Source organism: Pantoea sp. Sc1 (genome assembly GCF_000255315.1).
In the GTDB taxonomy this organism is placed as follows: domain Bacteria; phylum Pseudomonadota; class Gammaproteobacteria; order Enterobacterales; family Enterobacteriaceae; genus Pantoea; species Pantoea anthophila.
Window position 1 is genome coordinate 112,792 of record NZ_AJFP01000002.1, and the last position, 113,269, is coordinate 226,060.

Genomic DNA, 113,269 nt, shown 5'->3' on the forward strand with positions numbered 1-113,269 from the left:
ATAGTCAGAGAAGCCTCGCCTGAAGAGGCGCATCGTTTATGGGAGATCAGAAATCGGGCGATCCGCCACGGCTGCTATGGGAGATCAGAAATCGGGCGATCCGCCACGGCTGCCAGCATGCCTATCCGCCAGAGGTGCTGACCGCCTGGACGCCAGACCGGATGCCCGCCAGCTTTCCGGCGATGATCCGCGAGAACCCCTTTTTCGTGATTGATGGCCCGGCCGGCGAGCCGGTTGCGACCGGATTGCTGGATCTCAGCGCGGCCAGCGTGGAGGCGATTTTTACGCTGCCTGAATTTACCGGACAGGGCCTGGCGGGCCGGATTATCGACAGAATCAAAGCGGAGGCGCTACAGCGTGGCTATCACCGTCTGACGCTGGCTTCGACGCCCAATGCTGCCGGCTTTTATCAGCAGCATGGCTTCCGGGTTCTGGGCGAAAGTCTCTATCCTTCGAAGCTGGCGGGCTGTGCGTTACGCTGTGTGGAGATGGCGATTACGCTCTGACGCTCTGCTGCGCGGGGCGTGCCACAAGTTTCCCGCGCAAAGACTTCGCAAGCTCACGCCGGTAAGGTATAGTCCGCGTTTTTTGGAGGAACCATGCTGACTGACTCATCAACTCGTCTCAATAAATACATCAGCGAGAGCGGTATCTGCTCCCGCCGCGACGCCGATCGATACATCGAGCAGGGCAACGTTTTCATTAACGGCAAACGCGCCACTGTGGGCGCGCAGGTATTTGCAGGCGATGTGGTGAAGGTGAATGGTCAGCTGATCGAGCCGCGTGATGAAGAGGATCTGGTGCTGATCGCGCTGAACAAACCGGTGGGGATTATCACCACGATGGAAGAGGGCGAGCGCGATAACATCAGCGACTTCGTTAATCACAGTAAGCGCGTCTTCCCGATTGGCCGTCTTGATAAAGATTCTCAGGGCCTGATTTTCCTGACCAACCACGGCGATCTGGTCAATAAAATCCTGCGCGCCGGTAACAACCACGAGAAAGAGTATGTGGTGACCGTCGACAAACCGATCACCGATGAGTTTATTGCCGGTATGGGCGCGGGCGTGCCCATGCTCGGCACCGTCACCAAAAAGTGCAAAGTGAAAAAGGAAGCGCCGTTTGTCTTCCGTATCACGCTGGTGCAGGGGCTGAATCGCCAGATCCGCCGTATGTGTAAGCACTTTGGCTATGAAGTGACGAAGCTTGAGCGTACCCGCATCATGAACGTCAATCTCAAAGGCATACCGCTGGGCGAGTGGCGCGATCTGACTGACGACGAACTCATTGAGCTGTTTAAACTGCTGGAAAATTCTTCGTCTGAAGAAAAACCGGCAAAGAAAGCCAAAGCGCCTGCTAAACCTGCGGCGGGAAAAAAACCGCAGAAAGGCCCGGCGAAACCGGTTGAAAAAACGGATGCCAGTGGTGCCTCACGCAAGCGCTTTACCCAGCCGGGCCGCAAGAAAAAAGGGCGCTGAGACCTTGCCGTCGCAGAGCGCCACCCCTGCGCGCTCTGCCTCACGTCTCTGATCCGGGCCTCACGGGATGAGGCGGGCCGCTCTGAAGCGACTGAACAGATCGCAAAACATCTGATCCGTCGCGCGATAGTGGTGAAACCCCGCCCGCCGCAGCTTGCTGCCATCACCAAACATGTCGTAATCCCAGCCAAAGACAAAATCCGCAAATGTTCCATCACTCAGGGCCAGAATGTCGGGCTGCACCAGGGCGTTCTCTTGCGCAATCTTCCGCCAGAGCCCACGGTAATCCTGAAAAAGCTGCCGGAAGGAGAGAGCAACTGGCGGCGCGATCGCCAGTTCAAACCAGGCGGCGATGACCGGCCACAGTTCACTCCAGCGCCAGAGATCGCCATTGTTGATATTAAAGGCCTGGTTGGCCGCCGCAGGCGCACGCGCGGCCCAGAGCGTCGCATCGGCAAGCAGTGAGGCGTCGGTAAAATCGACCATGCTGTGCCAGGTTGCCAGTGAACCGGGAAAGCGTAACGGCAGCTGCGCCGCCCGGCAGAGGGAAGCATACAGCGCCAGACTCAGGGCCAGATTCATGCTGTTGCCCGGCCGGTCGCTGCCCACCACGCCGGGTCGCAGGGCGCTCCAGTGCCAGGCTTTACCCTGCTGCTGTGCGCTCAGCCAGGCCAGCTGTGCGGCGTTAAATTCGGCACCCGGCACACCGGGGTCGCTCTCCCGCGCCGGGGTTTTGAACCGGCCCAGATGCGCGCCGTAGACTTTGTATCCCTGCATCAGGCTGACATGCTCAAGCGGCGCGATAGCCTCAATGACCCGCACCAGATTCTGCAGCATCGCCAGATTAGGCTCCACCATCGCCTGCCAGTCAGCGGCGCTGAGCCAGGCACTGTAGAAGAGATGCGTGACGTCAGTCAGCGAAGCGAGCTGCTGCGCACTCTGCTCTGGATCCCGCAAATCGACCTGGAAGGTTTCCATCCCGCTCCCGGCAGCGGCAGCGCGGTGGGTCAGCGCCCTGACCTGCCAGTGATTGTCAGCCAGCGCCTGGCAGAGTTGCTGCCCGACAATCCCGCTGGCGCCTGCCACTAATGCCACCCTGTTTTTCTGCGTCATGCTTACCTCCACTCTCTTGTTGAGTAACGGAACGCATTCTCACCTGCCAAAGATTCTGATTAAATCCTACCAACCGGATACCACTTATCAGGAAAATCATTAAATGCAGAACAAACTTAACGCCATTCAGACCTTCATCCGGGTGGCGGAAGCGGGCTCCTTCTCGGCGGCGGCACGACAGAACGGCATGAAACAATCGGCCGTGAGTCAGCAGATTGCAGCGCTTGAGGAGGCGCTGGGCGTCGTGCTGCTGCACCGCACCACCCGCAGCATGGCGCTGACGGAGCAGGGGCAGCGTTATCTGCAGCAGGTCAGACACCTGCTCAATGCGATGGAGGAGCTGGAGCAGCAACTGCGGCCCGACTCGCAACCGCTGAGCGGGAGGGTGCACATCCAGTTACCGAGCGGCATCGGGCAGCGGTTGATGCCGTCTCTGATTGCGTTCCAGCAGGCGCATCCGGCCCTGCAGTTAACCCTTGCACTGGAAGATCGTCTGTCAGACCTGATTGCGGAGGGCGTTGACCTGGCAATTCGCCTGAGTGAGTCGCCGCCCGCCACGCTGGCGGCCCGGGTACTGACCACCGTTGAAACCGTGCTGGTGGCGTCCCCTGACTGGATCGCCCGTCACGGTACACTCCAGACGCCGGCTGAGCTGGCGCATCATCCCCATGTCCGTTTCAGCGGCGTTTCCCCGGACGCCCCGCTGCAGTTGCTCTCAGCGACAGAGAGGATTTCCGTTCCGGTGAAAAGCGTGTTTCGCGCCAACAACAGCGATGCCCTGCGGCAGGCTCTGGAGGCCGGGCTGGGGATTGGCGGATTGCAGACCCCGATTGGCGCGGAGGCGCTGGCATCCGGCAGGCTGGTACGGCTGTTACCGGACTGGCGGCTTCCTGATCGCTATCTCTATGCCATTTTCCCTAATGCCCGTTTTATTCCTCACCGGGTACGCGCGCTGGTGGCGCGGTTGAGTGAAACACTCAAAACCCTCGCGCAGTTGTGATCTCATAAGCCGGACATCGCGCGTCATCAGGACGCGCCTCTCAGCTGCCTGCTCTGTGTGGTGAAAGATCCTCTGTCGTTCCGCCGGACCACATCCGCCACGGCCATTAAGCGGTCACATTCAGAACAGCGACACTTTTCACTCTGATCAGAGCGTGGCAGGATAAGCGCAAACTATCATGGAGTGAGCCTGATGTTACTGAAAGGTATGAACGATCCGCTGCTGAAAGCGTATCAGCATCCGAAGTCACGGATGATGATCAGCCGTTTCAGGGGACTGGCGGGCGATCGACGCATCAGTGACTGGCAGGCGTTCACTATTCTGGTGACAGGCTTTACCAACTACTGGTTTGTGCAGGCCGGTCACTACTCAATTAATGTCACCCTGACCAAAACCCGCCAGTTCGATTTTCTGCAGGACTTTCTGCATTTTACCGTGACGCTGGATGGCCTGATTGCAGATGAGCATTTTCGCAGCCCGGACTTTGTACTGCCTCATTACGACGTGCCCTACGAATTCTGCCGCTGGCGCAACAAACGCGGCTACGACGCCTTAACCACCTATGTCAGTAAACAGGGCGTGAAATCCCACAAGGGGATCTTTACCGTCTCGGAAGGCCTCTCCCCGGAGGAGCAGGTGATGAAATGGGAAGGGGTGGTAAACGTCTACGACAAAACCTTTTTCAGCGTGACGAACTTCAACACCACGCAGGAATTTCTGATCAAAGATATCAGCCGATCGATTCAGGAAGGTCTGCTGAAACACCTGAGTTTTTACCGCGACCTGTTTCACTACATCTTCCCCACACCCGCTGAGGCGCGATTACAGGCGCGGGATGACAGACGCTATCTGGCTAAAAAATAGCGCCCTGGTGCACCCCGCGTTGTGCCGCAAAGTCAGCCGTTTCTCTGCGGGTTTACCACTTCATCTCACCGGTGTTCACTTTCGCGCTGAGCTCCAGCGAACCCGGCTCGGCCAGTCCTGGCCAGGCGGCCGTCATGGCGCTAATCACCTCTGCTGAGGTTTTGTGCTGCGACAGCGCCTGCTCAAAGGACTTCAGGTAGTTGAGGGTAAAATCCACCGCCTGCGACCCGGCGGGGCGCGCACCCAGATAGTGACCCGGGATGACGTTCTGCGGATGCAGCGTCTGCATCTCTGTCAGGATATGACGCCACGCCGCACGGCTTTCAGGGGTCTGGGTGTCTGCTGTCCAGACATGAATGCCGGAAGAGAGGGCCGTCCCACCCAGAATTGTGCTGGCGGAGGGGATCCAGACGTAAGCGGCATACTGATCCGGATGACGCAGCTCCAGCATTTCACCGTCTACGCTAAACCGTGTCTCATGCGTCACCTCTGGCACGGTCAGCGCGTCAGGCGCGCCCTGCTTCATCTGCGGACCCCAGTACTTCAGCTTCGCCTCATGCGTCTCCTGAATATGTTTCACCACAGCCGGTGAGGCCACCACCTTCACATCCGGCCAGGCTTTAACAATCGGTTCCAGGCCAAAATAGAAGTCGGGATCGCCGGAGGTGATCACGATTTCTTTCAGTTTTTTGCCGCTCTGTTTAATCATCGCCACCAGCTTCTCACCATCCTGCGTGCTGAACTGCGCATCAAACAGAATGGCTTCGGTGGGGCCGGAGACCAGCGTAGATGAAACGGCAAACAGGCCCTTTTCCTGCGGATTATAGGTTTCAAGTTTCAGGGTCGTGGCGCTGGCAGAGGCTGAAGCCAGCATCATAATTAAAGCGTGAGCGGCAATTTTCATGTTTATCCTCAGAGGGTAATCGCCACACAGGGCGGCGCAAATGATCATGTTCTGTGTCAGTGGCGCTATTTTACGCATTCTGACATCTGTTAGAATTCCCGAAATCAGAGATGCTGAGTTTCATAATCCGAACAGGTAAAACAGATGGACAGAGTGACTGCGGCGGCCGTTTTTAACCGGATCTGTGAGCTGGGAAGCCTGAGTGCGGCATCACGCGCACTGGGGATCTCCCGTCCCATGGTGAGCCGTTATCTGGAAGAGATGGAGAGCTGGGCCGGAACGCGTCTGCTGCATCGCTCGTCACGTCGTCTGACGATCACCCCTGCAGGCGAGGCGATTCTGGAAAAGACCCGCCAGCTGGCACGCCTTTCGGAGGAGATCCGTCAGGAGACCCCGCAGGGAATACCCGCCGGGACATTGCGCATCGCCTGCGCGCACTTCACGGCTGTCCACCTTGTCGGTCCGGTGATCCCCGACTTTCTGGCGCGCTATCCGGCCCTGCGCATCGAGCTGGAGATCAATAATCAGCCTGTCAGCCTGATTGGTGAACGGATCGATCTCGCCATCCGCATTACTGATACGCCGGAGCCGGGCACTATCGCCCGCCGCCTGGGTGACTGCTGCTCTGTCCTCTGCGCCTCACCGGCCTATCTGCAGCAGCACGGCCTCCCGCAAACGCCTGACGATCTGGCGCACCATAACTGCCTCTGTTACAGCCATTTCGCCGGACAGAGCTGGCACTTTACCTCCCCGCAGGGAGAGAAAATGGCGGTGGCGGTCAAAGGAAATTTCAGCGCCGGGATCTCCTCTCTGTTGTGTGATGCGGCCAGTGCAGACTGTGGGATTGCGATGGTGCCCGAGCAGGAGGCGCGTCACGCTCTGGAAAGCGGAAAAATGGTCACCTTACTGCCCGATTATGAGCCGGGACGCATTGGCATCTGGGGACTTTACCTGTCGCGGGAACATCAGCCTGCAGCACTGCGGCTGATACTCGATGAACTGCAGCGCAACCTTTTGAGTCATGCCTGAGCCAGCCTCACAACAGACAACAGGGAAGAAGAAATGAGTGACAATCAACCCCTTTACTGGAACCGTATGGTGCCAGAACTCACCGTAACCAATTTTGCCGCCTCACTGCATTTTTACACGACGGTACTGGGATTCAGCGTGAGAATACAGCGGCAGCAGCCGGACTTCGCCTACCTGTGCTATGGCGAGGCGCAACTGATGATTGAGCAGTTTCATCCTCAGGGCTGGAACACGGCAGAGCTTCACTGGCCGCTGGGACGGGGCATCAATTTTCAGATTGAAGTGGATGATATCCAGGTCGTACTGGCTCGGGTGCAAAAGCAGGGTATCGCGCTCTATCGCCCGCTGCGGGATACGGTGTATGACACCGGCGGGACAACCGCCTGTCAGCGCGAGTTTCTTCTGCAGGATCCGGATGGTTATCTGCTGCGGTTCAGCCAGTATCTGGAATGAGCTGAAAACAGTTTGGGTGAATTCCGCCGGGCAGCGCGGATATATCTCATCCCGGAATGCCTGAGTCAGGTTTTATATTGAACAGGCAGTCAGAATAAAAACCAGCGTGCGCATTTCTGTCACTGCAGAAAGTGCCTCAGCTTATTCAAGTTCTCCTCTTACACGTATTTGCATTTAAATTCTGTTCTTCTGTGTTGATGTTATTTATACCGTTAACGCCAAAAATTCTTTTTTACTATCGATGTTAAAAAATCGAGGGCGATGAAAAGTCCGGCTGGCGAAGATTTACATTTAATTCTCTTTTCAGTGCTTAATCTTTTGCGATCTGCGCCGATAACTCCTGACACACATTCAGGAGGATGCAGTATGAAATCATTTTTACTCGCTGGCTTTACCACGCTCTTAATGACAATCGCCGGGGCAGCAAGTGCTGGTTCGGATTCAGGCACGATTACCTTTCGCGGCATGGTGACGAATGATTCATGTGATATGAACACCGGAAAGAATCAGGTCGTGTTCAGTTGTTATGATTCTGGCAGGGGAAAGACTACGCTGACGACGGCTGATCTCAGAAATCTCCACGCCCTTGACAGGTTACCTGCAGAAGTGAAAATGCACTGGTTAAACGCCGAAAAAACCAGAGGGATTCTGTCCCTCACTTATCTTTAATTTTTTCTGCCATTCTGACGAAAATTGATTGCGCCCGGGGCGAAACAGGAATAAAAGTAATGTTACCAAACCCACAGCGAAAAAGTGGGTATCAGAGAAAACCTTATATCGCCAGACCCTTTTTGTCAGCACCAGGGAACCAGATGCAAAAAAAAGCCCACCTTATAAAAGGTGGGCTTTTTCACTGTTAATGCGCTTCAGTTAATTATGACGGGTCAGAGGAGCGCTGCACAAAATAGCGCGTGCTTTTCTGTTCTGCCTTTTTACGGCGCAGCAGCAGGCTGGTCGCAATAATAACCAGCGTTAAACCGCCCGTCGCCACTAATTCTGTCTGGTGTTTAGGATCAAACAGCATGATCACCAGCACCGTGACGATAAACAGAATCGTGACCCAGGTCAGACCGGGAAACAGCCACATGCGGTAGGTCAGGACTTCACCCGCCTGCTCGCGTTTTTTGCGCAGCACCAGATGGGATGCGGCAATCACCAGGTAGACCAGCAGCGCAATGGCACCCGAGGTGGCGAGTAAAAATTCGAAGACCGCGCTGGGCGCCAGGTAGTTGGCGATCACCGCCAGAAACGCTGCCGCAGTCGAGAGCAGCACCGCAACCCAGGGTGTGCCGCTGCGATTGGTGCGTGAGGCCGCAGCGGGCGCATCCTTGCGGCGTGACAGCGAGTAGAGCATACGCGAGGAGGTGTAGAGCGCCGAATTCAGACAGCTGCACACCGCCATCAGCACCACCAGATCGACGATCAGCCGGGCATGAGGAATGCTCATCGCCTGCAGAGCGGTCTGCCAGGAACCCTGTTCAACCAAGCCTGGCGTATTCCACGGAACCAGCGCCACCACGAAGAAAATCGACAGCAGGTAGAATAGCGCGATACGCCAGATCACCGAGTTGGTGGCTTTCGTAATCTGCCGGCCGGGATTTTTCGACTCTGCGGCGGCGATAGTGACAATCTCGGTGCCCATAAAAGAGAACATCGTGGTCAGGATAGCCGCCACCACCGCGCCGAGTCCATTTGGCATGAAGCCGTTGGTGTCATAAAGATGCGACAGGCCGCTGGTGTGACTGTCAGGCAGCAGGCCAAACACGGCGGCACCTGCGACGGCCAGGAACAGGATGATCGCCACGACCTTGATCAGGGCAAACCAGAATTCGAACTCACCGTAGTTTTTCACGCTCAGCAGGTTGGTAATGGTCAGTAAGAGTGTGATGGCGAAGGTGAACTGCCAGATGGCCACATCGGGGAACCAGGCGTGCAGGATCGTGCCTGCTGCATTGGCTTCCAGCGGGATCACCAGCACCCAAAACCACCAGTAGAGCCAGCCGATGGTAAACCCGGCCCAGCGTCCCAGCGCTTTCTCCGCATAGGTGGAGAACGATCCGGAATCGGGTGAGGCCACGGCCATCTCCGCCAGCATCCGCATGATCAGCACGACCAGCAACCCGGCGGCAGCATAGGAGATCAGCACGGCGGGGCCCGCTTCAGAAATAGCATGACCGGAGCCAACAAACAGCCCGGCGCCAATTACGCCGGCAATCGAGAGCATGCGCACGTGGCGCGGTTTCAGGTTCTGAGCCAGCGAATCTTCATTCGCACTCTGAGTCATCGTCATGTCAACGTCTCCGGGGGACGCCCGGCCATGCTGGCCGGACGAACAGGAAAGGGGCTTGCGATTAACGAGCCAGTGAAATCATGCCGGGACGACAGGGTGTCCGGCAGGGGCAACACAGCGATCGATCACCGTGGAGAGAAGGGTCAGCGCCTGGCTGAACTGGGCATCCGGAATGGTAAGCGGGTAGAGGAAGCGGATAACGTTGCCTTTCGCGCCGCAGGTCAGCAGCAGCAGGCCCTGTTCCATCGCCATCTTCTGAACGGCCTGCGCGGTGCTGGCCTGATAGAACTCCATTGCCACCATAGAACCCAGCGCCCGCACTTCGGCGATATCAGGGTGTTTGCGCTGCTGCGCCTCCAGTTCAGCGACAAGCCGGCCACCGAGATCCACGGCGCGCTGACAGAGCTGCTCCTCCTCGATCACATCCAGCACCGCGTGAGCCGCCGCGATGGCTAACGGATTTCCGGCATAGGTACCGCCCAGTCCGCCAGGGGCAGGCGCGTCCATCACCTCGGCGCGACCGGCCACGGCGGAGAGGGGCATCCCGCCCGCCAGGCTTTTCGCCATGGTGATGATATCGGCTTTCACCGGATAGTGTTCCATGGCAAACAGCCTGCCGGTGCGGGCAAATCCGCTCTGTACTTCATCCGCAATCAGCAGGATGCCGTGACGGTCAGCCAGTTCACGCAGCTTCACCATAAATTCTGCCGGTGCCGCATGGAATCCACCTTCACCCTGCACCGGTTCCAGTACGATTGCCGCAACATCATGGGGCGCAATGTCCTGTGTGAAAATCTCATCCAGGCTGGTCAGTGCCGCTTCAACGCTGATCCCCTGCACCGCGCTGGGGTAGCGGGCGTGGAAAACGGAAGGGGGCATCGGGCCGAAATCGCGCTTGTAGGGGGCGACTTTGCCGGTCATGGCCATGGTCATAAAGGTGCGGCCATGAAACGCGTTGCCAAAGGTGATGATGCCGTGACGACGGGTATAGGCACGCGCCACTTTAACCGCGTTTTCTACCGCTTCGGCACCGGTGGTAAAGAAGGCGGTTTTCGCTGCACCGGCAACCGGCACCCGCTGATTGATGCGCTCAGCCAGTGCGATATAGCTTTCGTAAGGGGTGATCTGGAACGCCGTATGGGTAAACTTTGTTAACTGTTCGGCCACCGCCTGCTCAATGCGTGGATGGCGATGACCGGTGTTCAGCACGGCGATGCCGCCTGCGAAGTCGATCCAGCTGTTACCAGCCTGATCCCATAAGGTGGCGTTTTCTGCCCGGGCAACGTACCAGTCGCACAGCGTACCGATGCCCTTAGGCAGAGCCTGTGCTTTACGTTCCTGCATCAGGTTATTTTTTTCGCTCATTTGATCCACCTCATTGATATGCGTGTTTACAATTCCCGACAAACACGTTTATTTATGCCTGAGGCGTGGTGAGTTGCCAGAGCCAATTATCAGAGGAAGGATGGAGCCAATTGCGACTCTTGTACGCCGATCATCTATTAGCACGGTTACAGTTTATGAAAACCGGTTCCCTGCATCAGCGACTGCTCAACTGTATGCAGGCCGCGATCACGGAAGCGGTCTTTCCGCGCGGCAGTCGTTTGCCGCCCACCCGCGATCTGGCGCGTGAACTCGGCGTGTCGCGAAACACGGTGATGCATGTGTATGAAAGTCTGATGGCGCAGGGCTACGTGACCGCGCGCACCGGCAGCGGCACGTGGATTGCCGAGACGCTGCCGGAGAGTTCGCTACAGAGTGATGCGATTGCCGACCTGGCCGCCGTGAAGGCGCAGCGACCGGCCACCCTGTCGAAGCGCGGTGCCACACTGCTGGGGCACGCCACCGCATCCCCTTATCAGTGGGGAGCATTTGTGCCTGGCGCGCCCGACGTGACCGAATTTCCCCATAAGCTGTTCAGTCAGATTCAGGCGCGCCTGAACCGGGAGCCTGACGTCCATCGGCTGGTTTACAGCAGCGGCGGCGGCTGCCCCGATCTGCGTCATGCGCTGGTCGATTATCTGCGGGTGGCGCGTTCCGTGCAGGCCGATGCGGATCAGATTCTGATCACCGAGGGCGTTCATCAGGCGGTCGATCTGGTCACGCGGGTATTGTGCGACCCAGGCGATCGGGTCTGGATGGAAGAGCCGGGCTACTGGGGAACACGCAATCTGCTGCGGATGAATGGCCTGAAAATCCGGGCCATGCCGGTGGATGAGCAGGGCCTGGTGCCCGACAGCGGGCCGCCACCCAAGATGGTGTTTGTCACACCTTCCCATCAGTACCCGCTGGGGGTGCATCTGAGCCTGGCACGTCGTCAGGCGTTGCTCACACTGGCGCGCCGTCATCAGAGCTGGATTGTCGAAGATGACTACGACAGCGAATTTCGTTTCTCCGGACAGCCGCATCCCTCGCTGCAGGGGCTGGAAGCCGATGCGCCGGTGATTTACATGGGCACGTTCAGTAAAACGCTCTATCCCGCCCTGCGCATTGGCTATCTGGTGGTGCCAAAACCGCTGGCTCAGCCGATGCGCATCGCGGCAGCGGAACTCTATCGCGGCGGACATCTGCTGATCCAGCGGGCGCTGGCGGAGTTTATCCGGCTGGGTCATTACATGGAGCATATCCGGCGGATGCGGCTGCTCTATCGACAGCGGCGGCAGTTCCTCTGTCGGCTGATCGAACGCTATCTGGGGCCCGCCTTCTTACCGGCTTTTAACCATGAAGCCGGTCTGCATCTGGTGATGCCGCTGCCGGCAGGCAGTGATGATGTCGCCATTGCCGCCGAGGCGCTGAAGCGCGGCGTCAAGGTGCGGCCACTTTCACAATATTATATGCATCCTCAGGAGACGCGAGGTCTGCTGCTGGGGTATGCCTGCGTCAATGAACGGCAGTGTCAGGATGCTTTTGGCACCCTCAAAGCCTGTCTGGCGGCGGCCGGTATTGTGTTCAGTCCCCAGCGCTAACGCATTGACATTTAATCAGAGTCACCGAGAATACTCCTCTTTGCGTCCCGACCAGATAAAACTGGAGTTTATCATCGCACTGAATCTTATTCCTGCCGCAGCCAGCGTGGCGTTAAGGCGCGGGGCCGCACTGGCTGCGGCACTGTTGCTCGTCAGCTGCGCCTCTGAGCCGCCGCGGTCGCTGGTGACGCCTTTTCCACCGGTCACGAAACAGCCGTTACCGCCAGCCAGCCAGCCGGTGCAGCCTCAGGTCCGGCAACCGATGCGCGGCGTCTGGTTAGCTACCGTATCCCGTCTTGACTGGCCTCCCGTCGCATCGGTCAATGGTGCCAGCCCGGCAGAGCGCATCCGGATGCAGCAGCAGTCGCTTATCGACAAGCTGGATAAACTGAAAAGCCTGGGAATTAACACGGTCTTTTTCCAGGTGAAGCCCGATGCCACAGCGCTCTGGTCCTCTAAAATTCTGCCCTGGTCCGATATGCTGACCGGCAGAATCGGCGAAGATCCCGGCTACGATCCGCTGCAGTTTATGCTGGATGAGGCGCATAAACGCGGTATGAAAGTCCACGCGTGGTTCAACCCCTATCGGGTTTCGGTCAACATCAAACCCTCTACCGCCAGTGAGCTGAACCGCACGCTCTCTCTTCATCCGGCCAGCGTGTTTGTGCTGCACCGTGACTGGATTCGTACCGCGGGCGACCGCTACGTGCTCGATCCCGGCATCCCGGAGGCACGCGACTGGATCACCAGTATTGTGGCCGAGGTGGTGGCGCACTATCCGATCGACGGTGTGCAGTTCGATGACTATTTCTACGCGGAATCGGCAGGCTCTCTGCTCAACGACAGTCAGACCTTCAGCCGTTACGGGCAGGGCTTCGCCAGCAAAGCGGACTGGCGGCGTCACAATACGCAACAGCTTATTGAGCAGGTCTCCCGTACCATTAAACAGCTGAAGCCGGAGGTGGAATTTGGTGTCAGTCCGGCGGGTGTCTGGCGCAACCTGTCGCACGATCCGGCGGGTTCAGATACCCGAGGCGCAGCGGCCTACGATGAAGCCTATGCGGATACCCGTCGCTGGGTTCAGCAGGGTCTGCTGGATTATATCGCGCCACAACTCTACTGGCCGTTCTCCCGTCAGGCTGCCCGTTATGACGTGCTGGCAAAGTGGTGGGCAGAGGTGGTGAAGCCGACCAGAACCCGGCTTTACATTGGTCTGGCGCTCTACAAGGTGGGCGAGCCTTCGCGGATTGAGCCTGACTGGACGCTGCAGGGCGGAGTGCCGGAGCTGAGAAAGCAGCTCGACCTCAATGAGTCCTGGCCCCATATCGACGGCACCATTCTTTTCAGAGAGAACTATCTCAATCAGCCGCAGACTCAGCAGGCGGTGAGTTATCTGAAAAGTCGCTGGGGCGGCTGACATCGACACGGCAGCATAGTTATGGCTTCTGCGCTCAACGCATACCCGATGAAACGAATGCCGGTGAAGCTGGCGTGATGCATGCTCGCGGTTGCTGCTTTCTCCCTGCGACAGGTGTAACGATAACGGACTCTCCATTTCGTTACACCTGTTCACAGGACGGCAGTAATGCAACAGCAGCAGATAACCGGATTGGAAATATTCCGACGTGACAAAAATCCGGGGGTGACGTAACTGTGTTATCTATTAATTTCAGAAGTTAATTGGTGAAGTCAGTCAGGAGCACTTATGACCTCGCGTAGTTATTCCACTCATCACGATATACGATATTGCCATCCGTATATTTCCATGTGATTGCCTCATAGCGTAATTCCAGCGTTTCGAGATGCGTACTGCTCACCCCGCCAGGGGCAAGGTAGGGTGCAACTGTCGTAAATTTGACATTTTCCAGAATGATATTGAAATATTCGGCTTCGATTCCGGATTCCAGAATGCGATACATTCGGATAGTGCCTTTCTTCATTGTCCGGCCTTCACAGACTGCTCTGTAGAGTAGCGGCGTTGTTTGATCAAATTCTTTGACTATCGTTACAGGGCTATGGACCCGCGTTCCCGTGAGCTTTCCCCAACTGGGATCGACAGGTATGGTTACGCCGTGAGAGAACGATTTTAATTCGATGGAGCCCAACCGCAGTGGCATCTGACAGCTGCCTGTGACGGGAGAACCGTTTTCATCTTCAAGCCATAAATGGGCGGGTGTAGACATGTTATCTCCTTATAAATAAAAGCATGCTAGCGCTTGTTTTTCATCTTCACAATTTCGTAAATCGATAAACCAACCATCACAGACACAAAGAATATCGGGATTAGCCAGATGGGACTATCCGGGAAAAATAAAGCCTGAACTAAGGCGAAAACGAGGGTTAATGCTGTCGGGCCATAATCCGAAAGTAATGATCTGAATATCCGTCTAAATAGTCGCTTAATAACATTTATCATTATTATCTGATCATCTTTGTGATAATTTCTGCAATTTTATCATCCGATGCCCACTGTACATTAAATGCTTCAGCCCGCTCGAATAATGGCTCTATCAAAAAATACATCATTTCAAGCTCTTGATTGTATAATGCTGAATAGTAAACCGGATTAGAGATGTGAAGGCGATTCGCACTTTCTGCTGCCTTTTGAACAAGGCCATATATGCCCATTGCCCCAACAACCTGCCGTGCTCTTTTTCCTGCAAGCAAACTCATTTCAAGGCTTAGATTCATACCTGTAGCAACAGATGATGCTGCTGCTAAAGCAAATCCAGCATTTGTCAGCGAGCTGGCGGCAATATGTATATTAACAGCCATTAACTTTTGTTTAATGTATTCAAGTTGCTCGGAGGTTCTATCCTTGAAAATCCCTTCAAAATATAACGTTAGCATTTGATGCGCAATGTTCCTATGTTGCAATAGATAAATAACGGCATTTTTAAAGCGTACGTCTTCGGTCTTTTGCTGCTGGCAAACATCTTTATATTCATCGGTAAAGCAGGAGGTGTAATAGAGCAAGCGTCTGGCGCCAGCACATGTCATCTCAATCTGATTTAATACGGCTTCCTTAACGCCTGAGACAGCGTGATCGAGTTGATTAGCTAAAATGTTATTTTGCTGTAAATATCTTATCACCTGATGGCTGTATGACATTGCTCATTTCCTCGAACCATTCATCCCTGATTTATGTCTCACATTATCTGGACGTTCTTTTTATGTAAATATGGTTAACGCTTCAGTAATGCGCTTGATCAATATAACCTGAAAGATGTCCCGAAATTGTGTGATCGGTTTATTCACATAGCGCTTAAAGGGGTTACCTTCGGTTCTTTTTGATAAATTGTCAGAATATGGAAAGGGATTTCAGGAAAGAGCGGTTAACGCAGCAGGTATGATAATGGCCTCGGCTACCTGTCTGCTTTTTAGCCGCGGTCAAACGGTGAAGCAGGCGTTAAGCGCCTGAAGGGTAATGGCTCAATCCGGGCGGCGCGTTTCAGCAGATAGCATTGCATTGTCAGTTGCACACAGCGCTTAAAAGATGTCCGGTAACGGGACTGACTTTATAGCGCACCGGCGGTGAGTGATTCGGTGACTTTAACCCCGGCGTTTTAAACGTATACAGAGACGCAGACGTGTTTAGAAACGGTTACAAAAGGGTGCTCAAAAACCCTCGAATTACCAAGCGTGCGAATACGTTACTGTTATAGTTGCTTTTTAAATGGGAGGAACTATGAGCGATCTGATTGATATTTTCACAAGTCACAAAAGTGAACGCAGTTTCACTGAGCAACCCGTTGATGAGGCTGTACTGGATCGGATTATCAGTACCGCTTACCGTGCGCCAACATCGGTCAACTCGCAGCAGGTTTCTGTCGTCATCACCCGTGACGCAGGCCGTCGCGCGGAGATCGCCGCGATTGCGGGTGGTCAGCCGTGGATTGCTAAAGCACCGGTGTTCATCACCTTTGTACTTGATATGCATAAATCTGCCGTAGCGATGTCTGCGGTCGATCAGCAGCAAATCGCGCATCAGAGCATCGAAAGCATCGTCTCTGGCTCAACCGATATCGGGATTGCGCTGGGCTCTGTGATGGCTGCCGCGCGCGCAGAAGGATTAGGCATTGTGCCAATTGGCGGGATCCGTCGCGATCCACAGGCGATGATTTCATTGCTGGAGCTGCCGCCGCTGACGTTCCCTGTGGCAGGTGTGGTCATTGGTCATGTTGATGAACCTGCTCATCAGAAACCCCGTCTGCCGCTGGCGACCTTCCGCCATGATGAGACCTATAAAACTCAGGGGCTGGAGCAGCAGATTGCCGCTTATAACGATGAGATGGTGCAGCACTGGAAAAACATCGGCCGCAACGATGGCGAAAGCTGGAGTGCAAGCGTCGGTGGTTATTACAAAAACATCTACTTCCCGGCTGTGCTGCCTGCACTGCTGAAGCAGGGTTTCGGCACCGATAAATAAGCCGCGCATCTACCGCGAAACACGCCAGGGCCACCCGTATCCAGATACGGGTGGCCTTTTTCATTTTGTTACTATAACGAAATGTGACTTTCCTCGTTGTAACACATAATTTCCTTTTTAACCGAAGCGCAATTGCCTTTAACACTTACCTTCCAGGGAAATAACATGTCACAGCGTTCTCTCTACGCGCTCTGTTTGATGAGCTTTTTTCTGGCCGATGTTCGCGATGGGCTGGGGCCATTTCTGGGCATCTTTCTGACGGAGCGACACTGGCGTCCCGACGAAATCGGTCTGGTCATGACCTGCGGCGGCATCGCCGGGTTACTGGCCACGCTGCCTGCCGGGATCGCGGCCGACGCCACCCGACACAAGAAAATGATTGTGCTGCTGGGTTGTCTGGTGATCACGGTCGCCACGCTGTTGCTCTGGTACAGCAATCAGACCTGGACTGCCATGGTCTCACAAATCGTGGCGGGAATAGCGGCGGCCTTTATCGGCCCGACCGTGGCGGGCATCACCCTGGGACTGACCGGCCAGCGCGGCTTTAACCATCAGATGGGTCGCAATGAGGCCTTTAACCACGGCGGGAATACCATCGCCGCACTGCTGGCGGGATTTTCAGCCTGGTACTGGGGAATGGGCGCGGTCTTTATTCTGATGACGGTGATGGCGCTCTTCGCTGCTGTTGCCACGATAGCGATCCGCGGCGATGAGATCGATAACGACGTTGCCCGCGGTTACGAGCAGAATGAAGAGCGTGAACCCGCGCCGCGCTTATCGATGTTGATACGCAAACCGGCCCTGCTGGTGGCCGGTGTGACGCTGCTGCTGTTTCATCTTGCCAATGCCGCGCTGCTGCCGATGCTGAGCATGCGCGTCGCCTCGGCAGGCGGGCAGGCGGCGGTCAGCCCTGGCCTCTTTGCTGCGGCAACGGTGGTGATCTCGCAGCTGGTGATGATTCCGGTGGCGCTATGGGTCTCTAAACGGGTCGAAACGCACGGCTACCGACTCTTTATTATGATCGCCCTGATGATCTTACCGCTGCGCGCGGTAATTGCAGCGGGCTTTGCCGCTCCCCTCTTTGTTATACCGGTTCAGGTACTGGATGGGGTGGCAGCCGGGATCCTGGGGGTGGCGGTGCCGGGTTATATCGTCTCTCTGCTGCGTGGCTCCGGCCATGTTAACGCCGGGCAAAGCGTGATTATGCTGATGCAGGGAGCGGGCGCTGCGTTGAGTCCGGCCATGACGGGCATGATCGCCGCGCGTTACTCCTACAGCACCGCCTTTGCTGTTCTGGGCGTGATCGCCCTGGCGGCACTGATTTTATGGTGGCGCACCGGCAGCGCACCAGCCGCACGCCTCGCCTGACCGACACAAAAAAGGCTGCCCGTTGGGCAGCCTCTTCTGGCAATTCCGTTTGCGACCATCCGTTATTTATACAGTTCTGCGGTCATATGAACACGGTTGTTGGTGTTCGCTTCGGTGATTTTGTATTGCGCGCCCTGTTCCTGCGCCTGAGCAGCGATTTTTGACTCTGCGCCATCCAGTGTTGAGGAGGTGACAGACACGCTCTGCGCGAAGCTGCCAAATGAGATCAGTGAAAGGGTGGCGAGAGCGGCAATTGAAAGTGCTTTTACGTTTTTCATGGTCATATTCCTGTTTATCAATGAGGAGGATGTGTGCCTCCGATGGGAATAATAATAACCATAGTTACCATATCTATATTAACTATTAGTGCGGTAATCGTGAGCTTGCTAACTAGTTGTGCCGGGTTGTGCTCATCTCAGGCTGGTGAGAGAACCTTTGCAGAGAGTCTGACACGCCTATCCGGCAGAAAAAACGAAAAGAATAGTGATGAACTATAATGGGTTGCGGATCACCGAATATTAAGCGGTAAATTTCAGTGATTCCTCAGAGTCCGTCACGACTGACGGACAAAACAGAAGAAGGCGCGATTAACATCGGGTATGACGCGCCTGAACTCTTAACCTGAAACGCTTACAGGGAGCGGACATGAAGATTCTGATGGTTTTGACCTCACATGATGAGCTGGGTAATACCGGCAAGAAAACCGGTTTCTGGCTGGAAGAGTTTGCCGCACCTTACTATGCCTTTCTTGACGCGGGCGCAGACGTAACCCTGGCATCACCACAGGGAGGACAACCTCCGCTCGATCCTAAAAGTGATGAAGCTGACTCTCAGACCGCGGATACCCGCCGCTTCCATAGCGATTCGGCTGCGCAGGCGGTGCTGGCTTCTACCCATAAACTGGACAGCGTGAGCCCGAATGCCTTTGACGCTGTGTTCTATCCGGGCGGCCATGGCCCACTATGGGATCTGGCAAATGACAAACACTCCATTACACTGATTGAGCAGACCCTGCAGGCTGGCAAACCGGTAGCACTGGTCTGCCACGCACCAGGCGTATTGCGCGATGTGAAAAATCCGGATGGCACGCCTCTGGTTAAGGGAAAGAAAGTCACGGGATTCACTAACAGTGAAGAGGAGGGCGTTGGCCTGACCGACATCGTGCCATTCCTTGTGGAAGACGCGCTCAAACAGAATGGCGGTCTCTATTCACGGGGAGAGGACTGGCAGTCCTATACTGTCCAGGATGGTCTGCTGATTACCGGGCAGAATCCGGGCTCCTCTTCTGAGACCGCGAAGGTTCTGCTGGCGAGTCTGAAAAAATAGAGTCGGGTCTTTCACAGGGGCGTCTGTCGGCGCCCTTGTAATCGCCTTTTAATCCTTCCTGTCAAAATAGTTACCTGCCGAATTATTCAGGATCAATATATCGATTATTACTCCCTGCATAATTTCCGGAACACTGAAGATATAAACATGGGTTAAATTCCAGTGTTGACATTATTTATATCAGAGGTAGATTAAGAATTATCAGCGGCATGAAATGCCCTGACACACCGGGAATTAACGGTGTTATCGGTGTCGATGGACTTATTCGCTTAAGCTGTCGGCGGTTCTGTTAAACATTGTTGTCATCAGCTCTTTTGAGTTAATCACAATCCTGTTAAATCGAGTCGTAGTAACGCACTGAGAGATAAGCAGTATTGCATCGCGATGATGTAAGGCCTCGTAGTTCTGAACGTGACTTTACGACGGTTACGGTTGCGGATTACACGTCGTAATGAATGTAAGGCAACGCATCAAAGAGTATATATCGCGATGGGGGTGTGCAGATTTATACGGGCCTGACCTGTCTTTGTCTCAAGAAAGACTCTCAGGTGGTTGAGACCGTTAATAATAGTGACATTCTGTAACCGTGTTCATTATTATCCGCAGAATCTGTTCATAAATAGCTGTACCAAAGTTGTTCCTGTTAATTAAGTTAGTTAATGGTAAATGTTAAATCAGTAGTAACCTAAAAGCCCTGGCTGTCTCAGTCAGGGCTTTTATCTTTCTTTCAGGCATTTAATCGATTCTTGCTCAGTGACCCTTCTCTTTCAATGTGACCGTTCCGGCTCTGTGACAGTCCGATGACAATTTCCTGCTCTGGATGGCAATTCAGCCAGTCTGGTCCATAGTGAGTATTTGCCGGCTGGTTTATACATTTATCTGCGCCCGGTCCGGGCGCCTGTTCAGAGAGGGTAACATGTCTGCAGAATCTCCAGAGGATATTGCCAGCGATCTGTCTCAGTTCGTGGGTACGCACTTTGTCTATACCTATGACAATGGCTGGAAATATGAGTGGTACGCGCGTAACGAAACGACCTGTGACTACCGCATTCATCAGGGGCTGGTGGGCGGCCGCTGGGTGACCAACCAGAAGATGCACGCGGTTCAGTTTGCCCCGGGTATCTATAAAGTAGACTGGCATGAGCCGACCGGAACCTGCGTCAGCCTGCTGTTCGATCTTAATCGCACTCTGCTGCACGGGACCATCTTCTTCCCGCAGTGGATCGCCGGAGAAGGTCAGCATCCTGAAAAAACTATCTGCTATCAGAATGACTTCATTGAGGATATGCATCGCTTTCGCGACGAAGGCCCCGCTTACCCCTACGTGATTATTCCTGAGTTCGCTAAGGTCACCTACATGAAAAATGAGGGGCCGGATAATGATGAAGTGATCAATCTGGCACCCGGCCAGATGCCTGCTGACTATTTTGATGACAAGTAAGTGACCGGGCTACCCGCCCTGAGAGGCGGGTAGCCGGTTGGGATAAAAACCTTTATCCCGCGGCGTGAATGTCCGCCTAAGGAGGCGTCACGGCCGACTGCCGGGCCAGCGTGCGGGCCAGAATAGATGAATAGAGCGGTTTGCCCCCCAGGAACTGCGCCAGCAGCGTCGCGCCCAGACAGGTGATAATCATCGGTAAGATCAACTGATAGTTGTCGGTCATCTCCAGCACCAGCACGATACCGGTGAGAGGTGCTCTGACCGAGGCCGCAAACAGTGCACCCATCCCTGCGATAGCGAACGTACCGGGCTCCAGCTGATAGAACGGAAAGAGATCGGTCATCACCACACCAAACGCGGTACCCAGCAGAGTTCCCAGCGCCAGCATCGGCGCAAAAATACCGCCCGGCGCACCTGAACTGAAACAGAGCAGGGTGGTAATCAGCCTGACCAGAAAGATCAGCAGCAGCAGCGCGAAGGGGAAGACGCCATGCACAGCCTGGGGGATCAGTTCTGAACCGCCACCTGCTCCGGGGGCGAACAGCAGCGCCAGAATGCCACAGCCGCCCCCTAACAAGCCCCCCGCCAGTACAACCCGTGCGGTTTTACCGGCGTAGAAGCGGGCAAACATATCCTGCGTCAGAAAAATCAGGCGATTAAACAGTACACCCACCATCCCGATAATCATGCCCAGCACCAGATAGAGCCACAGCGTCTGCACCGGCGCATCCGCCAGTTTGCCTACGGAGATGACCGCCTGTTCGCCGTTAAAGCAGCGAAAGACGATGCTGGCCATAATTACGCCGGTAAATACGGCTTTAATGGATATCAGGTTATAGCGGAATTGCGGACGCATCTCTTCAATAATGAACAGAATGCCCGCCAGCGGCGCGTTAAACGCCGCTGCCAGACCGGCCGCCGCACCGGTTGCCAGCAGCGTATGCCGCGCCTCGTTGCTGCGCATCCCGAGAATATCAATCACCATCCGGCCGATATTGCCGCCCAGCTGCACCGTCGGGCCTTCCCGGCCCAGTACCATTCCGGCACCCAGCGTGCCCATGCCACCAAAAAATTTTACCGGAATCACCCGCCACCAGCGCACCGGCCTCAGCTCCTCCAGTGCCCCCTCAATTTCCGGAATACCGGAGCCACCGGCTTCGGGGGCGAAGCGTCTGACCAGAAAATAGCCGACCATCGCCAGCAACGCCGAGATGGCAAAGGCGGCCACATAGAGTGTCCAGCCCTGAAAGTGGGCGGGTATCAGTGTGTCGGCGCGCCATTGCTGGATAGCCTCAACGGCGCGGGCAAAGGCTACCCCGGCCAGGCCAACCAGCGAACCGACCAGCGCAGCGCAAAACAGCATCGCCAGCGGCGTCTTATCGCGGTGGAGCAGGGCGCGGAACATCCGGCTGCGTGCCGCGATGGAGCGGGGAACATAAACCGGTTGCGGTATTTCTTCATTCATTGAGAGGGATTCTTGTTCAACCAGACCAGCGCTCCAGTGTACTGAGAGATAAGGTGAAAACAAACGTCAGGATCAATTTCAGTTGAGGAAAGCGGCTATTTCACCTGCGGTGGACAAACCACTTGCGCCATGCGTTCGCGGTAGGCTGGCGTATCCTGATTTTTCAGTGTCTGAGCCACGCACTATCGACCGACTGTGGCGTTGTCGCCACGGTTGACGCAATAATCATAGCAATACTGGCGTGACAGGGAGCCGACATGCAGCCACATTCTACTGAAATCCTTACCGCTGACTGTTGTATTGTCGGGGGCGGCCCGGCTGGCCTGATGCTGGGCTATCTGCTCGTCCGGGCAGGAGTGCGCGTGGTAGTCATCGAAAAGCACGCCGATTTTCTGCACGATTTTCGCGGAGACACCATTCACCCCTCTACGCTGGAAACGATGCACCAGCTCGGCCTGCTGGAGGCATTTCTCAGGCTGCCGCATCAGCGGGTCGAAAAGCTGGAGGCGGAGATTGCCGGCCAGAAAGTCACCATGGCCGACTTTTCCCGCCTGCCGGTTCAGTGCCGCTTTATCGCTTTTATGCCGCAGTGGGATTTCCTGAATTTTATTGCCGATCACAGCGCCCGATATCCGGGCTACACTCTCCTGCGGTCAACCGCCTTTGAGTCGCTTAATGAGGAAAATGGCACGGTCAGTGGCGTCACGGCACTGCGCGAAAATCAGCGCATTCATGTCCGCTGCAAAGTGGTGGTGGGTGCGGATGGCCGACATTCTCAGGTACGCGCAGCGGCAGGGTTGACCAGTCAGGCTTTTGGCGCGGCACGGGATGTCATCTGGTTCCGTCTCAGCAGGCAGCCCCACGACCCTGATATGGGCGTGGGGCACACGGGACCGCGACGAAACTTTATCGTTATCGATCGCGGTGACTACTGGCAGTGCGGGCTGACTATCCCCAAGGGGGAGTTTGACGCGAAACAGGCCGCCGGACTTGATACGTTTAAAGCGGAGATCGCGGCCCTGTCACCTTTTGAAGCCGCGCGAATGGCGGAAATCGAGGACTGGACGGCGTTTAAGCTGCTCTCTATCCGCATTGACCGGCTCGATAAGTGGGCGAAGCCTGGCGTGCTCTGCATTGGCGATGCGGCGCATGCAATGTCGCCCATAGGCGGGGTGGGTGTGAATCTGGCGATTCAGGATGCGGTGGCGACGGCGAATATTCTGACTGCGCCGCTTAAAGCCGGTGAGCTGCAGCTGCGCGACCTGGAAAAAGTGCAGAAGCGCCGTCAGTTTCCTACCGTTGCCACGCAGTTTTTGCAGATCAAAATGAGCCGCAAAAAGAGCAAAAAGAAAACCGGTGGCAGCAGTCGCATCCCCGGGATGATCGGTCGGCTGCCCTTTCTGAAGTTTATGGCCGGTCGCCTCATCGGACTCGGGTTCCGGCCGGAATCGCCGCAGGTTGCACGTGGTAAGGACAATAAATGATTTCGACAGCGTTCAGATATCGTGCGACACTGTTTCGCTGTGGAATTACTGTCAGATTGAGCCGCTATTTATCTGATAATTGGGCGCTAATTGAGCATTAAGCAGCGAAATTATTTCGAATTTTGCGCCTGCATAGGAGAGGTTTCGTGCATAACGAGCAAAATGGCAGTGACGTAAAACGACTGAGTGCTATCAAGGCACTGCTGTCACCGGATGAAACCCGGGATGAGGTGCTGGAGAGATTTGTGAATCTTGCCAGTGAGGTCCTGGGTATCTCAGGCAGCTTCATTTCGATTATTGACGACCATAATCAGTATATTAAAGCCTCTCGCAACTTCGATCTTCAGCAATCGACCCGGGATGAGTCGCTTTGCCGCCATGTGATTGATGGCGAAGGCCATCTGGTGGTGGTGGACACCCTGCTGGATGAGCGCTTCGTCACCCACCCGTTTGTGAAAGGCGATCCGCATATCCGTTTCTACGCCGGTGTCTCGCTGCAGAATCTTGAAGGTTCGGTACTGGGAACGCTCTGCGTCACGGATACCGAGCCTCACCCCTTTACCGACGAGAAACTGACGGTTCTGCGCTCACTGGCAACGCTGGTCACCTCGTTTCTGGATGCCTGGAACAATGCGGGCTTTACCGATGTCATCACGCATCTGCCGAATCGTCCACGCCTGCTGCGCGATATTCAGCAGCTGACCCTGACCGCACCGCACAGCCGCTTTCGTCTGATCCTGATCGACTGCATCGACATTATTCGCGCGTATGAGCTTTCACGTGCCGTCGGGATCGCACCGATGGAGAAACTGCTGAAGCAGATGGCAGAAGATGTCGCTCACCGGCTCAATCTGACTGAAAACGAAACGCTCTACAGCTTTGCACCGGGCCGCTTTGCCATTATTCAGCCCTGGTCTGGTCGCTACACTGCGCAGAATATGATTGACCTGTTCACAGGCCTGAAGGCCGACCTGGCCGAGAACATTACGCTCGATCTGGATGTTCATACCGGCGAAACCGAATTTGTGCCGTCGCAGATGGATGCCAATGAAACGGTGCGTCAGGCAGTGAGCGCGCTGCACGAAGCGATTGATGAGAACATCAGCGCGATGGTGTTTGATGAGAGCTACGATACACGTCGCACCGATGACTTTATGATCATGAACGATCTGGCGCAGGCGCTGCATAAAGATGAAGAGCTTTATCTCGCCTGGCAGCCCAAAGTCTGCCTGAGAACCGGCAAAACCGTCGGGCTGGAGGCACTCATCCGCTGGAATCACCCTGAGCGGGGTGAACTTTTTCCTTCGGAATTTATTCCGTTAGCGGGTAAAACGAATCTGATTTCCGACCTCACCAACTGGGTCATCGATCACACGATAGAGCAACTGGCGCGCTGGAATCGCGAATACGATCTGATTCCGGTCTCCATTAACGTCAGTGAACGTGATTTCTCAAAAGCAGATTTTGCCGACAACCTGCTGGCGAAATTGACGGCCGCGCAGCTCCCGGCCTCGATTATGGGTATTGAATGTCTTGAGAATGAACTGATCACCAAAAGCGATGTGGGGATCAAGGGGCTGGAGGCACTGAAATCGCACGGCTTTGTCATTTCACTGGATGATTTCGGCGTAGGCTACAGCAACATCAGCTACCTGCAGGATATCCCGCTGGATGTGATCAAAATCGATCGCTCCCTGATCTCGCGCATGGGTGAGGATGAGGCATCTAAAATCATCGTCAGGTGCATTATTCAGATGCTGAAAGAGCTCAACTACACCGTTCTGGCGGAAGGGGTAGAGACCGAGTCGACGCTGGCACTGCTGAAAAGTTACGGCTGTGACGAAATTCAGGGTTACTTCTTCTCAAAACCGCTGCCCGCCAGTGACATCGAACACTGGCTCTATCAGAAGGTCCGCTAGGAAATCGGCCCGCGGCGCACGCTGCGGGCCGGTCTCTTATTCGCTGTCAGTGGCGTAGCGATCAACCGGGGTCATGCGTTTAATCAGCTGGTTATCGAAGAGAAATTGTTCATAAGCCTGATAGCGTGCGCGATCCAGTTTTGCCGGATCGGCGGCGAACAGCGGCAGCGTCGCCATCCATGACTGGTGATTCAACGACGTATTCAGTTCCGGATGGGCGAGGGCAAACTGTTGCCAGCTCGCTTCAGGCTGGGCCTGTAACGTCGCATTTCCCTTCTTCAGTGCCCGCAGAAATTTTCTGATCTTTTCTGAATGCGCCTCATCCCGATGGGCAACGATGATCAGCTCGTCATAAGCCGGAACGCCATAATCCTCAACGTTAAACACCATTGGATCTTTCCCCTGATCTTTCATCTCCAGCGCTTCGATGTTGCGATAGCCACCGATCACCGCATCCACTTTTCCGGTCAGCAGGGCGCTGGTGAGCTGAAAGTTGACGTTAATCAGCGTCACCTGATCGGCCTTTACTCCTTCATGGCTCAGCATGGTCGCCAGCGTCGCCTGCTCAATACCGCTGACGGAATAGCCGATGCGTTTGCCTTTTAACGTCCCCGGACTCTTCATCGATCTGTCGAGTGTGATCAGCGTATTCAGCGGCGTATTGATCAGGGTGCCGACCCGCATCAGGGGCAGGCCCTGGTCGGCGAAGAAATGCAGCTGAGGCTGGTAAGTGATGGCTAAGTCTGCCTGCTTTGCGGCCACCAGGCGCGGCGGCAGCGCCGGATCGGAAGGGGGAATAATGTTGACCTCCAGCCCCTCTGCGGCAAAGGCGCCGGTCTGTTGTGCCACCATGATCGGCGCGTGATCGGGATTGATATACCAGTCGAGCACCAGCGTCAGTTTTTCCATTGCCTGAAGGGGAGTGGCGAAGGCGGCACCCAGCAGCAGGGTAAAGAGCGGTATTTTCGTCATACTTTTTTCTCGTCAGTTAAGGTCATTAATCCGTTTCGGGGGCCCAGCTAATCAGGCGACGGAGCAGGAAATCGATGAACAGCCACAGCAGCAGCGTCATCACCACCAGAATGAACAGGGCGGCAAAGCAGAGATCACTCTGCATCCGGGCATTGGCATTCAGCATGACGTAGCCCAGTCCTTCCGCTGAACCGACCCACTCTCCGATAATGGCGCCAATCGGGGCCACCGCGGCCGCCATCCGTAAACCGGACCCCAGCGCGGGCAGTGCCGCCAGCAGCCTGACATGACGCAGCTGAGCCGCGCGTGAGGCGCCCAGCGTGCGGGCCAGATCGAGATAGCCGGGCGGGACGCGACGCAGGCCATCAAAAAAGGCGGAGGTCACCGGGAAAAAGATCACCAGCACCGCCATTGCGACTTTGGCGCTCATCCCGAAGCCGAACCAGAGCACCAGCAGGGGCGCCAGCGCAAACACCGGGATCGCCTGGCTGGTGATCACCAGCGGCATCATCCAGCGCTGCAACCGCGGCGAAAAGGACATCCCCAGCGCCAGCAGGGCGCCCAGCAGCACGCCCAGTGCCATGCCGCTGAGGATCTCCGTCAGAGTGATGAGGCTGTGCTGGCTGAGATAGCGGGCGTTCTGCCAGAGCGCGGTGGCGACCGCCGCGGGTGAGGGCAGCAAAAAAGCGGGGACGGAAAGGGAAATGAGCCACCACAATCCGATGAGGCCTGTAAAAAGCGTCACACCCCGGCGTAGTCCGCCAGATCGTTGTACTGACGTCATCCGGCTAACCTGCTCAGCTGATTCAGCAGGGCAGCCTGACTCCGGATGACGCTGACATCCTCTGCCGCCCGTGGAGGCTGCCCCTGGAGGGAGGGAGAGGCTTCGATACCCGTCGGGCCGATTACCAGCAGATGATGACTCAATCGACAGGCTTCTGCGGCATCATGCGTTATCAGCAACACGGTGTGCCCGGCCAGCACTTCCGCGGCCAGCGTCTGAATCTGACTGCGGGTCAGGGCATCCAGCGCAGAGAAGGGTTCATCCATCAGCACCACGGGCTGGCGGGTATAGAGGGTGCGAGCCAGTGCGGCGCGCTGACGCATCCCGCCGGAGAGCGTCGCGGGCCGTGCGGTGGCATAACGACTCAGACCGACACGCGCCAGCAGGTGCTGTGCCCGCTCACGATCCGGCTTCTCCCCGTTCAGGCGGCTGGCCAGACAAACGTTCTGCTCCACTGTCAGCCACGGATAGAGCAAGTCCTGTTGTCCCATCCAGGCGATGCGTCCGGTCAGCGGCAGGCCATCACTGCCGCTGACCTGGCCGGAGCAAGGCGGTAACAGACCGGCAATCACCCGCATCAGACTGCTTTTACCCACGCCGCTCGCCCCCAGCAACACTGTAAACTGGCCACCCGCGATCTCCAGAGTGAGCTGGCTGAAGAGCTGCTGCTGACCCAACCTGAGTGACAGCTGACGGATTGCGATACCAGGCGGCGCCGAACAGGCTGACGCAATCATGGGCGGACCTGCAGACTGGCCGCATGATTCAGTCCCATCTGCCAGAACGCGGATTCCAGCCGTGTGGCGGTAGTAAAAATCTGCGCCAGTGAGGCAAAACGCTGCTCAGCCGCACGCTCGCCCGCCAGAGTTTCAAACAGCGAAAGGGCGTTGCGGACGCCGTTCAGATAGGACTCATCGCCGTAGTTTTCTATCCACGCCGCATAAGGATTACCGCTGAAGCGGGTTGCAGGATCCTGTAGCAGGGTCAGACCCGTTTCAGCGTATCCGGCGACACAGGGCATCAGCGCGGTCAGCAACTCCAGCGCATCGCCGCTGTGACCCACATCCAGCACATAGCGGGTGTAGTTGAGCGTTTCCATCGCCTCCGGTTCGCTCGCCATTGCCGCTTCGCTGATGCCCCACTGCTGGCAGTAGTCCAGATGCAGCGGCAGTTCGCTGACGATGGCGTTGAGCGACGCCGTCGCGCTGCGCAGGGCATCCGGCGCGGAGAGCTTGCTTATCAGCAGGCCCCAGGCGCGGGCGAAGTGCAGCAGAAACAGATAATCCTGGGTGAGATAATGGCGAAACGCGGCGGGGGGCAGCGTACCCTGACCGAGCTGTTGTACAAAGTTATGTGCCACATAGGCGTGCCAGTGAGGGCCAGCCTGCTGACGCAGACGACCGTAAAAGCCGGTTTCGAAAAGCGGATGTGTCATCAGATCTCCTGTCACAATGGAGATCCGGGCATACGGGCTGGAACAGGGAGTGATGCAGGAGATGACGCAGAAATATCTGCCGACCCGTCCCTTCGCTGGCATGACCCAGATCAGGTTCAAAGGGTTCGGCTTACGCCATCTCAGCCCATAACAGGACACCCCTCGGAAACATCGGTTATACGATAATTACCGGCAGAGTACAACGGCAGGTTGAGTGCATACCTGCGGCGTCGCTGACAGGCGTATCACCGCAGACACAACACTCAATAAGTGACGTTGTCACTCAAGATCGGCTCCGTTGCTGGCAATGACCTTCTTATACCACCAGAATGACTTCTTACGCGTGCGGGCCAGCGTACCACGCCCGAGATCGTCGCGGTCAACATAGACAAAACCGTAGCGTTTACTCATCTCACCGGTTGAGGCCGCCACCAGATCGATGCAGCCCCAGCTGGTGTAGCCCATGACCGGCACGCCATCTTCAATCGCGTCACCCATCGCGCGGATGTGTTCACGCAGATAGCTGATGCGGTAGTCGTCATGGATTTCGCCACTGGCATCGGGTTCATCGCGTGCGCCCAGACCATTTTCGACCAGGAAAAGCGGCTTCTGATAGCGGTCATACATCATGTTCATGGTGATCCGTAATCCGAGCGGATCGATGCCCCAGCCCCATTCACTGCGCGGCACATGGGGATTCGTCAGAGACTTCACCACATTGGCGGCGCTGCTGTTCTGCTCGTTCATCTCCGCCGAGGCGCAGCGTGAGGCGTAGTAGCTGAACGAAACAAAATCGACGCTGTTTTTCAGAATCTCCGCGTCACCTTCCTCGATCTTCAGCGTTACGCCTTTCTCCCGAAACAGCCGGGCCGCGTAGGCGGGATAGGCGCCGCGTGCCTGCACATCGATAAAGAAGAGGTTTTCACGATCTTTCTCCAGCGCGGCCCAGACATCCTCCGGTTTACTCGACCAGGGGTAGAAGTTGCCGCCCGCCAGCATGCAGCCAACCTGGTTAGCCGGATTGACCTCATGCGCAATGCGGGTCACCTGCGCGCTGGCGACCAGTTCATGATGCGCCGCCTGATATTTCACCTGCTCCGGATTTTCGTCGGGTTCAAACACCAGTCCGGCACCGGAGAAGGGGCTGTGGAGCAGGATATTAATCTCGTTAAAGGTCAGCCAGTATTTCACCAGACCATCAAACGCCTCGAAACAGCTGCGGGCATAGCGGGCAAAAAAGTCGATCATTTTGCGGTTACGCCACGAGCCATACTCCGTCACCAGATGCATCGGCACATCGAAATGGCAGAGGGTGACCAGCGGTTCGATCTGATGTTTCCGGCACTCTTCAAACACTGAACGGTAAAAAGCAATGCCTTCCGGGCAAGGTGTCAGCTCATCGCCGTTGGGATAGAGACGGCTCCAGGCAATTGAGGTGCGGAACACGCTGAAACCCATCTCCGCCATCAGCGCGATGTCCTCCCGGTAGCGATGATAAAAATCGATCGCATTATGGCTGGGGTAGAACTCGTCGTCGCGAAGCGCAAACCGTTTTTCAAGACCGAGTTTGACCGGCATCCGGTGCGGGCCATGCGGGATCATATCGACGGTGGTTAACCCTTTTCCGCCTTCGCGAAAACCGCCTTCGCTCTGGTTGGCGGCCAGTGCACCGCCCCATAAAAACCCTTGCGGAAACCTTGATTCAGACATGCATTCCTCTTTTCCGGGTCGGTAAGACCCTTTTTTTTAGTGGCTGTTAATGGCGTTAACGCGTTCGGGTACGGCTGCCGGTTGTGCCGCGGTGGTGGCGTCGGTTTCAGGGATATCTTCAAAGCCTAATAGCAGCGTCAGCACAAACGACAGCACCACAGACAACACCATCACCGCGCCGACCCAGACAATACTCATCGGGTTGGTGGGATCAAAAAACTGCACGCTGGTAAACAGGCCAGGCGACGCCATCGAGTGGCTGGCCAGCCCGCCAATGCCTGCTACCGCGCCGCAGATAAAACCGCTGATCAGACAGGCGACCAGCGGGCGTTTCAGCCGGACGGCCACACCATACAGCGCAGGTTCTGAAATGCCGGCAACGATAGCGGAGGCCGCCGCCGCGAGCGCGGTCTGACGCAGTTCCCGGTTTTTGGTGCGGAAGGCTACCGCCAGAGACGATCCCCCCAGCGACAGGTTGGCGCCAATCTCGGAGGGCATCACCATGCCCTCTTTGCCGGTTTCAGCAATAGTCTGAATGATGGTCGGGGTAAACACCCGGTGCATACCGGTCATCACCAGCAGGGGCCAGATCGCGCCCATAATCGCGACCGAGAGCCAGCCGAGATAGCCATGGACGGTGTAGACCAGCGCAGAGATGCCGCTGCCGATCCAGATGCCAATCGGACCAATCAGCACGATTGCGATGGGTGCGGCAATCAGCACAATCAGCATCGGTTTCAGAAAGTTTTTGGTGACGGCCGGAGTAATGCGGTCCACGCCGCGCTCAATGTGTGACAGGATCCAGGTCATCACCAGCGCCGGAATCACCGTGTAGGTATATTTCACCGCCGTGACCGGAATGAAGGCAAATTCCACGGCCTGACCCTGCGCCGCTTTCGCCATCAGATCGATAAAGTTAGGGTGCACCAGCACGCCAGCAATGGCGATCGCCAGCGACATATTGGTTTTAAACTTCAGCGCGGCAGAGGCGGCTACCATCACCGGCAGGAAGAAAAAGGCCCCGTCGCCAATCACGTTGAGGATCACCAGCGTGGAGGAGCCTTTTTCAAACACACCGGCCATATCAAGTATCATCGCCAGCAGCTTAACCATAGACCCGCCGATAATGGCCGGGATCAGCGGTGACATCGTGCCGACCAGCGCATCCAGAATGCCTGCGCCGATGCTTTTCAGCGTGATTTTGCGTTTCACCGGCGTGGATGAGTCGGCGGCAGGGGATCCCATCGCCTGCAGCGCCTGAAAGGCCTGAGAGACGTTATTGCCAATGATCACCTGACACTGGGTGTCGTTGTGAACCACGCCCATCACGCCATCGATCGCTTTCAGCCGGGGATAGTCCACCTGGGTTTCATCTTTCACCACAAACCGCAGTCGGGTCATGCAGTGCGTTACGGCTTCGATATTGTTAAGGCCGCCTAGCGCATCGACGATGGCGCGTGACACCTCGGCATAGTTTCTGGGCATGATCGCTCTTCTCTGTAGGGTAAATCGGTCAATGTTGTTATGTTTTTGCGCCTGCATGCATGCAGGCAGATAGGAAACCGGTTTCACAAAATCATGAAGGGCTTTTATGACCGGGACAAGCCTAAAAATCAGCCAGATTTTCGTTTTGTGACCGGCGTCACCTGCCATTGGCGCAAAGGCCGGCTGAGCGCGAGGGTAAATATTTCCAATATTGAGAGGCTTAGGTAGACTGCAGAACGACGCAGTAAAGGAGCATCAGCATGGCAACGATTCAGGAAGTGGCGAACAGGGCGGGCGTCTCAAAAGCGACAGTGTCACGCGTGCTCTCCGGCAACGGGTATGTCGGTCAGGAAAAGCGTCAGAGAGTTCTTGATGCGATTGCCGAAACCGGCTACCGGCCTAACCTGCTGGCGCGCAATCTGGCGACGAAAAGCTCTCAGACTATCGGGCTGGTGATCACCAACACCCTCTACAGCGGAAGCTACTTCACGGAACTGATGGCGCACTCGGCGCGCATACTGGAGCAGCAGGGCCGCCAGCTGATTCTGGCCGATGGCAAACATACGGCGGAGCAGGAGCAGGCGGCAATTCAGTTTCTGCTCGATCTGCGCTGCGACGGCATCATCATCTATCCGCGCTTTCTGTCCATTGATGCGCTGGATGCCATTATCTCCCGTCACAAACAGCCGATCCTGGTCATTAACCGGCGGCTGCGTGTCAATCAAAGCTACTGCATCTACAGCGATCAGCACGCCGGCAGCGTCACGGCGGTGAGTCATCTGCTGAATCAGGGGCATCGCGACATCGCCTTTATTACCGGCTCGCTCGATTCCCCGACCGGGGTGGAACGCCTCTCCGGCTATCGTGCCGCGCTGGCGGCACAGGGTATCGACGCCGATCCGGCGCGTATTGTGTCAGGCCGCTGGACGGCTCAGAGCGGGATGGAGGCCGTGGATACGCTGCTGGCACGCGGGGTATCCTTCTCCGCGCTGGTGGCGAGTAATGATGAGATGGCGATCGGGGCGATCAAACGGCTTACAGCGTGCCGGATAGCGGTGCCCGATCAGGTTTCAGTGATCGGTTTCGATGATATCCCGCTGGCACCCTACATCACCCCGTCATTATCCAGCATGAAACTGCCGGTGACGGAGATGATCAATGAGACGATTCATCGCCTGCTGACCATGCTGGATGGCGGTGACTGGTCTGCCCATCCCCCCTTTACCGCCAGCCTGATGCTGCGCGATTCGGTCACGCAGGGACCAGGCGCGGTTTAACCCCTGGCGACCGTTATCACGTTAACTGCGCGCGCCTTAAGCTGCTCTGCCGTGACGGCATTCAGCGTTTCATCAGTAATCACATGCCCGACCTGATAACCGGATGAGAGCGGATAGGGATGGATCTGGCCAAATTTAGAGGCATCGGTCAGGGCGTAGCTTTCCGCCCCTTTTGCCAGAACGGCATCCACCACATCACAGCGCAGCATGTTGCGACCGGTAAAGCCGGTTTCCGGATGCCAGCCATCCACGCCGACAAATGCCCGGTGAAAGTGAACCTGCTGAATGGAGTAGCGGGTCAGCGGGCCGACGACCGACTCACTGCTTTTCTGCAGCATCCCACCCAGCACAATCACTTCACAGGCCGCCTCACGCAGAAGCTGGGCAATGTAGTGGCTGACGGTAATCAGGGTCAGATCGGCACGGTCGGCCAGCGCGCGCGCCAGCAGGGCGTTGGTGCTGCCGCCTTCAATAAATACCGACTCCCCCGGCTCAACCAGACGGGCGGCGTGAAGCGCCAGCGCCTGCTTGATGGGATAGCGGGTGTTCAGGCGGGTACCGACATTATCGCTGTCCAGCGCCAGCGCAGAGCCGTGAACCCGCCGCAGCAGACGGTCACGCTCCAGCAGCGTGAGATCCTGACGCACGGTAACTTCAGAAACCCCGGTGAGCTGTGCCAGTTCACTGACCGTCACGCTGCCCCGGCTATTAACCAGTTGAATAATCTGATGATGTCGCGGATTCATAATGGGATGTCGCAGAAAAACAGGAGTGGCAGTGTATCAGGGTTTTCCCCGCGCCGGTGCAGCGCGGGGGCAGATCAGGCTAAATCCAGCGAGCGACGTCCGTTAAGATTGAGATCTTCCGGCCTGAAACGTTGATCCCACGCCGCTTCATAATGCTCCGGGGGAAAATCGCCTGGCGAATGGCCCTGCGCCAGCGCCTGTGCGACATGGCGGGCATAGAGGCGGTTTTTTTCACACAGCGGGGCAGCCGGAATGTACATCACATTGCTCCAGCCCTGCTGATCCCTGACCGGCGCCACGGCGTGAATCACATCACAGTGCCACCACACCGAATCCCCTGCCTCCAAGGCCGGTATCGGACAGAGTCCGGCCATCAGGTGCGGATGCCACTGCTCGTTAACCGGCAAGACCCGGCCTGGGGCGACGCCGCAGAGCTCATCCTCCGGCACATCCGAAAGCAGTGGACGCAGCAGCACATAAGCCATCGCCTGCGGCACCGGCACGACGTGCAGCAGGCCCTGACCGGGGATCATATCAGAGAGGGCAGTCCAGCCCTGAAAGGTGCGGAACACAGAACATTTGGTGGTGCCAGGCAGATCATACTCATCCACTTCAGTGCGGTGTGCCGCGTCCCAGGGGTCATAAGCGGCAAAGTCACCGTGAAACAGCTTACTGAAAACCTGCTGATAAGCCGGGAGCAGCCAGCGTTCCAGCGCGCCGGAATCGGTATGAGCCCCTAATCCGCCGGAGGTGGTGCCAGGCAGGCGACGGCGAATGCGATCGGGATAGATGATGCTGACATCCGGGTCAAACCACTCTTTGCCCTGTGAATCGAAGGTCCATAACCTGTTCAGGAAAGATTGTGCGTGCGCCATTGCCGGGCTTTGTCGCGCCTGCATTTGCGCCTGCGACCAGTAAACAGGATAAATTTCAGGACGCGAGGCGGCCAGCGTGCCAAAAAAATCATCGCCCGGCCCGCGATACTGTTCGTCAAACCGGTTGAGCTCCAGATAGTCGAGCATCGACTTATCCCAGGCCAGCGCCTGCTCCCGGGGAAAGTGCTGCTTAATCACGACACAGCCGCGCCGTTTAATCCGCGCCCGGGTTTCATCTGAAACCTGTCCCTCAGCGATATCCTGCATCGGCACCACTGGCCAGGCGCTGCCCGTCCACTCCTCATCCGCTTTTGCCTCCGCAATCGCCGCTTCGATGTTGTCACACACCTGCCGGAACAGGCCTTCAACATCACCAATCTGCTGACGCAACTGCTGTTTCACTGCGCGTATTGCCGCTTTGACGTCTTCCGGCAATGGGGTCGATCGGGTCTCATCACGCATCTCAGGCTCCTCACTATTCGGGTTGAGTTACGAATGTAATTAAAATAACCTTCATTCGTAATTTACGGCTGAGATTAACATCTTTTTAACGCTCCGAAACGTGCGTGATAACACAACTCCGGAACCGGAAGGCTCCGAAAGCCGTTAGCAACGTCACTATTTGCATTCTCATTAATCCACACAGCGAGTAAGCTTTATGAATCAAATCAATCAGCCGAAAGGACAGAACGGCGACTCTATAGGGGCAGGTGAGATGGCGGTTAAGATGATTGCGGTGGATATGGATGGCACCTTCCTGGACGACAACAAAGCGTACAACGTTCAGCGGTTTTCACGGCAGTATGCGCTGCTGAAGCAGAAGGGCATCCGTTTTGTGGTCGCCAGCGGAAACCAGTATTACCAGTTACAGCGCTATTTTCCCGACATCAAAGATGAGATCGCGTTTGTCGCAGAGAATGGCGCGTGGGTTTCAGACTGCAACGAAGAGATCTTCTGTGGCGAGCTGGCCCGCGAGAAGGTGCATAAGATTCTGGATATCCTGGCGCATGAACCCGATATTGCGGTGGTGGTGTGCGGGCGTAATGGCGCTTACATGCACGCATCGGCTTCTGACGAGGTGATGGCTAAGCTCTCAAATCACTATCACCGGCTGGAAAAACGCGATGACCTCTATGCCATTCACGATACAATTTTTAAATTCTCGCTGAATCTGGAGCATGAAGGGGTGGATGCCCTGCTGCAACGGCTGCATGCCCGACTCGGCGAGCTGGAAAATATCATGCATCCGGTCTCCAGCGGGTTTGGCTTTATCGACCTGATCATTCCTGGCTGCCACAAGGCGCATGGCATTGCGCTGCTGCAGGAGAAGTGGGGCATCAGCGACTGCGAAGTGCTGGCCATCGGTGACAGCGCCAACGACATTGAGATGCTGCGTCAGGCCTGTTTCAGTTTCTCAATGGCGAATGCCGCCGCTTCTGTCGCCGCCGTGGCGCGATATCAGACGCAAAGCAACAATGAAGAGGGGGCGCTGAATGTGATCTCCCGCGTGCTGGCGCGCGAATTTCCCTTTGAGTGAGGCCGGGCCGGGCTGACAGGCCCACCTGGTCCTCCTTACACCTCCCGATGGCTGCGCGCGTGATCCTCCATTTCATCCAGCGCAGCCTGATTTTCCAGGCCCCACTGATACATCTGCTCAATCGGCCCGGCAAATGTCATGCCCAGCGCGGTCAGGCTGTACTCCACTTTCGGCGGCACCACCTGCCAGACATGGCGTGCAACCAGCCCGCGCTGCTCCAGCTCGCGCAGCGTCTGAATCAGCATCTTCTTTGAAATTCCCTGCAGGCTCCGCTCCAGTTCACCCGTGCGCGCACGGTGTTCCGGCCAGTGATAAAGCGCATGCAGCACCATCGTGCTCCACTTGACGGAAAAGAGTTCCAGCAGGCGGCGCGGCGGTGAATCCGCATAAAACAGCAGTTTTCCATCAACCCAGGCGGGCATCATTGCCTCCTTAGCAGGGTGGTAACCAAAAGGTAACTACTACCAAAACCGATCCCATGTGTCTATAGTGTGCCGCTTTCTTTACGACCATCAGGTGAGAAGAGGCAACAGATGAAGATTAATGCACTGGTCGCCAGTCAGGCAGATCAACCGCTGCGCGCAGGTCAGGTGGAGTTACGCGAGCTGCAGGCTGACGATGTTAAACTCGAGATCCTTTACTGCGGCGTCTGTCACTCCGATTTGCATATGGCGCGCAATGAGTGGGGCGTAAGCCGCTATCCCCTTGTGCCGGGTCACGAAATTGTCGGCCGGGTGGTGGCAGTGGGTGAAAACGTCACTCAGTTTGCGGTCGGAGAGATTGCCGGGGTCGGCGTGATGGTTGACGCCTGTCGCAAGTGCCATTTCTGCCAGCAGCATGAAGAGCAGTATTGTGAGGCAGGCTTTACGCCGACCTATAACGGAACCGATAAGTACACCGGTAACACGACCTTTGGCGGCTATGCCCAGCATGTGATTGCCGATCACCATTTTGTCGTGCGGGTGCCCGATAACCTGGCGCTGAACGCGGTGGCACCGCTGCTCTGCGCGGGCGTCACCGTCTGGTCACCGCTGCGCCACTTTAATGTTAAAGCGGGGGATCGCGTCGGGGTTGTAGGCCTGGGCGGCCTGGGCCATATGGCGGTTAAGCTGGCCAGTGCGCTGGGCGCAGAGGTCACCTTGTTTACTACCTCGCCAGAGAAAGGGGCGGATGCCCGCCGGCTGGGCGCCAAAAACGTGGTGGTTTCCCGTGACGCGGCCCAGATGGCGGCCTGTCAGGCATCGCTGGATATCATTCTGGACTGCGTGGCTGCGCCACACGATCTCGATCCCTATCTGAATACGCTGAAAACCAACGGTCAGCTGGTGCTGGTGGGTATCCCCGATCAGCCTCATCCGTCACCGAATGTGACACCGATGGTGTTCCGCCGTCTGAGTATTACGGGCACCTCAATTGGCAGTATTCAGGAGACGCAGGAGATGCTCGACTTCTGTGGGCAGCACAACATCACGGCGGATGTTGAGATGATAACCGGTGAAGAGGTCGAAACGGCCTTTGAACGTATGCTGACCAGCGATGTGAAATATCGTTTTGTGATTGATATGCAGAAAACGCGCTGGTAACGCCAGGGGGCACGCTGTGAAGGCGTGCCCTTTACGATGCCCGCGTTGCTGAATGAGCGATGATAGTTACAACATACCTTTACGTTTCTGAATCAGGTTTCAGATAGCCGGGTGCGAAAGGGCTGAGCAGCCAGACCGGGCCTGTTGCAGCAAAAAAATACCCGGCTTGCGGGCCGGGTATTCTCTCAATTCTGGCGTTTTAGTTACGCCTGCGCGTCATCCGCTTTATCCTTCGCCGCTTCCTCTTTCTCTGCAGCATGAGTGAAAGGTTTGAGCAGCTGTATATCCAGAATCACATAGACCATGGTGCTGATGAACAGCGAAATCACACTACCGAAGACGCCGCTGGTGGTGAAGGTCAGATAGTTATAGGTGACCAGCCAGGTCAGGCAGATAAACAGCGCGAGAGAAATGTAGAGATTGGGCACGGAGTAGTTACTGGTGCCGCCCCCCTGGGTATGGGTAGCTTTAAACAGATTGCCGATGGAATATTTTTCCAGCACCAGGATGGCATTTTCCCAGTTGCGCTGTTTACGCGCGCTGGCGCGTGTCAGGAACAGATAGAGAATAGAGACAAAAAAACCGGAGAAGGCGATCAGCACCGGAATCGCCTCCAGCGCGTATTCGATGCTCTTATGGCCGGTGGTGGTGCTGAGATCCAGCGTCAGCGAGGCACCGAGCGCAGCATATAAAAACAGGAACAGCAGCATAAACGTCAGAGTGCGTTTCCAGTCACCGTCGACCTCTGCCTCTTTTTGCTGGATAGCCAGCTGAAGCGATTGCTGAATCTGTCGTGCCTGAGGTGAATCTGTGTCGAGCGTGTCGCAGGGCGCAGCAAAGAAGTTATGCATAAACAGCGCATCTTCTTTCTGAATAGTGATTTTCATCAGAAACCTGTGTGCGGAGAAATTTCCTTTATTCTAATCGGCACGACATGAATTAACAGTCACTTTGCCTTTTAATCCCGCATTAATGGGAAATATACCTTCCCCCGCTTGTCCTTATGGGTGAGATTAACGGCCAGGATTTCACGGCTTTTCTGAAGCACGCAGTAATCGGGCATGACTATTTCTCCACAGGTGTGTCGAGCGCCTTAAACTGCTTTATGGCGTCATGAATGTTATTGGTTTCCACGGTCGCAATGCAGCGGTCACCGTTGAAAACATCATAACGGGCATTGCGCAGCTGAAACAGCAGATCGCGTCCCCGAAAGTGGATGCGTTTCTGTCTGACGCCAATGCCATGCCGCCGTAACAGGGCCTGTGACAGGCGATCGGTCTCTTTAGTCATTCCGTTAGCCTCCCGGCAGTACGTGGTCACTGCCAGTTAACCTGATAAACATTAGTTTTATATTAAGAGACAACCCTGTTTTTCGCATGGCCATACGATGAAGCGGGACGAATGCGCTGCAAAGTGAAGAAGATGCGGGACAGAGGCGGTTTCTGACTTAATAAACCGTAAATGCGGTACACTCATCTCACCCTTCGCCACGAGACAGAGTGCTATGAACGACAAGAAGATGATTTCCATTGATCAGTTCAACGCTGATGAACGACTGGCCGTCGAACAGACCGTTAAAGGGCTGATGGAAAAGTATCGTCAGCGCACCGGTAAAGAGCCGGATAGTAAAAAAGAAAAAGAATTCAGCAGTGAAGCGCGTCGGATCGTTATGACGGCAAAGCAGGAAAAAGAGAAAGCGCAGGCGCTGAAGGCGAAAAAACCCCTCCGCAAAAAGAAACCCTCCTCACTGACAGCCAGTGAAGTCAGCGACTTCAGCTGGTCCGCCTCGGTTGCTAAGGGCCGAAGATAAAAACTTCCCCATCGCGCTGACAGGCGACAGCAGTCATCTGTCAGCCGAACAATATCGGCTTTTAATGCGTAGTCGATCATTCTTAATCCGGCAATAAGAATATTCTGCAAACATATTACTTTTATTCACCAGTTTGGATAAACTGACGTAACCTTTCGCTGCTTCAGTCTGCATATGAACTATTACACACCTGACGATGCTCAACTGAAGCGGCGCGCCAGCCGATTCGTGCGCCGTATGTTTATGATGCGTCAGCTCGGTACGCTGCTCTGCTTTTTGCCGATCCTGTCAGTGCTGATGGAGCGGGGGAGATGCGCGGAACTCTGCCTGCTGCTGTTCGTCAACGCGTTTGTCTGGCCCTATGCCGCCTACAGGCTCGCCTTACGATCGCGCGACCCCACAGGATTTGAACGCAAGAGTCTGACGCTGGATGCGGCTTTTGGCGGCGTCTGGGTGGGGATGATGGCGCTGAGTCCTTTCCCCTCACTGGTTATCATGGCCGTACTGATTTCTGACCGCTATTCCGCGGGCGGCTGGGTACAGCTGAAATCTGCGCTGCAGGCCTTTTTGCTCACTTTTGTGCTGGTATGGTCAGTCGCGGGTGCACCGATCATGCTGAACTTCTCTACCCGTACCGCCTGGCTGACTCTGCCACTGGCCAGTGTTTATCTGCTGGCGCTCAGTGTGGTTTCGCACAATCTGACGCTGAGCCTGCGTAAAAAGAATCGCGAGCTGGAGCGCATCGCGCTGATGGACCCCGGCCTGAAAATCCCGAACCGTCGTCTGTTTGAGCAGCGACTGGAAAGCGAATTTCTGCGCACTCAGCGAGGCGAGGGCAACGCCTGGCTCATGCTGCTGGATGTCGATCACTTCAAACAGGTTAATGACACGTTTGGCCATGAGGCGGGCGACTTTCTGCTGACAGAGATTTCGGCACTGTTACGAAACAGCGTGGGTCTGAAAGATATACCCGCCCGATTTGGCGGGGATGAGCTGTGCGTCATTGTGCGTGAGGCCGATGAACCCAGCATCCTGCGACTGGCTAAAAAGATCCAGGAAGGCATTACCTTGCTGCGGTTGCCTGCTTCGCCCACTTTTCAGAGTTCGGTGAGTATCGGGATTGCTTCAGCGCGCGAAGCGGCTTCGATTCATGAATGGCTGCGACGCGCTGATGAGGCGCTTTATCAGGTGAAGCGCGCCGGACGCAATGATGTGCATGTCTGGCGGGCTTCCTCCCTCAACACACTTAGTGAAGTTCGCGACTGAAAAAGTCCAGAGCCTGAGACACTCTCAGGCCACTAGATTAAATTGCCGGGTAGTCACCGGTGCCTTCCGGCCAGGGCGTCAGCAGATCGAAGCCGCTTTCCGTCACGGCGACCGTGTGCTCCCACTGCGCCGAGAGTGAACGATCTTTCGTCACCACCGTCCAGCCATCAGACAGCACGCTGGTGCCCGCTTTACCGGCATTGATCATCGGTTCGATGGTGAAGATCATGCCCGCCTTGAGTGGCATTCCCTGGCCCGGTGTGCCGTAGTGCAGCACCTGCGGTTCGGTGTGGTAAATCTCACCCACCCCGTGACCGCAATATTCACGCACCACGGAGAAACCGGCCGCTTCTGCCACACGCTGTATTGCGGCGCCGATATCGCCCAGCGTTGCGCCAGGACGGACCGTTTTGATCCCGGCCACCAGCGACTGATAGGTGATCTCAACCAGCCGTTTCGCCCGGACTGATGGCGTGCCGACGAAGTACATGCGGCTGGTGTCGCCGTACCAGCCATCCTTGATGACCGCTACATCGATATTAACGATATCGCCATCCTTGAGCTTTTTCCCGGCCGGGATACCGTGGCAGACCACATGATTGACCGAGGTGCAGGTAGTGCGGGTATAGCCTTGATAGCCGATGTTGGCTGGCGTCACCTTCAGTTCGTTCACAATAAAGTCGTGACAGATATCATCCAGCTCTTCGGTGGTGATGCCAGGCCGGACGTGTGGCGTGATCATGGCCAGCACCTGCGCGGCAGCCTGTCCCGCTGCCCGGGCCATCTCGATTTCTGCTGCGGTATGAATTTTAACGCTGTTCATGACACATCTCCTTGTGTGGCGAGGATCTCTTCAGGGAGCATGTTCCGGATATCGGTGCGGCCCTCCACCTCCAGCCGGATCAGCATCTGCGCCAGCTGGTGTTGGGTCTGCTGGGGATAGAGTTCCGCCAGCATGCCGATTTTAAGCCAGTGTTCAGCTTGTGCATTGATGGAGCGGCTCATCGCCTGACTGGCGATGCGCAGATTCTCATGCATCAAATCCGAGATTTTTACGATACCCATGCTAATCCTATATAAAACGTATATGTTTCGTATATAGCATATCTGTTATGACATGGGTTGCAAGGGTAAATTTATGCGCGCAGGATAATGTCCGTAATTACAGAGACATCATACGAGTAGATACGTATCGCCACGTGAAGCGAGGTCCTTCTGAGGGAGTGTGAGATCGCTGCGTGCAAACGGAACACATTGCTTTCAGCTGCAGCCATGCTTGCAGGTTAGTGAATCGCCCGGCGCCAGATAGCTGGCCCGGGCAGTAATGCTGGATCAGTTTACGGGCTCATCGCAGCCAAACCCTGATTTGCACTATACGTTAACCACTTTGAATACGGATATTTCCTGTGCGAGCTGTGCTGCCTCGTCTCGCAGAACCTGAGTGTTTTCTGCAGTCTGGTTAATGAGTGACAGGTTTTGCTGAATACCGCGCTCCATCTGTGTAACCGCCAGCGTCATTTCAGAAATGCCTTTGCTCTGCTCATCACCGGCGACCCGCATCTCCCCAACAACCTGTCTGACGCGATGTACGTCGTTAACCAGTTGTTTCAGTTGCTCGCCAGCACCTTTCACCAGCTTGCTGCCAGCAATGACCGTGCTGTCGGAATCGGAAATGAGGAGTTTGATTTCCTGTGCTGCGTTTGCGCTACGCTGCGCCAGCGCACGGACTTCTGCTGCGACAACGGCAAATCCTTTTCCCTGCTCACCGGCGCGCGCCGCTTCCACTGCCGCATTCAGCGCCAGTATATTGGTCTGGAAGGCAATGCTGTCAATCAGTCCCAGGATTTCAGCGACGCGTTGTGAGGAGTTCTGAATGGCTGCCATAGTGTGCACCATTTCCTCCATTGTTCCTGAACTGGTCTGCGCAATCTGTGAAGTTTTTTCCGCGACCGTATCTGCCAGCCGGGTGTTTTCAGCGTTCTGCTGTACTGTTGCGTTAAGTTGTTCCATCGCAGCAGCACTCTGCTCAAGCGCAGCGGCCTGCTCCGCAATCTTGTCTGAAAATGACTGATTGCTCTGAGCCAGCCCAGATGCATTGATCGCTACCGTTTCGCTGCTACCTTGAACACGCGTGATTACCCCCGCAATCTTATCGACGAAAATGTTGAAGGCTCCGGCAATGTCGGCAAGTTCGTCGTGCCCATTGCGCTCAAGACGGCGCGTCAGATCGCCATCTCCTGTCGCAATCTCGTTCAGAGCATCATAGGTATGACGCAGGCGCTGACCAATACGTTGTGTAAACCACCAGGTGAGAATAAGCAGAATAATCATGGCAGGCACAAGGAATATGAAAATATCCCACATGATCGTGCGGGCCATGCCACTGACCACTTTCTCCGGCGTAACCAGACCTATGATCCAGCCAGTTCCCGGCATGCGGAACAGGGTAACCTGTGCGGATTGATTCAGGTGTGCATCATTAATACGATCGACTGTGGTCAGGGTTGCATCAGGCCCGAGGCTTTTTAGTTTTGACACAACGGGCTGCAGCCAGCTCTCTTTCTGAGCAACAGTGGATAAGGTATTCAGCACTTTGGTATCCACGCCAGGGTAGTAGAGCAGCGTACCGGTCTTGTCTGCCGCAAGGGCATAACCCCCCGTCACATTACCCTGAGTTTTCACAAACTGTGCCAGGTTATCCAGCATCACATCCAGTGTAGCGACACCCGCGAAACGGTCACCGGCATAGTAGGGTACGCTGCAGGTCACCATTTTGACGCCTGAAACCTGATCCTGATAAACATCGGACCAGGTACAGCGATCGCGTGGTGCATTGCGTGCCTGTGTATACCAGCTTTCCTTGTGATAATCGCCGGTAGCAGGCTGATTATATCCGTCAGAGTAAGCGAGTTTGCCACTCTCTTCACGCGCCCAGAAGAAGCTGCGCAGTGCAGTGCCTGCAACAAACGCATCCGGCTCAGGCCAGATACCTCCACCGGCGATAGTATGATTACCATTACTGTCGATCATTTGCGGAAAACTGTTCTGCCACAGCGAAACATCGTGTGGCAGCACCTCTGCCAGACGCGCCATGCTGACTGCCTCTCCCTGAATGCCCGCCAGCTGCTGGTCCAGCCTGCTGACCAGGTTTCCACCGGCTTGCTCAATTAATTTATTGCTGGCTTCAATAATGCGTGGCTGGCCACGTAACAACAGTACAAGACAGACAATTGCGGTCGTCACGCCTAACAGCAGGACGCCACCCAATGTCATTTTTGTAGCAATACGTGCAGGAAACATATTTATCCTTATTTATCAGGAAATTATTTTCTTCATGTGACGAGCTTTCTGTGGAAAGCAACCTGGTGATATACCCCTTATTGATTATCGGCAGGCGCCTGCGGATGTTCAGAAAATGTCCAGTTTATTTAGCTGGTCAGAGGAGAACTGCCCGTTCCACGGTATTTGCCCTGTCTGCGTCTGGCACGAAAAAGCGCTGAGTGTGAGGACATCAATAACTTCCGGAGATCCAGTGGTGCTTCAGAAATGTCAGTCTCTGATGCAAATTAACGGGCAGGCAGGGTGTTATCAGACGCAGTCGGGCAATGAGGACAGAACGTACAGCAGTTGCTCGCAGGACAGCGTTTCACTGTTCTGGCCGTTACCGGATGAGTTCATTGAATGGTGCAGGGAGGGGGATTTGGTGCTGCGGGCTGTTCACGCGATTCGTAGTTCTTTTTCTTTGCTTCAGCAACTGAAAAAAGCTTTCTGCAACTGCATTATCGTGGCAGTTACCGCGATGGCTCATGCTGACTTCAACTCCATGTGATTTCAGGAACGACCACCACTCATGACATGTGTACTGACTGCCCTGATCAGAGAACCCGCGCCTGTTTTGGGGGGTATGCCGCCGTACAGCCATCAGCAATGCGTTCAGGACACTCTGCTTGTCCATCTGCGGTTACATCGACCGCCAGCAATTTCGCGTGAGAACAGATCAACAATCATGGCAGGATACAGCCAGCCTTCGTGGGGCCTGATGCAGGTAATGTCCCTCATCCAATGCTCATGCGGAGCAACAGGATTGATTGTCGCAGGAGCCTGTTGGGAGACAAGATACTTACCTCGCCTTTATCTGCCCGCAGATCCAGATGGTTTCTGCGATAACCCTGGACGCATCCTGATAATGGCCACGATCAACAACCTCTTTTACTGCTTTAATTTAAACTCTTCAGAATAGCGCTTACTGCCCATGTGCACCTCTCTTTAGAATATTTTAAAGGACGGGGCTGTTAAACCTGTGGCGATTCATTCACGGGATAAGTAGCTCAGACAGTGAGGTTAAAATTCAGTCTGAGCTTGATGTATTTAATAAATTATCTCGTACCCTGAGGATTGCTTTTTGCAGCACCTGCACTTCTTCCAGGGTCAGTCCAAGACCATTAAAAACATCCAGACAGCGATGGCTTGCTTTGAGCAATTCTCTCCCACCATCAGTAAGAAAAATGCCCACTTTTCGCTCGTCTTCCTTTGAACGTAACCTCAGTACGACATCCTTTTTTTCAAGGTTTTTTAACAATGGCGTCAGGGTGCTGGAGGCTAAAAATAGTTTCTCACCTAATTGATTCACGGTCTGGCCATCCTCTTCAGCCAGAGCCAGAAGCGTAATCCATTGCGTGTAAGTTAAGCCCAGTTCAGCCAGGTAGGGCTGGTAAGCCTTGCCGAATGCAAGGTTAGCTGTATAGGTTGCAAAGCACAGAAAATCGCCAAGTTTAGGCAAATTAGTGTACTCAGTCATATCAGGAATTTTGCTGTCAGTCATCAGATCTCTCCCGTGCATTTCGCCCTATCATATCGCATGCGATTTATTTTGTAAATTTTATTGACTCCACTTAATCATGCGATATGATCTGGTCATAATATATCGCATGCGATTTAATAAACCAGTAAGGATTAACACCATGAAAATTTTTTATAAAACTCGTGCAACTTCAGTCGGTGGTCGTGATGGCCACGTCGCGCTGGATGATGGTTCATTCGGTCTGGATTTAGTCAGCTTCAAAAATGAAAGTGGTAAGACAGGTGCAAATCCTGAGCAGTTATTCGCGATGGGGTATGCAGCATGTTTCGATAACGCCCTGATTCATATCATCCAGCAACAAAAACTGGAAGGTGTTTCGACAAAAACTTCCTGCGCTGTTGGCATAGGACAAAATGCTCAGGGGGGATTTGCTCTGGATGTTGATTTGGATGTGGAAGTACGGGGAATGGACAAAAATTCCGCAACTGAACTTGTGAAGAAAGGACACGAAGTGTGCCCATATTCAAATGCCACACGAAATAATATTAATGTTCGTCTGCATGTAAGTGTTGTCGACACTTTTGATATCTGATGAATTAATAAAATGCCCAATTTGCGCGAGGAAAAATATCCTTACGCAGTTCTGATTTCAGTACGCAACTCTATAATAAGGAATATACAGATTATGGCCATTGTTAAAGATTATCTGAAGAATAATTTTAAGCATAATATCGAAAAGGGAAACCTGCAATTAGGTATAGGTCTCGAAATCCCCTCAGCTGATGTGGCTGAGGTTCTGGCAACCAGTAATTTTGACTGGTTGTTCATTGACGGGGAACATGGCGCTCATACTGTAGAAAGTATTGTTGCTGCGGCGCGGGCCATTGCACCATTTAATATGACGCCTGTAGTTCGTGTCGGAGGCCCCAGTACCGGCCTGATTAAACAGTTAATGGACCAGGGGATAAACAATATTATATTCCCTAAAGTGGAAACAAAAGAAGAAGCAGAACAAATCATGTACTGGTCTTCTTTTGCACCTCGTGGTAATCGTGGTATGGGGGCTTCTGCTGTTCGCGCTGGTCTATATGGTCGTATACCTTGCTATATGGAAAGGATTGCCAGTGAATCAATGATGATTATTCAAATCGAAAGCCGTAAAGGCCTTGAGAATCTGGAGGAAATTTGTTCTGTATCGGATATTGGTGCCATTTTCCTGGGTCCGATTGATTTGGCCGTTGATATGGGGCATGGGTTAAATATTTTCCATCCAGAAGTCGTTGAGGCGATGGAATATATGATTAAAAAAGTTAAAACACTCGGCATCCCTGTTGGGACAATAGCCGTCACTCCGGAGCAAGCAAAAAATTATAAAGATCTGGGCGTTTCATTCCTGGCTGTAGGAGGGGATACCATGCTGCTTTCCAGTGGTGCGGATGAAACCCATAAGAATTATTCTGATAGCCTGAAGTAATAATTACAGGGCGATTTTATCGTTATTAGCATTGGCCGAAATGATGCCTTTGCTAAAGACATTAAAAAATCCAACTTTTTTGGTGCCACGTTATCTTGCGGGCTCCAGTCCTGATGACTGGAAAAGTGTAGGAAAAAGGTTTCAAACATTATCCAGATTAAGGAAGCCGTTATGACGATGAAGACTGTCCAATCCGAAACATCATCCGATGAGACACTGTCATTCAAAGAAACTGCCCACGCACGTCGCTCTATCCGCAGTTTTCTCGACAAACCTGTGCCGCTAAGCATCATACGTGAGGTGCTGGAGGACGCCCAGAGCGCGCCATCCAACTGTAACACGCAGCCCTGGAATACCCATATCGTTCGGGGCGAAAAGCTTAAGCAGCTTTCCAGCATTCTCCACGTAAAAAATGATGCCGGTGAGTTCTCCCCGGATTTCTCTTTCGACCAGAATCACTTTTACGGCGAATATCGTAAGCGTAACGATGCGATGGGCAAAGCCTACTACGAAGCCATGAACGTTATGCGCGAGGATAAAGAAGGCCGGCATCGCGTGGGGGCGATGAACTACTCGTTCTTTAACGCCCCGCAGGCCGCGTTCCTGTTCATGCCTTCATTTGGCGACAACGTCCGCGTTGCGGGTGATATCGGTATGTATGGTCAGACGTTCCTGCTGTCGCTTGCGGCACGCGGTCTCGGTGGTATTCCTCAGACCTCGCTCGGTTTTTTTGCCGACCCCATCCGCGAATTCCTCGGCGTTTCTGACGAGTTAAAACTGCTGTTTGGTATCTCCTTCGGCTACCCGGACGAGTCAGCTCCCGGAAGTCGCCTCTGTATGGATCGCGTGCCGGTCGACACCAGCGTGACTTTCCACGACTGAAACACCGGGGGCGGCAACGTTTTGCCGCCCCCGGTTTTCTGTTTCTGCGAGCCATACATATGCCGAATGAAAATGCATTGCTGGAAAGATGTGGCTGGAAGGCTAACCCTGAAGAGGATGCCTCCCTCTCCCAACAGTATTCGCTGATAGCCACGCAGGAAAAATGGTAAGGGCCGGTAGCTCCTTGAAAAAACAATCAGCGCTTCATCTATCAACAGTGTGTTTACCGTAATTTAAAGCTCGTTTCTTGATCAACGCCGCCTGTTAAATTCTGAATACCTTAAAACAGGATTAACGTGGAATATTTAATGAAATGAGCACTCCTTTATATGCAACCTTCGGGCATACTTATGAGTCGCTGAATGGATGACATACGTCTGGGCAGGTCAACGTAACAATCGTCACGATATGAACGAACCGCATCCGTTTCTCGCGCTTAATAGACCCTGGCCTGCGTATCAGTGCGCTTTGAGTCAGAAGCGGACATCTGTATCAGGCAGCCTGCAAGGGAGAGCATAGCGCGTTAAGTCAGAGGCCAGAAGGAGGAATAAGGCACACATATCTTTAACTGAGACAGTGGAAAGCGCCTTTTGAAAAACCTTCCTTTAACGATCCAACCGCACAAAGCCATACCGTCTTCACATTCCAGCACAACCATTGTTTGTTTTCTTTTCCGACGCCGAACAATTGTGCCCACCCCTGTCATATTGAAGCCTTTCCTGAAAGATCTTCATCATTAACATTGCTGCTCATGAGCACGGATCTGACAACAAAATCATTACATCTTTTAAGCTCCTCGCTGTCAGGCTGAATTTTTCCGTATATCCGCATCCCTTCCAGCATCATAAAAATGCTCAGCGCCATGACTCTCGCGTTTTCATCGCGCCGAAAGACCTGCTGAGCCTGACCAGTGGATAGTATGTTTTCCAACCGATTAATTATTGTATTGAATTTATGGTGAACCCTTTTTTTTACCTCTTCGTCACCCGGTAAAAGTTCACTGGCAGCGGCAATTGTGAAACACCCTTTCTCTCCATCAGGAGAGGATGATAAAAGCGCCACAAATTCGAGCGTATCGCGCAATGCAGCTTCTGGCGATAACTCTACCTCGCGTTTGGCTGCTCTGGAAACGCCTTCATCCATATATTGATGTAGCGCCGCCAGATAGATAGCTCGCTTATCCGGATAGAGCTTATAGATACTGGCGCTGGCTAACCCTGATGCTTTCATCAGATCAGCCATTGAAGTTGCCCGATATCCTTTTTGCCAGAAACAGTCCAGTGCAGTGTTCAGGAAGTCCTGTGGATCGAATTCTCGAGGTCTGCCAGCAGATGATTTCATTTCATCCCCCTGTGTTGATAATTAATTGTAGATCGAACAATCTACAATTGAAAGCTCCTGTACATGTCCGACTTCAAAACTCGCCTGCTTGCCCATTTTTGTGCTGTCTGCGGCGATAGCATGTCCGCTTTCCGCCTGTAGCAGACACCGGCGTACACATATGAGCATTGCCGGCTGTAACGACTTATACTCATCACAGGAGTCATAAATGTGTATGCCTGTTGGATGCAGACAGGCAGCAATGCTGGTCAGAATGGAGCATTTTAATGGCCTTTCAGAATCCCGCTCAGAACTACACCGAAACGCGCCTTAACCTGGGCGATCTCGTTCATCTTTCCCCTTACTCAACCTATTTGATGCGCAGCGAAAGCGACTGCCCCGATGCCGGTATTGTGAAAGGATCTGTGCTGGCTATCGATCGTGCACTGACGCCTGTACACCGCCAGCTAATCGTTGCTGAGGTTGACGGGGAGCTGACGCTGAGACGACTGCTGCTCAATCCGGTTCCCGCCCTGCAGGCGCTGGACGAGGACGAAACGGTAACAGTGCTGGATGTGAACCAGACGCTGCCCGTCTGGGGTGTGGTTGCCTATGCGCTCACTGATGTGGCCGGGGTGGGATTCAACGGGCCGGCAGGAGAGTAGGGATGTTTGCGCTGGCCGATGCCAATAATTTTTACGCCTCCTGTGAAACGGTATTCCGACCCGACCTGCGCGGAAAACCCATTGTGGTTGTGTCGAATAATGATGGCTGCGTTATTGCCCGCTCGGCTGAAGCAAAGCGAATGGGCATAAAAATGGCGGCCCCGCTGTTTAAGAATGAGCGTTTCTTCAGGGAGAACGGGGTTTACGTATTCAGCTCCAACTACGAGCTGTATGGCGACATGTCGGCACGCATGATGGCGATACTGGGGGAGATGGCTGCGGGGCAGGAAGTTTACTCAATTGATGAGTGTTTTCTGGACGTTACAGGGATTAACAGCCTTATCCCGCTTGAGACCTTCGGACAGCAGATGCGCGAGCGTATCCGCAGAGAAACGGGACTCATCATTAGCGTGGGGTTTGCGCCGACGAAAACGCTGGCGAAACTGGCTAACCATGCGGCAAAGAAATGGACACAGACTAACGGCGTCGTGGACCTGTCCGACAGACACCGGCAGCGAAAGCTCCTGCACCTGACCGACGTCAGCGATATCTGGGGTATTGGTCAGCGCATCAGCAAACGCATGAATCAGCTGGGAATAACAACGGCTCTTCAGCTGGCAGACAGCAACATCAGCATGATACGGAAAAATTTTGACGTCATTATTGAGCGTATCACCCGTGAGCTGAATGGTGAGTCCTGCATCGCGCTTGAGGATGCACCGCCCCCGAAAGAGCACATACTGAACTCGCGGTCGTTTGGTGAAAGAATCACAAAACTTGAAGACATGCAGCAGGCAATCGTGCTGTATGCCACGCGTGCGGCAGAAAAGCTCAGAGAGCAGAATTCACGCTGCAGGCATATCAGTGTCTCAGTTGCTACCGGCAGACATGGCGATGAGCCGCGATATTCCAACACGACATCCTGCATGTGCGATTATCCGACCAGTGATACGCGGGACATTATAGAATCAGCGCTTCACGGTCTTGGCACTATCTGGCGGGAGGGCTTCCGCTATGCCAAAGCTGGGGTGATGTTGGGTGATTTTTACCCGTCCGGCATGACGCAGTTTGACCTGTTCAGTGAGCAGCAGCCCCGTGCAAACGCAGATGCTTTAATGGCAGCACTGGACAACATTAATCGCTCAGGGAAAGGAAAGGTCTGGTTTGCGGGGCAGGGAGCGCGCGACAGCTCATGGCAGATGAAGCGTGAAAGGTTGTCGCCACGCTATACAACGAGGTTAAAAGATATTCCTGCCATAAAGTAGCTAAAAGTATCGGGTGAGCCTGTTAGCTGAAAGTCCGCCCTGTGCCAGAAGCAGACCAAAAGGCAATCTTTCAATGATGAAAAAAGTATATTTTACGCTCCTTTAAGAGGGGGATTTAATGGATACAGGCGTCAGTCAGGAAACTGTAAAAGCTGACATTGCGGGAAAAAGCCTTGATGTGACACTCTTCAGAGTAAGGGATGCTACAACGTGTATTCTCTTTGTTCCCGGCCTGGGCGGCAACCCGCTAAGACACATAGGGCTTATCCGAACATTTGCTCGCCACGGAGTAGCCGTTGTAGCGCCACATTTCGAACTTTTGAATTCGCGTTTTCCGACTCAAGCTGAATTGACAGAGCGCGTCCAGCGACTTAACCTGGCGGCTGAAAAATTCTGCACAGGATATGCCTCAATATCAGGTGTTGGCCATTCACTCGGAGCAGTAATTTTACTCATACGTGCTGGAGCTACCGCCTGGACCAGTGCCAGAGAACCTGTCAGGTTTGAAGGCCATAATATCCTTAATCGACTGGTCCTTTTGACGCCCCCCTCCGACTTTTTTCCAGCACATCTGTCATTGGTCCCCATAAAGATACCGCTTCAGATTTGGGCGGGTGAAAAGGACGTAATTACGCCACCTGCACAGGCACTATTCTTTCATCAGTCCTTACGTTTACACACTTATTCTGAACTACACATTGCTGAGAATGCAGGTCACTTTACCTTCATGAATGAGCTACCTCCGCAGGTCATAGATCCTCATCCATCGCGAAACGATTTCCTTCTGAAACTGGGAGAAACAATAACTCAGTTCATCAAATCCCCAGAAGTCACATAAGGTGTGGTTATTGCATATTATCGCATCCGCACTTTATCATAGTGGACACTTCGATGGTAAATGTCCGCTATTTACCCGTATAGGCTGTTAACAAAAATGGATGTAATCAAAGGGCTCAGGTCAATGTGGATGCATAACGCTGTTCAAAGTTGTTGATTTTGAGCAGATAAGACAAGCCCTGCTGCGCACAAGTAAAATGACAGTGGCAGGCTCACGCAGTGGGTTAATGGCTTATGGCTACGTAGATGTGATGGGCAAAGCTGATTATGCAAAATGCGTTGACTAGAAAGATCGCCGTGAGTGTTGTTTCGCTGGTTTTAGCTGTGCTTCTCATAAAGTACATCACACCACTCAACAATCTTATTTTCACCTTTGGTTCATGGCTTTTCTTCAAGCTTGGCCCAAGAGGACAAGGGTGGATTGGAAGTGACTATCAATGGGGAGAAGACCCCGTTACTTTTTTCGTGGCTCTTTTAGCGGTGTTATTTCTCGGATGGTTGATATCGAGGATTATAAAAAGCATTTTTCCGACCACTAAAAAGTCCTCTTAAGCTAAATTTCACACCCCCGATCATTTAAAAACCGGGGCCAGGCGAGTTCTGATATGAGTGTACTGGTTAAATGAAACCCAATAACCAGATCAATTTCGCTAAGCCCAGCTGACGCTGGGTTTTTTGCGCATAAAACGAGGTTTCCATTGATGTTCAGGCCTACCGGTTAGCCGTCCGTCTGGCGCTGGATGAGCAGATTACGCGCCAAATGCTGCAGGTCAGCCCTGATGCAATCGAGCTCAACAAGACGTTTCTCGTTATAACTAAAAAACATTAAAGCACTGACCAGCGCGGCCTGTAAGGCGACATCCGCGCTGCGGACTCTTAACCGCATATTTAATCATCAGTTTTCCGGCGGGTCCCATGGCGCGTGCATATGCCAGTCCTGGCGGGACGCTCGCACAGCCTTCGCCTTCAGAACAGGGTCAAAAGCCGGGGATCTACTAACATTCATGCGTCAAATGCACGAAGCGAGGCTTTGCTATACAAAAAAGCATTGATACCTGTAACGTCCTGTATTCACCCCGAAGGCGCAAAAGTTTTCCCACTCAATGGGGTTGAACCAGGTGATCACCAGTTTAAGTCAGAGTTCAGTATCCCGAACTCCCTTATAAATAAGCGGAAAAAATGAGCAATCTGCACACTTCATAACATCGCCTCTTCTATTCAAAAATACTTTTTGCCCGCAACACATCCCGGCTTGCGGAATTCCGTTTTCCTTCCAGGCCTTATGAAGCTCACGCATAAACCGGTGATCTGAATACGCTGGGTGTTCAGTCCGCTAAAGATGGCAGGTTTTTTTATCATTTTCCGGCGAAAAACAGCCGCATAAACCTGCCAGTGCGCCATATTTAATGATTAATCAAACACCAAGGGACTTCCTGTTATGTTGCAACCTCAATCTTCACGTCTGGGCGGCTTACTGCTGCTGATCGCGGCAGCGATCGGTTTCGCGGTGGCTTTGTATGCGTGGCTGACGCCACTGACCGGTGTGACCGGTACAATCGGCGCGTTAGGTGTGGCTATCGCCAGCGTCATTCTGGCGATACTGACATTTATTCTGCGTAGTGCATCCGGTCGCGGTGCACGTGCGACAGTAATTGTTCTGACCCTGGTCGTGTTATTCGGTACTGCTTTCGCCGCCGCCTTGCTGCATCAGTACATCATTACGGCAGCGATGGTTGCAGGCCTTATTGGTCTGATTACGCTCTGCAGAAACCCCGCCCGTCCTGACCATCGCGTTAAAGCCTGAGGAAACCTTCGTGAAGAACAATAAAACGACTCCGGTAATGAAAGTCGGCATGACGGCGCTGGCGCTGCTGCTTACCCCACTGGCACTCCATGCGCAGGATAACGCCGCGGAGGCCTCTATGGGCGCGCGGGAGAAGGTCAGTCCGGATGCGGCTGATCACCAATCTCCCGGTACCACTAACACCACAGACGATGCATCAACCGGCAAGCGTGATGGAGATAAGGTCGCAACGGCAGACAATCCTCCGACTTCGCTGGTGCCATCGGGTGCGACCTGGGACAGCTTTCATGGTCAGCTTAACGCGCAGAAATACAGCCCGCTGAAGCAGATTAATACCGACAACGTCAGCCAGTTAAAGAAGATCTGGGAATTTCATACCGGTGATGTCTCGGACGGCAAGGGTGACACGCCCGCGACTGTCTGGTCAGCCACCCCTATTTTTGCCAACCAGACCCTGTATATCGGTACGCCTTTCGATCGCCTGATTGCCCTCGATCCCGGTACGGGCAAAGAGAAATGGCACTACGACACCAAATCCCCGCGTAAAGCCCTGACCCAGCCCGTTCTGAAAAACCGGGGCGTCTCTTACTGGCAGGCAAAAACCCCCGTTGCCGGACAGGCGTGTCAGAAAATCGTCTACATGGGAACGGTTGATGGCAAGCTCTTTGCGCTGGATGCCGATTCCGGAAAGCCATGCAGCGACTTTGCTGATAAGGGTGTTCTCGATCTGAATCAGTGGAACACGATTAACGCCAAATATCCGCTTTCAGTTCTGCAGCCGCCAACGGTCGTGGGTAACCGTCTGCTGATTGGCTGGGCGGGCAAGGACTGGGCCTATGCTGAAGCGCCTCCGGGCACAGTTTTCGCTGTCAATGCGCAGACCGGCAAACGCGAATGGACGTTTGACGCTATTCCGGAGGCGGTCCGCAAACGAACCGGTACGGCTAACGTCTGGACACACATGTCAGCTGATGAGGCGCATGGACTGGTGTATCTGCCGGTCTCATCGCCTTCTCCCAACTACTGGGGAGGTAACCGCACTGCACCTATCCCACTGGCTACCTCAACCACCGCACTGGATGTGAACACCGGTAAAGTCGTCTGGTCCCGTCAGTGGGTGCACCACGATGTGTGGGACTACGATATCAACTCGGCGCCGACACTGATGGATATCACGGTCAATGGCAAACCGATCCCGGCACTGATTCAGGCAACCAAGCAGGGCTTTTTGTTTGTGGTGAATCGGCTGACCGGTGAGGATGTCTGGCCGATTGAAGAGCGACCTGTGCCGCAGGGTGATGGCTCGGTTCAGGGTGAAGTTCTTTCACCCACGCAGCCATTCCCGACGAAACCTGCACCGCTGCTTGACCAGTCGAAAAAGCCAGCGATCTGGAAACTGGCGGATATGGTGGGGGCAGGTCAGTGTTCAAGGCTGTGGGATAAGCTGACCTACGAAGGCATGTACACGCCGCCTGTCACCAAAGGCGAAGGCACACTGACGTATCCGGACAGTGCGGGTGGCGTGCAGTGGGGCGGCGTCGCGTTCGATCCTCAAAAGCAGATCGCGATTGTTAATACCTCCCATATCGTGCAGTACGTGAAGCTCTATAGCCGCGAAGATTATGAAAAAGCGGATAATGGCGCGGGCAATGAGAGTGGTTTTGCACCACAGGAAGGCGCGCCTTATGGCATGCGTCTCATGGTTGCCAATAACTGGCTGGGCATGCCGTGCTGGCAGCCACCCTTTGGTGAAATCGTGGCGATTGATATGCACACCGGTGACGTCAAATGGCGTCGTCCTGTTGGCGCATCTCAGCAGTATGGCTTCTTTATGCCAGAAAGCTGGGGCTCACCGACCATCGGCGGCCCGGCAGTCACTGCGGGCGGCGTGATATTTATTGGTGCGTCAATGGATGCTAAGGTTCGCGCCTATTCCGTGGAGAGTGGCGAGGAGCTGTGGTCCGATCAGGCAGAAGCCCCCGCGGTAGCCAATCCCTCGGTCTATGAGTATAAAGGCCGCCAGTACGTGGCGTTTGTCGCCGGCGGTAATACCATCCTCAAGGATCAGGTGGGCGACCAGGTGGTGGTTTACGCTTTACCTGAATAGCGGTTGCTGAAGATTCCGTGAAGAATGTATGGGGCCCTGAGGCCCCATTTTCTTTGTGATTCTGACCAAACGATCATTCTCCTAAAAGCAATCTCATGCCCAGTCTGAGAGCCGTCGACTGCAGATAGAACTGAAAGGCGTTATTGATAAAAGTTACTGACTAAGCAGATCAAACAGTTCTGGCTTCTGAATTTTCAGAATTAATATCTTATGTATTCTTCAGGTTCAGAAAGTAGTCCATTAACGTTTTGTCCCAGCGCTTTCCATACTGAGTGTCATTTATGCCTGTGTTTTTATCCTGTATGACATCATTGCCTTCTAATCTGAATCCATGCTTCTTGCCGGCTTCGGTGACAGTAAATACACCATCTTTGCTGATGACATCAGGTTCTTCAATTTTCAGTGTGGCTTCGCTGGCCGTTTTTATTATGTAGTTATTCTGTCCCTGACTTACATAAGTTGCGAACGGAAATGCCATGAATTGGTTTTTCGATGTCGCATCAGAACCGGTAGTGTTCATGATGGATTCCAGATAGTCAAAACTCGCGGTATGACTGAAAGAATACCCAGGGTCGAGTTCATATCTGATAAAAGCAGGGTCGAGGCCAGAGTTTGCAAAGTTATCACCGCTCAGAATACGGGATGCTGTTGCAGCATCTTTATCTGTAAATGATACCGTCTGAACCCGACCAGTCGTATCGTGACTATTCCCTGTATTATAACTACCTGACACGCTTCCGAACTTACGGTAATTACCTAAATCGCGTGCTATATCATCAACATATCGTAAGTCAGCTCCCTGTGTCTGTGCCTGATCATAGAGATGTGAAAGTGCGCCCAAATCGCTCTTCGTCAGAAAAACAGAGGCATCCATCCCCTGGCTATTTTTGGTAAGCTGAGTCTGCATTTCAGGTAAGGTGCTTACCTTACCAAAAAGACGAGACATCATCAGTCCTCGTCCACTTATCGTAGACTGGCCTGACGAGACAGGCTGCACGACTGTAGCGTTGCTCTCGCTGGCAGGGTAGAGGCTGGAGCTTTCAGGGGTTTTAAATGATACAGATGGATTCTGCCTGTAAATATTGTTTAACGTATTGATGTTCATTGCCAATGCCTCTCCATCCTGAACAACACTCAGTCCGTGATAAATATCGATGGTTTTTTTAAGTAACGACAGAGCGACATAAAACTTTAGATGAAATGATTCATTTAAGGTCTCCAGTCAAAAAAGCAAACGCTCTGTTCTTTACAGATTTAAGCAAAGAGGCCGCTTCTGGTACAAAGCGGACCTTGTGAAAAGTCAGACGTTCAGCCAGAGCGATATCAGGTTTTAATACCTGAATTACATCAACCTGACTGAAAGAGATTCATTACGAAAAGTCTGTCTACTTAGACGCTCTGGCACCGCTCATCCCCGGAGAACCATCGTGACCTCCATTGGTACCACCCTGACCACCCTGACCACCTAACCCCCCGGGTCCCGCATCACCTCCATTTCCACCGTTACCTGAACCATCACCATTACCGCCATTTCCACCGTTACCTCCATCTTCGCCACCACTTCCCCCATTACCTCCGTTTCCATCAGACCCGGCTCCGGCATTTCCGCCGTTACCGCCGTCACCATTGCCGGAGCCATCACCTCCATCACCTCCATCTCCATCGTCTGCGGTAGCATTAAAGCTAATGGCAAAAGTTAATGCCGGTAACAGAATAGAAGGTGTGCAAAAAATTAATACCCGAAGTGTTATGAGAGTTATTATGACTGATGACTTTAAAAAGACGCGCAAACTAAAATATTGCATTCAGACTCTCCTTAAATGAACTTGTTACATTATCTGATTAAGTGTTTCCCCCATCCCCGCCATCTCCACCGTCACCGCCATTTCCGCCAGGTGAATTATTACTGCCCCCATCACCTCCATCTCCACCATCAGCGCCATTTCCCCCGGCCGCGCCTTCACCTCCGTGCCCGCTGTTACCACTGTTGCCCCCATCACCACCGTCACCTCCGTTCCCGCCGGGTGAATCAGCACTATTACCATTTCCACCATTCCCGCCGTTGCCCCCATTGCCACCATCAGGCCCACTCCCGCCATTTCCACCATTCCCGCCATTGCCCCCGGCTGAGCCACTTCCGCCATCACCACCATTGCCGCCATCAGCTGTCAGATGAAACAAATGAGAAGCCGGTATTACAATTTTTTTCTCCTTGTTTGCCCAGGCATTGGTCATTGAGTTGAGAATTACTACGCTAAACAGGCTTAACGAGAAAAATGTATTTATTTTGTTATTCATCCATTAGCTCCATTAGCTCCGGGCGCACCGTTTCCGCCATTTGCGTTTCCATCAGGCGTGTTACCGCCATTACCGCCATTGCCGCCATTGATACATGGGGTTCCCGACACACCTTGCCTGCCATTCTCACCATTAGCGTCACCGCTTTTCGTCGTGCCGCCATCTTTCCCATTCAGATATGAGCAGTCATTATGTTTATGATGATGCCTGTTTGAGGCCTGAGCATTCAAAGCACTGACTAAAATAGTTGAAAGGATAACTATATTGATGGTTAATGAGCGAACTTTCATTTTATATCTCCATAAATTAAACGCGGAGAAATCATTCGCCGCGTATTAAAATTAAAGCAGCCTGTTATGAACCACCATCACCACCATTATCTCCTCCGCCATCTCCGCCGCCATTATCGCTTCCGTCACCATTACCGGTACCGTTATTATCTCCACTGTCATTACCATTGCTGCTGCCATTCCCACTATCGGCATTACCACCATTACCGCCATTGCCGCCATCCCCGCCTGGGGCTCCCGGTGAATTATCATTCCCACCATTCCCCCCATTACCTCCTGCAGCACCTGCAGCGCCATTCGCATCGCCGATTAACACATAGGGCTTCGCAGAGTCGGATTTAATAGCCTCACTGTCCAACAGCGCTGCGACTGATAGCCGGGATGACATAATTAGCAAAACTCCTAACGCAAAAGTGATTTTATTGAGTCTCATAGTCCATCCTTAAATTAAGAAATACATGAGTAAAAAACACGTTTCTGATAACCCCGCCGTGGGGTTGCCTGAAGTAAATTAAAAAAAGCATGAAAAGAGAAGGGATGCAGATGTAATAAGAAGTGTCTGGTGATTAACTGTTGTGTGTAAAGTAGCAGGTAGGTTTGTTAGATCTTTAATGTATCTTTCTGGCGGGTGCTGTTTTGTCAGGCCAGCTCTGAAAGTGAGATACAGTTCACGGTAACAGCTTTTACAGGCTGAAATGTATTACATTTTTATTAAGCATTAATTTTATGTTTATCTAAAAAATTGGATAGGTAATGAAAAAATTGCATTTCAGAAGCTTGTAACCTCTTTAATTCTGATTATTTAATGATTAATGCAGAAACTGTTTAAGAGCAGATCTGTTGCATTCAGGACAAACTGGCACGGCGAGGCTGGAGGGCTCTTCAACAGGCGCGCTGAAGATACACTACGAATCCAGAGGAGCTGGGTTAAGCGGATCGCACATCAGAAAGGAGTCAAAACGCCTGCTGATTCTGACTAAAACAGACTGTTTGCCAGCGTAAATTATTGTGAGATAGCCACTGAAAGGGCTGAATCCTTAGGGTGTGTTTCCGGCGGATGGCCAGGCGCCCCAAGCCGCGCTGCAGATCCATCAGGCTGCTAACAAACTGCACCTGGTGTTTTTCTGAACCTGGAACTGAGTAAAATCATACGGGCTTTTACAGACCCGGTTACGCTTATCTGCCACTCTTTCTTCAGCATGAGTGAGTCAGAACCCACCTGAACTCTTTTCGATTGAACAAGCATGCTTCAGCACAGCGTCACAGTGCTCTGTTTTTATAAATTTTAACAAAGGTAATATTTTATTAACGCGGCGCGGAAAATATAACTTTCAACTCAGTGTCATAAGAATTTGTTTTAATTTTAAAATTTTCATCCCTGTCGTCTGGCTTATTTCGCCTGGCGTGCGTCTCGCTTATGCTTTTTCCCCGCAGAGTTTAAACGGGTCCGCTTGCAAACATCCTTGCCCCCTCTAGAATAAACAGTGCAACACGAATACGGCTGGCGATATTTATCATGCCGGTTACCATCTATTTTTAGAAAAGTTATCCAGGAGGATAATATGGCCGAACATCGTGGTGGTTCAGGTAATTTTGCAGAAAACCCTGAGAAAGCATCTGAAGCGGGTAAAAAAGGCGGGCAAAACAGTGGCGGTAACTTCGCCAATGACCGTGAAAAAGCTTCAGAAGCGGGCAAAAAAGGTGGCCAGAATAGCCACGGGGGCGGACGTAAGTCTGAATAATCAGAGATGTTAATGCTGATTTAGCCTCAGGCCCCGGCATTCCTGCCGGGGCTTTCATTTTTAATACATTGAGAGATGAGGATTAATTTACGAAACCATTGTCAATAAATAAGCGCTGCCGCAGTGTTACTGGCAAATTTAATTAAATCCTTTCTCTGCCAGCCAATATTGTTTCATATCAGGCTCTCTTCTTCACTTATTCCCGTCCCGTTTAAATAGTGCCAGCCATAAGCACGTTTAGCTGCCTCTTTATCTGCCTCACAATGCATCGCGTGACTGGCACGCGTCAGCGCAAGCAAGGCATGGCGCTGCGCCTCTGCGGCATAACGTTGAGGTGAAATCACCGCCAGCGAGTGCAGCGCTTTCTGCAGGCGCAACTGAACTTCGACCAGTGTGGCACCATCGCGCGCAATCCCGGTGAAAATATCGTCAAACATGTCGCAGATTTGCGCGGGCTGCATAAAGAGCCGCGGGTAGTGCGTGGTGGCAGAGTCTGCAGAGGCGGGCAGGGTGAACAACCTGACCGCCCGGCCGATAATATCGATCGCAGTGCCCGGATCGTTAACCGCCGGAGATAGCGCGCGTGAGGCGATTTCGGACAGGACACACAGCCCAAAGCGGGGATCCTGTTCAAAGGAACGCTGCTCACCCAGGGTGAAGGCATGACACACTCTCTGCATCTCATCTTCCTTCAGTGGCCGATCGCACCAGAGCAGCGGGGCGCCTTGATGAATAAAACTTCCCGGCTGAGCGGCAAGATAAAGATGACAGTCGTTCTCCTGAGCGAAGTCGGAAAGATGTTGCAGGTCAACATGTTGCAGATAGCCGGTCTGCGGATGAAAGATGCTCTGTGGGGCGCGATTCTCTGGCAGAACACCGTTCCAGGCAGAGCAGCCCATACAGGGTTGCCGGAGGCGATCGTGCAGGGCTGCCGTGGTGGCTTCTTCGACGCGATGTGATGTGTCAGACATGCAGCCAAACTGAGCCAGATGCTGTATCCAGCGCAGCAGCGTCACGACAATCGTGGCAATGACCACCAGGGTGACAAAAAAGAGAATCACCCGCCCCTGGGTGCCATAGGCGCCCATGCCGAGAGCGATGATGCCCACCAGGCTGTAAAGAAAGGAGCCAATAAAGGTCGCCAGCACATTCTGCGTTGTGCCATCTTCAAGCAACAGCACCGTAGCGCGTGGCGTCACGCTGCTGCTGGCAGAGTTATACGCCGTAACCACGATATTGAGCGAGAAGGTCGTAACGGCCAGCATACTTGAGGCGAGTATCGTCAGGATCTTATCGACTGCGTCACTGCCTACAATCCCTGATACCGAAACCGGTATAAAGGGTTTAATGGCGATAGCGACAAGGGCAGTGATAATCGCCAGCAGCGCGAATAATGAACTGCGAAACCAGAGCTGTCGGGTCAGCCGGAGAAGAAGCCACCGCGTTTTAGACATCATGTCACCTTTTTAATCAGTTTATCGTCGCGGCTTCACATCAGGCCTTCGTCCGCTGTCCTCACAAAACCACTCTGTCGCCTCTCTTTTCTGACCATTGGACCGGGCAGACGCCTCGCTTACAGAGCTCGCTGGTTGCAAGGTAAGAATAGCCACGGATTGGCGCATTGACACCCGCTCGCCCTGCGCGGAAAGGCGCTGACCTGTTGCAAGCGGGGTTGATCGGTCATGGCATTCGTTTATAGTAAAGGGTCTGTCTGGTCAGCTTTTCGCTCTGATCAGATATCACGGCCCGCGTTCAGAACAGCATTGCGCGGGATGACTTCCGTCCTGAAGGCACGCTGCTGCCGTAAAGGAGAATCCAGAATCATGCGTCTTACGCCACCCTGAGTCTTACCCCTCCTCTGTCGCACTGAGCCCGCTCAGCTGCGCGCCCTGAACATCCCGTCTGCGGATGGATCTTTTCGTATCTGAAAATTATTGCCCCTGCGGGCTGACTTTATTCAAAATCTGAGAAATTATTATGCTGCTGTCCTCGACGCGTAAGGACTGGCTGGGTAACGTCCGTGGTGACCTCCTTGCCGGTATTGTTGTCGCGCTCGCGCTTATTCCGGAAGCGATCGCTTTTTCCATCATTGCTGGTGTCGATCCCCAGGTCGGCCTCTATTCCGCCTTCTGTATCCCCATCGTCATGGCCTTCTTTGGTGGCCGCCCGGCGATGATCTCCTCCTCAACCGGTGCGATGGCACTGCTGATGGTCACGCTGGTTAAAGACCACGGACTGCAATATCTGCTTGCGGCCTCTGTGCTGACCGGCATGTTCCAGCTGATAGCCGGATACCTCAAGCTCGGCAGCCTGATGCGCTACGTGTCGCGCTCGGTGGTGACCGGCTTCGTGAACGCACTGGCGATACTGATATTTATGGCGCAGTTACCGGAGCTGACGCATGTCACCTGGCACGTCTATGCGCTCACGGCTGCCGGACTCGGCATTATTTATCTTTTCCCGTACCTGAATAAAACGATTCCTTCTCCCCTGGTCTGCATCATCGTGCTGACCGCTATCTCTGTCTGGCTGCACCTGGACGTTCGCACGGTGGGCGATATGGGTAAACTGCCTGACAGCCTGCCGGTGTTTCTCATTCCGGATATTCCGCTTAACCTTGAGACCCTGCTGATCATTCTGCCGTACTCGGCGGGGCTGGCCGTGGTAGGGCTGCTGGAATCCATGATGACCGCCACAATTGTGGATGATATGACCGACACAGCGAGTGACAAGAACCGCGAGTGCAAAGCACAGGGTATTGCCAATATCTGCACTTCGTTTATTGGCGGTATGGCGGGCTGTGCCATGATTGGCCAGTCGGTAATCAATGTTAAATCGGGTGGGCGGGGACGGCTTTCGACGCTTACGGCGGGCGTGGTGCTGCTGTTGATGGTGGTATTTCTGCGCGACTGGGTGTCGCAGATACCCATGGCGGCGCTGGTTGCGGTGATGATTATGGTTTCCATCGGCACCTTTTCATGGCAATCCCTTGCGAACCTGCGCACCCACCCGCTTTCAAGCAGCATTGTGATGCTGGCGACCGTGGCCGTGGTGGTCGCCACCCATAATCTGGCCTTTGGCGTGCTGACCGGGGTACTGATTGCATCACTGAACTTGGCCCACTTTATGGCCGTTTCCTCTGCCGTAGAGGGCAATACCCGCACCTATACCGTGAGCGGACAACTCTTCTTTGCCTCAGCTGACCGGTTTACCCGCCATTTCGATTTTCGCGAGAAGCTGGATCGTGTGGTGATCGACGTGACGCACGCCCATTTCTGGGATATCACCGCAGTCAATGCGCTGGACCGCATTGTGATTAAGTTTCGCCGAGAGGGCACCGATGTCGACATCAGGGGAATGAACGACGCGACCCGGACTCTGGTTGACCGGTTCGGCGTGCATGACAAACCTGAAGAGGTAAAAAAGTTGATGAGCGGGCACTAATTCATTGATGATTTATCATGATGAGCACCGCTATTACCTGAACTGACGGCCCGCCGTCAGTTATCCTGATACAGGATCGGCTTTCAGCCGCGTCATCAGTTAAAAGCATAATGCCGTGGCGACGGATCCCCGGACCTTCCTGAGTGGTCAGCATCATTGAAGGGTGACATTTCCGTTATCTCTTTACCAGAGTTCACATGCAGCAGAGTGATGGCGGATGAAGACTGCGCTGCCCCGCAGATTGCTCGTGGTGGCTAATTCGGCACACTCTCTCTATGATGACTTTTTCCCGACTCTCTGCCGGGAACGATCAACGACTCAGGGAAGTATCTTCGCGATGACCATGTTAAATGACCTCGATCTGCGTCAGCTGGAGGCCTTCTCGGCGGTAATTTCTGCGGGCAGCGTCACGGCGGCAGCCAAAGCACTGAACCGCTCGCAGCCCGCTGTTTCCCGTCTGATTCAGGAGCTGGAGCAGTCGCTGGGCTACCCCCTGTTTATCCGCAACGGCCCACGCATTCATCCCTCTGAAGAGGCGTTACAGCTGCATCAGTATGTGCAAAAAGCACTGCTCTCTTTGCAGCAGATCCGCTTACGCGCCCAGGAGATTGCGCATCAGCAGCATCGCCCGCTCAGTATTGCCGCGACCCCTGCGCTGGCGGCCGGGTTACTGCCGCAGGCGCTGGCGGCACTGAACCTGCAGAACAAAGTCCAGATCATCAGTGAATCTGCCGTCCAGACGGCGCACGCGGTGATCACCGCAGAGGCTGACATCGGTTTATGCAGTCTGCCGCTGGAACATCACGCGGTTGAACTGCACTGGATTGGACAGTCGCAGTGCGTCGTGGCGCTGCCGGAAGAGGATGAGCTGGCGGCGAACCGGGAGCTTTCGTTGAGCCAGCTGGCAGGCCGCCGGCTGATCGCTCCCTTCAGCCCGCAGCGCTTACGCGGACGCTATGAAAAAGCGCTGAAAAAGGTCAGAGCCCCGCTGCTGGAAACCATTGAAACCAACTCCTCGGCCAATATCCTGGGCTGCGTGCGGGCTGGATTAGGTGTGGCGATCCTCGAACCGGTAACGGGCTGGGGCATGCCGCTGGCCGGTGTGGCAATCCGCCCGATTGAGGAAGATATTCCTTACTTCTTTGGCGTCATCACCCCTCAGGGCCGCCAGATTTCCAGTGCGGCCCAGGCGCTGGTGGAGGCCCTGGCCGATGCTGCCGCACACCTGTTGCCGGGGTTTGAACGTCTGACAGCCAGTGAACATCCCCGCATCATGCGTATTATCAACCAGAATTAACACCGCCTCTCACGGTCACCCGGCAGGGTGACCTCTCGTCCAGCCACAATCAACAGATACCCGTCAGGGTTAACCAGACGCAGCCTTCTCAATAATCCCTGTAATTTCAATGCTTATAACTTATGCGGCATAAGATATAAGAAATCCATTGGTCAATGGGTGAGCGTGCTTCTTGACTCCGATTTGGGGCAAGAGGAATATGCGAAAACTGAGTTCTTACTATGCGTTATGATGATTCTTATCCGCTTACTATGTGTTTTTAAGATAATAAAAAGCAGGGTCATCGGCGCGTTTTAATCGTTTTCGCCCGCTATCCGGCGATCGCTGACACCAGGGAAATCTCTATATGACGTATGCCGCCAAAGGCCTTGCCGCGCTTGAAGCTCAGCTGCAGCAGGATCTGGAATGTCTGGAACTGCCCGCCAAATCCTGGGTGCCGGAGCGCACCTGGCAGGGGGCGCCGGTTCGCGATGTCGTGGTCATCGGTGCCGGTATGTGCGGTCTGGCTGCGCTCGCTAAATTACAGCTCACCGGCATCAGCAATGTGGTGGCGTATGACGCCGCACCGGCAGGGCGGGAAGGCCCCTGGGTGACCTTTGCACGCATGGAAACCCTGCGCTCGCCGAAAACGCTGCAGGGCCCGGCACTGGGTCTTGCACCGCTGACCTTCCGCGCATGGTTTACGGCGCAGTGGGGCAAGGAAGCCTGGCAGGCGCTGGATAAAATTCCTAAAGCGCAGTGGATGGATTATCTGATCTGGTATCGCAGGGTGCTGAACCTGCCGGTGCAGAACAACGTGCGGGTCTGCACTATCGCGCAGGCCGGAGATGTCATTGCGCTGGATCTGGACGGCGCCGAAACCGGCCGTGTTTACACACGCCGTCTGGTGCTGGCTACCGGACGTTCAGGACTGGGCGGGTTTGCCGTTCCGGATTTCCTGCAGGGTATTGATCGCCGGTTCTGGGCACACTCCGCCGATGATATCGATTTTGCGGCGTTACAGGGCAAACGCGTGGCGGTGATTGGAGCAGGCGCGTCGTCAATGGATAACGCCGCCACCGCACTGGAGCAGGGTGCCGCAGCTGTCGATCTGCTGATCCGGCGTAAAGCGATGCCGCGTATCAACAAGATGACCGGCATCGGCAGCCAGGGGGTGATACACGGCATGCACTCTTTGCCGGATGCGTGGAAATGGAAATTTGTCGACTACACCGCCGCGACACAAACGCCGCCGCCGCGCGCGTCAACCCTGCGCGTCTCCCGCCATGACAATGCGCGTTTCTTTCTCGACTGTGCCATTAACGCCGTCAGGCAGGAAGCAGAGGGCCTGGTGATTGAAACCACCCAGGGCGCACTGCGCTACGACTTCCTGATCGCCGCCACCGGCTTCACCAACGATTTCCACGGGCGGCCGGAGTTTGCTGCCATCGCGCCGCATATCCGCAGCTGGGCCGACGGCCGCTATCAGCCAGAGATGGGGCCAGCACGTCAGAACCTGCTGGACGCGCCGGATCTGGGGCCTTCCTTTGAGTTTCGCGAAGTGACGCCAGGGGCCTGCCCGATGCTGGCACACATCCACTGCTTTAACGATGCCGCGATGCTGACGCACGGCAAAGTCTCCGGCGATATTCCGGCCGTGAGTGCGGGGGCCGATCGGCTGGTGCGCGGCATAACGGCCTCGCTGTTTGCCGAGGATGTCGAACAGCACTTCGCCAGTTTACAGGCTTATGACACCCCTGAATTGCAGGGCGATGAATGGGTGGATTCAACCCCGCAACTAAAACAGGAGAACGCGTTGTGATCGACGTTATTGATCAGGCAGCCGGATTAACACCCGATGAGGCGTTGTATCAGACGCGCCGCCTGCGCCCCGAATTTGTTGAGGGTGCAGAAGCGTGCCGTCTGTCCGTGCTGGCACCCGAAGATGAACAGGGTTTACCGGCGGACCTGCGTCTGGCGCTGGCCCAGCGCATGGCACACCAGAACGACGATGCCGCGCTGCAACGGGATTACCAGGCTCAGCTGGCGGCGTTAAACCCGTCTGACGTGCTGCTGACCCTGGCCGCGGGCGGTGGGGTGAGTGAAGAGCCGCTGGCAACGATTGTGCGCCATGCCGATCTGGTGACCCAGCAACCCATTCAGGCGACCGAACAGCATATCCGGCTGCTTGAGCAGGCCGGGTTAAGCAATCCGCAAATCGTCGCGCTCTCGGAACTGATCGCCTTTGTTAACTTCCAGACGCGCGTCGCGGCTGGCTTACGCCTGATGAGGTCCGCATGATTCCGTCAGTTAACCTCAAACCACTGCACTGGCATCCCTATATCACGCCGGTCGAGGTTGAACAGGCGACACCGGCACAGCTTGATGCGATGAAGGTGACGCCCTCCAACAAGAAAATCTCAGAGTACGTGCGCACGCTGGTGCACGATCCCGAAAGTTACACCGCCCGCACCGGCCTGTTCAACGCCATTATGTATGTTGAAGGGGGACTGGACCGCGCGGATCGTGAACTGGGCGCGCTCGGTGCATCCATCGTCAACGGTTGTCGCTACTGTGCGGTGGTGCATGCGCGCCGTCATGCCCAGCTGGCCGGGAATGACGCGGTGGTCAGTGCGGTCTACTTCGACAGGGCCGATGTATTAGGTGAACGCGACGCGGCGATCTATCACTTTGCCCGTCGTTTATCGGCCACGCCCTCTGAGGCGACGCCGGACGATGTGGCCGCTCTGCGCGCTGTCGGCATGAACGATCAGGAGATCCTCGATCTCATCCATGCCATCGCCATCTTTGGCTGGGCCAACCGTCTGATGCATGTGCTCGGCCATGCTGACCTGAACAAATAAGGGCTGCACCGGATGTTAGAACTCAACAATATTACGCTCGCTTACGGCAGCAACCCGATTCTTAAAGGCGTCGACCTGTCGGTCAAACGTGGCGATGTGGTGTCGATCATCGGGCCAAGCGGCACCGGGAAAACCACGCTGCTGCGCTGCATCAACTATCTGGCGAAGCCCTCCGCGGGGACGATTCAGCTCGATCAGATCCGCATGGATTATCAGTCACCCGACAAAGCGGCGATTCAGGCGATCCGTCTGCGTACCGCTATGGTGTTTCAGCAGTTTAACGTCTTCAAGAATATGACGGTGCTGGAGAACGTGATGGACCCGCTGATCGTCATCCAGCGTAAAACCCGACAGCAGGCGCGCGACATCGCCGTGCAGGAGCTGGAGCGCGTAGGCCTGGGGGCGAAGCACCATCACTATCCGTCACAGCTGTCTGGCGGGCAGTTACAGCGTACCGGTATCGCCCGGGCGCTGGCAGTCCGTCCCGATGTGATGCTGTTTGATGAACCGACCTCATCGCTCGATCCTGAGCTGGTGGGGGAAGTGCTTAAAGTGATCAAAGATGTGGCGTCATCCGGCATTACCTCGCTGCTGGTGACGCACGAAATGCAGTTTGCGAAGAGCATTTCGAACCGCATCGTGTTTATGGATCAGGGTGTGGTGGCTGCGCAGGGGACGCCAGCAGAGATGTTTGATAACCCCACGCTGCCGCGCCTTGCCCAGTTCCTCAACTCAGAAAAAGTATTCTAATAAACACAGGAATCAGAGACATGCCTGCAATCAAAACCACATTACGTCGCCTGGCCGCGCCTGGCATCATCGCACTGGCCCTGATCAGCGGTAACAGCTTTGCGGATGCCGTTCGCACCATTAAGATCGCCACCGCAGCAGAGTCCAAACCCCTGTCATGGGGCGCAATCGGCCATGAGCCACAGGGCTACGAGCCGGACGTACTGAGAGCGATCAACGCGAAACTGCCACAGTATAAATTTGTGATGGAAGGCGCGGCGGATATCGCTCAGGAAACCGGTCTGGTGACCGGCAAATATGACATGGCGACGGGCGGATATTATAAAGCGCCTGCCCGCAGTAAACAGTTCCTCATCCCGGATGCACCGATCGGTGCCAGCCTGATGAAGATTTACAGTCGCAGCGACAGCAACATCAACGGCATGAAAGATCTGGTCGGTAAGAATATCGTGCCGGTGACCGCAGGCGGTGGTGTCTATAAGTTTGTCACCCAGTGGCAGCAGGAAAATCCGAACGACAAAATCACCATCAAAGCGTCCAGCGCGGGTGTGCCTTACCCGGATCGCCTGAAAGAGGTGCAGAACGGGAAATATGACGCGCTGATCCTGCCGTCAAATCTGGGTGAGCAGACGGTCATCGACAACCAGAAGCTGGCGATCAAAGCCAGTGAGCCGGTGGTGATTAACAACACCTATGTGCTGATCCACCGCTCCGCTGAGAATCAGGCGCTGAGTGATGACATCGCTCAATCGTTGAAGGCGCTGAAAGCGGATGGCACGCTGGATAAGCTGGCGCAGAAGTGGTTTGGCGAAGACGTGACGAAGTACATGAAGTAACAGATTCACTGCGCCCGGTGTCAGATCGGGCGCAGGCTGTCCTTTTTAGCAGGAGTGTTTCACCGTGAATCTATCCTCCATGATCCCAGAACTGCTGTCGGCGCTGCCTCTGACGCTCGGCATCATGTTTGTGGCGATGATTATCGGGTTCTTTCTGGCGCTTATCGCCACGTTTTTCCGCGTGCGCCGTCTTCCCGTGATCAGCCAGCTGGCCGATCTCTATGTCTCCTACGCGCGCAGCGTGCCCGTGGTGCTGCAGCTGTTTGTCGCCTTCTACGGCATGCCACTGATTACCGATAACTTCGGTTTTCGCGACTTTTTCACCGCCAACGTGGCGGCGATGATCGGCCTGAGCCTCTATCACGGGGGTTACCTGTCGGAAGTGATGCGCCCGGCCTATCTTGCGGTTGAGCGTGGTCAGCACGATGCCACCGACAGCCTGGGCTACAGCTTCCGCCAGAAAATGCTGCGTGTCATCGGCCCACAGGCGGTGCACTTTGCGCTGCCGGGCTACGGCAATGCCATTATCTATCTGATTCATAACGTGGCGCTGGTGATGTACATCGGTGCAGCTGATGTGATGGCGACCGCGCACCTGATTATGGAACGCGACTACAACCAGTATCAGTTTGGCACCTATCTGGTGCTGGCCGTGCTCTATTCACTGCTGTGCGGTGTGGCGTGGCTGGTTATCCGCTTCTTCGAACAACGTCATGCGAAGTACAGCGCTAAGTCTGCACCGCGCGTGAAGTTCACCACCAGCGTCTGAGCAGGGGAGAAAAACTATGTTTGATGCTGAGGTGTTACTGCCGGACTTCTGGAGCATTCTGGATGCGGTGCCGGTAACGCTGCTGATGGCAGTGACGGTATTCATCTGTTCGACGCTGCTGGGCGGACTGTTTGCCTTTATTGAGCATCAGCGCATCCCGGTGCTGCGGCAGCTGGTCATCGCCTACAAAATTGCCTTCAAAGGTGTGCCGATGGTGGTGGTGATTTTTCTCGCCTACTACGGTCTGCCCCCGGCGCTGCACTTTGTCGCCACGCTGTCCGGAATAGCGGTCAATGCTCACTCTCTGCCGAACTGGGTCATCATCATTGTGGCGCTGAGTGCCTGCGTAGCGGCGTTCCAGGCTGAAGTGTGGAAAGGCGCGCTGAATTCGTTCGACAGCGGTCAGTCGGATGCCGCCTTATCGCTCGGCTACAGCGGCGGACAGCTGTTCCGTCGGGTGATGTTTCCACAGATCATCGTGGCGGCAATCCCCGACCTGGCGAATGCGTTTATGGTGATCATGAAAGCCCTGTCGCTGGCGTTTGCCATCGAAGTGGTGGATATTTTTGCTCAGGCCCAGTTAACGGCAGCCCTGAACTTCTACTATCTTGAAGCCTTCCTGATTGCGGCAGCGTTCTATATGGTGATTGCTTATGTGGTCACGAAAATTGCCGACAGGATCGAAGCCGCACTCCGCGTGCGCACCTGATGATTATTGCGTTGTCATGAAGGGCCGCCCGGTGTGGCATATGCCGGGCGGCCAGGATCGGTTAAACGCAGGTTCGCCGATTTTGATCAAATGGGGCACTACGCAGGCCGGACCCTGGCTTTAGTGGGATGTCCGTCGCGGCCATCATCATGCGTGTGATCAGGATCGGGCTCAATCAGCACGATAAAATCCTCTCCTTTTCCGTCGCGCGGCAACGTAATTAAATCGCCTGCGCGGGGTTTCGCGTCAAAGTCATGCTCTTCTTCCACACCTGTATCTTCAAAAACCACCGTAATTTTCATTTTCGCGTCCTCTATCTGATGAGCTGCGTCGTGACCTCAGTATTCGCTGACGCTGACCAGAATAAGAGTAGCGCATCCTGAAAATAGCCTGAGCGGCCTGCCCGTAACACACTATCCTTTGCAGAGGAGGTAACTATGTGTGGACGGTTTGCGCAGTACAGCAGCAGAGATGAATACTTTGACGCACTGGGGCTGACGCCCGATGAGGTCATTTACGATCCGGAACCGATAGGGCGCTACAACGTTGCGCCTGGAACAAACGTCCTGCTGCTCAATGAGCGGGAGGATGAGATCCACTTTGACCCGGTCAACTGGGGTTATGGTCCGGAGTGGTGGCACAAGCAGCCACTCATCAATGCGCGGGGTGAGACGGCTGCCACAGGGCGTATGTTTAAACCTCTCTGGGAGCATGGACGCGCCATTGTTCCGGCAGATGGCTGGTTTGAGTGGAAGCGGGACGGCAAAGCAAAACAGTCCTATTTTATCTGCCACAAAAAGCAGGAGCCGCTGTTCTTTGCGGCGATTGGCAGGGCGCCTTTCGGCAGAGATCACGGGCGCGAGGGGTTTGTCATCGTAACGGCCGCGAGCAATCAAGGCATGGTCGATATTCATGACCGCCGCCCGCTGGTTTTGCGTGCCGATGCTGTACGCGAATGGCTGAGTGCAGAAACCACGCCAGAACGTGCGCAGGAGATCGCACGTGACGCAGCCTTACCTGAGACGGCATTTACCTGGCATCCTGTTACCCGCAAAGTCGGGAACATTCATAATCAGGGTAAATCCCTGATTGAGGCGATTGAACCTGACTCAGTCGGAAACGCAGATTGAATTGATTTCCGGATTGCGTCCCGCGCCGCTGGCAGAAATTCAGTGAACTGTATTTTCATAGATTCGGGATTGCTCCTGGCCCTCTGACAGATTGCCACATTTTAAGGGAAGCGGTACTTTACTGGCGCAGTTCATTTATCTGCCATCGATGACAACTGCTGGACCGGAAACAGGAAACATTTACTGAAAATTCCAGCTTCACGATTTTGTCTCATTCCTGCTTTTTATTTTTTTGCCGCTTACGCTTTATTTCGTAAAAACAGTCTGTGATTTTCTTCTTTTAGCGCCAGTCCTGCTGATTTTACGCGGGGCAGCAGGCTCGTAAGATTATTTAACATGCTGATCAGGCAGCAGGTTATCTGAGTTATTGACGGGACTAAGAATCGTCTTAAAAGCTCATGGAAGAAACTATACAGTGAATTTCGGCCCGGTACAGATATCAGGGTGAAGCTATTGCTTATAAAGACTATATATTTATTTTTAATCGAAACGGGAATAATCAGCGCGATTATTCCCTGAAGAAATTAATAATAAAAAGTTGTGTTTAAACACCATTCAAACCACGCTTGTTGAGTCCTTAACATTTAAAGTGAGATGAATATGGAAAAGCACAGAGGCGGATCGGGTAATTTCGCAGAAAATCCCCAGCGGGCTTCAGAAGCAGGGCGGATTGGCGGAAAAGCCAGTAGTGGAAATTTTAAAAATAACCCTGAACGGGCCGTTGAAGCGGGACGTAAAGGGGGTTCAGTGAGCCGTCGCGGTAAAACGCAGGAAACCCGTGCCTGACTCCGCTATTGCTGCACGGTATTCAGATCTATTTTGTCCGGAACTTTGTGCCGTGCAGAGTTCATTTTCTCCCGCCCTGTTCAGGAGCACACAATGCAATATACAAAAACGGTGAAAGGGCTGCTGGCTGTCTCAGCAGTGGTGACCCTGTTCTGCAGTGCCAGCGTGCAGGCTCAGACGCAGACAAACACACCGCAAAGCGGTAATCCCGCCTCCTCCGCATCGAACGGAAAACTCAGCGCCGGCGACCAGAAAGCGGTTAAAGAGATGGCGCAGGCCAATATCAATGAAATTGCCGCCGCAAAAATCGCGCTCAGTAAGTCGCAAAGCGCTGACGTTAAGGCCTTCGCTCAGAAGATGGTTGCCGATCACGGCGCTGCCCTGACCAAAGTGCAGACGGTCGCTCAGCAAAAAGGGGTCGCGCTACCCACTGAGCCGGATGCCACCCATAAGGCGATGGCCCTGGAACTGGAAAAGCAGAGCGGCGGGGCATTTGACAAAATGTATATGGAAAATGCCGGCCTGAAAGACCATAAAATGGTGCTGTCAACGCTGGAAAGTGATGCTAAGACGATAAAAGATCCGGATGTAAAAGCGCTGGCCGACGCGCATACCCCGGTTGTTGAGCAGCATCTGAAATCTGCCCAACAGATGTCGCAGTAACCGGCTCAGGTTATTGAGTAAACAGCGTGCCGGGTGGGCAGGGCGTCCGGAAGAGTGGACGCCATTTGTCGCGATGTACCGGCCGGACAAGACGCTGTCTGTAACTCCTGCTACGCCCCTCATCCAGCTTCTTCTCTGAAGCACAGATGATTAAAAGAAAGACGCAAAGTCGTTTGACACCTTAGCCTACCTACTAGTAGATTCATTGCAGGCCCGGCGCGATTAACGGGTTCATCTTCTGTCAGAGGCAAAACGTGAAGGATGACGCGCGAATGAGCGTTGACGTTAATTTCTGCAATGTTGAGTGTGTTAATGAATAAATCTTCTCTTTCTGACCGTCAGAAATTAGCGCGTCTGGCGATAATCGCTGTCATACCGTTACTGTTGATTGCGCTCATACTGTGGGCGGGTGGCTGGCTGGACAGGTCGCGGCTGACATCGGATAAGCTGGTCACGGCTTTAGAAAAGTCGGGCGGCAGGCATCCAGGCTTTCGCCGCAATCATGCCAAAGGCGTCTGTATTCTGGGCGACTTTTCGTCAAACGGTAACGCCAGTGCCCTGTCGCGCGCCACGCTGTTCGCGCCAGGGGTGACGCCTGTGGTGGGTCGTCTGGCAATTGCAGGCGGCAATCCCCATGCGCCTGACTATACGGTGCCGGTGCGCAGCATGGCGCTGGCCTTTTATCAGAAAAATGGTGAACAGTGGCGAACCGGCATGAATGCGATGCCGTTCTTTCCGGTCCAGAGCGTGGAGGGTTTTTACGATCTGCAGGTCGCGACGCTGCCGGATGCCCGAACGGGTAAACCCGATCCCGCTAAAGTTCAGGCTTTTGTGCAGCAGCACCCGGAGATCAAACGCTTTTTTGGCTGGGCAAAGCAGGCAGTGCCTTCTTCCAGCTGGATAAGCGATCGCTTTAACAGCCTGAACGCCTTTAATTTTATCGATGCCGCAGGCCATTCCCATCTGGTGCGCTGGAGTATGGTGCCGCACGCTGACTATCAGCCGATAGCGGTAAAAGAGAAGGGGGACGCTGACTTCTTACGGAACGATTTGCAGCAGCGACTGGCACAGGGGCCGCAGCAGTGGGACCTGATCATCACCGAGGCGGATGCAGGGGATAAAGGCAATGATGCGTCGGTGGCGTGGCCAGAAGACCGCAAGAAGATCACTGCCGGAACCCTCACCATCCATACGATGACGGCTCAGCAGGATGGCGCGTGTAACGATATCAATTACGATCCGCTGATTTTACCGGATGGCATTGCAGCCTCGGATGACCCGCTTCTGAATGCGCGTTCATCTGCGTATGCCAAATCTTATAATGCTCGCACCCACGAACAGGCCGGGGCTCACTGATGAAACAGAAAAACACTTTTCACCCGGCACTGCGCATCGTCCACTGGCTGATGGCCGCGGCCATCATGGCAATGCTGTTTATGGGTGTCGCCATGGTCTCCACGGTGTCGTCATGGCACAGCCTGCTGGTGGCCATACATAAACCGCTGGGCCTGATGATTCTGTTGCTGGTGATTGTGCGGCTCTGGCTGCGCTTCACTACCGCCAAACCTGCGCTGCCGCCCACGCTACCGGGCTGGCAGAAGGGGTTAGCGCATCTGTCCCACTGGGCGCTGTATGCCATGATGCTGGCTCAGCCCCTCATCGGCTGGGCGATGCAGTCGGCCGCTGGTTATCCTATTACCCTGGGTGACCGGGTGCTGCCGGCCATTTTTCCTGTCAGCAACGACGCCTATGCTCTGCTGCGGCCGCTTCACAGCTGGGTTGCTTTGGCCCTTTTCATGACGGTGATGTTGCATCTTGCCGCTGCCCTGTTCCATGGATTGATACTCCGCGATGGGGTGTTCAGCAGTATGGCTGGCCTGAGTAAGCGTAAAGGAGGCGCGCCAGGCTCGCTTGACAACCCGCATGGCGGTCAGTAGGTTCAGGGCCGTTTACCGATTTGCCGCTAATTGATCTCAACTGCCGGAGCATGCATGAGTACCGAACGTTCACAGAAAGCCGAAGAAATAATGCACCATACCCGAATGCTGCTCACCTCCGGCGGATATAACAGCTTCAGCTATGCCGATCTGGCTGAGCGGGTAAAAATCCGCAAATCCAGTATTCATCACCATTTCCCCGCCAAAGCGGATCTGGTGCAGGCGGTGGTGAGTGATTATCGTCAGCAGGCACAGACAGGCATGGCGGCAATCAGTCAGCACTTCGCCGGAGATGCCCTGGGGGAAATTAACAGCTATGTGAACTTCTGGGCCACCTGCATAAAAGAGAACAACTCGCCTTTCTGTATCTGTGTGATGCTGGCTGTGGAGTTACCGGTTTTACCTGAAGAGGTCGCTCAGGAAGTGACCGGACATTTTAGCGATCTCACGGAATGGCTGACCGCCGTGCTCGACAGGGGAAATAAGAGCCACGTGTTTAGCCTGCAGGAAAGTGCAGCAGCAGAAGCGAAATCGGTTATGGCGACGGTACATGGTGCGATTATTGCTGCACGCGCTTTTAATAATGCCGACATATTTTTGCAAATTGTCGAACCGGTAATAAAACGATTACTGAAAAATCACTAAGCGAGTCCGGGTAAATAGCCGCTTTTGCGGCATCTGTTACTATTTTCCAGCTTTCATTTAAATTCAGCGCGCTGCTGCTGAATTTTATTGCGGGCTATCCAGAAGAACGGTTAATTATCCCCGGTAATTACATTATCCGGAATCTCTGCCATGCATCCGCTGGCGGAACAGACCGCTTTTGTCTCAGCAAACACGAGGAAGTTATTTATGACGACAGTTCGTGCTCTGCCATCATTACCTGTTCTCTCTTCATTCTGTTTTAGAATGAGTAACCAGCCTGACGCCATTGCAGCCGGTTTTCAGACGCAGTTGCAGAATAAGGTCCGGCTTTCACTGGCTCATAAGGTCCCGCTGCCCGCAGGGCAAAAGATAGTAATCGCTGCCACTCCTCAGCGGACGCACATTGATGCACTTCTTGCGCAACTGCTGGCGGACAGAAAGCGAGTCTCAGAGGCCGTCTGCCATGCGGCAGAGCATCGTGAATCTGCTTCATTGCCGTGCCAGCTGATGAATAAAAATGAACTCGCGTTGAGATGTGACGCTGACGTTTATTCACTAATCCCGGACGTGCCGTTTGTCTGCCCGCCACTTTATCCGCCAGGGAGTGTGAGCCCGTTAACGCCGATTGTTATCTGGACTGCGCCTGAGATCGTCCGGTTCCCTGCTTTGATTACCAGAGGAGGGCCTTTGCGAATACGCAGTGTTCGTCTGATAAACAAAGCCAGTTATCGCCGGAGGGGAATCAGCGAAAACGACCTGAATGATATTGCCCCGTCTCACTGAAACGCCGGGCACTGAGTCAGTCAGCGCCTGTGAAAGTATTTACCTTCAGATCAAACCGGAGAGTTATTATGCAGACCCCTCAACCATCTATTACTCACGCCCAGAACCAATGGCTTCAGTCTTATTACTATATCCGCGCGACCGCATCTGTTATCTGGATCCTGCTTGCGGTGTTGATTGGTAAAGATCATCCCGGCATCGGAGCCGTTCTCTTTATTCTCTATCCGGCCTGGGATGCACTGGCAAATTATTTAGATGCCAGTAAGTCAGGCGGATTAGCGGTAAATCCACCGCAGAAATTTAACCTGATTGTGAGCCTGATTGTCGCGGCGGCGATTATCTGGTCACTCTCCGTCAGCATAAATGCGACCATTAAAGTCTTTGGCATCTGGGCAATATTTTCGGGCCTGCTTCAGCTTTCGGCGTCCCTCCGCCGCTGGAACTCTTCCAATGGGCAGTGGGCGATGATTTTAAGTGGTGCGCAATCTGCGCTGGCGGGCATTTTTATGTTCAGGCAGGCGAGCAGTGATATGCATCTGGATGTCACCACGGTTGCCCCCTACGCGGCGTTTGGCGTCTTCTATTTCCTGATTTCCGCCATCACGCTGACCCTTAAAAATGGTCGCAGGCGTAAAGTGACGGTGTAAGTCACCTGACGCCGTCATGCCCTGTCAGTCGGGTTCCGGGGCCAGCATCGTTTCTGCAAGATCAAGCAGGGCACGCAGCCGGTCCATATGACGGAGGTCCTGATGATAGCCTGCCCAGATATCCCTTGAAGGCGGCATATCTGGCGTGGCTATGCGCTGCAGGCCATGCGTGGCGTCCCCCAGTGGCTGAGGCAGCACGGCGACGCCCATCCCGCGCAGGCACATCTGTGCCTGAACAGCCCGGCTGGTGCTTTTGAATGCCGGGGCCGACTGCGGAAACCGTTCCAGAAGCCAGGAAACGTCAGGAAAGTGTGACTGTGCGCTGTTCATCAGGATCAGCCCCACCGAAGAGGGGGCGCTTAACAGCGCCTCCGCCTTCTCTGGCGTCCCGTAAAGGGCATAAGGCACGCTCATCAGACGTCGCTGAACAATGTCGGGATCGGTAAAAGGCACAATTCGAAATGCGACGTCGGCATCGCGGCGCGACAGATCGAGCAGGCGAAAGCTGGCGATCACCTCCGGCACGAGCGCCGGATGACGGCGCGTCAGTTCGCTCAGAACCGGTGCCAGCACGTAGTTAGTAAACCACTCTGCCGCTGAGATACGTAAAATCCCTTCAAGGCGTTCATGATTTCCGGCCAGGCGTCGCTCCATCGCCAGCGCCGAATTTTCCATCGCTTCGGCCAGCTTCATCACGCCGTCACCGGCATCGGTCAGCACCAGGCCATCCTGTGTCCGGCGAAACAGTGCCTGCTGCGCCTCATCCTCCAGGGCCTTTATGCGGCGTCCTACCGTCGGATGACTTACGCCCAGACTCAGGGCCGCTTTCCCGTAAGAGCCGTTACGCATGACGGCAAGAAATACCTGAACATCACTCCACTCCACAGCCGCGCCCCTCCGTACAAAAATGAACATCGAATATACAAAAGTGTCAGTTCTCAAACAACTTTGAAGGTATCAACATAGCTTTCATCGGGTCGCCGCAGGCCTCTTTATCAGGAAGCTAACTATGAAGAGATTAAAAGACAAAGTCGCTCTTGTTACCGGTGGTTCAAAAGGTATCGGAGCCGGAATAGCCCGTCAGCTGGCCGCCGAGGGGGCGAAAGTGGTTGTCAGTTACCTCTCAGACAGAGAGGGGGCTGAGCAGGTGGTCGCCTCTATCGACGCGGCCGCGGGCGAGGCGCTGGCTGTGGCGGCCGATGTCACCAGCCAGGCCGGCGTTGAAGCTCTGGTCAGCACCACGCTCGCGCATTACGGACAGCTGGATATTGTGGTGAACAACGCCGGTGTTTATCAGTTCGCTGCCATTGAGGAGAGCACCGAAGCGCTCTATCGCCGCCAGTTCGACATCAATGTTCTGGGGCCGTTGTTAGTCACCGCGGCGGCCGTCCCTTACATGGGCAGGGGAGGCAGCATCATCAACATCAGTTCGTTTGTCACCCGCGTCTTCATCGCCGAAAGCGCCATCTACAGCGGGGCTAAAGGCGCGATAGATGCCATCACAGGGGTTCTTTCAAAAGAGCTCGGCCCGCGCGGCATCCGGGTAAATGCAGTCAATCCCGGTCTGATCGAAACAGAAGGAAGTCACAGCGCTGGCGCAATGAATTCAGCGTTTCAGACGTGGAATGAAGCGCAGACGCCGCTCGGCCGTATCGGTCAGGTGGACGATGTTGCACCGATCGTCTCTTTTCTCGCTTCAGAGGAAGCGGGCTGGATAAACGGTGAAGTGATACTGGCCTCCGGCGGTATGCGCTGATTGTCGCGCCGCTGGGCTGACAGAGGCGACACGCCCCTTCCGATCCCTTGCCTCATGTCCCTGACGGGGGACGTTTCCATTTTCTAAGGAGTGATTAATGTCCATACATCACATCCCGCAGGTCGAGCCGCGTCGCTGGGCCATGTTTATCATTTTACTTGTCGGCGCTTTCCTGCCGCCGCTCGATTTCTTTATCGTCAACGTGGCACTGCCCGCGATTCAGCATGACCTGGGTACGTCATCCTCGGCGGAGCAGCTGGTGATCTCCTCTTATGCCGCGGTGTATGCGGTGACGCTGATTACCGGAGGACGTCTGGGTGATATCTATGGTCGTGGCAGGATGTTCTTTCTGGGGCTGATCGGTTTTGCCGCTGCCTCTGTGCTGTGTGGTTTTGCCTGGTCACCCTGGGTTCTGATTGCCGGACGCATACTGCAGGGGGTGACAGCCGCCATTATGGCCCCGCAGGCGCTGGCTTCCGTTCAGGCTATTTTTCCTGAAGCGGAGAGACCGCTGGCGCTGAGTATCTATGGTGCCGTGTTTGGGCTGGCTTCTGTTATCGGGCAGGTGCTGGGGGGCATTCTGATTCAGGCCGATCTGTTTCATCTCGGATGGCGGGCAATTTTTCTGGTTAACCTGCCGGTAGCGCTGCTGGTTGTTCTTTTTGGCCTGCCGCTGCTGAAGGAAACGCGGGCACCCTCCGCTCAGCGACTCGATCCTGTTGGCACACTGCTGGCAACGCTGACGCTGAGTGCGCTGATTGTTCCGCTGATTGAAGGCCGGGAGGCAGGGTGGCCCTGGTGGACGTGGCTGCTCTTTGTGACGGTCCCGCTGCTGGCCTCAGCATTATGGCGTTATGAGCATCGCCTCAGCCTTAAGGGCGGAACGCCACTGCTGAATCCGACTGTGCTGCGCGCGCCGGGCCTGGGGCAGGGACTGGTCATCGTTCTGCTGTTCTATTCGATTGGTACCTTCTTTCTGCTCTTTTCTGTGTATCTGCAGGGCGCGCTGCATCTGAACGCGCTGACAGCAGGCACGCTTTTTCTGCCCTTTGGTCTGGGATTTCTGATCGGGCCACTGCTCACCCCTTACCTGAGACGCTTTGTCGGCAACCTGCTCAGCGCCATCGGGATGGGATGCGAGACCGCGGGACTGGCGGGGCTGGCATGGCTGATCGCCACGACGCAGACAGGCCACTCTCCCGCCATGCTGCCGCTCGCGGCGCTCCTTTTCCTGACGGGGCTGGGTCAGGGGCTGGCCATGCCAACGCTGGTGCGGATGGTGACAGGCCAGGTTGCGGCGCCATTTTCAGGGATGATTGCGGGCGTCACCAGCGCCGCGTTGCAAATCAGCACGGCGCTCAGCGTGGCCGTCATCGGCGGACTTTTCTACAGCCTGCTCGGCAGTGATAAAAGTGCAGCCGGGATTTCGCAGGCGTTTATCGTTGCGCTTTTGACGATGGCCGGCTGCCTGGCAGTGGGGGCAGGGCTGAGTATCCGCTTAATCCGCCGCACCTCCGGGCGCACGAACGTCTCAGCCAGCGTTTCCCTTCCATCCCGCCGTCGCGGAACCGGTTAGTCATCCGTCGAGCGCGTAACCGTTTCCCAGCGATCGATCTCCTCACTGAGTGCCGTCAGCTTCTGGCGCACTAAGTCCAGGGCATCACTGCCCAGCAACAGATGAGCGGGTGGATTGTGGCTTTCAATCAGCGCCAGTATGGCCCGGGCAGCCTTTGCGGGGTTGCCGCGTTGCTTTCCGCTCTTTTCTTCACGGGCCTGACGGATGGGGTCGAATAATGCGTCATAGTCCGGGATCGTGCGCGCGCTTCTTACCATCGAACGCCCCGCCCAGTCTGTGCGGAATGAGCCGGGGGCCACAGCGGTAACCGCGATATTAAAGGGTGCCAGCTCTTTGCCTAAGGTTTCTGAAATGCCCTCTAATGCAAACTTGCTGCCGCAGTAGTAGCTGATGCCGGGCAGGGTGATAAAACCGCCCATCAAGGTGATGTTAATGATATGGCCGCGACGGCGCTGACGCATGCCCGGCAGCAGAGCCTTGATCATCGCGACCGCGCCAAAGACATTAACGTCAAACTGGTGGCGCATCTCTTCCAGAGAAGACTCCTCCATGATGCCTTCGTGGCCGTAACCGGCGTTGTTTACCAGCACATCAACTTCACCGAAGGTAGACTCAATCTCCCTGACCACCTCATCAATACGCTCAGCCTCTGTCACATCCAGCAGACGGCCTGCCGCACGCGCAGGATCCAGCGCCTCAAATGCCTCCAGCGCTGCACGGTTACGCACCGTGCCGATGACCCGATGCCCGGCTTTGAGTGCCTCCTGTGCCAGAGCAAGACCAAACCCGCTGCTGACGCCTGTGATCAGGATTGTTTTTGCCGTTGTCATAACCAGAACCTCCATGAATTGTCGGAATTGCATGGTATTCTCTGTGGAGCCGGATTTTCAGGCCCTTTCTTCTCGTTTTCTTGCCTGATCTTATGAGGTGCAGCAATGTCCGACATGATCACCCTGATAAAAGTCCTTGCCCCGCAGGAGGGCTACAACCTGACCGCCTTATCGGGTGTGCGCATTTTGCGGTCCGATCGCCCGCTGGCCAGAACGCCGGTGCTGTACGACCCCGGGATCGTGATTGTCTGTCAGGGCAGCAAACGCGGTTATTTTGGCCAGCAGACCTACATCTATGATGAACAGCACTATCTGGCGGTGTCCGTGCCGGTTCCGTTTACGATGGAAACCGACGCGTCAGCAGCGCATCCCCTGCTGGCCATTTATCTGCATCTGGATTTTCAGCTGGCCGCTGAGCTTATGTTGCAGATCAATCAGCATGAGGCGCTGCACCCTGCAACCGCGCCACAGAGCATGATCTCCAGCCCGATGGATGAGCCGGTGAGGTCAGCTGTGGAGGGGTTGCTTAAGGTCCTGAACAATCCGCTTGAAGCTGAGATTCTTGGCCAGGCGCGATTGCGGGAGCTCTATTTCCGCGTACTGACCGGTGCGCAGGGTAACGCCATGCGAGCCGCGCTGGCGTTACAGGGGCAGTTCAGCAGGATAGGAAAAGTATTGCAGCGCATTCATGCCACCTATGCAGAATCCGTGACGCTGAGTGAGCTGGCTCATGAAGCGGGCATGAGCGTGCCGACCTTTCATCTTCATTTTAAAGCGATCACCCGCTTGCCACCGATGCAGTATGTGAAATCGGTACGCCTCCACCAGGCGCGAATGCTGATGGTTCGTCAGCAGATGACCGCGGCCTCTGCCAGTTTCGCCGTGGGCTATGAGAGCCCTTCGCAGTTCAATCGTGAATTTAAACGCTTGTTTGGCCTGCCTCCGGCAGAGGAGATCAAACGCATGCAGAAACACTTTGCTGTTCCGCCTGCGCAGGACGCCTCAGTTTTCGTTTCTTCACACTGACGCCGGGCTGACACTATTTTCTGGCCACAATCCGCATTTCCACCAGCGCATTCTCCGGAATAAATTCCGACACGCCGATCGCAGACCATGCCGGATAGGGGGCCTTGATATAGGCATCTTTCACGCTGGAAAACAGGGCGATATGTTTTTTCAGGTCGATATGAAAAGTGGTCATCTCCACAATGTGGTCATAGGTTAAACCGGCAGCGTTCAGGTAGACGCCCAGCTTATAAAACGCATCATGAAATTGCTCGCCAGGATCTGTGCTTATCGGTTTGTCCTTACGCGCAGCGGTAACCCCTGAGAGATAGAATGTGCCATCGGATTCGATAACCGGAGAGAAGTGCCAGTCATGGTAATAGTGTTTAAAGTCTTCAGGGACGATGGGTTTTTTCATGATCTCTCACGCTGATGAGCTTAATGGTTCAGGTCTGTTCTGCATCCCGATCTCTGCTCAGAGGTCAAATCCGCTCAGACCGGCTTAATCACCAGGTTAGCGCAAATGCAGGTTGCCGTCAGCTACACTCAGCATTCTTAACTCGCAAAAGGAAGAGAACATGAAAAAGTCACAGATGGCCCTGCTATCACTGCTGGTGGTTATGCCGTTGACGGGCATGGCGCAGAAAGCAGAGATGAACATGACGCACAACATGCCGGATTCTCCCGCATCAAAAGAGTACATGGCGGGCATGCAGAAGATGCATCACAACATGATGGCGGCAATGAAGGAGCAGGATCCTGACAGGGCCTTTGCCAGCGGCATGGCCGAGCATCACAAAGGAGCGATTGCTATGGCTGAAACGGAGCTGAAATATGGTAAAGATCCTGAAATGAGAAAGATGGCGCAGGAGATTATCAAAGCGCAGAAGGGTGAAATCGAACAGCTGGAAAAATGGCTGCAGAAATAATGGCTGCGATGGCGTGAAGCGCATTCACGTGATGATCTTCACAACGTTACCGCCAGAGAGTCTTGCTGCCGTTGCTGGTGCTTTATTAAACCCGCAGGGCTGACTTGTGGGTTTAAGATTCAGGAGAGTGTGATGATCTGGCTCGTGACAAAATATGCGATAACGGCCTTTATGGTTGTACTGATCTCAGAAGTGGCAAAGCGCAGCGACCGGCTCGGCGGCCTGCTCGCGGCCCTGCCGCTGGTGACCCTGCTGGTGCTTATCTGGATGAAGCTGGAAGGGCAGGCACAGGAAAAAATTGCCGCTCACGCCTGGTATACCTTCTGGTACGTGGTGCCGACACTGCCGATGTTTATCCTGTTCCCCTTTATTTACCCGCGTGCTGGCTTCTGGCTGACACTGCTCATCGCCTGCGCGATAACCGTCGTGCTCTTTGCCCTCTGGGCAATATTACTGAAGCGATTTGGAATCATTCTTCTCTGAACAAGTCTGCATGCGTTAATAAGCGCTGAAAAAGGCCATTCGACTTGCTGCCTTAATACCGGCATCTGTCACCATGAAGTGCCGGTGAATTAAATCCTCAGACAGAATCAGAATGACTATTTTATGCGGCCAGTTTGCGTTAAAACACCATTTCTTCATTGTCTGTCCGAACATTAAAATAATCTTTTTCTTAAAGCAGGAAACGCTGCTTTGAGAGATCGTGAGATTGTTAACTTTGCCGCGTTAGCTAATATTTCAGAGACGCAATCGATATTAAGGAATTCCATCATGCTTAAGCAACGTACTCTTAAAGCAGCCGTTGCGCTGGTTATAGGTTTTGCCGTCTGTGCTGCACCGGTTTATGCAAATCCTGGCAATGGCAATGGCAACGGTCACGGCGGTGGTCAGGGTAACGGGAATCACGGGAACAATGGCGCGCACGGCAATAAAGGGCCGGGTAACGCAAAATCAAAAAACGAACATGGACATCGTAAAAATGCCGGGAAACCCGATCGCGTAGACGCCGACATCAACTTCTCTCGTGCAAGGAGCCTTGCCGTCAACTATGGCCTGGTTGGCTATCAGTCCCTGCCGCCGGGCATCGCGAAGAAAGTGGCACGCGGTAAACCGTTGCCGCCCGGCATTGCGAAAAAAGCGTTGCCCGCTTCCATGCTAAACGATCTGCCTTACTATCCGGGCTACGAGTGGCGAGCCGTGGGCGACGATTTAGTGCTGATTGCCCTGAGTACGGCAGTCGTGACCGCCGTCATCAACGGTGTGTTTGATTAACCCCGTAACAGAGACTCCGCTCAACGCTGGCGGAGTCTTATCAGCCAGATTCATCGTCAGGTTGCAAAACGGGTGAGGGCAGGTAATACCTGCAAGATTAAATGCTGCGACAAGCTGTGTATTATTGTCAGGCTATCAGAACAGGCTAATCAGGAAAAAGCATGGACAGGGACACACTGGTTACACTTTTAAAATTCAAACGCTGGATTGATGCCGAAACTCTTAAAACGATTAAAGGCCTTAGCGACAAATGCTGATGCACATAAACGTCACCTGATGTTAAGGCTGATGAACCACATCTATGTGACAGACATGATTTTCAGCGCCAATATTTCGGGGAAGCCGCACGGCTATACGGCCCTGAACACGCCTGAAACACCCTCAGCAGAAGAGCTTGAAGTTAAAATGGCCGCCTGTACCAACGGATATATCGAATATGTCAGCGCACTCTCTCCCGCCGATTTAGACGAAATGATTACATTCCGTTTTGTCGATGGGGGCGAGGGCAGAATGAGGGCCGTTGATATGCTGAATCACATGCTTTTGCATGGAAGCTACCACCGCGGCGCGACAGGCTGGTTAATCTCGGAGTGCGGTGGTGTTCCGCCCAAAGATGTGCTGACCGTTTTTCTGCGGGATCACAATCACTGACTGGAAGGATCTTCTGGCGGCGTTGATGGCCGCCATACGTCTTCACGCAGCCGGTCTATATCCCCAGACTGGCCAGCAGATCATCGACATCATCCTGACTGGCGGCAGGTTCAGCGGAGAAAGCAGGTGCCGGCGGCGTAGCGCGCGCGGCGCTGGCTGGCGAGGCTGATTTATCGCGGATCACCTGGATTAACTGCTGCTCAGCCTGATTCAGCACCGCCATCATCGCCTGCACGATCTGTCCGGTAATATCCTGGAATCCCTGCGCCATCATAATGGCGTGCAGATGCTGACGTGTCAGATTCGTGGCATGAGGGACATCGTCCAGCAGGGCAACGGTATCTGCCGCTAACAGATGTGTTTGCTCTTTCGTCAGGGGCTCTGCTGACGTGGCATTCCAGCGCTGCAGTAATCGATCCGCTTTTTCTGTCAGCTGAGTCTGCACCGGCTGAGTGATTTCAACGCTGTTAATAACCTCATCTGCGGCTTCACGGGTCAGTGTGACCACGTAGCCCAGCCTTTCACGCGCGTTGGGGATGCTGCCCGCAACCTCGGCAATGGTTTTATCCAGTCCGAGCTGTTGCAGACTGTCCCGAAGCGTCCGCAGGATAGCACCCGCACGCGCCGTGATCTCGGTGATTTCCTGTTGCTCACTATGGGTATCGGGTAATGACATGGGTGCTTTCTCCTGCGTAGGCAATGTCGCTATCTGCTGTTATCGGCAGTTCCCGGCGGAATTTGATTTTTTCCTTGTGACGGCGGGGGAGGGGGATGGGAAGGCGGCTGAAACAGCATGAAGAAACGTCAGCGTCGTGTCAGAGAAAAAGCGGTTATGCGGCTATGTGAATAGCAGGCTATAAATAAATTAGCGATTTTATCGCTTGCTATTTACTTTGGCATTTTTTGTGGTAGATTGGCTTTAACGATGGGTAGATGACCCTCGAGAGATTTTTTATTCAGCCCTGGCAATCCTGTCAGGGCTTTTTTTTGGGCTGGATCTCTTCGGTCTGCTCAGCTCAATGACTCGCCAGGACATAAAGCCCCTAACCTACAGCACTACAGCCCCGGCGCTGTCATCACGCATCAGGTTTGTGTCTGATGTTTATGGCACGCCATCAGACCTGTGCTTCGGCGGCGTCCATCATCGCTGGCAGGGCGCTGAACAGCGCCTGAATAGCCAGCCTGACTTTCAGCGACTGATGCGGCGTGCGCAGCCAGACGACAGAAACCGGCCACTTTCCGGAGGTATGTTCTTTCAGTATCTGTTTCAGGCTGCCGCTGATGAGGTCGTCCCGCACCAGCCAGTAAGGTAACCAGGCGATACCGGCCCCCGTCAGCGTCATATCTTTTACCGCCTGCATATCATCCAGGGTGAATCGGGCAGGCGGCGAAATCTCAACCGCGTCACCCCGTTCATTTTTGACCTGCCACTTCAGCACCTGTCCGCCACGGATGTAGGCTACTGCCGCATGGTGCCGGAGTTCATCCGGGGATGCCGGTTCGCCAGCCTGGCTGAGATAGTCCAGTGACGCGCAGAAGACCATCGTGTGATAAGCCAGCCGCCGGGCTATCAGGCTGCTACTGTCAGCCAGCGCGCCAATCCTGACTGCCAGATCGAAACCCTCCCCGGACAAATCGACCTGACGATCGCTGAAAGATATCTCCAGTTCCAGCTTCGGGTGCGCTTTCGCCAGCGCGGAGAAGACAGGCGAGACACAGAGGTGCCCCAGCAGCACCGGCACCGATACGCGAAGTTTACCGCTGGCCTGCAGCTTGCCGCTCTCCAGCAGATCCTCGGCAGCCTTGAGTTCGTTCATCGCCCGGCGGCAATATTCATAATAGAGCGCGCCTTCATCGGTAAGACTCTGTTTGCGGGTGGTGCGGTTAAACAGCGTGACGCCAAGTCTCTCTTCGAGACGGGCGATGGTTTTTGCGACGGCAGAGCGCGTAACGTGCAGCCGCTCAGCTGCCTGAGAGAAACTCATGGATTCAGCCACGGCCACAAATACCGGAATGGTGTTCATTTCGCTTTTCATATTGTCGCCTCAGCGGAATCAATGACGAGAAATAGTATCGCCGTCGTATCTTAAAAGGCAATGTTACGATTCTGATCTCTGCTCTTAACCCCTACAGGAATCGCGATGAATCACACCATGAAACGCTGGACACTGAATGAGATTGGCCGTCAGCATCTGACACTCACCGAGACCGCCATCCCGCAGCCGGGTCCGGGCGAAGTGCTGGTCCGGGTAAGTGCCGTTGCCCTTAACTTCCGGGATAAGGTCATTATTGAAGGTGGGATGGGAAAAGGAATGCCGATGCCCTTTACGCCAGGTTCCGATATGGCCGGCGTGGTTGAGGCTGTCGGTCCGGGCACATCTCGTTTTAAACAGGGTGATCGCGTCATCTCCTCGTTCAACGCAGACTGGATCGAGGGAAAGGCGGTTAACAACGCCAGAAATCCGCACTACAACACCCTCGGCTACGCCTTGCAGGGCGTGCTGGCAGAATATGTGGTGATGAACGAAGCGTGGCTGGTCAACGCCCCGCAAACGCTGAGCGATGCGGAAGCCAGCACCCTGGTCTGTGCGGGGCTGACCGCCTGGTTTGCACTGATTGAACGCGGCGGCCTTAAAGCGGGCGAAAGCGTTCTGGTGCAGGGAACCGGCGGGGTGGCTCTGTTTGCACTTCAGATCGCCCGTGCGATGGGTGCAGAGGTCTTTATCACCTCCTCCAGTGATGAGAAGCTGACGGCAGCAACCGCGCTGGGGGCAACCCATGGCATTAACCGTCAAAAGGAAGAGTGGGTCGAAGCCGTTTACCGCCTGACGCACGATAGGGGTATTGACCATGTGATAGACACCGTCGGCGGGCGTAACTTCGCCGATTCTGTCCGCGCTGTCGCCTCACATGGCCGCATCTCCCTGATCGGGATGATGGACACGCACGATACGTCAGCCTCTGGCGGACTGCTGTTGCTCAAATCTCCGACGGTTCAGGGCATCGGCGTGGGGCACCGGCGGGCGCTGGAAGATCTGGTCCGGGCGGTGGATGTCATAAACCTGAAGCCGGTCATCGATAAAGCGTACCGGTTCGATGAACTGCCTGCGGCACTGGCGCATCTTGACCGGGGCGCATTCGGGAAGATTGTTATCAGCCTGGACTGACAGCGCGCCCGGCCTTAACCAGGGCCAGCACAAAACCATCCCATCCCTTCTCACCCACCGTCTGAATGGCGGTGGCGTCAAGCCGCTCATCCTCAGCAATCATCCGGACAAACTCACGCAGGCCCCGGACATTAGGATCGTGACTCTCCGCATCAAGCACCTGTCCGCCACGCACCGTGTTATCACCGACGATAACCGTGCCCGGGCGAGAAAGTCTGATGGCCCATTCCAGATAACGTGGATTGTTCACCTTGTCAGCATCAATAAAAATCAGATCAAAGGGCGCCTCCAGGTCAGGCAGGATATCAAGCGCTGCGCCAGTGTGCAGCGTAACGCAGTGCGTCAGCCCGGCTTGATGGATATTCTGGCGGGCGACCTCTGCATGATGCGCACTGTATTCGATAGTGGTCACGCTTCCATGCTGAGGAAGCGCTCTGGCCATCCAGATCGTGCTGTATCCACCAAGCGTACCAATTTCAAGAACCCGGACGGCCTGCGACATCCAGACGAACAGTGACAACATTTTTCCCTGCAAAGCAGACACATCATGAGCAGGTAAGCCCTGCTTTGCGTTGTTAGTGAGCGCGAAATTTAATTCAGCTTCTTCGGGCGCAAGCTTTTCAGAAAACCAGGCATCCACCTGTGCCCACTTATCTGAATCTGTCGAGGGATAGTCAGGGATTCGCATAGGTTATTCACTCTCCTCAGAAAAGGTGTTTTCCCGGCGCGGCTGGCCCGACAGGGCCAGGACGGCCAGCGCGCAACACAGTGTGATGGCTGCCAGCACCCGGAAAAGGCACAGATAGGCGCTGTCATAACTATTCTGGACCACTGCGCGGGAAACGCCGGGTAAAAGTGTTATTGCCTGCTTAAGATTGCCGCCTCCCAGCCAGGCTGCAGCCTGGTGCATCTCCGCTGATGTCAGCCCCTGAACGCTTTTGCTGAGGTTCACAGCGTTCATTCTGGTAAGAAAGGCGGAAACCATCGCCAGCGCGATGCCTTCTCCCGCTACACGAACGGTGTTGAACAGGCCGGCCGCCATCCCGGCTTTTTCAACCGGAACCGCAGAGAGGGCAAGTCCATCCATTAGCCCCCACGGCAGCGCCGCGCCTGCACCGGTTATCAGCAATGCGACGATAAGCAGCAGGGTGCTGTGACCCTGTAACGCCTGCCCGAGGAAAAGTAACCCGGCTGCCGCGATCATCAGCCCGGATGCTGACACCACGGACGGTGAAAACCAGCGCGTCAGCACGGCGGCGCAGGCGGGAAGAACCAGCATCGGTGCAGTCAGGGCCATAAGAAAAAGTGCACTTCGCGACTCACTGAATCCATTTCCCCCCATAAAGTGCAGCGGAACGATGATCAACAGCACAACGTAGCAGTAGCAGGTTGCCACCGGCAGCAGCAGAATCCCGGCGAAGCGCGGGCTGCGCAGCAGGGAAATATCGAGCACAGGATGGGCAGTACGCTGGCAACGCACAATAAATGCACCCAGAAGCAGCATGGAGCAGAGGAACAGCACCAGCGGCAGAGGGGATAAAAACCCGAACGTGGATAACAGCATCATCGCAGTGGTAAACAGAATCAGCGCCGCAGTAAACAGCGTCAGCCCGGCTTTATCTGCCGGATGAGAGGCGTTCAGCGCCGATAGCGGCAGGTATGCTCTGCCAGCGAGCAGCACGCCCCCTGAAAGCAGCGCAAACAGGATATAGACCCAGCGCCAGCCGAGGGTATCGGTAATAAAGCCCACCGCCAGCGGTCCAAACGCTAAGCCAGCGCCGAAGAGGGTGCCGAGCAGGCTGAACATCCGCGTCCGGTCTGCGCCCTCATAGATCCCGGCCAGCAGCGCGCTGCCGCTGGCTAAGAGCATGGCCGCGGCCAGCCCCTGCAGGGACCTGAGCAGGCCCTGCATTATCAGGTTGTTCATCTCGCCGATGATGAGACTGCAGAGACAGAACAGCGCTGCGCCAGCGATAAAAACAGGTTTTCTGCCGAGGGCGTCTGCAGCAATGCCTGCTGTCAGCAGAAAACTGCCAAACGTCAGCATAAATCCATTCGTCAGCCATGACAGCTCGCCAGGGGAACCGCCCAGCATGTGCTGGATGGCAGGCGTGGTAACCACACCGCCGGTGAAACTCAACGGCAAAAGCAGCGCCGCCATAAAAACGGTAAGGGCGGCTGGGGTTCTGGTGTGGCGAAAAAGCGCGCGGGCTCTGTATGACATAACAAGACCTTTTATCCTGACAGCGAATGAGTGAAAACTGCTGCGATGTTATTGCGGACATCTGAGTGGATAAATAGACTGGATGGACGGTCTCAATGGACATAAAGTTGATAATCGATGGATAGCCTGACTTCTCTTACCTCTTTTGTACGGACAGCCGAGACGCTGAGCTTTGTTCAGGCTTCGCGACTGCTGGGGATTTCAGCGTCAGCAGTCGGTAAAAACGTCGCCAGACTGGAGCAAAAACTGGGCGTGCGGCTTTTTAACCGCAGCACAAGAAATGTGAGCCTGACGACGGAAGGGGCGGCACTACTCACCCGATGCAAAGCGATCCTGGAACAGCTTCAGGAAGCTGAGTCAGCACTGGCGAGCAGTGCCGCAGAACCCGCAGGCAGACTCCGGGTCTCACTCCCCGCCGCGGGCTACAGATTACTGCTTCCTGCGCTCCCCGCGTTTACCCGCCATTATCCTCAGATCGAACTGGATCTGGATTTCAGCGACCGGCTGGTGAATATCATTGACGAAGGGTTTGACGTGGCGATCCGCAGCGGCGAGTTAGCTGATTCCAGGCTGACGGCAAAAAGGGTGGGTCATTTCCGCTTCCTCCTCTGCGCCAGTCCCGCTTATCTGAACAATTCTGGGGTTCCGGCGTCAGCGGATGATCTGGCTGAACACAGGTGCATTTTTTTCCGCCTGCCCGCCACCGGCTTGCTACAGACATGGGAGCTTCAGGGGCTGCGGCCCGGTGCTGAACCCAGAGCGGCATCGGTGTTGACGGTAAATAACATTGAAGCGGCGATTGGCCTGAGCTTATCGGGAATGGGTATCAGCTATCTGCCCGACTTCGCCGTTCGCGACGCGCTGGCTGAGGGACAGCTAAAAGAAGTAATGCAGGGTTGCTGTACACAGCAGGGGCACTTCTCCGCCGTGTGGCCCTCCGGCCGCTACCTCTCCGCCCGGGTCCGCTGTTTTATCGATTTTATTGCTGAGTCGGGACTGGCCCTTTAAGACCGCCTCACGCCTGCTGCGGCGGTTCAAACCAGGGTGTCACCAGCATATGCGGAAGGGCGAGCGCGGCAAGGGCGGCAAACAGCGACCGGATGCCCGCAGCGTCACCGGGTAACATCATATAAATGATCAGCGAGGCCAGCAGTATGGCCGCGGTGAATATCGGCCAGGTCAGATGGAGATAGCCCGCGTACGTGGTAAAGCCCAGTTGGTCACGGCGCAGTCGGGTTTGTGGCAGCGCGTGCAGAATCAAAAATCCCATCGAGAAGCCGACGAAAGGCGGCAGTAGCAGCAGCGCCAGAATGCCCGCGATAAGATGTCCATCCCGCCGAAGAAGCCCGGTGAGGGTCAGCCCCAGCGCACCGATGCCACCGAGGATCGCAAGGGCCGCCGTCACAGACCCCGGCATGACAGATGCCAGCCCGGCCTGATGCAGGATAGACCTGAACGCGGGCAGATGAAGGGTGGCCGGGGCCGCTATCATCGTGATCCCCCGCGCCAGACGTTCTGTCAGTCCGCCGTGCGGTGCATCCTCAAGGGCAAAATGGACAGCTGAGGCGATCAGAAAGCCGGGCAACGCCAGCCCTGGCGCGCGGTGCCACCAGAGCAGACAGAGCGCAATCACTGCGCCATACAGGGCAAGAAACGGCAGCCGGCGGCGACGCTGAACCACGTCCAGATCGCTGGCGCCGTGCGCCATGCCGATAATCCCGATAGCGATAACCGCAAACAGCACCTGTACGGACAGCGGGCAGAAGGAGGCAGCCAGGGCTGCCCCCCACAGAGCCATCCATCCGGCCCCTGATCGTGTTATCACTTCACGGTACCCGTGCGGCGGGTATGGTCGAGCGCTTTTTCCAGATTAGCCGCCGCGTAAAAGGCATAGAAGACCTTCGCGATGATATCCAGTACTAAAAATGCCCAGACCGATGAGGGATCGGTAATGATTTTCAGGCCTTCCGGACCGACGAGGAACACAATCGGATAGATGAACCAGACGACGGTCAGCAGTGCGACATTTTTATTATAGGCACCCGCCAGTGCACTGCCGCGATTGGCCGCCATGGTGCGAAGCGGTCCCCAGAGCAGGTAAACCACTCCCAGAAACGCGGCACAGGACCAGAGGTACCAGACCCATTTCGCCGCCGCCGTTTCAGCCAGTGACGAAACCAGACCGGTAATAATCATCATGACATCCAGCACGATGATGGCAGTGAGAAAACCGCCCATTTCACCGGGTTTACCGTGTTCATGGAAGGCGAGCATAACCAGTCCTGCCAGTAAAATCGGCGTCGTAATCGACCAGTCAGCGTAACGCGCCAGATAGACGGTGCTGCCGCTGTCCAGCGTCAGATTACCGAACCCGAATGCCATGGCCAGATAGGCGGTGGCGGCGATAAACGGGACGGATGCATGCATGAGGGTATGATGACGGGAAGGAAATGTTTTGCTGCCGGTGGCGTAAATAACCAGTGACGCAATTGCCATGACCGAAAACCCGATCAAAAATGCGGTTTGATCCATGTTAATCTCTCCTGAGCAGTGGCGCGGAAATGCCGCCTGCTGCGTTGCCATAAATTGAATGCGTTTATATTCCGAAAAGAATATGCATTCAGTATATGGCGATTTCAGCAGCCTGCTCATTGTCAGGACGATTTCCGCCTGCGGATTAAAATAAATAGGGTGAAAAGCCTTCGGTATCTGATTTAAAAAAGAACGGTGATGTTACGTTCTGTTTCTTAGCGTTTCGTTTTCCGATCGGCTGTCGGGTTGCCGTCAGGCTTACTGGTTATTTTATGCTTAAAATTCAATTGCCTGAATGTGTTGAGAAACCGAGATTCTGTTTCACACAAAAAAGAGAAAGTACAAGAAAAATATTTTTATCTGGAAAAATGAACACGCTGTACTAAGTCAATCCCGTGACGACATCAGGATTCAGGTCAGCGATGAGTGAAATAACAGAAGTCAGCACCTCTTATTGCCCGCCAGGATAATCAGAAAACCCGAAACGGCGTGCTGAATAGTGACCCGACAGAAAAGGGAAATATCCTGTAAACGATCGTCGCGGCTGAGGCGAGGGCGCTAATAAGTGCGGGAAGAAGACGGAAATAATCAGACCCGTTTCGTCATTCGTTTATCTGCTTTAGTCTTTCTGTTCACCGCTGCGTGTTGCGCAGACCGCATCTGTTTTGCTCTCTGCGCCATGCTTATGCCTGCGTGAACGCTGCAACCGGTCAGTGATGTCTGGCTCCAGGGCGGAAAGCCTGCTGTTTAGCCAGCAAGGCGATCACAAACGCCACTGCCATCAGCGCCATCAGCGCCCACGGAAATGAAGCGGCACCGGCACGATTGAGCAACAGCCCGCCGAGAATGCCGCCACTGGCGATCGCCAGATTCCACGCGGTCGTCACCATCGCCTGAACCACATCCACATGGTTGCCAGCCGAATCAGCGGCGGCCGTCTGCATCTGGGTTGATGCCCCACCGAATGACCATCCCCAGACGATAACCGCCAGGAAGATAACAACCTGTTCCCGCATGCCCATAGCCAGCACCACAGAGACCGCAGCCAGTGCCGCCAGGCTAAGCAGCACCAGCCTGCGCAGGTGGCGATCGACCCAGATGCCGGTTATCCCGATCCCGGTTAATGCGGCCAGTCCGAACACCAGCAGGATAAGACCGACAGCGTGGCTCATGCCCGACAGCGCCAGAAAGGGCCCGATAAAGGTATAAAGAATATTATGGGCGGTCATCCAGAGAAAGATGACCGCCAGCACCGGGCGAACACCCGGCATCCTGAAAACCTGCCAGACGGGCAGACGGCGGTCTGCCTTCTGTCCCGGCAGATCAGGAACGGCAAGCCATGCCCAGATAAACAGCACAATCGCCAGGGCAGCCATCACGCCAAAGGCGACCCGCCATCCCAGCATGTTTCCCAGCCAGGAGCCTGCGGGTGTGCCCAGGGATAACGCAACCGGAATGCCGACCATGGCAATGGCCAGGGCGCGACCCTGTAAATCGGGCGAAACAAGACGCCGCGCATAGCCCGCCAGCATCCCCCATGCCAGCCCGGCCGCCACACCGGACATAAAACGGGCCGCCAGCGTGAGCCAGTAGCTGGCAGAAAAGGTGGTGATGGTATTGAAAATGACAAAGATCCCGATAGCGAGCAGCAGAACTTTTTTGCGGCGCCAGCCGCTGGTCAGCACGGTCAGCGGGATCGCCGCCAGCAGTGACCCCAGAGCATAGAGACTCACTAACTGTCCTGCCATCACCTGAGAGACGCCAAGTCCCTGACTGATGTCCGGCAGCAGACCGGCTGGCAGGGTTTCGGTCAGAATGGCGATAAAGCCGGTCATGGCAAAGGCCAGCAGGGAGGCGAGCGGCAGACCCGCCTGAGCGGTGACTTCACTGGGTTCGATATGGGCGGACACGTTAACCTCTTTTAATCTCACTGAAGGAAAGAAGCCGCTGACAGCGGACTTCGAGACATCTGTATCGATTGGTATATTTATCGAAACTAGAGATCGGGTCGTCACTTGTCAAGCACATATGTATCGATTAGTATTTAAGTCTCACAGGCATGAACAGGAGGGGGCTATGGCTCAGATGGGACGTCCACGTTCGTTTGACCGGGACGAGGCGATTCGTCAGGCAATGTTTCTTTTCTGGCAGCATGGCTTCGAGTCCACCTCGCTTGCTCTGCTCAAGGCCCGTCTCGGCAACGGCATTACCGCACCCAGTTTCTACGCCGCATTTGGCTCAAAAGAGGCGCTGTTTGAAGAGGTTGTCGACTGTTATCTCTCCTCATATGGTCAGGTTAACGACTGTCTCTGGGACGACGAGCTCAGGCCGTTTGATGCCATAGAACAGGCATTGCGCGCTTCCGCAAAGATGCAGACCGATCCGGGGCATCCCAGCGGCTGTCTGATCGCCTTGTCCGTAAATACCTGTTCCCCTTCAAACGAGCACATCCGTACCTTACTGGCAACGCAACGCCAGCGCACCCGGTCGGGGTTTTTGCGCTGTGTCGTCAGAGCCAAAGAGGCGGGCGAGCTGGCTGCCGACACCGATGCGCGCGCGCTGGCACAGACCTTTCACAGTTTTGAGACAGGACTTTCGACGGAAGCGCGGGATGGGGCAACGGGAGAGGAACTGGATGCAGCCGTGACGGCTGCGCTGAAAGTCTGGGAGAGGTTTACAACGAAGGCGGCATAGCCTGAAGCCATAGACGTTTCATCATAAAGCCCGCACCGGGCGGGCTGAATACGCCTACAGGCCGACCAGCGTAATACGTTTCCGGGCGGTCAGCGTTTCATACAGCGCTTTAGCCAGACGGTCAGGTTCCACCACGCCACATTCCGACTGCTCGCCGTCGGGATCAGCCCAGAACGATTTAATACGCAGTGTGGTGTTGATCCTGGCGACGCGTTCCATCTCCAGCACGGCAAGCACCTGATGCCGCATCTCTCCCCCTTTAACGCTCGATTTAGCCTCTATCACGGCTGCGCGGGTGGCTTTTCCGTCATAGATGACATGGCAGCGTGCGCCGTTAAGGTTGAAAGTATGAAGCACCTCATAAAGGCCCTGAACTGTCTTTGCACTGTAGGATAACGGCATATCAAACATAACAGATCCCTCTGACGCGGAACGGTGTGAGCCCCCAGCATAGGTGAACTGTAACCAGAGGAGAAGTTACTGTTTTTTAATGAGAAATATAGATATCTAAGGATACTGTAACGTCCGTGATTTTTATTCCAGTTCTGGCTGGCACTACCAGAAAGCGAAGCGCGAAAAGAGGAGGCCTGGCGGGGGCGGATTTGGGTTAATAAAAAGCCTGCGCGAGGCAGGCTAATCGTTCCAGCAGAATGTATGCACACAATCTGATATTTGTCTGCTTCCGCCATCGTACAGGAGAAATATTAGGATAAGATTAAGAATAATCGCTATCTCAACGCATTAACTTTTGTTGTGCGCGACGTCCTGATTACGCGGCGTGCGGTCAGTTTATTTTTGTGCCTGCGTGTTTTGCTCAGCCTCTTTCTGTTTTTTCTTCGCCATATGATGACCGACTGCGCAACCGGCTGCGGCGCCAGCCACACCATGATGGGCAAGATGACCTGCCACGCCGCCTGCTACGGCACCCTTCAGACATCCGGCAGCGTTAGCCTGCAGGTTGACGGACAAAAACAGACCGGTAGCCATAACGATAACTGATAATTTTTTCATCTCTTCCTGTCCTGGTGTTCGTGGTTGTATGTTCATGCCGACAGAGCATAGCCGCTTTTTTTCACTTCAGGCTGGCCCGGTCAGAGTTATCGCGAAGTTAGTTACCGGTCGTTACGCTTTTGTCGTTCTTCACCTCAATGCGTGATTTATTTCAGCGGGTGTCATACTGGATCGAAATTAAACGCCAGATAAACGAAAGCAGAATGCGATCATCTCTTTTCTCTCTGTTTAACCCGTGGTGAGAATATTGAAGACTGTAATGAAGCAAAAAAAATAAATAGTCCGTTTTGATTTTCATTCCTGAAAATGTTTATTAGTTCAGCGAAAAAAATTAAAAAATGAGTTGATCCCATATGGCAAAGATTGTTGAAATCAGGCGGCAGGTTCAGCCGGCGGCTATTTAATTATTGTTTAACTTTGTCAGCTGAAAGATAAACAAAATCTAAATAGATGAGCGCGGTGAAATTATTTAACGCCATGCAGTGGAGTTCACTGAAGTGAATTTCACTCCTGTTCTGGAAAACATTCTTTAATGCTTTCCTGTGATTAACCAGAACGAATGACACTATCATGAAAAATATACTCATTACCGGGTCAACAGGTTTTTTAGGCGGCGCTGTCGTCGCCCGTTTATTGCAGAACAGTCCCAGGGACAGACTGCTGCTCCTTGTCAGAGGCGAAAATGTTGAGGAGGGGGTAAACCGCGTTAAAACAAACCTGAAAAACTTTGGGTTAGATGAGTCATTAATCAGCACGATAGAGAGTGACAATATTCTTCTGGGCGACCTCGCCTTCACGGAAAACTTTATCCACGACACGCGCCTTGACGACGTGACGCACGTGATTAACTGCGCCGCCGTCGCATCCTTTGGCAATAACCCCTTTATCTGGAAAGTGAATGTTGAGGGCACGTTTCAGTTTGCCGAGCGCATGAGCCGGGTTGCGGGGCTGAAGAAGTTTATCCACGTGGGTACGGCCATGTCCTGCGCCCCGGAACCGGGATCGCTGGTGACCGAGAGCGAGCTGGACTCCAGCCGCGATCAGCACGTTGTCGAGTACACCTGGAGTAAGGCCTCAATTGAAAAACTGATGACGGAAAAGCTGCCCGGGCTGCCGCTGGTTATCGCGCGTCCTTCGATTGTCGTGGGCCATTCCGATCAGGGTTGTCTTCCCTCAGCCAGCATTTTCTGGGTGTTCCGGATGGTGCTGGCGCTGGGTAAATTCACCTGCGAACTTGGCGATCGGATTGATGTGGTGCCGGTTGATTACTGCGCAGAGGCACTGGTACTGCTGCTTGATGCGGAAGCGGTGATCAACGAGGTCATTCACATTTCTGCCGGGGCGCAGAGCAGTGTCACCTTTGCGGAAATTGACGAGGCGATGGCCAGAGCATCCGGTGAAAAAGCCCTGGGACCGGATTATCAGAAGGTCTCCTATAAACACCTGGCGGAGAGCAGAAGAACCTTTAAAGATCTGTTCGGGCCCTGTAACGAACGCATCATGCTGCGTGCCATGAATTTATATGGTCATTTTTCCAATCTGAATGTGGTCTTTGATAATTCAAAATTACTGCAGCTGGGAATGAGCAGGCCTTCACGCTTCACCGATTATCTGGATCGCTGTGTGGTGACGACGCGCAATTCCACGATTGCAGAACTGATGCAGGTGGACTTTAAATAGCAGAGTCCGGGCGTGGATAGCTGGGGTATTGAGCTCAGGACCTGATGTGACACTGAAAAAGCGCTTCCGGAGGGAAGCGCGTTATTTTCAGAAGGTGAACGTCAGACCGGCATAATAGGCACGACCCGGTTCATTATACGTTGAAGCCCCGTCAGCTTCGCGATACAGCTGTTTATCCAGCAGATTATTAATCCCGGCATTGGCGCGCAGGTTTTTAGTAATATCATAATTAAAGTTAATGCCAAAGACGGAATAAGCACCCACTTCACGATCAGACATCGATCCATTTTCCGTCCGCGACTCGGCATGGCGGCGCGGTTTCTGACGCCCATACATGGTCCAGTTCAGGTCAGTCGAGAAATCCTGCGTAACCTGCCAGTCGAGCAGGGTATTAATGGTATATTTCGGGATGATCGACAGCGGGTTTCCGGTCTCCTTATCCTTAGACTCGATCATATAGGTGGCATTAGTGCGCCACTCCAGTGTGTCCCGGACCAGCGGAATCGTGACGTTACCCTCCAGCCCCTCAACCACCGCTTTGCCGCCGTTACTCCATTGCAGAATATTATTGCCATTGGAGGCGTAGCCCAGCACCTCGGTACCGGAGACGATTTTGTTTTTATAGTCATTGCGGAACCAGGTGATCCCCGCAATATATCCCTGCTCGCTGTACTCAATACCCAGTTCTTTATTAACACTGACTTCGGGATCAAGATTTTCATTACCCAGCAGATAGCAGCTGCCGCGCGCAACATTGACCGGACAGCCGTTGCCCCGGGTCGCCAGTAAATACCCTTCACTGGACTGATAGAGATTGGGGGCTTTGAATGCACGGGCAATACCCGCCTTCAGCGTAAAACTGTCGCCCAGTCCCTGCGAGATATTCAGCGACGGACTCCAGTTAGCGCCGAACGTATCGTGATAATCAAAGCGCAATCCGGGGATCACTTCAGTGCTGTCCGTCAGGGCGATGTTATCTTCAACGTAGAGTGAGCTGAGCGTGGCGCTGTTTTTACTGTTACGACTGCCGGGGTCACCACTGACTCCATTGATCGACACGCCTGGCGCACGGGTGCCGTTCATAGAGTTGGGATCGTTCAGCTCATCCCGGTTCCACTCGGCGCCCAGCGTCACGGTCTGTTCACGCAGCAGTTCCAGCGGGAAGCTGATCTCTCCGCCAGCACGATAACTGTCGAAACGGCTGGTCGAAAAGGTTCTGCTGTTGATCCGGCCTTCACCTGAACCGGCTGTGCCTTCGTTCAGGCGGGTATTGTTGGTTTTTTCATAGTTGAAGGTGAGTTTCGACTGTCCCCAGTCCCAGATCCCATTGTGGGCAAGACCCCAGGTCTGACGATAGAGCCGGTTGGTCTCCGCGCCATCGAGCGATTCGATCAGCGCATTACCGGCCCCGTTGCTGTACTGCGTATCACCGGCATAGATATTGCCCTGGCGGCTATAGCCGTAACTGAAATCCAGCACCTGAAGCGGCGTGATCTTCCAGGAGAGCACGCTGTTAATGTCTTTGTTACGCACACCTTCACGACCGGCGGCAGCCGAGTTGTTCTGCGACTGGTTAATATCGAAGGCATCACTGTCGGTTTTGTTGATGTTGCCATAGAGACGCATGGTCAGCGCATCGCCTGCCAGCGGCCCGCTCAGATTGAAGTTGGCGCGGCGCGTTGCGCCTTCTTTATTATCTTCCGGCTGGTTGGTGTAGAGCGACAGCGAACCGCTCCAGTGATCGGTGGGACGTTTGGTAATGATGTTCACCACACCGCCGGCCGCGCCGGAACCATAGCGGGCTGCCGCCGGTCCGCGAATGACTTCAATCCGCTCGACCATTTCAGGTGGCACCCAGTTAGAGTCACCGCGGGAGTCACGCTCGCCACGCCAGCTGTATCGAACCGAATTGCGCGACGTGGTGGGAACGCCATCGATCAGAATCAGGGTGTTTTCCGGCCCCATGCCGCGAATGTCGATCTGGCGATTATTGCCGCGCACGCCGTTAGCACTGTTGCCGGTAAGATTAACACCCGGCATTTTGCGGATAATATCGGAGAGGTCATTGACCGGCGGATTCTTTCTGATGTCCTGCGCGGTGATCACCGATACCCCCGGCTGCTGCTTTAACTCCTCTTCGGCGGTGACCAGCATGGTCTGATCGTCGGCCAGCTTCTCCGTCTCTTCCTGACTCGCCCCGTTGGCCGAAGCACTTAATACGCCAGCCAGCAGCAGCGCAGCAGGGCGCTTATGGACACGCATAGTTACATTCACTTAGAAGTTCTCCCTGAATCGTTAATGTATGTAAGCAAATGCGTATGATAATGATAATAGTTCGCATTGTATATCGCAGCAGGGGATCTTTACATTCCCGCATTCCCGATCGTGCTGTCGCCTCAGAGAGCGACAAATTCGTGCAGAAAGCGTACAGGTGGGAGGCGTCGGGTTCTGTGTCGTGGCCCGTTTTGATTCTCAGATTTCATCAGAATGCGTTTCTGTGACTCCAGACTTAATAGGTCTGGAGTCACAGAGACTGAGTCAGTAGAATGGCCCGCCTGTAGAGTGAAAGGGAGAGTAATGTGATCGATCGGACATCCAGCCCGGTGCGCTCTGCGCATGTCGGCCAGCACGTCATGATCTGGCTGGAGCAGGTCAAGGGCGCCTCGTTAGGTGAGCTGGATAACTTCGGGGATGAAGGAACCGTAGAGCAGGTCATGAAGGTCTGGGTCAAACTGTCGCTGCTGATCAGCCGCCGCCGCCCGGAGATCGCCGTTTCTTCCCTGCTGAAACATGTTCTGCCCGGTATTGGTTCTCAGCCGCTGAAAAACCTGACGCGTCTGCGTCTCAACCGTCTCTATAACATCCTGATTGCGGAAGGGAAAAAGGAGGAGGCGCGGCGGGTCTTTGCACTGACGAAACAGTTTCTGGCCTGGGCCGAGATGCAGGGCTATCTCGATCACTCCCCGATTGCCTCAATGAAAAAGCGCGATGTGGCGGGCCGGGCATCACCGCCGCGCAGTCGCCAGCTGAGCGATGCGGAGATCTGGGTTTTCTGGCACGGGCTGGATAACTGGGCACTGTCGGAACAGGCGCGCTGGGCGCTGCGGTTGTGTCTGGTCAGCGCCCGGCGACCGGATGAGATTGTGCAGGCGCAGAAAGCGGAGTTTGATCTGCAGCTGGAACTCTGGAAGCAGGGCACGCGTAATAAATCGCAGCGGGAACATGTGCTGCCAATCTCACCGCTGATGCGTCAGTGCATCGAGGCTCTGATGCAGGCCGCCGATCCGGACTCCCCCTGGCTGGTGCCCGCACCCCGCGATCCGCAGCAGCCGCTCTCTAAAGGCGCGCTCAATCAGGCGCTGCGCCGGATGATCCGCGCCCCGCGCGGGCTGGGACTGGAAGCCTTCACGCCGCGCGACCTGCGCCGCACCGCGCGATCCAAACTCTCTGCGCTCGACACGCCCAACGACGTTGCCCGCAAAATCATGAACCATGCGCTGGAAGGGATCGATCGGGTTTATGACACGCATGACTACCTGAGCCAGATGCGCATCGCCATGAACCGTTTTTCTGCTGCCGTTGAACAGATCATCGCCTGCGAAAGTTATCATCAGCTGCAACACCGCTATGAGGGTGAAACCCTGTTACTCGACGAGCGCGCCATCATGGCGATGGCGCGCTGACCGGACCGTCAGAAGTGGTAACGCAGCCAGGCAAAGTAGACGTTGCCGTTATTGTGCGTGCCGGGGATGTAGGTCATCTGGAAATCGAGATCGCCATAGCCGATGGCGGCAAGCGGCAGTATCGCCGGCACCGGGATGTAATCCCAGTTGTGACGGGCCGTCACACCGGCGGTATAACCCGCGCCCCAGTGGAAATTCTGATCGGCCAGCGGACGCCACGTCGCCACCCAGCCGTAGCCGCCAAAGGGCTCCCACTTATTAAAGGAGTCCTTGAACGCCATTAAGTAGATACCGTTCCAGTTGCCTTTCTCGTCGTAGCGGGAGATCCCGCCACCGGCGCCCCAGGGCCTTTCATTATATTTATCAATATGTTCCCGGTCGTAGGTCGCACGGTTGTGCCACGTGATAGCGGGCAGGTAAAAATCGATACCCTGTGGCTGCTGCCAGGTCGTGGCAACGTTATTGCTGAAGGTGTTCCAGCCAGCACTGACATTCTGCACCAGCGTGGCAGACCAGGCAGAATGGGCTGAAAACAGACTCAAAACGGTCGTCGTCATCAGCGCATTGAAAAGGGATGTTTTGCGCATGTGCGAATTCCTGCAATCTCTGGTGTTTAATAAGGTAATAAAAGGGTTAAGGCGGGTATTGTGGCATGAAGAGTGACAACTTCAGGTCAATGAACGGCCCTTACGGGATATTATAGTGACGGTAAGCGAAACGGCACCCGAATTTTTCTGATAAAGCCGCCGGGATTTATCGGGCAGCTTCTCCCATCTCCCTTTTCCCGGCTTCTCCTGCACCGATCATTTCCTGAAAAAACCGGCATCATCTGTTAACAAAATCTTGCAATGAAAATCGCAATGCGTATATTTCTCATTTGCTTTAAAGGTTTATCACACCCGCCTCAGGCGCACAGGGAAAACGTTTCTGGTTCCTCAAACCAAAAGCAGGGCAGCGATGTCCGCAGGATGCACGGTCGTGACAGTGGCAGATAAAAATCATAAAGATAATTGAGGAATAAATGAACGCATTTGAATTTCAGCGTGCCGGGGAAACGGGCGCGACGGCTTCGCACCGCCTGTTCCGCCTCTCCCTGCTGGCTGCCCTGGTCGCCACCTCACTGGGACAGAACGCGGCACGGGCCGCAGAAAGCGCGGCGCCCGCCGTCAGCGATGAGCAGACCCTCACCGTCAGCGCCTCTGCCGATGACGGCGTGACAACGTCACCTGCCACCGATTACAGCGTACCGGTTACCCGTGCAGGCACAAAAATGCTCGGTACCGTGCGGGATGTGCCACAGTCTGTCAGCATCGTCAGTTCGCAACGGATGGCTGACCAGCAACTGCAGTCGCTGGATGACGTTCTGGCTAACACCACCGGCATCCGCGGCGTCAGTGTCGATATGGATCGCACCAGCTACTACTCCCGCGGCTTTTTGATCGACAACTATATGGTCGATGGTATTCCGACCGCGTTTGCCGAGCGCTGGAATCTGGGTGACGCGCAGACTGACATGGCGCTCTATGAGCGTGTTGAAGTGGTGCGCGGGGCAACCGGTCTGCTGACCGGTCCGGGCAATCCCTCTGCCGCCATTAATATGGTGCGCAAACATGCGGACAGCAAAACGTTCGGCGGCACCGTCTCTGCCAGCTACGGCAGCTGGAACAAACAGCGTTATGTGGCCGATCTCTCGGCACCGCTCAGTGACAGCGGCAATGTCCGTGGCCGGCTGATCGCGGGCTGGCAGGATAACAACAGTTTCATTGAGCGCTACGGCGCAAAAAAACAGTTTATCTATGGCGTGGTTGATGCCGACCTGACCGACTCTGCCACGCTCTCGGTCGGGTATGAGTTCAGCCAGGTTAACACCGATTCCACGATGTGGGGGGGCGCGCCGCGCTGGTATACCGACGGGACGCAGATCCACGCCCGTCGCGGCTATAACACCGCGCCTGACTGGGCCTACAACGACAAAGAGAACCGCAAGCTCTTCGTCAACCTGAAACAGGACTTCGCTAACGGCTGGAACCTGACGCTGAACGGCACGCACAATGAGATGCGTCTGGACAGTAAGCAGATCTATCTCGATGGCTTCTTCGATCGCAACAGCGGCGCGGGTGTCTCCTCCTATGCCAACTACCCGGTGGTGGGCGGGACCGGTTACAACACCGGAAAACGCAAGGTGGATGCGGTCGATGCCTTTGCCAGCGGCCCTTATGAGCTGCTGGGACGTCAGCATGAGCTGATGGTGGGCGTCAGTTACAGCCGTCAGGATAATAAATATTTCAGTACGTTTGAGAACATCTCGCCTGAATCGCTGGGCAACTTCAACGATTTCAACGGCCAGTATCCGGAATCGGCCTGGACACCGCGCCTGCCGGCCAGCGATACCCAGCTGGTGCACCAGAAGTCGACCTATATGGCAACCCGTCTGTCGCTGGCCGATCCGCTGCATCTGATCCTCGGCGCCCGTTACACCAACTGGAATCGCGAAACACCCGGCGGTGAGATGGAGAAGAACAACACCACGCCGTATGGCGGTCTGATTTATGACTTCGCCGAAAACTGGTCTGCCTACGCCAGTTACACTTCGGTATTCCAGCCGCAGGATTATCGCGATGTTAGCGGGGCCTATCTGTCGCCGGTGATCGGCAAAAACTATGAGGCCGGTCTGAAATCAGACTGGATGAACAGCCGCTTCACTACCTCACTTTCCGTGTTCCGCACCGAACTGGATAATGTCGGAGAAGCCACCACGCAGATCGTTCAGGGTTCCGGCGATGTGGCCTATATTGGCCGCAAAGGGGTGGTGAGTCGCGGCGTGGAGTTTGAGGTCAACGGCGCATTAACCGATGACTGGCAGATGACCTTTGGCGGCACGCGCTACATCGCAGAAAACCGCGATGGCACGACGTTCAATCCGCAACTGCCGCAGACCAGCTTCAACCTCTTCACCAGCTACCGTCTGCCTGCCCTGCAGGCGCTGACGCTGGGCGGCGGCGTCAACTGGCAGACCCACATCTGGAACGATGTCGGTGCACCGGAAGGCAATGGCACCTGGCGGGCACGTCAGGGCAGCTACGCGCTGGTTGATCTCTTTGCCCGCTATCAGGTGAATAAAAATCTGTCGCTGCAGGGCAACCTGAATAACCTGTTCGACAAGGCGTATGACACCAGCGTCGCCAGTTCGGTGGTCTACGGCGAGCCGCGTAATTTCTCGGTCACCGCCAGCTACACCTTCTGATCGCACTCCATGAAAAACGCCTCAGCCGGGGCGTTTTTTTTGGGATCACGCCGCCTTCAGGCAAAACGCAGCGCCAGATTAAAGCCCTCTCCGGACGCCACGACAATCGCCTCAGCCTGCTCGTGGAACAGAATATTCCCTGTCAGCAACGCGTTTTTCACCAGGGCGAGATCCGTTGTGGCAAACCCCAGCGCCACCATTCGGGCACTGCCATCATAATCCTCCGGCAATGGGCCGAAGCGCTGTTGCGCATAGTCAGCGGAGGCAAAGCGCACCGTGGCAGCCCCGGCGCGCAGCACGAAAGCGCCTTCCGGACAGGCGAGAACCTTTGCGGCACCAAAAAGGCGGCTGTAAACCTGCGCCGCGTGCGCCGGGTCCTGCGCGACGATGACAAACTCACTGATATTCTGCACCCCATTGGGATGGCGCTGCCAGGCGGGCTGCCACACCGTGTCCGGCGTCAGATGCTCGCAGAAAAAGGATCGGCCATTGGGGATCAGTGAGGCACGCAGCCGCACGGTCCGGAAGTGCGCTTCACTGACCGAGCCATCCGGCAGGGTCACCGGCCGCCAGAAGGCAGCAGGCGGGTCGCCATCCAGATCCTGTCTTTCCAGGTGCAGAAACTCACTCTCTGCATCGCTGCTTTTCCACACCAGTCCGCTTAGTCCCAGCGGTGGATTCCACAGGTCGGCACGCTGGCTGCCTTTGCCGGGCTCATAGCCGAGCAGCTCCAGATAATTTTCGCCAAAAATAGCCAGATGATTGCTTGAACCCAGCGAGTGGTGGCCCCGCGCGGTGAGCTGAAAGCCGAGCCGCCGGAAGCGGGCGCTGGCGTTATCCAGCTGGTCGGCCACATTAATAACCGCGTGGTCGAGAACCGGTTGCGGCACCGGAACAGCGATCGTCATACGCTTTTTTTTCGTCATTGCGCTACCACTCTCTGCAGCGCGCGCGGCACCAGCCGGGTAAAATACGCCACGGCCGGGCCTATCAGCGCCTCATCCGGATCGAAAGCGGCGTGATGCAAACCATACTCGCTGGCACTGCCGATGCTGACAAAGGCGCCCGGCACCTGTTGCAGGTAGAAAGCAAAATCTTCGCCACCCATCTGTGGCGTCTCCGCCTGTTCAGCGAGATAGCCGCTCTCGCGGGCGACATCCAGCGCCACCTCCACCCACGCCGGGGTATTGATCAGCGCAGGCGGACCAGCCGTCCATGCCAGTTCCGCGGTCGCGCCAAATCCGCCAGCAATACCCTGAATCAGCGCCCGGATGCGATGCGGGATCTGCTCGCGGATCGCGCTGTTGTGGGTGCGCACGGTTCCCTCCAGTTCGACGGTCTGGGGCAGCACATTCCAGGTATTCCCGGCGGTAAACCGCGTGACGCTCAGCACGACGGTTTCCAGCGAGCTGAACACCCGACTCGGCAGGGTCTGCAGGGCCGTCACAATATGGCTGGCCACCACAATAGAATCGATGCCCTCCTGGGGGCGGGCAGCATGCGCGCCTTTGCCCGTAACGCGGATCACAAAGCGATCTACATTGGCATAAAACGCGCCCGGGCGGCTGCGCAGGGTGCCCAGCGGCAGGTCGGGGGCATTATGCAGGCCAAATATCGCCTTCACACCCTCCAGCGCACCCGCCGCGATCAGCTGCTGCGCACCATCGAAGGTCTCCTCAGCAGGCTGAAACAGAATCCGCACCCGGCCTGGCAGCGTGCTTTCCTGCTGCTTCAGCTGCAGGGCAACGCCCAGCATGACGGCGCTGTGAACGTCATGGCCGCAGGCGTGCATCACACCCGGCTGGCGGGATCGCCACGGGCGGTCGGTGATCTCCTCAATCGGTAGCGCATCTATGTCAGCACGCAGGGCGATGAGCGCTTCACCGTGACCCATTTCTGCCACCACGCCCGTTTTCAGCCCCAGCGGCAACAGCCGTATTCCGGCCTCGGTGAGCCAGCGGCTCAGGCGTTCCGTGGTGGCAAATTCATGATTGGAGAGTTCAGGATGCTGGTGCAGTTCACGTCGCCACTGCACCAGCTGTTCGGTTAAAGGCAATGTCATGGTTATCCCTGTGTTTCCGGCAGAAAAGGCTCGCCCGGCGTCAGCATCAGGCGACTGGCCCAGGCAAAAAAGGTTGGACATGAATCAGAGCAGGCAGGGAGAGCATGGCGCAGGGTGAAATAACGTCTTCATGATAAATTCCTTTGTTATTAATTGCCTCAGCAGGCGGAATCATCATCGAATGACGCAGGGCGCAGATAAAGAAACGAATTGGTCAAAGCTTATCTGAAAAAAATAAATGCGGATTGCTGTCAGCTTCTCATACCAGTCGAATCATCCGCCACTCTCTATGATAGTGGTTATAATTGTGCATATTTTGTTCGTAGTTAACAGATAACCCTATCCCGATGGAGTTTCTATGAATAATCTGCATGTTGCTATCATTGGTGCTGGCGCAACCGGCGTGGCCGCGTTTATTGCCCTTGTCCGACAGGGGGCCTGCAAACGCATTACACTGCTGGATGCGTCGGGGCCCGCCATCGGGCAGGTTTATGCCAGTCAACATCCGGAACTCCTCTGTAATACCTCTGTTGAATTAATGTCTCTGTTACCGCCGCACTATCACGATTTACTTCATTACCTGCATGAGCATACAAATAACGAGATTACGCTGGCAGATTTTGTTTCCCGTAAAATCATCGGAGATTATATTCAGGACCGATATACCCGTTATCTCTCCCTGGCTTATCAGCAGGGCATAAGCGTCTCCTTTATCAGGGATGCGGGGAAACAGGTTATGCGTCAGCCGGGCGGTGATTATCTTATCGAAACCCGGCAGAGCGGCACCATTAAAGCCGATGCGGTAATCGTCTGCACCGGTTACACGCATCCCGCGATTCCTGAGGCCCTGGCATCCTATCAGGGCGATCCTCTGTTTTTTGCTTCACCCTATCCGGAAAAACTGATGCTGGAAAAGATCCGGCCGGATAGTCATGTCCTCATCGTGGGAACACGGCTCTCCGCGATAGATGCGGCATTAGTTCTTTGCCGACAGGGGTGCCGGGTCAGCCTGGTTTCTCCCTCCGGCGACCTGCCGGCGGTGCGCTCTGCCGTCATGCTCAGACCCATTCAGGCTTCGCGACTCGCCTGGCTTACAGACAGCGCGGTAATCAGTGAACAGGTCAGGCCGGACATCAGAAAATGGGTGATCCGGCTGCTGGCTCACGCCTCGGCGACCTCCCTCAGAGAGCAGTTTGTCGCAGAGGCGGAGAGTATCCAGCGACTGCGGAAAGAGAGTGAACTGGCGCGTCAGGACAAAACGGAATGGCAGTACAGGATTGTCGGAATGATTAACGCGATCAATCAGCATTCGCACACACTCCCCGAGGCGGTTAAGCACTCCCTGAGCGCCTTTCTGCGGGCAACGGGACGCTATATCAGCGCGATGCCCTTAAAGAATGCCGAAAAATTGCTTGGTTATGTTGATTGCGGGTTATTAAGCGTTGAAAAGCTGAGGGCTGACTCTCTGCAGAAATCTGATTCGGGCTGGACCCTCAGCAACCCGCAGGGCGAAATCACACACTTTGATGCCCTTGTCTGTGCCACCGGCTACGCACCGCCCAGACATTCGATGACCCATAATGGGCTGATCCTCGCGGATGCGCGTGACGCTTCAGCCGCACCGCCCCGGCTGAATAACCATTTGCAGCTGCATCTGACCCACAGGGTGTCGCCTGAATCTGTCTGGCTGGCAGGCATATCAACGCATCTGTCCGTCCCGGTGGTGAATGCGCTGTTTGTCGCGGTCGAACAGGTGAACAGAATTGCACTACAAATCAGAAGCTTATAAAGATTGAGTGACTGCGTTGTGATGCCGTCAGAGCAAGAGGCCTGCGTCCGGCCCCTTACCCTGACGAGACGCTACTCAGTACAGAGTGCCTGCTGGCGACACTGACTTTCGCGCAGAAACGCGCTGACCAGAACGAGCCACAGCAGACCGCAGGTCAGATTCACCAGGCTAAAGCCGCCGGTGCCGAAGCTGAAATAAGCCGTTTTCGCGGCTTCAATGCCCAGCGCAATAATCAGGATGCTCACCATGCCCAGCAGTGCCGCGACGCTGCCTTTTCCGGCGCTGCTGGAAAAGAGCGTCATACGGTAAAGTCCGGCGTTAATCAGCCCGGTGCCGAAGCCGTAGAGACTCATTCCGGCAGTGAGCCACAGATAGCTTTGCGGATTCAGCAGGGTGGCAACCACCGCAACGGTCAGTCCGCAGACTACTGGCCAGGCACCCAGCTTTACCGGCTGTTCAATCGGCAGACGGCTGGATAAACGGCCCAGCGTCAGGTTGCCCGCAATCATCGCGGCAAAGACCGGCAGCTGAAGCAGGGCATAGTCGATGCGGCTCAGTTGCGCGCCGTGGATCAGGATGACGGGTGAAAGCGCCACCCAGGCAATGCAGGGGACGCTGACCAGTCCGATAGCCAGTGAACCGCGCATCACCTGACGATCCTTCAGCAACGCCGCGTAACCGCTGATAATCGATCGCAGCGACAGCGCTTTTTGACGATCGCCCGCCGTTTCAGGCATGGCATACCAGAGCCCGGCCAGCGCCAGCGCCGCAACAGCGCCAATCAGCCAGAACAGCGTGCGCCATTCTCCCACGGTCAGAAACGCCGCGCCCGCCAGCGGCCCGGCCAGCGGAGCCAGCAGGGCGACGTTGGCCATCAGCGCCATCATTTTGATGCTGAGCGACTCGGTGAACGCCTCCTGGATCGCCGCATAACCCACTGCACCGATGAAACAGAGGCTGATCCCCTGCAGGAAGCGCAGCAGAACGAACTGCTCAATGCTTTGTACCCAGTGCGTTGCGATGCAGGAGAGCATAAAGAAGGTCACGCCACCGATCAGCACCGGACGCCGTCCGATGCGGTCCGAGAGCGGGCCAAGCAGCCACTGCAGCAGGATGCCACCGGCCAGGTAAGCAGTCAGGGAGGTGGAGACCCACTCCGGCCCCACCTTAAACTCCTGAGTCACCAGCAGCATCCCGGGCTGGATCATGTCATGGGCGATATAGGTCGCAAACTCAAACAACACCAGCGACAGGGGAAAGATCAGATGCCGCCGGGTCAGCTTTGCGACCGGAATAAAAGAGGACATTACAGATTCCTGCGATAACTCATTAAAAAAAAGGCGATCACCCAGGTGACCGCCTGACTATTACGTGACAGGGTAACGCTTAGCGCCAGCGCGCGATCGGGTTGACCAGGGTGCCGGCAAATTTCAGGTTTTCCGCCGGGTCGGTGAGGTTGATCATCTGCTGGTTGTTGGCCAGCTGCAGGCGGTTGAGGCAGGAGCGGGTGAACTCTGGCGCAAACATGTCATAGCGAGCAAACTTCGTCGCCAGTTGCGGATGCGCCTGCTGATAATCCTTCACGCATTCCGCTACCGACTGCCAGAACTGATCCTCCGGCAGTGTGCCTGACTGGTCGAGGATCGCGCTGATAAAGCGGAAAATGCAGTCAAAGACGTCGGTGAAGATCGACAGCAGTTTAAGCTCCTCCGGCACATCCACCGCCAGTCGCTGCACACCCTCCGGCAGCACGGCATCCGGGTTCATCACCGCGATCTCCTCGCCGATATCCTTCATATAGGCGCTGACCGGTACGTTGTTTTCCAGCAGCATAATCAGGTTTTCGCCGTGTGGCATAAACACCAGGTCATGCTGATAGAAGCAGTGCAGTAGCGGGCTGAGGTAGCAGGTCAGATAGCGATCAATCCACTGCTTCGCGGGTAAACCGGAATCGGCAATCAGCGCGGGCAGCAACGCCTGCTGATGGTGATCGACGTGCAGGAACGAGGCCATGGTCATCAGACGCTGACCGGGTTGCAGGCTGGCCGCCGGATTGTCGCGCCACAGGGCGGCAAACATCTTCTTGTAAGCGGAATCGCCTTTAATCGCCTGTTCGTAATAGCGGTTGTGATAGCCGACCGAGGCAACTTCGCGCAGGATGCGGAAATCGCACTTCTTCAGCCAGGCATCGCCTGTCACCAGCTGCTCCAGCCAGCCGTTGATGGCCGGTGTGGTCGCCATGTAGTAGGGCGACAGACCGCGCATAAAGCCCATGTTCAGCACCGAAAGCGCGGTTTTCACGTAGCGCTTTTCCGGCTGACTGCGGTTAAAGAAGGTGCGGATGGACTGCTGCGCCTGATAGGCGTCGTCGCCCGTGCCGAGCCAGACAATATCGTGATTCGCGATGTCCGCGGCGAAAACCGTCAGCAGTTTGTTCTGCCACTGCCACGGGTGCACCGGCATCAGAATATACTCCTCAACCGCCAGCCCTTTTTGCTCCAGCTGCGCATTAAACTGCTCAACGGTGTTCTGGCCCAGTTCATCACGCAGCAGCTGCTCGTAACTCAGCTCGCTCAGGCTGGCGAAATGCGCATTGCGGCGGTGGACCGCGACCCAGATAAGGTGAACCGGCGCGGCGGCTTCGGGTGCATAGGCCAGGTAGTCCTGCGCATCAAAGCCGATGCGGCCGTTGTTCGCGACAAAGCAGGGATGACCTTCGGTCATGGCCGCTTCAACGGTCTGGAAATCCGCGGAGACCAGTGCCTGACTGTCCGGATTGTGCTTCTGCAGTTTATAGACAGCGCTGCAGAGGGTGCTGCTGATCTCTTCCATGTAGGTAGCCAGCAGCGCCTGGGGAATGCCGATCTCCCCGTTGAACTCCACGATAAACTTCAGCGCATCCAGCGGCAGATCATGGCCATTCTCCTGCTTACGCAGTGAACCCGCGTCAATCTCCCAGTGATCCAGCGCCAGCCGCGCCGCGCGGAAATGGTAGCTCGCCTCGCCACCTGGCACCGCCAGCTGATAGCTGCCGTTGCCGGATTCCTGTGGCGCGATAATTTTTTCATGCGCAAACTCGGCAATCGCTTTGCGGATCAGCATGCGGTTTGCCTGCGCCCAGTTGTCGCCCGTCAGATGCGTGCCGTTCATCAGTGAAGAGGGGGTGGTCATAGTCTGCGACTCCTGCAGTAACGCGTGTTGATAATCTTCCCGCTGGCAGAAGGCCAGCCAGGCGGTTTTATGGCCCAGATCGAGGGTATGCTGATAGCGGAAACCGGCACGCCTGTTCAGAACGTGGATCTTCTCGTTGCGCACGTCCGGCTCGACCACCACGCGGTTCACTTCGGGACGGCTGAACATATAGTCCATCACCAGCGAAAAGACCTGCCAGCTGAACGCGCGGATCGGCTTGCTGGCCGGGGCAATCAGGA

The 113,269-nt window shown here is 54.9% G+C and carries 109 protein-coding genes, 2 pseudogenes and 1 riboswitch (1 of these 112 cut by a window edge); of the genes and pseudogenes, 61 read left to right on the forward strand and 50 right to left on the reverse strand.

Going from position 1 to position 113,269, the window contains the following annotated elements; genetic code table 11:
- Nucleotides 1-38: 38 nt before the first annotated feature.
- Nucleotides 39-506: a GNAT family N-acetyltransferase gene (locus S7A_RS18340; protein WP_009092814.1), complete on the forward strand. Its 468-nt coding sequence runs from the start codon at nucleotides 39-41 to the stop codon at nucleotides 504-506.
- Between the two features lie 93 nt (nucleotides 507-599).
- Nucleotides 600-1,478, forward strand: coding sequence for a 23S rRNA pseudouridine(2604) synthase RluF (rluF, locus tag S7A_RS18345; RefSeq protein ID WP_009092815.1), 879 nt, complete (start codon nucleotides 600-602; stop codon nucleotides 1,476-1,478).
- A gap of 60 nt (nucleotides 1,479-1,538) precedes the next feature.
- Here the strand turns inward: rluF and S7A_RS18350 are convergent, their stop codons facing one another.
- Complete coding sequence (locus tag S7A_RS18350; RefSeq protein WP_009092816.1) at nucleotides 1,539-2,591, reverse strand: SDR family oxidoreductase; 1,053 nt, start codon at nucleotides 2,589-2,591, stop codon at nucleotides 1,539-1,541.
- A 103-nt stretch (nucleotides 2,592-2,694) separates the two neighbouring features.
- Between S7A_RS18350 and S7A_RS18355 the strand changes: the two genes are divergently transcribed.
- A complete protein-coding gene (locus tag S7A_RS18355) occupies nucleotides 2,695-3,591 on the forward strand; it encodes a LysR family transcriptional regulator (RefSeq protein WP_009092817.1) in 897 nt (298 codons plus the stop codon).
- Between the two features lie 192 nt (nucleotides 3,592-3,783).
- Nucleotides 3,784-4,455, forward strand: coding sequence for a hypothetical protein (locus tag S7A_RS18360; RefSeq protein WP_009092818.1), 672 nt, complete (start codon nucleotides 3,784-3,786; stop codon nucleotides 4,453-4,455).
- A 52-nt stretch (nucleotides 4,456-4,507) separates the two neighbouring features.
- On the opposite strand, the gene S7A_RS18365 is transcribed toward S7A_RS18360, so the two are convergent.
- Entirely contained in the window at nucleotides 4,508-5,359 is an 852-nt protein-coding gene (locus tag S7A_RS18365; RefSeq protein WP_009092819.1) for a Vmh family MBL fold metallo-hydrolase, read from the reverse strand.
- A 144-nt stretch (nucleotides 5,360-5,503) separates the two neighbouring features.
- Here S7A_RS18365 and S7A_RS18370 point away from each other — a divergent pair, with 144 nt between their 5' ends.
- The 3 genes from S7A_RS18370 to S7A_RS18380 all read left to right on the forward strand — a co-directional run bounded on the left by S7A_RS18370 (nucleotide 5,504) and on the right by S7A_RS18380 (nucleotide 7,510).
- On the forward strand, nucleotides 5,504-6,388 hold the full coding sequence (locus tag S7A_RS18370) for a LysR family transcriptional regulator (RefSeq protein ID WP_009092820.1): 885 nt from the start codon (nucleotides 5,504-5,506) through the stop codon (nucleotides 6,386-6,388).
- 33 nt (nucleotides 6,389-6,421) lie between these two features.
- A complete protein-coding gene (locus S7A_RS18375; RefSeq protein WP_009092821.1) occupies nucleotides 6,422-6,841 on the forward strand; it encodes a VOC family protein in 420 nt (139 codons plus the stop codon).
- A 366-nt stretch (nucleotides 6,842-7,207) separates the two neighbouring features.
- Complete coding sequence (locus tag S7A_RS18380; protein WP_009092822.1) at nucleotides 7,208-7,510, forward strand: type 1 fimbrial protein; 303 nt, start codon at nucleotides 7,208-7,210, stop codon at nucleotides 7,508-7,510.
- A gap of 205 nt (nucleotides 7,511-7,715) precedes the next feature.
- Here the strand turns inward: S7A_RS18380 and gabP are convergent, their stop codons facing one another.
- Together gabP and gabT are read right to left on the reverse strand one after the other, a co-directional pair.
- A complete protein-coding gene (gene gabP, locus S7A_RS18385) occupies nucleotides 7,716-9,125 on the reverse strand; it encodes a GABA permease (protein ID WP_369750604.1) in 1,410 nt (469 codons plus the stop codon).
- An 84-nt stretch (nucleotides 9,126-9,209) separates the two neighbouring features.
- Nucleotides 9,210-10,496: a 4-aminobutyrate--2-oxoglutarate transaminase gene (gene gabT, locus S7A_RS18390; RefSeq protein ID WP_009092824.1), complete on the reverse strand. Its 1,287-nt coding sequence runs from the start codon at nucleotides 10,494-10,496 to the stop codon at nucleotides 9,210-9,212.
- Between the two features lie 110 nt (nucleotides 10,497-10,606).
- Between gabT and S7A_RS18395 the strand changes: the two genes are divergently transcribed.
- Together S7A_RS18395 and S7A_RS18400 are read left to right on the forward strand one after the other, a co-directional pair.
- The gene (locus tag S7A_RS18395) at nucleotides 10,607-12,097 is read left to right on the forward strand and encodes a PLP-dependent aminotransferase family protein (protein WP_181161937.1); all 1,491 of its coding nucleotides are present in this window, start codon (nucleotides 10,607-10,609) and stop codon (nucleotides 12,095-12,097) included.
- Nucleotides 12,098-12,137: 40 nt separating this feature from the next.
- Nucleotides 12,138-13,514, forward strand: a complete 1,377-nt coding sequence (locus S7A_RS18400) for a glycoside hydrolase family 10 protein (protein ID WP_009092826.1) — start codon at nucleotides 12,138-12,140, stop codon at nucleotides 13,512-13,514.
- A 286-nt stretch (nucleotides 13,515-13,800) separates the two neighbouring features.
- Here S7A_RS18400 and S7A_RS18405 read toward each other — a convergent pair whose 3' ends face one another.
- Both S7A_RS18405 and S7A_RS18415 read right to left on the reverse strand, forming a co-directional pair.
- The gene (locus tag S7A_RS18405; protein ID WP_009092827.1) at nucleotides 13,801-14,280 is read right to left on the reverse strand and encodes a type VI secretion system tube protein Hcp; all 480 of its coding nucleotides are present in this window, start codon (nucleotides 14,278-14,280) and stop codon (nucleotides 13,801-13,803) included.
- A 235-nt stretch (nucleotides 14,281-14,515) separates the two neighbouring features.
- Entirely contained in the window at nucleotides 14,516-15,208 is a 693-nt protein-coding gene (locus tag S7A_RS18415; protein ID WP_009092828.1) for a hypothetical protein, read from the reverse strand.
- Nucleotides 15,209-15,785: 577 nt separating this feature from the next.
- Here S7A_RS18415 and S7A_RS18420 point away from each other — a divergent pair.
- Both S7A_RS18420 and S7A_RS18425 read left to right on the forward strand, forming a co-directional pair.
- Complete coding sequence (locus S7A_RS18420; protein WP_009092829.1) at nucleotides 15,786-16,526, forward strand: nitroreductase family protein; 741 nt, start codon at nucleotides 15,786-15,788, stop codon at nucleotides 16,524-16,526.
- A 165-nt stretch (nucleotides 16,527-16,691) separates the two neighbouring features.
- On the forward strand, nucleotides 16,692-17,894 hold the full coding sequence (locus tag S7A_RS18425; protein WP_009092830.1) for an MFS transporter: 1,203 nt from the start codon (nucleotides 16,692-16,694) through the stop codon (nucleotides 17,892-17,894).
- 62 nt (nucleotides 17,895-17,956) lie between these two features.
- On the opposite strand, the gene S7A_RS18430 is transcribed toward S7A_RS18425, so the two are convergent.
- Entirely contained in the window at nucleotides 17,957-18,172 is a 216-nt protein-coding gene (locus S7A_RS18430; protein WP_009092831.1) for a YdgH/BhsA/McbA-like domain containing protein, read from the reverse strand.
- Nucleotides 18,173-18,539: 367 nt separating this feature from the next.
- Between S7A_RS18430 and S7A_RS18435 the strand changes: the two genes are divergently transcribed.
- Nucleotides 18,540-19,220 carry a type 1 glutamine amidotransferase domain-containing protein gene (locus S7A_RS18435; RefSeq protein ID WP_009092832.1) on the forward strand — a complete coding sequence of 227 codons (681 nt, stop codon included), beginning with the start codon at nucleotides 18,540-18,542 and terminating at the stop codon, nucleotides 19,218-19,220.
- Nucleotides 19,221-20,136: 916 nt separating this feature from the next.
- On the forward strand, nucleotides 20,137-20,661 hold the full coding sequence (locus S7A_RS18440) for a phenolic acid decarboxylase (protein WP_009092833.1): 525 nt from the start codon (nucleotides 20,137-20,139) through the stop codon (nucleotides 20,659-20,661).
- Nucleotides 20,662-20,737: 76 nt separating this feature from the next.
- On the opposite strand, the gene clcA is transcribed toward S7A_RS18440, so the two are convergent.
- Nucleotides 20,738-22,126, reverse strand: coding sequence for a H(+)/Cl(-) exchange transporter ClcA (gene clcA / locus S7A_RS18445; RefSeq protein ID WP_009092834.1), 1,389 nt, complete (start codon nucleotides 22,124-22,126; stop codon nucleotides 20,738-20,740).
- Nucleotides 22,127-22,383: 257 nt separating this feature from the next.
- On the opposite strand from clcA, the gene S7A_RS18450 reads away from it, so the two are divergent.
- Both S7A_RS18450 and S7A_RS18455 read left to right on the forward strand, forming a co-directional pair.
- Entirely contained in the window at nucleotides 22,384-23,610 is a 1,227-nt protein-coding gene (locus S7A_RS18450; protein ID WP_009092835.1) for an FAD-dependent oxidoreductase, read from the forward strand.
- Nucleotides 23,611-23,756: 146 nt separating this feature from the next.
- Nucleotides 23,757-25,529: an EAL domain-containing protein gene (locus tag S7A_RS18455; protein WP_009092836.1), complete on the forward strand. Its 1,773-nt coding sequence runs from the start codon at nucleotides 23,757-23,759 to the stop codon at nucleotides 25,527-25,529.
- Between the two features lie 36 nt (nucleotides 25,530-25,565).
- On the opposite strand, the gene S7A_RS18460 is transcribed toward S7A_RS18455, so the two are convergent.
- From S7A_RS18460 to ascF, 6 genes are all read right to left on the reverse strand, one after another.
- Nucleotides 25,566-26,501 (reverse strand): ABC transporter substrate-binding protein, encoded by a 936-nt coding sequence (locus S7A_RS18460; RefSeq protein ID WP_009092837.1) that lies wholly within the window; start codon nucleotides 26,499-26,501, stop codon nucleotides 25,566-25,568.
- Nucleotides 26,502-26,526: 25 nt separating this feature from the next.
- The gene (locus tag S7A_RS18465) at nucleotides 26,527-27,285 is read right to left on the reverse strand and encodes an ABC transporter permease (protein WP_033736743.1); all 759 of its coding nucleotides are present in this window, start codon (nucleotides 27,283-27,285) and stop codon (nucleotides 26,527-26,529) included.
- On the reverse strand, nucleotides 27,282-28,022 hold the full coding sequence (locus S7A_RS18470; protein ID WP_009092839.1) for an ABC transporter ATP-binding protein: 741 nt from the start codon (nucleotides 28,020-28,022) through the stop codon (nucleotides 27,282-27,284). Before S7A_RS18470 ends, S7A_RS18465 begins: the two co-directional genes overlap by 4 nt.
- A complete protein-coding gene (gene tenA / locus S7A_RS18475) occupies nucleotides 28,019-28,720 on the reverse strand; it encodes a thiaminase II (RefSeq protein ID WP_009092840.1) in 702 nt (233 codons plus the stop codon). Before tenA ends, S7A_RS18470 begins: the two co-directional genes overlap by 4 nt.
- 70 nt (nucleotides 28,721-28,790) lie before the next feature.
- Nucleotides 28,791-28,893: riboswitch (TPP riboswitch) on the reverse strand.
- A 106-nt stretch (nucleotides 28,894-28,999) separates the two neighbouring features.
- Nucleotides 29,000-30,430, reverse strand: a complete 1,431-nt coding sequence (locus tag S7A_RS18480; RefSeq protein WP_009092841.1) for a 6-phospho-beta-glucosidase — start codon at nucleotides 30,428-30,430, stop codon at nucleotides 29,000-29,002.
- A gap of 36 nt (nucleotides 30,431-30,466) precedes the next feature.
- Nucleotides 30,467-31,915, reverse strand: coding sequence for a PTS cellobiose/arbutin/salicin transporter subunit IIBC (ascF, locus tag S7A_RS18485; RefSeq protein WP_009092843.1), 1,449 nt, complete (start codon nucleotides 31,913-31,915; stop codon nucleotides 30,467-30,469).
- 260 nt (nucleotides 31,916-32,175) lie between these two features.
- Here ascF and S7A_RS18490 point away from each other — a divergent pair, with 260 nt between their 5' ends.
- A complete protein-coding gene (locus S7A_RS18490) occupies nucleotides 32,176-33,192 on the forward strand; it encodes a LacI family DNA-binding transcriptional regulator (RefSeq protein ID WP_009092844.1) in 1,017 nt (338 codons plus the stop codon).
- Here S7A_RS18490 and S7A_RS18495 read toward each other — a convergent pair.
- Nucleotides 33,189-33,938, reverse strand: coding sequence for a DNA-binding transcriptional regulator YciT (locus tag S7A_RS18495; RefSeq protein ID WP_009092845.1), 750 nt, complete (start codon nucleotides 33,936-33,938; stop codon nucleotides 33,189-33,191). The genes S7A_RS18490 and S7A_RS18495 overlap by 4 nt on opposite strands.
- 74 nt (nucleotides 33,939-34,012) lie before the next feature.
- Nucleotides 34,013-35,275, reverse strand: a complete 1,263-nt coding sequence (locus tag S7A_RS18500) for a DUF1479 domain-containing protein (RefSeq protein WP_009092846.1) — start codon at nucleotides 35,273-35,275, stop codon at nucleotides 34,013-34,015.
- A 253-nt stretch (nucleotides 35,276-35,528) separates the two neighbouring features.
- Here S7A_RS18500 and S7A_RS18505 point away from each other — a divergent pair, with 253 nt between their 5' ends.
- Nucleotides 35,529-36,350 (forward strand): Cof-type HAD-IIB family hydrolase, encoded by an 822-nt coding sequence (locus S7A_RS18505; RefSeq protein WP_141629848.1) that lies wholly within the window; start codon nucleotides 35,529-35,531, stop codon nucleotides 36,348-36,350.
- 35 nt (nucleotides 36,351-36,385) lie between these two features.
- On the opposite strand, the gene S7A_RS18510 is transcribed toward S7A_RS18505, so the two are convergent.
- Nucleotides 36,386-36,772 carry a helix-turn-helix domain-containing protein gene (locus S7A_RS18510; RefSeq protein ID WP_009092848.1) on the reverse strand — a complete coding sequence of 129 codons (387 nt, stop codon included), beginning with the start codon at nucleotides 36,770-36,772 and terminating at the stop codon, nucleotides 36,386-36,388.
- Between the two features lie 111 nt (nucleotides 36,773-36,883).
- Between S7A_RS18510 and S7A_RS18515 the strand changes: the two genes are divergently transcribed.
- Nucleotides 36,884-37,933 carry an NAD(P)-dependent alcohol dehydrogenase gene (locus S7A_RS18515; protein WP_009092849.1) on the forward strand — a complete coding sequence of 350 codons (1,050 nt, stop codon included), beginning with the start codon at nucleotides 36,884-36,886 and terminating at the stop codon, nucleotides 37,931-37,933.
- 203 nt (nucleotides 37,934-38,136) lie between these two features.
- Here the strand turns inward: S7A_RS18515 and S7A_RS18520 are convergent, their stop codons facing one another.
- Together S7A_RS18520 and S7A_RS18525 are read right to left on the reverse strand one after the other, a co-directional pair.
- On the reverse strand, nucleotides 38,137-38,820 hold the full coding sequence (locus S7A_RS18520; protein WP_009092850.1) for a hypothetical protein: 684 nt from the start codon (nucleotides 38,818-38,820) through the stop codon (nucleotides 38,137-38,139).
- A 178-nt stretch (nucleotides 38,821-38,998) separates the two neighbouring features.
- Complete coding sequence (locus S7A_RS18525) at nucleotides 38,999-39,223, reverse strand: hypothetical protein (RefSeq protein ID WP_009092851.1); 225 nt, start codon at nucleotides 39,221-39,223, stop codon at nucleotides 38,999-39,001.
- 214 nt (nucleotides 39,224-39,437) lie between these two features.
- Here S7A_RS18525 and S7A_RS18530 point away from each other — a divergent pair, with 214 nt between their 5' ends.
- Together S7A_RS18530 and S7A_RS18535 are read left to right on the forward strand one after the other, a co-directional pair.
- A complete protein-coding gene (locus S7A_RS18530) occupies nucleotides 39,438-39,743 on the forward strand; it encodes a hypothetical protein (RefSeq protein WP_009092853.1) in 306 nt (101 codons plus the stop codon).
- A gap of 174 nt (nucleotides 39,744-39,917) precedes the next feature.
- Entirely contained in the window at nucleotides 39,918-41,009 is a 1,092-nt protein-coding gene (locus tag S7A_RS18535; RefSeq protein WP_009092854.1) for a diguanylate cyclase, read from the forward strand.
- A gap of 37 nt (nucleotides 41,010-41,046) precedes the next feature.
- Here the strand turns inward: S7A_RS18535 and map are convergent, their stop codons facing one another.
- The 3 genes from map to S7A_RS18550 form a co-directional block, all read right to left on the reverse strand.
- A complete protein-coding gene (map, locus tag S7A_RS18540; protein ID WP_009092855.1) occupies nucleotides 41,047-41,832 on the reverse strand; it encodes a type I methionyl aminopeptidase in 786 nt (261 codons plus the stop codon).
- Nucleotides 41,829-42,074: a ParD-like family protein gene (locus S7A_RS18545; protein ID WP_009092856.1), complete on the reverse strand. Its 246-nt coding sequence runs from the start codon at nucleotides 42,072-42,074 to the stop codon at nucleotides 41,829-41,831. Before S7A_RS18545 ends, map begins: the two co-directional genes overlap by 4 nt.
- Before the next feature lie 306 nt (nucleotides 42,075-42,380).
- Nucleotides 42,381-44,309: a methyl-accepting chemotaxis protein gene (locus S7A_RS18550; protein WP_009092857.1), complete on the reverse strand. Its 1,929-nt coding sequence runs from the start codon at nucleotides 44,307-44,309 to the stop codon at nucleotides 42,381-42,383.
- 115 nt (nucleotides 44,310-44,424) lie between these two features.
- Here S7A_RS18550 and S7A_RS21685 point away from each other — a divergent pair, with 115 nt between their 5' ends.
- Nucleotides 44,425-44,838 (forward strand): hypothetical protein, encoded by a 414-nt coding sequence (locus S7A_RS21685; protein ID WP_237712326.1) that lies wholly within the window; start codon nucleotides 44,425-44,427, stop codon nucleotides 44,836-44,838.
- Here the strand turns inward: S7A_RS21685 and S7A_RS21690 are convergent.
- Together S7A_RS21690 and S7A_RS18560 are read right to left on the reverse strand one after the other, a co-directional pair.
- Nucleotides 44,746-45,202, reverse strand: a pseudogene (locus tag S7A_RS21690) (DDE-type integrase/transposase/recombinase); the annotation flags it as partial. The gene S7A_RS21685 and the pseudogene S7A_RS21690 overlap by 93 nt on opposite strands.
- A gap of 155 nt (nucleotides 45,203-45,357) precedes the next feature.
- Nucleotides 45,358-45,831 carry a MarR family winged helix-turn-helix transcriptional regulator gene (locus S7A_RS18560; protein WP_009092859.1) on the reverse strand — a complete coding sequence of 158 codons (474 nt, stop codon included), beginning with the start codon at nucleotides 45,829-45,831 and terminating at the stop codon, nucleotides 45,358-45,360.
- Between the two features lie 139 nt (nucleotides 45,832-45,970).
- Between S7A_RS18560 and S7A_RS18565 the strand changes: the two genes are divergently transcribed.
- The 3 genes from S7A_RS18565 to S7A_RS18575 all read left to right on the forward strand — a co-directional run bounded on the left by S7A_RS18565 (nucleotide 45,971) and on the right by S7A_RS18575 (nucleotide 48,166).
- Nucleotides 45,971-46,402: an organic hydroperoxide resistance protein gene (locus S7A_RS18565; RefSeq protein ID WP_009092860.1), complete on the forward strand. Its 432-nt coding sequence runs from the start codon at nucleotides 45,971-45,973 to the stop codon at nucleotides 46,400-46,402.
- 93 nt (nucleotides 46,403-46,495) lie between these two features.
- The gene (locus S7A_RS18570) at nucleotides 46,496-47,284 is read left to right on the forward strand and encodes an HpcH/HpaI aldolase/citrate lyase family protein (protein ID WP_009092861.1); all 789 of its coding nucleotides are present in this window, start codon (nucleotides 46,496-46,498) and stop codon (nucleotides 47,282-47,284) included.
- Nucleotides 47,285-47,455: 171 nt separating this feature from the next.
- Nucleotides 47,456-48,166 carry a nitroreductase gene (locus S7A_RS18575; RefSeq protein WP_009092862.1) on the forward strand — a complete coding sequence of 237 codons (711 nt, stop codon included), beginning with the start codon at nucleotides 47,456-47,458 and terminating at the stop codon, nucleotides 48,164-48,166.
- Between the two features lie 702 nt (nucleotides 48,167-48,868).
- On the opposite strand, the gene S7A_RS18580 is transcribed toward S7A_RS18575, so the two are convergent.
- Nucleotides 48,869-49,507 (reverse strand): TetR/AcrR family transcriptional regulator, encoded by a 639-nt coding sequence (locus S7A_RS18580; protein ID WP_033736746.1) that lies wholly within the window; start codon nucleotides 49,505-49,507, stop codon nucleotides 48,869-48,871.
- A 266-nt stretch (nucleotides 49,508-49,773) separates the two neighbouring features.
- Here S7A_RS18580 and S7A_RS18585 point away from each other — a divergent pair, with 266 nt between their 5' ends.
- The 5 genes from S7A_RS18585 (at nucleotide 49,774) to S7A_RS18615 (ending at nucleotide 56,164) form a co-directional block, all read left to right on the forward strand.
- Complete coding sequence (locus S7A_RS18585; protein WP_009092864.1) at nucleotides 49,774-50,151, forward strand: peptidase; 378 nt, start codon at nucleotides 49,774-49,776, stop codon at nucleotides 50,149-50,151.
- 2 nt (nucleotides 50,152-50,153) lie between these two features.
- Nucleotides 50,154-51,416: a translesion error-prone DNA polymerase V subunit UmuC gene (gene umuC, locus S7A_RS18590; RefSeq protein WP_009092865.1), complete on the forward strand. Its 1,263-nt coding sequence runs from the start codon at nucleotides 50,154-50,156 to the stop codon at nucleotides 51,414-51,416.
- 118 nt (nucleotides 51,417-51,534) lie between these two features.
- On the forward strand, nucleotides 51,535-52,254 hold the full coding sequence (locus tag S7A_RS18595; protein ID WP_009092866.1) for an alpha/beta fold hydrolase: 720 nt from the start codon (nucleotides 51,535-51,537) through the stop codon (nucleotides 52,252-52,254).
- Nucleotides 52,255-53,691: 1,437 nt separating this feature from the next.
- Complete coding sequence (locus S7A_RS18610) at nucleotides 53,692-54,057, forward strand: hypothetical protein (RefSeq protein ID WP_009092868.1); 366 nt, start codon at nucleotides 53,692-53,694, stop codon at nucleotides 54,055-54,057.
- Between the two features lie 49 nt (nucleotides 54,058-54,106).
- On the forward strand, nucleotides 54,107-56,164 hold the full coding sequence (locus tag S7A_RS18615; RefSeq protein WP_369750605.1) for a pyrroloquinoline quinone-dependent dehydrogenase: 2,058 nt from the start codon (nucleotides 54,107-54,109) through the stop codon (nucleotides 56,162-56,164).
- A 208-nt stretch (nucleotides 56,165-56,372) separates the two neighbouring features.
- Here the strand turns inward: S7A_RS18615 and S7A_RS18620 are convergent, their stop codons facing one another.
- From S7A_RS18620 to S7A_RS21445, 5 genes are all read right to left on the reverse strand, one after another.
- A complete protein-coding gene (locus tag S7A_RS18620) occupies nucleotides 56,373-57,269 on the reverse strand; it encodes a hypothetical protein (protein ID WP_009092870.1) in 897 nt (298 codons plus the stop codon).
- Nucleotides 57,270-57,629: 360 nt separating this feature from the next.
- Complete coding sequence (locus S7A_RS21440) at nucleotides 57,630-57,857, reverse strand: hypothetical protein (RefSeq protein ID WP_158000259.1); 228 nt, start codon at nucleotides 57,855-57,857, stop codon at nucleotides 57,630-57,632.
- 136 nt (nucleotides 57,858-57,993) lie between these two features.
- Nucleotides 57,994-58,326, reverse strand: coding sequence for a hypothetical protein (locus S7A_RS18630; protein WP_009092872.1), 333 nt, complete (start codon nucleotides 58,324-58,326; stop codon nucleotides 57,994-57,996).
- Nucleotides 58,327-58,458: 132 nt separating this feature from the next.
- On the reverse strand, nucleotides 58,459-58,752 hold the full coding sequence (locus S7A_RS21030; RefSeq protein WP_071987830.1) for a hypothetical protein: 294 nt from the start codon (nucleotides 58,750-58,752) through the stop codon (nucleotides 58,459-58,461).
- A 64-nt stretch (nucleotides 58,753-58,816) separates the two neighbouring features.
- Complete coding sequence (locus tag S7A_RS21445) at nucleotides 58,817-59,185, reverse strand: hypothetical protein (RefSeq protein ID WP_158000260.1); 369 nt, start codon at nucleotides 59,183-59,185, stop codon at nucleotides 58,817-58,819.
- A gap of 1,129 nt (nucleotides 59,186-60,314) precedes the next feature.
- On the opposite strand from S7A_RS21445, the gene S7A_RS18645 reads away from it, so the two are divergent.
- The gene (locus tag S7A_RS18645; protein ID WP_009092874.1) at nucleotides 60,315-60,494 is read left to right on the forward strand and encodes a general stress protein; all 180 of its coding nucleotides are present in this window, start codon (nucleotides 60,315-60,317) and stop codon (nucleotides 60,492-60,494) included.
- Between the two features lie 173 nt (nucleotides 60,495-60,667).
- Here the strand turns inward: S7A_RS18645 and S7A_RS18650 are convergent, their stop codons facing one another.
- Complete coding sequence (locus S7A_RS18650; protein ID WP_050544667.1) at nucleotides 60,668-61,951, reverse strand: DUF2254 domain-containing protein; 1,284 nt, start codon at nucleotides 61,949-61,951, stop codon at nucleotides 60,668-60,670.
- A gap of 520 nt (nucleotides 61,952-62,471) precedes the next feature.
- Here S7A_RS18650 and S7A_RS18655 point away from each other — a divergent pair.
- From S7A_RS18655 to S7A_RS18695, 9 genes are all read left to right on the forward strand, one after another.
- Complete coding sequence (locus S7A_RS18655; RefSeq protein ID WP_009092876.1) at nucleotides 62,472-63,938, forward strand: SulP family inorganic anion transporter; 1,467 nt, start codon at nucleotides 62,472-62,474, stop codon at nucleotides 63,936-63,938.
- A gap of 337 nt (nucleotides 63,939-64,275) precedes the next feature.
- On the forward strand, nucleotides 64,276-65,235 hold the full coding sequence (locus tag S7A_RS18660) for a LysR family transcriptional regulator (RefSeq protein WP_009092878.1): 960 nt from the start codon (nucleotides 64,276-64,278) through the stop codon (nucleotides 65,233-65,235).
- A gap of 346 nt (nucleotides 65,236-65,581) precedes the next feature.
- On the forward strand, nucleotides 65,582-67,036 hold the full coding sequence (locus S7A_RS18665) for an NAD(P)-binding domain-containing protein (RefSeq protein ID WP_009092879.1): 1,455 nt from the start codon (nucleotides 65,582-65,584) through the stop codon (nucleotides 67,034-67,036).
- Nucleotides 67,033-67,515, forward strand: a complete 483-nt coding sequence (locus S7A_RS18670) for a CMD domain-containing protein (RefSeq protein WP_009092880.1) — start codon at nucleotides 67,033-67,035, stop codon at nucleotides 67,513-67,515. The genes S7A_RS18665 and S7A_RS18670 overlap by 4 nt, the downstream gene beginning before the upstream one ends.
- On the forward strand, nucleotides 67,512-68,078 hold the full coding sequence (locus S7A_RS18675) for a peroxidase-related enzyme (protein ID WP_009092881.1): 567 nt from the start codon (nucleotides 67,512-67,514) through the stop codon (nucleotides 68,076-68,078). The genes S7A_RS18670 and S7A_RS18675 overlap by 4 nt, the downstream gene beginning before the upstream one ends.
- Nucleotides 68,079-68,090: 12 nt before the next feature.
- Complete coding sequence (locus S7A_RS18680; RefSeq protein WP_009092882.1) at nucleotides 68,091-68,828, forward strand: amino acid ABC transporter ATP-binding protein; 738 nt, start codon at nucleotides 68,091-68,093, stop codon at nucleotides 68,826-68,828.
- 20 nt (nucleotides 68,829-68,848) lie between these two features.
- Nucleotides 68,849-69,664 carry a transporter substrate-binding domain-containing protein gene (locus tag S7A_RS18685; protein WP_009092883.1) on the forward strand — a complete coding sequence of 272 codons (816 nt, stop codon included), beginning with the start codon at nucleotides 68,849-68,851 and terminating at the stop codon, nucleotides 69,662-69,664.
- Between the two features lie 79 nt (nucleotides 69,665-69,743).
- Entirely contained in the window at nucleotides 69,744-70,433 is a 690-nt protein-coding gene (locus S7A_RS18690) for an amino acid ABC transporter permease (RefSeq protein WP_009092884.1), read from the forward strand.
- Nucleotides 70,434-70,449: 16 nt separating this feature from the next.
- Entirely contained in the window at nucleotides 70,450-71,142 is a 693-nt protein-coding gene (locus S7A_RS18695) for an amino acid ABC transporter permease (RefSeq protein WP_009092885.1), read from the forward strand.
- A gap of 98 nt (nucleotides 71,143-71,240) precedes the next feature.
- On the opposite strand, the gene S7A_RS18700 is transcribed toward S7A_RS18695, so the two are convergent.
- Nucleotides 71,241-71,444, reverse strand: a complete 204-nt coding sequence (locus tag S7A_RS18700) for a hypothetical protein (RefSeq protein ID WP_009092886.1) — start codon at nucleotides 71,442-71,444, stop codon at nucleotides 71,241-71,243.
- Nucleotides 71,445-71,579: 135 nt separating this feature from the next.
- On the opposite strand from S7A_RS18700, the gene S7A_RS18705 reads away from it, so the two are divergent.
- The 8 genes from S7A_RS18705 (at nucleotide 71,580) to S7A_RS18735 (ending at nucleotide 77,733) form a co-directional block, all read left to right on the forward strand.
- Complete coding sequence (locus S7A_RS18705) at nucleotides 71,580-72,272, forward strand: SOS response-associated peptidase family protein (protein WP_009092887.1); 693 nt, start codon at nucleotides 71,580-71,582, stop codon at nucleotides 72,270-72,272.
- Nucleotides 72,273-72,866: 594 nt separating this feature from the next.
- Complete coding sequence (locus tag S7A_RS21035) at nucleotides 72,867-73,058, forward strand: general stress protein (protein WP_071987831.1); 192 nt, start codon at nucleotides 72,867-72,869, stop codon at nucleotides 73,056-73,058.
- A gap of 93 nt (nucleotides 73,059-73,151) precedes the next feature.
- Nucleotides 73,152-73,721, forward strand: coding sequence for a DUF4142 domain-containing protein (locus S7A_RS18710; RefSeq protein WP_009092889.1), 570 nt, complete (start codon nucleotides 73,152-73,154; stop codon nucleotides 73,719-73,721).
- A gap of 312 nt (nucleotides 73,722-74,033) precedes the next feature.
- Complete coding sequence (locus tag S7A_RS18715; protein ID WP_009092890.1) at nucleotides 74,034-75,077, forward strand: catalase family peroxidase; 1,044 nt, start codon at nucleotides 74,034-74,036, stop codon at nucleotides 75,075-75,077.
- Entirely contained in the window at nucleotides 75,077-75,658 is a 582-nt protein-coding gene (locus S7A_RS18720) for a cytochrome b (protein WP_009092891.1), read from the forward strand. The genes S7A_RS18715 and S7A_RS18720 overlap by 1 nt, the downstream gene beginning before the upstream one ends.
- Before the next feature lie 54 nt (nucleotides 75,659-75,712).
- The gene (locus S7A_RS18725) at nucleotides 75,713-76,303 is read left to right on the forward strand and encodes a TetR/AcrR family transcriptional regulator (RefSeq protein ID WP_009092893.1); all 591 of its coding nucleotides are present in this window, start codon (nucleotides 75,713-75,715) and stop codon (nucleotides 76,301-76,303) included.
- Between the two features lie 150 nt (nucleotides 76,304-76,453).
- Entirely contained in the window at nucleotides 76,454-77,086 is a 633-nt protein-coding gene (locus tag S7A_RS18730; protein ID WP_009092894.1) for a hypothetical protein, read from the forward strand.
- 68 nt (nucleotides 77,087-77,154) lie between these two features.
- On the forward strand, nucleotides 77,155-77,733 hold the full coding sequence (locus tag S7A_RS18735) for a DUF308 domain-containing protein (RefSeq protein WP_009092895.1): 579 nt from the start codon (nucleotides 77,155-77,157) through the stop codon (nucleotides 77,731-77,733).
- Nucleotides 77,734-77,757: 24 nt separating this feature from the next.
- On the opposite strand, the gene S7A_RS18740 is transcribed toward S7A_RS18735, so the two are convergent.
- Complete coding sequence (locus S7A_RS18740; protein ID WP_033736757.1) at nucleotides 77,758-78,618, reverse strand: LysR family transcriptional regulator; 861 nt, start codon at nucleotides 78,616-78,618, stop codon at nucleotides 77,758-77,760.
- A 124-nt stretch (nucleotides 78,619-78,742) separates the two neighbouring features.
- On the opposite strand from S7A_RS18740, the gene S7A_RS18745 reads away from it, so the two are divergent.
- Complete coding sequence (locus tag S7A_RS18745; RefSeq protein WP_009092897.1) at nucleotides 78,743-79,489, forward strand: SDR family NAD(P)-dependent oxidoreductase; 747 nt, start codon at nucleotides 78,743-78,745, stop codon at nucleotides 79,487-79,489.
- Between the two features lie 97 nt (nucleotides 79,490-79,586).
- The gene (locus S7A_RS18750) at nucleotides 79,587-81,065 is read left to right on the forward strand and encodes an MFS transporter (RefSeq protein WP_009092899.1); all 1,479 of its coding nucleotides are present in this window, start codon (nucleotides 79,587-79,589) and stop codon (nucleotides 81,063-81,065) included.
- Here the strand turns inward: S7A_RS18750 and S7A_RS18755 are convergent.
- Nucleotides 81,062-81,895, reverse strand: a complete 834-nt coding sequence (locus S7A_RS18755) for an oxidoreductase (RefSeq protein ID WP_009092900.1) — start codon at nucleotides 81,893-81,895, stop codon at nucleotides 81,062-81,064. The two genes, S7A_RS18750 and S7A_RS18755, sit on opposite strands and share 4 nt — an antisense overlap.
- Nucleotides 81,896-82,000: 105 nt before the next feature.
- Here S7A_RS18755 and S7A_RS18760 point away from each other — a divergent pair, with 105 nt between their 5' ends.
- Nucleotides 82,001-82,921, forward strand: coding sequence for an AraC family transcriptional regulator (locus S7A_RS18760; protein WP_009092901.1), 921 nt, complete (start codon nucleotides 82,001-82,003; stop codon nucleotides 82,919-82,921).
- A gap of 13 nt (nucleotides 82,922-82,934) precedes the next feature.
- Here S7A_RS18760 and S7A_RS18765 read toward each other — a convergent pair whose 3' ends face one another.
- On the reverse strand, nucleotides 82,935-83,318 hold the full coding sequence (locus S7A_RS18765; RefSeq protein WP_009092902.1) for a Rid family hydrolase: 384 nt from the start codon (nucleotides 83,316-83,318) through the stop codon (nucleotides 82,935-82,937).
- Nucleotides 83,319-83,493: 175 nt separating this feature from the next.
- On the opposite strand from S7A_RS18765, the gene S7A_RS18770 reads away from it, so the two are divergent.
- The 4 genes and pseudogenes from S7A_RS18770 (at nucleotide 83,494) to S7A_RS18785 (ending at nucleotide 85,752) form a co-directional block, all read left to right on the forward strand.
- Entirely contained in the window at nucleotides 83,494-83,829 is a 336-nt protein-coding gene (locus S7A_RS18770) for a DUF305 domain-containing protein (protein ID WP_369750606.1), read from the forward strand.
- A gap of 132 nt (nucleotides 83,830-83,961) precedes the next feature.
- Nucleotides 83,962-84,312 (forward strand): DUF3147 family protein, encoded by a 351-nt coding sequence (locus S7A_RS18775; protein WP_009092904.1) that lies wholly within the window; start codon nucleotides 83,962-83,964, stop codon nucleotides 84,310-84,312.
- A 288-nt stretch (nucleotides 84,313-84,600) separates the two neighbouring features.
- Nucleotides 84,601-85,101 (forward strand): anti-virulence regulator CigR family protein, encoded by a 501-nt coding sequence (locus S7A_RS18780; RefSeq protein WP_009092905.1) that lies wholly within the window; start codon nucleotides 84,601-84,603, stop codon nucleotides 85,099-85,101.
- 161 nt (nucleotides 85,102-85,262) lie between these two features.
- A pseudogene (locus S7A_RS18785) lies at nucleotides 85,263-85,752 on the forward strand (DinB family protein).
- Nucleotides 85,753-85,807: 55 nt separating this feature from the next.
- On the opposite strand, the gene S7A_RS18790 reads toward S7A_RS18785, so the two are convergent.
- Nucleotides 85,808-86,428 (reverse strand): protein phosphatase CheZ, encoded by a 621-nt coding sequence (locus tag S7A_RS18790; protein WP_009092907.1) that lies wholly within the window; start codon nucleotides 86,426-86,428, stop codon nucleotides 85,808-85,810.
- A 439-nt stretch (nucleotides 86,429-86,867) separates the two neighbouring features.
- A complete protein-coding gene (locus tag S7A_RS18795; protein WP_009092908.1) occupies nucleotides 86,868-87,788 on the reverse strand; it encodes a LysR family transcriptional regulator in 921 nt (306 codons plus the stop codon).
- 105 nt (nucleotides 87,789-87,893) lie between these two features.
- On the opposite strand from S7A_RS18795, the gene S7A_RS18800 reads away from it, so the two are divergent.
- On the forward strand, nucleotides 87,894-88,919 hold the full coding sequence (locus tag S7A_RS18800) for an NAD(P)-dependent alcohol dehydrogenase (RefSeq protein ID WP_009092909.1): 1,026 nt from the start codon (nucleotides 87,894-87,896) through the stop codon (nucleotides 88,917-88,919).
- Here S7A_RS18800 and S7A_RS18805 read toward each other — a convergent pair.
- Complete coding sequence (locus S7A_RS18805; RefSeq protein WP_009092910.1) at nucleotides 88,906-89,607, reverse strand: O-methyltransferase; 702 nt, start codon at nucleotides 89,605-89,607, stop codon at nucleotides 88,906-88,908. The two genes, S7A_RS18800 and S7A_RS18805, sit on opposite strands and share 14 nt — an antisense overlap.
- Nucleotides 89,608-89,610: 3 nt before the next feature.
- A complete protein-coding gene (locus S7A_RS18810) occupies nucleotides 89,611-91,143 on the reverse strand; it encodes an MFS transporter (RefSeq protein ID WP_009092911.1) in 1,533 nt (510 codons plus the stop codon).
- 117 nt (nucleotides 91,144-91,260) lie between these two features.
- Between S7A_RS18810 and S7A_RS18815 the strand changes: the two genes are divergently transcribed.
- Nucleotides 91,261-92,151: a LysR substrate-binding domain-containing protein gene (locus tag S7A_RS18815; RefSeq protein ID WP_009092912.1), complete on the forward strand. Its 891-nt coding sequence runs from the start codon at nucleotides 91,261-91,263 to the stop codon at nucleotides 92,149-92,151.
- A gap of 7 nt (nucleotides 92,152-92,158) precedes the next feature.
- On the opposite strand, the gene S7A_RS18820 is transcribed toward S7A_RS18815, so the two are convergent.
- The 3 genes from S7A_RS18820 to S7A_RS18830 all read right to left on the reverse strand — a co-directional run bounded on the left by S7A_RS18820 (nucleotide 92,159) and on the right by S7A_RS18830 (nucleotide 95,585).
- Entirely contained in the window at nucleotides 92,159-92,941 is a 783-nt protein-coding gene (locus S7A_RS18820; RefSeq protein WP_009092913.1) for a Brp/Blh family beta-carotene 15,15'-dioxygenase, read from the reverse strand.
- A gap of 23 nt (nucleotides 92,942-92,964) precedes the next feature.
- Nucleotides 92,965-93,675, reverse strand: a complete 711-nt coding sequence (locus S7A_RS18825; protein WP_033736758.1) for a bacteriorhodopsin — start codon at nucleotides 93,673-93,675, stop codon at nucleotides 92,965-92,967.
- A 710-nt stretch (nucleotides 93,676-94,385) separates the two neighbouring features.
- A complete protein-coding gene (locus S7A_RS18830) occupies nucleotides 94,386-95,585 on the reverse strand; it encodes an MFS transporter (RefSeq protein ID WP_009092915.1) in 1,200 nt (399 codons plus the stop codon).
- A gap of 166 nt (nucleotides 95,586-95,751) precedes the next feature.
- Between S7A_RS18830 and S7A_RS18835 the strand changes: the two genes are divergently transcribed.
- Complete coding sequence (locus tag S7A_RS18835; RefSeq protein WP_009092917.1) at nucleotides 95,752-96,369, forward strand: TetR/AcrR family transcriptional regulator; 618 nt, start codon at nucleotides 95,752-95,754, stop codon at nucleotides 96,367-96,369.
- Nucleotides 96,370-96,423: 54 nt separating this feature from the next.
- Here the strand turns inward: S7A_RS18835 and S7A_RS18840 are convergent, their stop codons facing one another.
- Nucleotides 96,424-96,780 (reverse strand): hypothetical protein, encoded by a 357-nt coding sequence (locus S7A_RS18840; protein ID WP_009092918.1) that lies wholly within the window; start codon nucleotides 96,778-96,780, stop codon nucleotides 96,424-96,426.
- 378 nt (nucleotides 96,781-97,158) lie between these two features.
- Complete coding sequence (locus S7A_RS18845; RefSeq protein WP_009092919.1) at nucleotides 97,159-97,380, reverse strand: hypothetical protein; 222 nt, start codon at nucleotides 97,378-97,380, stop codon at nucleotides 97,159-97,161.
- 570 nt (nucleotides 97,381-97,950) lie between these two features.
- Between S7A_RS18845 and S7A_RS18850 the strand changes: the two genes are divergently transcribed.
- On the forward strand, nucleotides 97,951-99,060 hold the full coding sequence (locus tag S7A_RS18850; RefSeq protein WP_009092920.1) for an SDR family oxidoreductase: 1,110 nt from the start codon (nucleotides 97,951-97,953) through the stop codon (nucleotides 99,058-99,060).
- Nucleotides 99,061-99,147: 87 nt separating this feature from the next.
- Here the strand turns inward: S7A_RS18850 and S7A_RS18855 are convergent, their stop codons facing one another.
- A complete protein-coding gene (locus S7A_RS18855; protein ID WP_009092921.1) occupies nucleotides 99,148-101,322 on the reverse strand; it encodes a TonB-dependent siderophore receptor in 2,175 nt (724 codons plus the stop codon).
- 371 nt (nucleotides 101,323-101,693) lie between these two features.
- Here S7A_RS18855 and S7A_RS18860 point away from each other — a divergent pair, with 371 nt between their 5' ends.
- Complete coding sequence (locus S7A_RS18860; protein WP_050544669.1) at nucleotides 101,694-102,743, forward strand: site-specific integrase; 1,050 nt, start codon at nucleotides 101,694-101,696, stop codon at nucleotides 102,741-102,743.
- Between the two features lie 8 nt (nucleotides 102,744-102,751).
- On the opposite strand, the gene pagP is transcribed toward S7A_RS18860, so the two are convergent.
- Entirely contained in the window at nucleotides 102,752-103,330 is a 579-nt protein-coding gene (gene pagP, locus S7A_RS18865) for a lipid IV(A) palmitoyltransferase PagP (RefSeq protein WP_009092923.1), read from the reverse strand.
- 434 nt (nucleotides 103,331-103,764) lie between these two features.
- Here pagP and fhuE point away from each other — a divergent pair, with 434 nt between their 5' ends.
- Nucleotides 103,765-105,987: a ferric-rhodotorulic acid/ferric-coprogen receptor FhuE gene (gene fhuE, locus S7A_RS18870; protein ID WP_009092924.1), complete on the forward strand. Its 2,223-nt coding sequence runs from the start codon at nucleotides 103,765-103,767 to the stop codon at nucleotides 105,985-105,987.
- Between the two features lie 56 nt (nucleotides 105,988-106,043).
- On the opposite strand, the gene S7A_RS18875 is transcribed toward fhuE, so the two are convergent.
- On the reverse strand, nucleotides 106,044-106,889 hold the full coding sequence (locus S7A_RS18875; RefSeq protein ID WP_033736817.1) for a VOC family protein: 846 nt from the start codon (nucleotides 106,887-106,889) through the stop codon (nucleotides 106,044-106,046).
- A 20-nt stretch (nucleotides 106,890-106,909) separates the two neighbouring features.
- The gene (locus tag S7A_RS18880) at nucleotides 106,910-108,049 is read right to left on the reverse strand and encodes an amidohydrolase (protein ID WP_033736760.1); all 1,140 of its coding nucleotides are present in this window, start codon (nucleotides 108,047-108,049) and stop codon (nucleotides 106,910-106,912) included.
- A gap of 358 nt (nucleotides 108,050-108,407) precedes the next feature.
- Between S7A_RS18880 and S7A_RS18885 the strand changes: the two genes are divergently transcribed.
- Entirely contained in the window at nucleotides 108,408-109,838 is a 1,431-nt protein-coding gene (locus S7A_RS18885; RefSeq protein WP_009092927.1) for an FAD/NAD(P)-binding protein, read from the forward strand.
- A gap of 71 nt (nucleotides 109,839-109,909) precedes the next feature.
- On the opposite strand, the gene S7A_RS18890 is transcribed toward S7A_RS18885, so the two are convergent.
- Together S7A_RS18890 and S7A_RS18895 are read right to left on the reverse strand one after the other, a co-directional pair.
- On the reverse strand, nucleotides 109,910-111,145 hold the full coding sequence (locus S7A_RS18890; protein WP_009092928.1) for an MFS transporter: 1,236 nt from the start codon (nucleotides 111,143-111,145) through the stop codon (nucleotides 109,910-109,912).
- A 79-nt stretch (nucleotides 111,146-111,224) separates the two neighbouring features.
- Nucleotides 111,225-113,269, reverse strand: partial view of a GNAT family N-acetyltransferase gene (locus S7A_RS18895; protein ID WP_009092929.1) — the 3' portion only. 310 nt of this gene lie beyond the right edge of the window; 2,045 of the gene's 2,355 nt are visible here — the last part of the coding sequence; its start codon lies off the right edge, out of view — the gene reads right to left on this strand; its stop codon occupies nucleotides 111,225-111,227.

Excerpts from the sequence above, each read along its gene's own strand:
- S7A_RS18665 (WP_009092879.1), top strand. The coding sequence starts at position 65,582 with ATGACGTATGCCGCCAAAGGCCTTGCCGCGCTTGAAGCTCAGCTGCAG.
- S7A_RS18465 (WP_033736743.1), bottom strand. The coding sequence starts at position 27,285 with ATGACGTCAGTACAACGATCTGGCGGACTACGCCGGGGTGTGACGCTT.
- S7A_RS18615 (WP_369750605.1), top strand. The coding sequence starts at position 54,107 with ATGACGGCGCTGGCGCTGCTGCTTACCCCACTGGCACTCCATGCGCAG.
- S7A_RS18565 (WP_009092860.1), top strand. The coding sequence starts at position 45,971 with ATGAAAATTTTTTATAAAACTCGTGCAACTTCAGTCGGTGGTCGTGAT.
- S7A_RS18375 (WP_009092821.1), top strand. The coding sequence starts at position 6,422 with ATGAGTGACAATCAACCCCTTTACTGGAACCGTATGGTGCCAGAACTC.
- umuC (WP_009092865.1), top strand. The coding sequence starts at position 50,154 with ATGTTTGCGCTGGCCGATGCCAATAATTTTTACGCCTCCTGTGAAACG.
- S7A_RS21685 (WP_237712326.1), top strand. The coding sequence starts at position 44,425 with ATGTCCAGTTTATTTAGCTGGTCAGAGGAGAACTGCCCGTTCCACGGT.
- S7A_RS18575 (WP_009092862.1), top strand. The coding sequence starts at position 47,456 with ATGACGATGAAGACTGTCCAATCCGAAACATCATCCGATGAGACACTG.
- S7A_RS18420 (WP_009092829.1), top strand. The coding sequence starts at position 15,786 with ATGAGCGATCTGATTGATATTTTCACAAGTCACAAAAGTGAACGCAGT.
- S7A_RS21035 (WP_071987831.1), top strand. The coding sequence starts at position 72,867 with ATGAATATGGAAAAGCACAGAGGCGGATCGGGTAATTTCGCAGAAAAT.
- tenA (WP_009092840.1), bottom strand. The coding sequence starts at position 28,720 with ATGACACATCCGCTTTTCGAAACCGGCTTTTACGGTCGTCTGCGTCAG.
- S7A_RS21445 (WP_158000260.1), bottom strand. The coding sequence starts at position 59,185 with ATGAGACTCAATAAAATCACTTTTGCGTTAGGAGTTTTGCTAATTATG.
- S7A_RS18850 (WP_009092920.1), top strand. The coding sequence starts at position 97,951 with ATGAAAAATATACTCATTACCGGGTCAACAGGTTTTTTAGGCGGCGCT.
- S7A_RS18660 (WP_009092878.1), top strand. The coding sequence starts at position 64,276 with ATGACCATGTTAAATGACCTCGATCTGCGTCAGCTGGAGGCCTTCTCG.
- S7A_RS18825 (WP_033736758.1), bottom strand. The coding sequence starts at position 93,675 with ATGGATCAAACCGCATTTTTGATCGGGTTTTCGGTCATGGCAATTGCG.
- S7A_RS18720 (WP_009092891.1), top strand. The coding sequence starts at position 75,077 with ATGAAACAGAAAAACACTTTTCACCCGGCACTGCGCATCGTCCACTGG.
- S7A_RS18530 (WP_009092853.1), top strand. The coding sequence starts at position 39,438 with ATGAACGACAAGAAGATGATTTCCATTGATCAGTTCAACGCTGATGAA.
- S7A_RS18715 (WP_009092890.1), top strand. The coding sequence starts at position 74,034 with ATGAATAAATCTTCTCTTTCTGACCGTCAGAAATTAGCGCGTCTGGCG.
- S7A_RS18735 (WP_009092895.1), top strand. The coding sequence starts at position 77,155 with ATGCAGACCCCTCAACCATCTATTACTCACGCCCAGAACCAATGGCTT.
- S7A_RS18690 (WP_009092884.1), top strand. The coding sequence starts at position 69,744 with ATGATCCCAGAACTGCTGTCGGCGCTGCCTCTGACGCTCGGCATCATG.
- S7A_RS18350 (WP_009092816.1), bottom strand. The coding sequence starts at position 2,591 with ATGACGCAGAAAAACAGGGTGGCATTAGTGGCAGGCGCCAGCGGGATT.
- S7A_RS18415 (WP_009092828.1), bottom strand. The coding sequence starts at position 15,208 with ATGTCATACAGCCATCAGGTGATAAGATATTTACAGCAAAATAACATT.
- S7A_RS18505 (WP_141629848.1), top strand. The coding sequence starts at position 35,529 with ATGGCGGTTAAGATGATTGCGGTGGATATGGATGGCACCTTCCTGGAC.
- pagP (WP_009092923.1), bottom strand. The coding sequence starts at position 103,330 with ATGCGCAAAACATCCCTTTTCAATGCGCTGATGACGACGACCGTTTTG.
- S7A_RS18570 (WP_009092861.1), top strand. The coding sequence starts at position 46,496 with ATGGCCATTGTTAAAGATTATCTGAAGAATAATTTTAAGCATAATATC.
- S7A_RS18595 (WP_009092866.1), top strand. The coding sequence starts at position 51,535 with ATGGATACAGGCGTCAGTCAGGAAACTGTAAAAGCTGACATTGCGGGA.
- S7A_RS18770 (WP_369750606.1), top strand. The coding sequence starts at position 83,494 with ATGGCCCTGCTATCACTGCTGGTGGTTATGCCGTTGACGGGCATGGCG.
- rluF (WP_009092815.1), top strand. The coding sequence starts at position 600 with ATGCTGACTGACTCATCAACTCGTCTCAATAAATACATCAGCGAGAGC.
- S7A_RS18355 (WP_009092817.1), top strand. The coding sequence starts at position 2,695 with ATGCAGAACAAACTTAACGCCATTCAGACCTTCATCCGGGTGGCGGAA.
- S7A_RS18470 (WP_009092839.1), bottom strand. The coding sequence starts at position 28,022 with ATGATTGCGTCAGCCTGTTCGGCGCCGCCTGGTATCGCAATCCGTCAG.
- S7A_RS18360 (WP_009092818.1), top strand. The coding sequence starts at position 3,784 with ATGTTACTGAAAGGTATGAACGATCCGCTGCTGAAAGCGTATCAGCAT.
- S7A_RS18435 (WP_009092832.1), top strand. The coding sequence starts at position 18,540 with ATGAAGATTCTGATGGTTTTGACCTCACATGATGAGCTGGGTAATACC.
- S7A_RS18730 (WP_009092894.1), top strand. The coding sequence starts at position 76,454 with ATGCATCCGCTGGCGGAACAGACCGCTTTTGTCTCAGCAAACACGAGG.
- S7A_RS18805 (WP_009092910.1), bottom strand. The coding sequence starts at position 89,607 with ATGCGAATCCCTGACTATCCCTCGACAGATTCAGATAAGTGGGCACAG.
- S7A_RS21030 (WP_071987830.1), bottom strand. The coding sequence starts at position 58,752 with ATGAAAGTTCGCTCATTAACCATCAATATAGTTATCCTTTCAACTATT.
- S7A_RS18710 (WP_009092889.1), top strand. The coding sequence starts at position 73,152 with ATGCAATATACAAAAACGGTGAAAGGGCTGCTGGCTGTCTCAGCAGTG.
- S7A_RS18525 (WP_009092851.1), bottom strand. The coding sequence starts at position 39,223 with ATGACTAAAGAGACCGATCGCCTGTCACAGGCCCTGTTACGGCGGCAT.
- S7A_RS18750 (WP_009092899.1), top strand. The coding sequence starts at position 79,587 with ATGTCCATACATCACATCCCGCAGGTCGAGCCGCGTCGCTGGGCCATG.
- S7A_RS18800 (WP_009092909.1), top strand. The coding sequence starts at position 87,894 with ATGAATCACACCATGAAACGCTGGACACTGAATGAGATTGGCCGTCAG.
- S7A_RS18580 (WP_033736746.1), bottom strand. The coding sequence starts at position 49,507 with ATGAAATCATCTGCTGGCAGACCTCGAGAATTCGATCCACAGGACTTC.
- map (WP_009092855.1), bottom strand. The coding sequence starts at position 41,832 with ATGAACAGCGTTAAAATTCATACCGCAGCAGAAATCGAGATGGCCCGG.
- S7A_RS18820 (WP_009092913.1), bottom strand. The coding sequence starts at position 92,941 with ATGGCTCTGTGGGGGGCAGCCCTGGCTGCCTCCTTCTGCCCGCTGTCC.
- S7A_RS18845 (WP_009092919.1), bottom strand. The coding sequence starts at position 97,380 with ATGAAAAAATTATCAGTTATCGTTATGGCTACCGGTCTGTTTTTGTCC.
- S7A_RS18680 (WP_009092882.1), top strand. The coding sequence starts at position 68,091 with ATGTTAGAACTCAACAATATTACGCTCGCTTACGGCAGCAACCCGATT.
- S7A_RS18700 (WP_009092886.1), bottom strand. The coding sequence starts at position 71,444 with ATGAAAATTACGGTGGTTTTTGAAGATACAGGTGTGGAAGAAGAGCAT.
- S7A_RS18835 (WP_009092917.1), top strand. The coding sequence starts at position 95,752 with ATGGCTCAGATGGGACGTCCACGTTCGTTTGACCGGGACGAGGCGATT.
- S7A_RS18495 (WP_009092845.1), bottom strand. The coding sequence starts at position 33,938 with ATGAATCCGCGACATCATCAGATTATTCAACTGGTTAATAGCCGGGGC.
- S7A_RS18515 (WP_009092849.1), top strand. The coding sequence starts at position 36,884 with ATGAAGATTAATGCACTGGTCGCCAGTCAGGCAGATCAACCGCTGCGC.
- S7A_RS18840 (WP_009092918.1), bottom strand. The coding sequence starts at position 96,780 with ATGTTTGATATGCCGTTATCCTACAGTGCAAAGACAGTTCAGGGCCTT.
- S7A_RS18885 (WP_009092927.1), top strand. The coding sequence starts at position 108,408 with ATGAATAATCTGCATGTTGCTATCATTGGTGCTGGCGCAACCGGCGTG.
- S7A_RS18365 (WP_009092819.1), bottom strand. The coding sequence starts at position 5,359 with ATGAAAATTGCCGCTCACGCTTTAATTATGATGCTGGCTTCAGCCTCT.
- S7A_RS18430 (WP_009092831.1), bottom strand. The coding sequence starts at position 18,172 with ATGAAAAACGTAAAAGCACTTTCAATTGCCGCTCTCGCCACCCTTTCA.
- S7A_RS18630 (WP_009092872.1), bottom strand. The coding sequence starts at position 58,326 with ATGGCGGCAATGGTGGTGATGGCGGAAGTGGCTCAGCCGGGGGCAATG.
- S7A_RS18585 (WP_009092864.1), top strand. The coding sequence starts at position 49,774 with ATGGCCTTTCAGAATCCCGCTCAGAACTACACCGAAACGCGCCTTAAC.
- ascF (WP_009092843.1), bottom strand. The coding sequence starts at position 31,915 with ATGCCCAGAAACTATGCCGAGGTGTCACGCGCCATCGTCGATGCGCTA.
- gabP (WP_369750604.1), bottom strand. The coding sequence starts at position 9,125 with ATGACTCAGAGTGCGAATGAAGATTCGCTGGCTCAGAACCTGAAACCG.
- S7A_RS18620 (WP_009092870.1), bottom strand. The coding sequence starts at position 57,269 with ATGAACATCAATACGTTAAACAATATTTACAGGCAGAATCCATCTGTA.
- S7A_RS18705 (WP_009092887.1), top strand. The coding sequence starts at position 71,580 with ATGTGTGGACGGTTTGCGCAGTACAGCAGCAGAGATGAATACTTTGAC.
- S7A_RS18450 (WP_009092835.1), top strand. The coding sequence starts at position 22,384 with ATGCAGCCACATTCTACTGAAATCCTTACCGCTGACTGTTGTATTGTC.
- S7A_RS18695 (WP_009092885.1), top strand. The coding sequence starts at position 70,450 with ATGTTTGATGCTGAGGTGTTACTGCCGGACTTCTGGAGCATTCTGGAT.
- clcA (WP_009092834.1), bottom strand. The coding sequence starts at position 22,126 with ATGAATGAAGAAATACCGCAACCGGTTTATGTTCCCCGCTCCATCGCG.
- S7A_RS18645 (WP_009092874.1), top strand. The coding sequence starts at position 60,315 with ATGGCCGAACATCGTGGTGGTTCAGGTAATTTTGCAGAAAACCCTGAG.
- S7A_RS18780 (WP_009092905.1), top strand. The coding sequence starts at position 84,601 with ATGCTTAAGCAACGTACTCTTAAAGCAGCCGTTGCGCTGGTTATAGGT.
- S7A_RS18340 (WP_009092814.1), top strand. The coding sequence starts at position 39 with ATGGGAGATCAGAAATCGGGCGATCCGCCACGGCTGCTATGGGAGATC.
- S7A_RS18860 (WP_050544669.1), top strand. The coding sequence starts at position 101,694 with ATGATCTGGCTGGAGCAGGTCAAGGGCGCCTCGTTAGGTGAGCTGGAT.
- S7A_RS18655 (WP_009092876.1), top strand. The coding sequence starts at position 62,472 with ATGCTGCTGTCCTCGACGCGTAAGGACTGGCTGGGTAACGTCCGTGGT.
- S7A_RS18755 (WP_009092900.1), bottom strand. The coding sequence starts at position 81,895 with ATGACAACGGCAAAAACAATCCTGATCACAGGCGTCAGCAGCGGGTTT.
- S7A_RS18880 (WP_033736760.1), bottom strand. The coding sequence starts at position 108,049 with ATGACATTGCCTTTAACCGAACAGCTGGTGCAGTGGCGACGTGAACTG.
- fhuE (WP_009092924.1), top strand. The coding sequence starts at position 103,765 with ATGAACGCATTTGAATTTCAGCGTGCCGGGGAAACGGGCGCGACGGCT.
- S7A_RS18520 (WP_009092850.1), bottom strand. The coding sequence starts at position 38,820 with ATGAAAATCACTATTCAGAAAGAAGATGCGCTGTTTATGCATAACTTC.
- S7A_RS18370 (WP_009092820.1), top strand. The coding sequence starts at position 5,504 with ATGGACAGAGTGACTGCGGCGGCCGTTTTTAACCGGATCTGTGAGCTG.
- S7A_RS18775 (WP_009092904.1), top strand. The coding sequence starts at position 83,962 with ATGATCTGGCTCGTGACAAAATATGCGATAACGGCCTTTATGGTTGTA.
- S7A_RS18810 (WP_009092911.1), bottom strand. The coding sequence starts at position 91,143 with ATGTCATACAGAGCCCGCGCGCTTTTTCGCCACACCAGAACCCCAGCC.
- S7A_RS18675 (WP_009092881.1), top strand. The coding sequence starts at position 67,512 with ATGATTCCGTCAGTTAACCTCAAACCACTGCACTGGCATCCCTATATC.
- S7A_RS18650 (WP_050544667.1), bottom strand. The coding sequence starts at position 61,951 with ATGATGTCTAAAACGCGGTGGCTTCTTCTCCGGCTGACCCGACAGCTC.
- S7A_RS18510 (WP_009092848.1), bottom strand. The coding sequence starts at position 36,772 with ATGCCCGCCTGGGTTGATGGAAAACTGCTGTTTTATGCGGATTCACCG.
- S7A_RS18760 (WP_009092901.1), top strand. The coding sequence starts at position 82,001 with ATGTCCGACATGATCACCCTGATAAAAGTCCTTGCCCCGCAGGAGGGC.
- S7A_RS18610 (WP_009092868.1), top strand. The coding sequence starts at position 53,692 with ATGTTGCAACCTCAATCTTCACGTCTGGGCGGCTTACTGCTGCTGATC.
- S7A_RS18795 (WP_009092908.1), bottom strand. The coding sequence starts at position 87,788 with ATGAAAAGCGAAATGAACACCATTCCGGTATTTGTGGCCGTGGCTGAA.
- S7A_RS18725 (WP_009092893.1), top strand. The coding sequence starts at position 75,713 with ATGAGTACCGAACGTTCACAGAAAGCCGAAGAAATAATGCACCATACC.
- S7A_RS18405 (WP_009092827.1), bottom strand. The coding sequence starts at position 14,280 with ATGTCTACACCCGCCCATTTATGGCTTGAAGATGAAAACGGTTCTCCC.
- S7A_RS18380 (WP_009092822.1), top strand. The coding sequence starts at position 7,208 with ATGAAATCATTTTTACTCGCTGGCTTTACCACGCTCTTAATGACAATC.
- S7A_RS18490 (WP_009092844.1), top strand. The coding sequence starts at position 32,176 with ATGGCAACGATTCAGGAAGTGGCGAACAGGGCGGGCGTCTCAAAAGCG.
- S7A_RS18425 (WP_009092830.1), top strand. The coding sequence starts at position 16,692 with ATGTCACAGCGTTCTCTCTACGCGCTCTGTTTGATGAGCTTTTTTCTG.
- S7A_RS18855 (WP_009092921.1), bottom strand. The coding sequence starts at position 101,322 with ATGCGTGTCCATAAGCGCCCTGCTGCGCTGCTGCTGGCTGGCGTATTA.
- S7A_RS18550 (WP_009092857.1), bottom strand. The coding sequence starts at position 44,309 with ATGTTTCCTGCACGTATTGCTACAAAAATGACATTGGGTGGCGTCCTG.
- S7A_RS18440 (WP_009092833.1), top strand. The coding sequence starts at position 20,137 with ATGTCTGCAGAATCTCCAGAGGATATTGCCAGCGATCTGTCTCAGTTC.
- S7A_RS18790 (WP_009092907.1), bottom strand. The coding sequence starts at position 86,428 with ATGTCATTACCCGATACCCATAGTGAGCAACAGGAAATCACCGAGATC.
- S7A_RS18560 (WP_009092859.1), bottom strand. The coding sequence starts at position 45,831 with ATGACTGACAGCAAAATTCCTGATATGACTGAGTACACTAATTTGCCT.
- S7A_RS18745 (WP_009092897.1), top strand. The coding sequence starts at position 78,743 with ATGAAGAGATTAAAAGACAAAGTCGCTCTTGTTACCGGTGGTTCAAAA.
- S7A_RS18765 (WP_009092902.1), bottom strand. The coding sequence starts at position 83,318 with ATGAAAAAACCCATCGTCCCTGAAGACTTTAAACACTATTACCATGAC.
- S7A_RS18500 (WP_009092846.1), bottom strand. The coding sequence starts at position 35,275 with ATGCGTGATGAGACCCGATCGACCCCATTGCCGGAAGACGTCAAAGCG.
- gabT (WP_009092824.1), bottom strand. The coding sequence starts at position 10,496 with ATGAGCGAAAAAAATAACCTGATGCAGGAACGTAAAGCACAGGCTCTG.
- S7A_RS18545 (WP_009092856.1), bottom strand. The coding sequence starts at position 42,074 with ATGGGTATCGTAAAAATCTCGGATTTGATGCATGAGAATCTGCGCATC.
- S7A_RS18460 (WP_009092837.1), bottom strand. The coding sequence starts at position 26,501 with ATGACGAAAATACCGCTCTTTACCCTGCTGCTGGGTGCCGCCTTCGCC.
- S7A_RS18890 (WP_009092928.1), bottom strand. The coding sequence starts at position 111,145 with ATGTCCTCTTTTATTCCGGTCGCAAAGCTGACCCGGCGGCATCTGATC.
- S7A_RS18685 (WP_009092883.1), top strand. The coding sequence starts at position 68,849 with ATGCCTGCAATCAAAACCACATTACGTCGCCTGGCCGCGCCTGGCATC.
- S7A_RS18535 (WP_009092854.1), top strand. The coding sequence starts at position 39,918 with ATGAACTATTACACACCTGACGATGCTCAACTGAAGCGGCGCGCCAGC.
- S7A_RS18480 (WP_009092841.1), bottom strand. The coding sequence starts at position 30,430 with ATGTCTGAATCAAGGTTTCCGCAAGGGTTTTTATGGGGCGGTGCACTG.
- S7A_RS18815 (WP_009092912.1), top strand. The coding sequence starts at position 91,261 with ATGGATAGCCTGACTTCTCTTACCTCTTTTGTACGGACAGCCGAGACG.